The sequence below is a fragment of the Xenorhabdus lircayensis genome (assembly GCF_016306625.1).
GTDB lineage: Bacteria > Pseudomonadota > Gammaproteobacteria > Enterobacterales > Enterobacteriaceae > Xenorhabdus > Xenorhabdus lircayensis.
On the sequence record NZ_JACOII010000053.1, the window covers coordinates 57,672 to 141,267 of the forward strand.

Below are 83,596 nucleotides of genomic sequence, written 5' to 3' on the forward strand. Positions count from 1 at the left end.
ACAGGTGGAGATTCCCATACCCGTTTCCCAATTGGTATCTCTTTCCCCGCGGGTTCAGGGCTGGTGGCATTTGCTGCTGCAACTGGCGTGATGCCGTTGGATATGCCTGAATCTGTATTGGTGCGCTTTAAAGGGAAAATGCAACCTGGTATTACCCTGCGTGATTTGGTTCATGCAATTCCTTACTATGCGATTCAGCAAGGCTTGCTGACTGTTGAGAAGAAAGGTAAGAAAAATATCTTCTCTGGTCGTATTCTTGAGATTGAAGGTCTGCCAGAACTCAAAGTTGAGCAGGCATTCGAATTGGCTGACGCATCAGCGGAACGCTCTGCGGCTGGTTGTACCATTAAGTTGGATAAATCACCGATCATTGAATATCTGCAATCGAACATCGTATTGCTGAAATGGATGATTGCGGAAGGCTATGGTGATCGCCGGACATTGGAACGCCGTATTATTGGCATGGAAAACTGGCTGAAAGATCCTCAATTGCTGGAAGCAGATGCAGATGCAGAATACGCTGCGGTAATTGAAATTGATCTGGCGGATATTAAAGAGCCTATTTTGTGCGCGCCTAACGATCCAGATGATGCGCGCCTGTTATCCGTAGTTGCTAACAGCAAAATTGATGAAGTCTTTATTGGTTCTTGTATGACTAATATTGGTCATTTCCGTGCAGCGGGTAAGTTGCTGGATCAGCATAAAGGCCAGTTACCGACTCGTTTGTGGGTTGCTCCTCCAACTAAGATGGATGCCGCCCAATTAACGGAAGAAGGCTATTACAGCGTCTTTGGCAAGAGCGGGGCCCGCATCGAGATTCCTGGTTGTTCATTGTGCATGGGAAATCAGGCGCGAGTAGCGGATGGTTCGACTGTAGTATCTACTTCTACCCGTAATTTCCCGAACCGTCTCGGCACGGGTGCAAATGTTTATCTGGCTTCTGCGGAGTTGGCTGCTGTGGCTTCACTGTTGGGTCGCTTGCCAACGCCAGAAGAGTATTTGCAATTCATGGATAAAGTGGATGAAACCGCAGCAGATACTTATCGCTACCTCAATTTTGATCAATTGGGTCAGTACACAGAAAAAGCGGATGATGTGATCTTCCAATCTGCTGTGTAAAAAAGTATATTGCAATGAATGGGGGGCAAATGCCTCCCTTTTTTTATGTCTATCGTTTTATGACATCTTTGTGGCAATTTTTGTGTCAGTTTGTGGACTGCCTCAGAGGTGGGGCTGGCAGAAATGTTTAAAATCCAAAGGTGTCTGTTTGGTATAAGCCAAAATAGTGGAGGTACATAATGGAATATGAATTTATGCAGGATGTTACTGGTCAGGTAACAACATCTTTTTCAATGGATCATGAAGCTATCGGTCATTGGTTGAATGAGGAAGTGAAAGGTGATTTCAGCATATTAGATAAAATCACCGCGGCATTGGAAAATATTAGAGGCAGTGAACGCCAGTGGCAGTTGGCAGGTCATGAATATACGTTATTGATGAGTGAAGGTGAAATCATGATTAGGGCTAATCAACTCCAGTTTGATACCGAGATGATAGAAGAGGGAATGAGTTATTACGATAACGAGAGCCTGGCTTTTTGTGGAGCAGACGATTTTATCGATATGTTAGCTGATTACAGAGAGTTTGTTTTGCAAAAAAATCAAACATAAGTATTAGTGTTCAACCAACGATGGCTTTCTGCCATAATCAATATTCCATCATATTTGAGTGTTGTGATCGTAGCTTTTCTATTTTTTGAACCGGAACCTATGTTGATCGGTGGAGTTCATAGCAAATAACGGCACTGAATGGAGATAGGTTCCAACAATAACGGTGGGCTTTGTATGGAAGAGATCAATCTGTCAAATGAGATTGATAAAGCGGCAGGCTGGTTTACCAGCAATCAGGATTTACTGATTCAGTATGCGGTGAATATTGTATCTGCCATTTTGATTCTTATCATTGGTTTATTTATTGCCAAGCTAATCAGTAAAGCTGTTAAGCGTGTTATGTCATTGCGTGGTATTGATGCCACTATTTCTGATTTTTTATCTGCGATTATTCGTTATGCCGTTATCGCGTTTACGATTATCGCGGTTCTTGGGAAATTGGGCATTCAGACTGCGTCTGTGATTGCGGTTATCGGTGCCGCAGGTTTGGCAGTCGGTCTGGCATTACAAGGCTCTTTGTCAAATTTTGCAGCAGGTGTTTTGTTGGTGATCTTCCGTCCACTGCGTACTGGTGAATATGTCAGTATCGGTGCTGTGGAAGGAACGGTAGTGCAAGTACAGATTTTCTCTACGACATTGCGCACGGCAGATGACCGTATCATCGTGATCCCCAACGGTAAGATTATTGCGGACAATATTATTAACAATAGTCGTGAACCTAACCGCCGTACCCAGATTATGGTGGGGGTTGCATATAATGCGGATATTGATGAAGTGAAAAGCGTGTTGGGTGATGTAATTAAAGCGGATAAACGCATTCAACATGAAAAAGGCGTCACTATTCGTCTACATGAAATGGCACCTTCGTCATTGAATTTTGTTGTGCGTGTATGGACAACCAACGGTGATGCTTGGAATGTGTATTGGGATTTAATGGAAAACTTTAAGCGTGCTTTAGATAAGCATAATATCGGTATTCCATTCCCACAAATGGATGTTTATCTGCATCAGCAGCAAGCAGCCTTACAGAAGAATACGGGCGAATAATTAAAATATCTTGGTGTGGGAATTTCTGTTGTTCACACCAAAGATAAATACAAGTTTGAATAAAATCGGCATCATTTTTTCTAATGATGGATAAGAAAGATTAATTTTCACTAATATATGATATTGCTTAATATGCATTAATACCGTAACTAATTGAATAATTATTAGGAATTTTTGCATGTTTTCAATATTTATACAGGGGTTTTTCCTCAGCGCTGCGATGATCCTTCCACTTGGGCCACAAAATGTGTTTGTAATGCAGCAGGGGAGCAGAAAACAGTTTCATTTAATGAGTGCGACGTTATGTTCCACCAGTGATGCTCTTCTCATTATCGCAGGAATATTTGGTGGAAGTGCTTTGCTTGGGCAATCGACATTTTTGCTGCAAGTAGTGACATGGGGAGGTGTCGCATTTTTGCTATGGTATGGATGGTCTGCCTTTTGGACAGCGCTATCGGCGGAAATCGAACTTTCCGGCGCTGCAAATATTGTCCAAAGCCGCTGGCGAGTCATAATGACGCTATTTGCAGTGACATGGCTGAATCCCCATGTTTATCTGGATACCTTTGTGGTATTGGGAAGCATAGGAGGGCAATTATCAGTAGAGCTTAGGCCGTGGTTTACCATCGGAGCAGTGATGGCATCAATCAGTTGGTTTTTTGCATTGTCATTTTTAGCCGCGTGGTTTTCACCTGTGCTCAACCGGCCTCTATCACAACGAATCATCAATATTTTTGTCGGCTGCGTGATGTGGTACATCGCTTGGGGCTTAATTAAGCAAGGATTACAGATTTTTTACTGATTTCAGCACTTTTTCATAGTTAGTGTGTCTTTATAGATAGTGTGCTAATGTTTCTGAAAGCACCTTACTCATGTAAATTTGCTGTATTTGAAGGAGGTTTTGTGAAATGTAAATCACTGGCATTGGCTGCGATGATGACTTTGGGAAGCTTGTCTTGCATGACTGCTTCTGCTGCTGAATTGCCATCTATTCCACATATTTCTACTTCTGGCAACGCGGTAATTAAAGCGGCACCAGACATGGCTACGTTGATGATCCATGTGAGCGAGACTCAAAAGAGCGCAGCAGATGCAAAGAAAAAAGTGGATGGGCGTGTCGCGAAATATTTCGATTTTCTGAAAAATAGTAGCATCGAAAAGAAAGATATTGATGCTGCCAATTTACGCACTCAGCCAGAATATCAATATGAACAAAAGACGGGTAAATCAACTATCACGGGCTATAGGGCATCGCGTTCAGTTGAAGTTAAAGTTCACAAACTAGATCAGCTGAATACCTTATTGGATGGCGCCCTGAAAGCTGGACTGGGTGAAATTAATTCGATTCAGTTTAGTGTTGATAATCCGCAACGCTATCGCGATGAAGTCAGACAAAAAGCTATTGAGAATGCTATTCAACAGGCGGCTGCACTGGCAAAAGGGTTCAATGGTAAGTTAGGGCCTGTATATAGCATCAATTACCAGGCTCCAGAAGCTGTGCCAGCGCCGATGAGCCGCCTGAAATATCAGACAGCTCTGATGGCAGCATCCGCCTCAGATTCAGCCAGTGAAACTTATGAACCACAGAGCATTGAATTTTCTGATCACGTCGACGCAGTTTTTGAATTACAACGTTAATTAATTTCATCTTCCTGACGTAACATCTGACGTCCTAGTTTTAGCAGGGCGTCAGTGACTTTTCTCATCGCTCCACTCTCAGGGGCAAAACGATGCCAATAAAGCATACGGCGTTGGTACAGCCCTGGGGTTAAATCAACTAACTCACCAGCTTGCAGTTCCTTGCCGATTTGCAAGTGTGGGATCATGCAACAAGTCGAGCCTTGCTTTGCCAATTGAACGAACGCTTCAGAAGAATTCACGATGTGGCAGGGCACACTACCCGGTGATAAATCAAAATTCTGTTGCAAAAATGCTTGATGCATATCATCCAGATGGTCGAATGCGACGGCAGGTGCTTTCAGTAATGCTGAACGAGTCACTCCATTTGGGAAAAAACGCTTTGCGAAATCTGGAGAAGCAACAAACAGATAATCGAGGGCACCTAACTTATCAACTAAACAGCTTGGCAGAGGTTGAGATTGAATGCTAACCGCCCCGACAACTTCCCCACGCCGCAAGAGTTCCTGAGTTCGGGTTTCATCTTCCACCTGAATGTTTAGCCGAATAGGTAAATCGGACAAAACAGGATGAAGAGCCGGTAAAAGCCACGTAGCCAGACTATCCGCATTAACTGCGAGGGAGAGCAACAATGGGATATCATGACCATTTTCATCGCCGAGCCATTGTGCTTCCAGCAATTCTACCTGCTGTAATAGCGCGAGCAGTTTTTGCCCTTGCTCTGTGGGGCGGGGTGGGACGGTACGAACCAATAGTGGCTGACCAAACAAATTTTCTAATTGTTTAATTCTCTGGGATACCGCGGATTGGGTGATACAAAGTTTTTGTGCCGCCCGTTCGAAACCACGTTCTCGTATCACGGCATCTAATGCTTGCAGAGATCGGTAATCAGGACGTTTCATTGAAAATAAGATTCTCCGTTTATGTGGCCTAAATAGCACTATGCCATATTTTTTCGTGGGGTGAGGCAATATTGTTTATACTAGCTGTCAGATTTTTCCTTGTAACTGATTATAGGCAGTGATTGATATGACTCAGGATGAACTGAAAAAGGCAGTAGGTTGGACAGCATTGGAATACGTCAAACCAGGCACAATCGTAGGTGTTGGTACAGGTTCAACAGCAGCGCATTTTATTGATGCGTTAGGAACTATCAAAGATAAAATTGAAGGTGCGGTGTCTAGCTCAGAAGCATCGACTGAGAAACTGAAAAGCCTCGGAATTCCTGTACTTGACTGCAATGATGTTGACACGTTGGATATTTATGTTGATGGCGCTGATGAAATTAACGGTCAGATGCAGATGATCAAAGGCGGTGGAGCAGCATTAACCCGAGAGAAAATCATTGCCGCTGTTGCGAAGAAATTTATCTGCATTATTGATTCGTCTAAGCAAGTGGATGTGTTGGGTAAATTCCCACTGCCGGTTGAAGTTATCCCCATGGCACGTGCTTATGTTACCCGTGAGCTGGCTAAATTGGGAGGAACACCGGTTTACCGTGAAAACGTGGTGACAGATAATGGCAATGACATTCTGGACGTCCACAATCTTTCCATTGTTGATCCCATTGAATTAGAAAGCAAAATCAATGCTATCGCTGGCGTGGTAACTGTTGGCCTCTTTGCCAATCGTGGCGCTAACGTGGTGTTGGTAGGGACTTCGGACGGAGTTAAAACAATCACGGCGTAATCGTTTATTGAAGGCAGAATATTCTGCCTTCAAAATATTTTTGTACTTATACAAAAAAAGAAAATTTGGTGATATATATCACGTTTATGTCTATGTAAGCATCAAAATCCTGCTTTTTTTCTGTAACTTGTTATTTTATTTTGCATAACAACTTATTTACTGTTGCTTATTCTGTGACATGAGCAATCGATTGTATTGCCGTTGTCGTTTTTTTTGTTATTTTGGTGGAATCGATATGCGTTATGAAAATGAGTACAACTAGGGCGGGCAAATGGTTAAGGTATCTTTAGAAAAGGATAAAATTAAATTTCTGCTACTGGAAGGCGTTCATCAAAGCACAGTAGACAACTTAAAAGCAGCAGGGTACAGCAATATTGAATATCACAAAGGGGCACTAGAACCTGAAGCGCTGAAAGAAGCGATTCGTGATGTTCGCTTTGTGGGGATTCGTTCCCGTACCCAGTTGACTGAAGAGATTTTCGCCGCAGCGGAGAAACTGGTTGCAGTCGGATGTTTTTGTATTGGTACCAACCAAGTTGATCTGAAAGCCGCAGCAAAACGCGGTATTCCTGTATTTAATGCGCCATTCTCCAATACTCGTTCAGTAGCTGAAATGGTATTGGGTGAACTGTTGTTGTTATTGCGCCGTATTCCGGAGGCGAATGCGAAAGCACACAATGGTGTATGGGATAAACAGGCAAAGGGTTGTTATGAAGCGCGCGGGAAAAAACTAGGTATCATTGGTTACGGCCATATTGGTACACAGCTTGGTATTTTGGCTGAAAGTATCGGTTTGAATGTCTACTTCTATGATATTGAACATAAATTACCATTGGGTAATGCACAGCAAGTTCATCATTTGTCTGAATTGTTGAATATGAGTGATGTTGTGAGCCTGCACGTTCCTGAAACTGCTTCAACCAAAAATATGATAGGGGCAGAAGAATTAGAACTAATGAAGCCAGGTTCAATTTTGATCAATGCATCACGGGGTACCGTAATAGATATTCCAGCATTGAGTGAAGCGTTGGAGATTGGGCATCTTTCTGGTGCTGCGATTGATGTATTTCCAATAGAGCCTGCAACAAACAGCGATCCTTTCATTTCACCATTAAGCAAGTTTGATAACGTACTGCTGACGCCGCATATCGGGGGGTCGACACAAGAAGCCCAACAGAACATCGGTTATGAAGTCGCGGGTAAACTGGTCAAATACTCTGACAATGGTTCTACGCTGTCAGCAGTCAATTTCCCAGAAGTTTCACTCCCTGTCCATGCCAAGGATACTAACCGATTACTGCATATCCATGAAAACCGTCCAGGTATCTTGACCAGCATCAACCAAGTGTTCACTAATCAAGAAATCAATATTGAAGCACAATACCTACGGACTGAAGGCAATATTGGTTATGTGGTGATCGATATCACGACGCAGAATCCAGCTCAAGCCGAATTGGTATTGCAACAATTGAAAGCCGTGCCTGGCACGATCCGTTCTCGTTTGCTTTACTGATTAACTTTACTGCTCAAAAAGAAGGGGTTATTGAAGAAACAATAGCCTCTTCTGATAATTTAAAGTTTCACGTCCACCGCCATACTTTTTCTGGTGTAATGATTTCTGGCAGAGGAATATCCCAACTTGCACTGGGTAATGTTTCGACTAACTGAAAGTCGTGTGCCAATCCAATAGGATAAAAATGCTGTTGTTGCCATTTGGCGAGAGTCCTATCGTAAAATCCACCACCCATGCCTAAACGTTGCCCTGTGCAGTCGAAAGCAACGAGTGGAATAAACATGACATCAAGCTCAGAGACGGGCAACACCAGCCGGATATCCAACGCAGGCTCTTCTATATTAAAGTGGTTCCGAACGAGGGGCGTATCAGCGCAATAACGCAGGAACAGTAGATGATGCCGGCTGAAAGGATGCAATATTGGCAAGTAGACCTGTTTATTTTGTTGCCAAAGTTGTTGAATCAACGGGCGTGTATCTAATTCCCCATCAAAAGGGAGATATAGGGCAATTTTGTTGGCTTGCTGAATCTTCGGATGAGCTATAACCTGTCTGGCTGCTTGTCGGGAAAATTGCGATTGTTGTTCAGGGGATAGACTTTGACGCAGTTGTCGAAAGTTTTTCCGAATCGATTTTCGGAGAGAAAAAAAAGAATCTGATTGCATGATACCTGCCTATTAATGCAGAAAAGAATACAAAACAGATAAAGATGGGGATTCTCCAAGATGCCGTTGCAGGTGGTAACCCTTGAACCCTTGGTTCAAGGTGAACGCAGTGTTGCTTCTATTAGGCTTCTTAGTCTGGGCCAAGCATGCTCACAAAAAGCAGATCACCACATTCTATGGAGATGAAATATCGGCTCAGGGGACTTACCTGCTCACGAACACCTCAGAGAAATTTTTTTGCTGCTTAAACCACCTAAATAGGCTCTTAAGCAGCGTTATGAAGCCTATTGTATGGAACTAAATGAAGAAAGCAACTGCTTATATTAATCTATAGTGACTACTGCCTGATTTATCAACAAGACTCAGTTTATTGACAGATGGAGTATCAAGTAATTTTACCTTGTTCTAACAATGCTTTTTCAATGGTCTGCTGGAGCATTTTTATTTTTTGTTCCATGTTGTAGGAATAATCACGGGTTTTCATCTTCTCCTGTGCCAACTCGTGACAGACATTCAGTGCTACAATAAAAACCAGTTGCTCAGTGTTAGTTACTCTGGTGCGTTCTTTGAGGTTATGTAAACGCTGATCAAGTTCCTCAGCAGCAGCTTGCAATGCTTCTATCTGCTCTGGTGGACAATTGACACGTAATGACCGCCCAAAAATCTGAATATCTACTGGTTGTGCAGACATGACACCTTCCTGATTTATTACTGTGCCGATACCTTGATTTTGACATATACCCCTTACCTTTCAAATTGCCGCTTTATTGGCTGTGTTACAACTTGAAATCTATTGGGTATAAATTAAATTTTGATATAAAAGCAAGGCCGACACTAATCATTACCGTACAATACCAAAAGCCCCCTCCTTATATCGGTGTGTGCTGTCTGGTATAGCGACTCCCCTTGATGGTAGCATAGTATAAACTTATATCGCCAACGATGATCAATATACATGTCTATACAAAGCTCATTACCTAATTATCAATCATTTGATGAAATTTTGCATCAACAGTCCGTTGCGCTGACCGCAGCAGAAATGCATGGCTTAATCAGTGGATTACTATGTGGTGGAAATCATGATAGTAGTTGGCAGGCATTGGTGCATGATCTGGCTAATGATGGTCTGGCATTTTCTCAGATTCTGTCTATCCCGCTCAGGGAATTGTACGAAACGACATTTGAATCACTGGATGACAGTAGTTTTGCTTTTAATCTACTACTTCCTGATGAAGAGGCGGGGATTTTTGAATGCGCCGATGCATTATCGGGATGGGTGAACCATTTTTTACTGGGATTGGGTGTGGCGAATCCAAAATTGACAGAAAAGCCGGAAATTCAGGAAATTGTCACTGATTTACGTAACATCGGTATGCTGGGGTATGACGAAAGCGAAGATCAGGAAGAATTGTCTCAAGCCCTTGAGGAAGTGTTGGAATATGTTCGTGTTGCAGTCCAACTTTGCTACATCGCTTTAATGACGCCGAAAACCTCAGGTAGTGCAAAAAAAAATGAAAAGCCAACGCTGCACTGATTGGCGATAAACCGACTAATAATAATGAAACCGCAGGAGAGGGTATGACTAAACAAGAATATTTATCCCGTCGTCAGGCATTATTGTCAAAAATGGCACCGGCCAGTGCGGCCATTATTTTTTCTGCTTCGCCCGCGAGACGTAATTCAGATAGCGAATATCCCTATCGTCAGCACAGTGATTTTCTTTACCTGACAGGGTTCAGTGAGCCGGAAGCAGTTCTGATACTGATCAAAAGCGATGAAACTCACAATCATAGTGTGTTGTTTAATCGTGTTCGCGATTTGACTGCGGAAATTTGGTTTGGTCGTCGTCTTGGGCAAGAAGCTGCTCTGGAAAAACTGGGGGTGGATCGCGCCCTGCCATCCAATGATCTCAATGAGCAGCTCTATCTGCTATTGAATGGCTTAGAAGTGGTTTATCACGCCCAAGGAGAGTTTGAATACGCTGATAACATCGTATTTAGTGCCCTGGATAAATTGCGTAAAAATAGTCGTCGTAACCTCAGTGCTCCATCTGTTATGTCGGATTGGCGTCCGTGGCTGCATGAAATGCGCTTGTTTAAATCGGACGCTGAACTAGCAATCATGCGTAAAGCTGGAGAAATCAGTGCACAGGCGCATACGAGAGCGATGCAGGCTTGCCGTCCTGACATGTTTGAATACCAGCTTGAAGCCGAAATTCATTATGAATTTACCTGTCAGGGCGCACGTTATCCTGCCTATAACACCATAGTTGGTGCGGGAGAAAATGCCTGTATTCTGCATTACACTGAAAATGAACGCCGAATGAAAGACGGTGATTTAGTGTTGATCGATGCAGGATGTGAGCATGAAGGATATGCAGGCGACATTACGCGGACATTCCCAGTCAATGGCAAGTTTACGCGCCCCCAACGTGAAATTTATGACATTGTTCTAGAAGCCATCAACGTCTCCCTTGAACTGTACAAGCCAGGCATCAGTATCCGAGAAGTCACGGAGCAGGTTGTGCGCATTATGGTTAAGGGGTTGGTGAAATTGGGGATTATGCATGGTGAAGTCGAACAATTGATCGAAACCAGTGCTTACCGCCAATTTTTCATGCATGGTTTGAGTCACTGGTTGGGATTGGACGTACATGATGTGGGCTATTACGGTGTCGATCGCGATCGCATTCTGGAGCCGGGCATGGTGTTGACTGTGGAACCGGGGCTTTACATTGCACCGGATGCGGATGTTCCACCGGAATACCGTGGTATCGGTATCCGCATTGAAGACGACATCGTGATAACGGAAACAGGGAATGAAAACCTGACAGAACATGTCGTGAAAGAGCCGGATGAGATAGAAGCGCTGATGGCGCTGGCAAGACAGGGTTAAGGTCAAAGTAATCAGGAAGTTATAATGAACGTGATTATCGTGGGCGGAGGAATGGCAGGGGCCATATTGGCACTGGCTATTTCTTCGTTGAGTCGGGGGCAATTGCAAGTCTCCTTGATTGAAGCGGTAGAACCCACTCAGGAGCATCCCGGTTTTGATGCAAGGGCTATTGCCTTGGCTTATGGTACATGTCAGCGCTTGAATCAGATAGATGTTTGGTCGGCGCTGAAACATTGTGTTACCCCAATAACTCACGTTCATGTCAGCGATCGTGGCCTTAGCGGTTTCGTCAATATCCGCGCCAATGACTATGACATTCCGGCATTGGGTAATGTGATTGAATTGCATGATGCCGGAATCCATCTGTTTGATTTATTAAAACAGTCACCGAATATCAAACTTTACTGTCCGGCTAAAGTGCATTCCGTCGAGCGCTTGGAAACGTCCGTGATTGTTACGCTGGATAATGGCGAAAAGCTAACTGGTGAATTGCTGGTGGCTGCGGATGGTAGCCATTCTGCTATAGCTCAAGCGTGCAATATTCCATATCAGCGACAATCTTATGGTCAGGTGGCGATTATCGCGAATGTCCTGACTTCAGAACATCCTCAAGGAAGGGCATTCGAGCGTTTTACTGAACATGGCCCGTTGGCACTATTGCCTATGTCTGAAGGACGCAGTTCTCTGGTATGGTGCCATCCGTTGGAAAAACAGTCAGAAATTAACCGCTGGAGTCAGAACGAATTCCTCCAACACCTGCAAAAAGCGTTTGGTTGGCGTTTGGGCAAAATGTTGGAAACGGGTCAGCGGCACAGCTATCCACTGGCTTTATCGACATCCAGTAGGCAGGTCAGTCATCGTCTGGCACTGGTGGGAAATGCGTCCCAAACTTTGCACCCGATTGCTGGGCAGGGTTTTAACTTAGGGATGCGTGACGTTATGACGTTGGCACAGATCATTTCGGAAGCGGCGGTTTCAGGGCAGGATATTGGTGCCTATAACGTATTGGCTCAATATCAGCAGCAGCGTCATGCAGATCGTGAAACGACCATTGGTATCACGGATGGGTTGGTCAGGTTATTCGCCAATGACTACTTGCCGTTAAAGATTGGGCGTAATCTTGGCTTGATGACAATGGAAATATTACCGCCGATGCGGGATCTATTTGCCCGCCAGACATTGGGTTGGGTTGCCCAGTCACCATTGGCAGATTAAGAGGAAAGAAAAACATGCAATCATTTGATGTGGTCATCGCAGGGGGTGGTATGGTTGGCCTTGCGCTGGCCTGTGGTTTGCAAGGTAGCGGTTTGCGCATCGCGATTGTAGAAGAACATCCACCGACAGAGACATTTGATGGCAGTGATGAACATGCGTTGCGTGTTTCGGCCATCAATGCAGCCAGTGAGCGATTACTAACCCATCTTGGTGTCTGGCAGAATATTCTCGCGATGCGAGCTAGCCCTTATCAGGGCATGGAAGTTTGGGATCAGGATAGTTTCGGCCGTATTCAGTTCAATGCGGCGGAAAATGGTCTGACACATCTTGGGCATATTATCGAAAACCATGTGATCAGACAGGCGCTTTGGCTACGTGTAGAAAGCCTGCCAGATGTGACGTTTTTTACCCCATCCTCTCTCAAGAATGTTGCTTGGGGAGAAAACGAAGCCTTCATGACCTTATCAGATGGGGGCATGCTGACTTCGCGCCTGGTCATCGGTGCAGATGGTGCTCATTCTTGGTTGCGCCAGCATGCCGATATTCCGCTGGCCTTCTGGGATTATGAGCACCATGCATTGGTAGCAACCATTCGAACTGAAGAGCCTCATGAAGGTGTTGCGCGTCAGGTTTTCCACGGTGATGGAATACTGGCCTTCCTTCCGTTGTCTGATCCTCATTTATGTTCGATTGTTTGGTCACTACCAGCGGAATCTGCGCAGCAGCGCAAATCCATAGAACCTGAATTGTTTAATCGACGGTTGAGCGTGACCTTTGACATGCGGCTTGGACGATGTGAACTGATCAGTGAGCGACAAACCATCCCATTGATGGGGCGTTATGCCCGTAACTTTGCCGCGCACCGATTAGCACTATTGGGTGATGCGGCACATACCATCCACCCTTTGGCGGGTCAGGGCGTCAACCTGGGATTTATGGATGTAGCTGAACTGATTGGTGAATTGAGCCGTTTGAATCGGCAGGGAAAAGACATTGGTCAGTATCTCTATTTGGGGCGTTATGAACGTCGCCGTAAACACAGTGCTGCGGTCATGTTGGCAGGAATGCAGGGATTCCGTCAGTTATTTGATGGTAATAACCCAGCTAAAAAGTTATTGCGTGGTATTGGATTAGCGTTGGCCGATCACTTACCGGGAATGAAACCGCAATTGCTTCGCCATGCAATGGGACTAAACGATCTTCCTGACTGGCTTATTTCTCAAACCTCTTCGGTTGAAAAAATCTAATTCAGTCTCTCATTTAGGATTAGTTTTTCTCATATTAGACTAAGGTGTGCTCAGTTGATTTACTTCACACTTTAGTCATTTTCTAATCAAAAAAGATTGTTTCCTGCCGTTTGTTACAAATATTGAGTGTCTTGACGCAATAAATTAGACAAAAATTCTGCATGATAGTGAACGTGTTTTCAGATTATCACTCCAGTGCAGCTAATTTATTTTATGGTTCATTTCTATTTTCAGTGATAACTTCTGATTCCAAGGTATCGTTTGCGTGATTAACCGCTTCTTTGCTTCATGATCCAACACCTGCCGGTTAATACGCCACATGTTTTTTCAGGTCACGAATGTTTTCATGTCAAGAATGGAAAGAGGGAAATAATGTCAAAACACACCCCACTATATGATCAACATCTGGCATGCGGAGCGCGCATGGTAGATTTTCATGGCTGGATGATGCCTCTGCATTATGGTTCACAAATCGACGAGCATCACACAGTTCGTACTGATGCTGGTATGTTCGACGTTTCCCACATGACAATTGTGGATCTGTACGGCACGGGCTGCCGTGATTTTCTTCGTTACCTTCTGGCAAATGACATTGCCAAACTGACCGAATCGGGCAAGGCGCTTTATACCGGAATGCTGAATGCTTCTGGTGGCGTCATTGATGACCTGATTGTCTATTTCTTTACCAACAACTTCTATCGCATGGTTGTTAACTCGGCGACCCGCGAGAAAGATTTAGCATGGATTAACCAACATGCTGAAAAATATGACGTCGAGATTAATGTGCGTGATGATTTGGCATTGATCGCTGTTCAGGGGCCAAATGCACAAGGCAAAGTTCAATCACTGCTAAGTGATGAACAAAAGCAGGCTGTAATCGGCATGAAACCTTTCTTTGGCGTTCAGTCGGGAAACCTATTCATTGCGACTACCGGTTATACCGGAGAAGCGGGTTATGAAATTGCGTTACCGAAAGAACAAGCCGTGGATTTCTGGCAGCAGTTATTGACCGTAGGGGTGAAACCCGCGGGACTGGGTGCGCGTGACACATTGCGCCTTGAAGCGGGCATGAATCTTTATAGTCAGGAAATGGACGAAACTATTTCACCACTGGCGGCCAACATGGGATGGACGGTTGCCTGGAAACCGGAAGATCGTCAGTTCATCGGCCGTGAAGCGCTGGAAAGACAGCGTGAAACAGGCACAGAGCAATTGGTTGGGTTGGTCATGCGAGAAAAAGGTGTTCTGCGTGGTGGCTTAACCGTTAACTTCACTGATAATTCTGGCGAAATGCGCTCCGGTGTTATTACCAGCGGAACCTTTTCCCCAACCTTAGGATTTAGCATAGCCCTTGCACGTGTACCGCAAGGCATTGGTGAACAGGCGGTTGTCCAGATCCGTAATCGTGAAATGCCTGTTCAGGTTGTTAAGCCGGGCTTTGTACGGATGGGTAAAGCGCTCGTAGAGTGATTTTTGAACGTAATGCTTTGATTGTTGTAATGTTTTTATTAATTCATAAGAAATAAGGAGATGGCAACGATGAGTCATGTACCAGCAGAATTAAAATATACAGAATCACACGAATGGGTTCGTTCGGAAGGAAAAGGTGAATACACAGTTGGTATTACCGAACATGCCCAGCAATTATTGGGTGATATGGTATTTATTGATTTGCCTGAGGTCGGCACAGCGGTAAACAGTGGTGATGATTGTGCAGTTGTAGAATCAGTCAAAGCTGCTTCTGATATTTATGCGCCATTGAGTGGTGAAATTATCGCTGTTAACCCTGACTTGGAAGGCTCACCCGAATTAGTGAACAGCGGGCCGTATAACGAAGGTTGGCTGTTCCGTATCAAAATTACTGATGAGAGTGAACTGGTTAACCTGCTTGATGCTGAAGGTTATCAGTCACTCTTGGAAGAAGACGAGTAATTGTTTTTAACCGCCCCATATCACATTGTCACATTGTGAGTGGGGCGTTTTTTTTGCCGTTTTTTTAGCTAGTTTCAGGAAATTATCATCAATGACTCAGACACTAATCCAACTTGAAAATCAAGGTGAATTCATTCGTCGCCACATTGGTTCTTCTGCTGAACAGCAAACAGAGATGCTGGCGATAGTTGGTGCAAATTCTCTCGACGATCTGACAAATAAAATCGTTCCCCGTGATATCGCATTGTCAGAACCACCCGCAGTCGGTGAAGGTGCGACAGAACAACAGGCACTGGCTGAATTGAAAACGATGGCGAGCCAGAATCAGCGCTATCAATCTTATATTGGTATGGGATACGCGCCATCGATACTCCCACCAGTTATTCTGCGTAATTTGCTGGAAAACCCTGGCTGGTATACCGCATATACCCCTTACCAGCCGGAAGTTTCCCAAGGCCGGCTTGAAGCACTGCTGAACTTCCAGCAAGTGACGATTGATCTGACGGGCTTGGATCTTGCTTCTGCTTCCTTATTGGATGAAGCAACGGCAGCGGCGGAAGCCATGGCAATGGCAAAACGGATCAGTAAGTTGAAGAATGCTGAACGTTTCTTTGTGGCAGATGATATCCATCCACAGTCGTTGGATGTTGTACGTACCCGTGCCGAAACATTTGGGTTTGAAGTCATTGTTGATAAAGCAGAAAAAGCACTGGAACTGGAAGGTGTCTTTGGGGTCTTGCTGCAACAAGTTGGTACAACAGGTGAAGTTCACGATTATAGTGACCTGATCGCGAAATTGAAAGAACGCAAAATCATTGTTAGCGTTGCTGCGGATTTCATGGCATTGGTTATGTTGACAGCGCCGGGTAAACAAGGGGCTGATATTGTATTTGGTTCTGCACAGCGTTTTGGTGTGCCGATGGGATACGGCGGCCCTCACGCTGCTTTCTTTGCCTGCCGTGATGAATTCAAGCGTTCTATGCCGGGCCGTATTATTGGTGTTTCCCGTGATGCAGCAGGCAACAGGGCGTTACGCATGGCAATGCAAACACGCGAGCAGCATATCCGCCGTGAAAAAGCGAACTCTAATATCTGTACCTCTCAGGTCTTGCTGGCGAATATCGCGGGCATGTACGCGGTTTACCATGGCGTAGAAGGCTTGAAGCGCATTGCTAACCGTATTCACCGACTGACGGACATTCTGGCTGCTGGTTTGCAAAAAGCCGGTGTCACACTGCGCTATAAAACATGGTTTGACACATTGACCGTTGAAGTGGTGGATAAAGCTCAGGTACTGACGAGAGCCGAGAAAGCGCAAATTAACCTGCGTTCCGATATTCTCGGTGCTGTAGGGGTGTCATTGAGTGAAAAAACCAGCCGCGATGATTTGGTAACTTTATTCCAAGTCTTGACGGGTTCTGATGCTATGTTGGGTATCGAGACTCTCGATAGCGAAATGGCGGCAGCCAGCCAGTCCATTCCAGCCTCCATGCTGCGTAATGATGAGATTTTGACGCATGACAATTTTCGCCGTTATCACAGCGAAACCGACATGATGCGTTACATGCACAGTCTGGAGCGTAAAGATCTGGCCTTGAATCAGGCAATGATCCCGCTGGGTTCGTGCACCATGAAACTGAATGCGGCAGCGGAAATCACGCCGATCACATGGCCTGAATTCACAGACATACATCCGTTCTGCCCACCAGATCAGGCGCAGGGTTATCATCAGCTGATTAGCCAGCTTTCTCATTGGCTGGTACTGTTGACCGGATATGATGCCGTTTGTATGCAGCCAAACTCCGGTGCACAAGGGGAATATGCGGGTCTGCTGGCGATTCGTCGCTATTACGCCAGCCGTGGTGAACAACATCGTCATGTTTGCCTGATCCCAAGTTCGGCTCACGGTACAAACCCTGCTTCTGCACATATGGCGGGCATGACCGTTGTTGTCGTGAACTGTGATAAAGAAGGCAACATTGATCTAACTGACTTGCGTGAAAAAGCGGAAAAACATAGTGATGAACTCGCTTGTATCATGGTGACTTACCCATCGACGCACGGTGTGTATGAAGAAACCATTCGTGAAATTTGCGAAATCATTCACCAAAACGGTGGTCAGGTTTACCTTGACGGTGCGAATATGAACGCCCAAGTGGGTATCACAACACCAGGCTTTATTGGTGCAGATGTTTCACACCTGAACCTGCATAAAACCTTCTGTATTCCACATGGCGGTGGTGGCCCAGGTATGGGGCCGATTGGCGTGAAAAAACATCTTGCCCCATTTATGCCCGGTCATTCGGTGGTAGAAATGGACGGAGTTACTACACTGGGTGCGGTATCCGCAGCACCATTTGGCAGTGCTTCCATTTTGCCAATTAGTTGGATGTACATCCGCATGATGGGAGCAAAAGGGCTGAAACAGGCCAGCCAAGTTGCGATCTTGAACGCAAACTACATTGCTGCTCGTTTGAAAGGGGCGTATGAGATCCTTTATACCGGACGTGATGGCTACGTTGCCCACGAATGTATTCTGGACATTCGCCCGTTGAAAGAAGAGTTTGGTATCAGTGAAATGGATATCGCCAAACGTCTGGTTGACTACGGTTTTCATGCACCAACCATGTCATTTCCAGTAGCGGGAACCTTGATGGTTGAGCCAACGGAATCAGAAAGCAAAGTTGAAATTGACCGTTTTATTGATGCAATGCTGGCAATTCGGGAAGAAATCAGCGAAGTGGCAAGAGGGGAATGGCCTTTGGAAGACAACCCACTGGTCAATGCACCACACATTCAGACCGAACTGGTTTCTGACTGGAATCACGCATACAGCCGTGAAATTGCCGTTTTCCCAACCGTAGAAACCAAAGCTAATAAATACTGGCCGACAGTTAAACGTCTCGATGATGTTTACGGTGACCGCAATTTACATTGCTCTTGTGCACCGATTGAAGATTATCGTTAATTACGACTGATTTGGTGTTCCGTCAGCTCCCCTGTCCAACTAGACGGGGGAGTTAGGAAAAATATTAAGAAATAGGTTGTTACAGCACATTAGCTATTTTTTCTTCAGAGTATTTTTTTCTTCAAAGCATGAGAAAGACGTAACATAGCGGCTTCTATTTCATAGGCTGCTACAGTTTGGCATTGGTGCTTTCAGCGGGATGAGTATTGATCCCTTTTGGGCTGGGTTGCAGCGATCACGGCAGCAATCTGTACTGGAAAGGAAGCACCCAAAGACCAGTCCAAACGCTGGATTTCAGGTATCGCAGCGGGCATTTTCTACATTCTGGTTGGCGTATTCGGCGTGACACTTGCCGTTGTTTTTATGGCCTTCCCGACGGTATTCATTACTACATTGGCGGGGCTTGCCTTGCTAGGAACGATTGGCGGTAGTCTCGTCAGTGCAATGGTTGATTTGAAAGGCCGCGAAGCCGCTTTGATCACTTTTCTGGTAGCCGCCTCTAACATCAATTTACTGGGTATTAGCGGAGCGTTTTGGGGGCTGTTGATAGGCCTTATGGCTTATGCCGTACTTAATGGCTGCTTGCCACGTCGTAAATCCGTATCCAAAGAAGCGGTTCATCTCGTCTCCGGACAATTAGCGAGTAAAGAAGTCAACGACTGATGGGAACAAGATCTCACTCGGGGGATCGGAATTTTTGAGGCGATGTAGAACGAAGAACATCGTCAGGAAGACCATGTTGAGCTGATCGCTTCTGAAAATTATACCAGCCCATTAGTGATCAATATGGCTAGCTTATTCAAGAAAGTGAAACTCTGAGTGCAGAGAAATCATCTCACGGTTACGTATCATAATTTCATCTTTGGATGATAAAAAGGATCAGCTATATTGTCATGTTTCCCTGAATAATGTTGTTCAATTCTTTTTAAGGTAATAAAATTATGCGAGTGCATTTTGTTGTACATGAATATTTTGAAGCTCCCGGTGCATATGAAGATTGGGCTAATAAAATAGGTTATCAAACTACGTTCTCACTTATTTATCAGGGAGATAAATTACCGGACGTTGTAGACGATTTTGATTTTCTGATTGTAATGGGTGGGCCGCAAAGTCCGGCTACCAAAACCACTGAATGTGCATATTTTGACACCGAAGCAGAACAGCAACTTATTGCGAAAGCCATTGCTGCAAATAAAGCCGTCATTGGTATTTGTCTTGGGGCGCAATTAACGGGGGTAGCACTTGGAGCACCTTTCGAGCATAGCCCGGAGAAAGAAATTGGAAAATATCCCATTACCCTGACAACAGAAGGGGCAAAAAATGACAAATTTTCTCATTTTGGTTCAGTTCTTGAAGTTGGACACTGGCATAACGACATGCCAGGCCTGACACCAGATGCAAAAATTATCGCTTTCAGTGAGGGGTGTCCCAGACAAATAATTGAATACAGCGATATCGTCTATGGTTTCCAATGCCACATGGAGTTGACTAAGGATGTTGTTGAATTACTTATCAAACATTCACAGAAGGATTTTGACGAGGCAGAGGAATATAAATTTGTTCAAACACCGGACATTCTACGTTCCCATGATTACAGTGAAATGAATGATAAATTATTTGTTTTCTTGGATAAATTGACAGAAACGTATCTGGATAAGACCAAAATGAGTCAAAACGGTGCCTAATAACGGGTTAACAATCCCTTAAGCCAATTTTATCGTTAGCATTAGCGACCATATCATTACAAGATCAGATTAATTTTGATTAAATGATGATATGGTTATGAGCAATGGATTTCCCTTTCTGAGACATTGGATATAAATATATGTTGATAAAATGTCCAATATTAGTGTTATTCAATCGCGATTAACTTTTTCTTTAGTGATTTTGTGTTTTTTATTTTATAAAAAACACAAACGATAGAGGTACACCGATTAATATCAACGATAAACGAAATAGAGGTGGTATTTTTGTGAAAATCCATTGAATCGCCAAGCAGAAATTAATACAGAGGTTATTTCAACTAAAGCAATAAAGGAAGTAGATGAAATGATAATCGTCCTTGATAGCGATTCAAAATTCATATTTTCTCCTTATGGCTAAAATAATAATGGTCTAGCCTCAATTTTAGTGGCGAACCTCAACAACAATATTATCTTTAGATAGCCTATTTAAGATCTCATCAATATTTTTTGTGTTCACTTTATCTAAATTAGCATCCCATTCATCCAAGAGTATGATTAATCTTTTTTTATTATTTAGCAAACTTAATTGGAATAACTGCTTTTGCCCAGTTGAACCGACAAAATCAACATTACCTATAGTTATTTCTGGCCCAAAAAGCATAGCCTCTGTATATTGACTTTTCACCGATTTTAAAAAAGTGGATTTTCCTGCGCCATTATTTCCTTGAATTAAAAACCTTCCTGTTGATTGCTTGCCTAATATTAAAAAATCGTTGAATGAGTGAATGCTGTATTTATCTTGCGTAGCTAGATTATATATGCTGATTTCTGACGGTTTGATATTGGCTTCATAATCCTGAATAATCAATTGACTAATAAATAACTTAAGATTTGACAGTTTTTGTTTTAATAACATTAGCTGTCCTGTATTCATACTAGCGGCATGAATATTCTGAAATAGCTGGAGTGTTCGAGGAAGAACTGCGACTAACGCACCGATAGCAACGTGATGATTAATGATTTGATAATAAGAAACAAGAACTAAAATCGGAATTGAGATGAGTATCGGCAGACAGGAAATAACCTGCTCAATAATTTTATATTTCTCATTCAATTTAAAAAACGTTTTCGTTTCTTGATTGGCTTTTTGATATGCAGAATGAGAAAAATTTGAATTACCATAAAAAACATTATCCCAAATCCTGCTGACGGCATCTAATGCAGCAATTTTCTTATTTTGAATGCCATCGGCTAAAACATTAATTTTATTTTTGTAAGCATATAACAAGACAATGGATAAGAACATACAAAATATTATCATGGACGATAAAACCGAGCCAATCACAAAAAACAATGCAATAACCGTGAACAAGACATTACAATAAACGGCGATAATATCAACAAAAGCAAAACTTGCCTCATTCAAGGTGCTGAGGGCTTCACCATTGAGCCACAAATTGGTTTTCTTCTTGTTTTGTTGAGAAGAAAAACCATGGGTTTTACCGAGACTAGTTAGGGTTTCCTGATAGTAATTTCCCCAGGAATCATTGGCTAGCCTTGTTCTGAAAAAGAGCGATGTAGAGCCCAGCAGATAAGCCAGTAAGATAAGTGCAAAGAAAATAACAATATAATCAAAAGCACCCGTGGGATTATCAGTTATTGCCAACCCTGCCAGACCGATAAAATAAGTGGATAGCCCCACTGCGACTTGCTGGGCGATAACAAAAATCGCACTTATAATAAAAAACCGATTGAACAAAATTATTTTCATATTTTAATCCATGTCAATGAATCAGTGCTTGATTTATAATGTAATTTGTTGTTATTTATGAACTTAAATAAAAAATTTAGCTTAACAGCGGTAGAGATTTAATTCATTTTATGAGTAAGCTAAGAGTCTAATGAAGTAGGCTCTAAATATAACGCTACTTGATTAAATAGCAGGGTATCTAGATGAAAGAATAAATTTAATTGATTATTTTTAGTATTTCAATATCATTAATGGCAGAAATGTGATTGGCTCGTAATAAAATACCATCAAAACTAATAGCTTGAAATTGATAAGCTATGATAACTACCTTGGACATTTTTACTATGACGATGCTTAGGATTTCGCAAACATTTCTTTCTCAAACTACCTCTACCAGTATGCCGGTTTGGATGGCGTTTTATTTCATCTATAGTTAGACCTCCTCTTTAATCATAAACATAATTGAGTGTTTTCATTAATAACACTCAATTATTTTTTCGTGATCTCATAACTTCCGTTATTCCTTAAATAATTTCTGAAAACTTAAAAAAATCAGGCAAAGGCTGCGTTGATGTGCGGCTAAACGGTCTGAATTGCGTAATTGGTTGGGATTGTTGATATTACAAGTTAGTTAACTACGGGACTGACCGGAGTGGTAGTCTTGATCTCTTGGTATCTTATTAGAAAATAAGAGAAAAATTGAACTGTTCAACTTTGTTTATCCGATGGACAATTCCATGAAATAACGGCATCGCGTTTTGCGGTGCCTATCAATACACTGACACGGTAGTATCATTCTTGTCACCTTACCCTCCAGTCACTTTGGACTCAGGCGCGTGAAAAGCGGGATGTCACAACCATCATTTTGGCAAACCGAGGATACAAAGTGCTCAGTAATGAACTGATACGGGTGGGAGTCGCTCAGGAAGGGATAAAAGCTCACTCAATGATTGATCTGCATGATCCTCAACTTGACTGGGTTTCGCTGGCCCATGGTATGGGAATTGAAGCGGTAATCAATTGAATATGTTCTGAAAATGTATTTTGAAGCTGTCAGATATCGCACTAGCCGAGTCTGACAGCTTATTTACCAGATGCGGAAATTATTTCAGCCAGCCTTTTTCTTTCGCTGCTTCCAACTGTGGCAGCAGATATTTCCACAGTTCAGGATAACATTCGGAAACAAAATGAAGTAGGTTGTAGACTTGCTCAAAACGAATGTCATTCTCGACCCAACTCTGACCTCGGTTATGCAAATTCATGAATACCGGCATAATTCTGTCGAGTGTTTTGGCAAAACGCGCTTCGGGAGTCATGGCATCTTCGTATTCGTGCCAGAGTGCGAGAAAATGATCTCTCTGTGCTTCCGGCAGCAGACCAAAAATACGACTGGCCGCTTTAACTTCTTGTTCTTGGATGGCTTCACGGGCCGCCAGATCGAAAGCAATAACATCCCCTGCATCAATTTCAACAATGTCATGGATCAGAGCCATTTGTACGACGCGGCTAATATTCACATCCCTGGCATAAGGTGCAAAGCCGATAATTGCGATAGCAAAATGCCAGCTATGTTCAGCGGAGTTTTCGTAGCGTGCATTGTTCAATAATTTCGTTTTGCGATGGACATATTTTAATTTATCCAGCTCCATGATAAACGCAATGACATCGGTAAAAGGGCCAAAATCAACAGGGGGTACAGCTAATGACATACAGAAACCTCAACAATTATTTTTCTTCATTTAATGAATAAGGTAACGCTTGAATGGTGAGCGCATTGCCTTGATCTTCACGGATACGGAATACACTGTCTGCTTCCATATCATTATTCATGACAACTTGTACCCAGACTGAATCATCAGCCAGTTTGACGGAGGTCAGTATTGAACCCGTCCGGCGCCATTTATCACCCAATTGCCATTCCAGATCATCACCAACGGCAGGCAGGGAAGACGCACTACCCGCCAACCAGTACATGGCTCGCTTATTCGCCCCGCGGTACTTGGCACGAGTAACCATCTCCTGACCGGTATAACAGCCTTTATTAAAACTGATACCGTTTTCGATTGCCTGAAGGTTTGTCGCTTGTGGAATAAATTGCGCGCTGCTGGCTGTATCAATCACAGGAAATCCCGCTTCAATCTCCAGTGCCAGCCATTGCTGACTGTCATTCAATTGAGATTGAAACTGCTCAACCAACGTTCCGGTTAATTGGGCGGCAGTCGTATTATCGGTGATTAAAAGGAAACGTTCTGTGGGAAGCGATAAGTGGAGAAGCGTTGTTGTGTCGTGTTGGATAACAGGGGATTCGGCATTGGGTACGGTAGGGAAGAATGTCGTCAGAGCTTCCCGGCTTCCTGTACCCGCTACACCGAGCAGGACACTATCTTCATCTTTGGCAAAAGTGACTTTGGAAAACACGGCATACTTTTTCAATTCGGCTAATTGCGTATCCAATACCGAGCGACGCTCAATATAGGCAAAACCTTCGCCACGCCGAAACAGTCGCAGATTACTCCACATCTTCCCTTTGGCATCACAATGTGCAGTTAATACATGTTGGTTTTCATTCAGGGAGGTGATATCTGCCGTTACTTGGCCTTGCAGATATTTCTCTGCGTCAGCCCCAGTGGTAATCACCATTTCCCAATCATCAAGGGAAATTAGAGTTAGTGAGAGCGTTGCAGAAGGGGATGGAGATTGTGCAGAAAACGGAATTTGGTAAGCCATAACAGCTCCTGCCAGTAAACTATCTGAGAAATAAGGCTAATGGTAAAAGAGAAGCAGACTTATTCAAAGAGGTTATTCCCGTTATTTATGAATAACGCATTTATATTGAGTTGTTGCGATACGCTTCGCATCTTGTCGATATATCCAGTCATTCAACCGTAGTAGGAGATGAAAAACAGGTTAGGATCATTGATAATCCTGCTTGATGAAAATGTTAAAGAGGCTTTTTAAACATGGATATTGATAATAAAGCGCGTATTCACTGGGCATGTCGTCGTGGAATGCGTGAACTGGATATTTCTATCATGCCATTTTTTGAATATGAATATGATTCATTGAATGATGACGACAAGCGGATTTTCATTCGTTTGCTGGAATGTCCAGACCCTGATCTTTTCAATTGGCTCATGAATCATGGGCGTCCCGAAGACGATGAGCTTTTCCATATGGTGCAATTGATCCAGAGCAGAAACCAAGCCCGTGGTCCTGTGGAACAGTAAATTAAGAATATCCCGCCATACCCATCTGTTTTCAACCAGTGTACATGGTGGAGTCGCAGTGGCGGCTTTATTGGCACCGTGGTCTGTTAACGGTGTTTCTTTCTGGCTTCCATTGCTTGCCATCATTATGATTAGTTGGGCATGGAGCCGGAAAAATATCCGCCAATGTCAGGGCAGACTGGTGCTGTTTAGGGGCAATAAAGTTCACTGGCAAAAAGCAGCGTGGAGCATTGCTCAACCACCGTGGTTCAACCGCTATGGAATGGTCGTTATACTCCATGCTTTTGGTCGGGCAGAAGAAAATTCATACCACCCGACACCAATCCGGTTATGGCTGGCAGCAGATAGTGTATCACCAGAAGCGTGGCGCCATTTGAATCAGCTTATGCGCCAATATCCTGATATATAGCGGTAGCCAGATTAGAACAGGGCTTCCATTTCAGCCAAGATCTGCATACACCATTCGCTTAAACGCTCATCTGTCTGTTCGAATTGGTTTACATCGTCTAGAGCCAGTCCGACGAACTGTTTGCCATCCTCAGACAGGGGTTTGGGGCTGGTAAATTCATAACCTTCTATTGGCCAGAACCCAATAAACTGTGCGCCTGTTGGCAGCAGATGGTGATACAGCATTCCCAATGCATCCAGAAACCATTCACCGTAATCGACTTGATCGCCCATGCCATACATGGCAACGATTTTTCCGGCCAGATCCAACGTTGGAAGCTGCTCCCAAATCGCCAGCCAATCTTCCTGCAATTCCCCGAAATCCCAAGTGGGAATACCGAGGATCAGGACAGAATATTCTTCCATCAGTTGGGGATCACAATCCTTGACATTATGTAGGTCGATCAGATCTTCACCGAGTATATCGCGTATTTTTTCTGCTACCATTTCTGTATAGCATGTACTGGAGCCGTAAAAGAGACCAATTTTCATCATTATTTATCAGGGAATTTCGAATATCAGGGGCGGTATTGTAACAGAAGAATCGCTTTTTCAGGCATAATAGCCGATCGGAAGGCGCAGATAGGCAGGGCGCAGATGGTCAGATAAAAAGGAGGGCTTGTGCCAAAAAAACACAACCTATCAGAAAACCATTCATCGGAAAACGATCCATCGAAAAACAATTCACCGAAACAGCATTCATCGGAAAATCCCCTGATAGAGCAATTTCTGGATACCATTTGGTTGGAAAAAGATCTGGCTGAAAATACCCTGGCTTCTTACCGACTGGATTTACAAGCCTTGAACAATTGGTTGGTGAATTATGGCTGTGATTTACTCTCAGTACAGTCTATAGAATTACAATCATTTTTGGCTGAGCGGGTGGATGGCGGTTATAAAGCCAGTAGTTCAGCTCGATTGCTGAGTGCAATGCGGCGGTTGTTCCAGTATCTTTACCGTGAAAAAATGCGGGGAGATGATCCAACCGCGTTATTATCTGCGCCTAAATTGCCTAAACGTCTACCCAAGGGCTTAAGTGAAAAGCAAGTTGAGAATTTGCTCCACGCTCCCTTGACTGACCAACCGATTGAACTGCGGGATAAAGCCATGCTTGAAGTGCTTTATGCTTGTGGATTGCGGGTCTCCGAGTTGGTTAGTCTGACATTATCGGATGTGAGTTTGCGTCAGGGGGTGGTCAGGGTAGTGGGTAAGGGGAATAAGGAAAGATTGGTTCCTTTAGGAGAAGAGGCAATTTATTGGCTGGAAAAATATCTGGAGTATGGGCGCCCGTGGTTATTGAATGGCTCTGTATCCGATGTATTTTTCCCGAGTAAGCGGGGAACGCAGATGACACGCCAGACTTTCTGGCATCGGATCAAACACTATGCCGTATTGGCGGAAATTGATACTGAACGCTTGTCACCCCATGTTCTGCGGCATGCTTTTGCGACACATTTACTTAATCATGGTGCTGACTTACGTGTTGTGCAGATGCTATTGGGCCATAGTGACCTCTCCACAACTCAGATTTACACTCATGTAGCAACCGAACGTCTGAAGGTGCTGCATCAACAACATCATCCTCGCGGTTAACTGCGGAGAAAGATGAAAATAAAGGAACAAAAAATGAAGAAGATTGCGTTTTGCCTTTCCTTGTTATTGACTGCTTTTGCCAGCAGTGCCTTTGCTGATGAGAGTCCGATCAATAACTCACTGTCTAAAATGGGCGTTAAAGCAGAAAGTATCACCCCATCACAGGTTTCTGGCGTGAGTGCAATTTTAACCGAACAGGGCATTCTTTATATGTCCAATGATGGTAAATACCTGCTACAGGGCCCACTCTATGATATTAGTGGTAAGGCACCGAAGAATGTCAGTAATCAGGTTTTAGTTAAAAAATTGGAAGCTTTGAAAAATCAGATGATTGTTTACAAAGCGCCAAAAGAAAAACACGTTGTCACTGTTTTTACTGATATTACCTGTGGTTATTGCCGCAAGCTGCATGAGAGCATGCAAGAATATAACGATCTGGGGATCACTATCCGTTATTTAGCGTTTCCTCGTCATGGTCTGCAACACCAATCGGCCAAAGATATGCAGTCTATTTGGTGCAGTGCGACACCGAACAAGTCACTGAATGCTGTTTTTAAAGGTGACAAGGTTTCTCCGATCAAAGACTGCAAAATTGATATCGCGAAACAATATCAGCTAGGCTTGCAATTTGGTGTTCAGGGCACGCCTGCGATTATCCTTGAAGATGGCAGTGTACTCGGTGGTTACCTGTCGCCGAAAGATTTGTTAGCTATGCTGGGTCAACATGGTGAATAGAGAAATACAACTCCGTCGCCGATCGGTGGCGGATTCCAGTCATCTTCCCAACAATATTCATCCGTTATTGCGCCGTTTATACGCCATACGTGGCATACGTCAGGCTGATGAATTGGAACGCGGTGCAAAGGGGTTGCTTAATTATCAATCTCTCAATGGCATTGAACAGGCAGTTTCCCTGCTTATAACAGCATTGAATGAACATTGGCGCATTGTGATTGTCGGAGATTTCGATGCGGATGGAGCAACCAGTACCGCATTGAGCATTCGTGCCCTGCGTGCGATGGGATATCGTAATCTTGATTATCTCGTACCAAACCGTTTTGAAGATGGTTATGGACTAAGCGTTAAAGTTGTTGATGAAGTTATTAAAAAAGGTGCAGATCTAATTATCACAGTGGATAATGGGATTTCATCCCATGATGGAGTAGCCACGGCACATCAACACGGCATTAAGGTGATCGTCACCGATCATCATTTACCGGGTAAAACACTGCCAGCCGCGGACGCCATTATCAATCCCAACTTAGTTGACTGTACCTTCCCCTCTAAAGCTTTGGCGGGGGTTGGTGTTGCATTTTATCTGATGTCCGCACTCAGGGCGGAATTGCGTAAATTGGCATGGTTTGAGCAGCAGGGCATTCCATTGCTCAATCTGGCGGAATTACTGGATTTAGTGGCCTTGGGCACCGTGGCAGATGTGGTTCCCCTCGATACCAATAACCGCATTCTGGTATATCAAGGCTTAAATCGCATTCGGGCAGGGCGTTGCTGTGCGGGCATACGTGCGCTGCTCGAAGTTTCCAAACGGGAATCGATAAAACTGGCCGCCAGTGATTTGGGATTTGCATTGGGGCCACGATTAAATGCAGCCGGGCGGTTGGATGATATGTCTGTTGGCGTGTCGTTATTGCTGACAGATGATATGGTACAAGCCCGTCAAATTGCCTGTGAGCTGGATGGCTTGAACCAAACCCGTCGGGAAATCGAACAGGGCATGCAGCAAGAAGCCTTGCAAATTTGCGATAAAATCGAGCGAACCCATACTCAGTTACCTTACGGCTTGGCGATTTACCACCCAGAATGGCATCAGGGCGTAGTGGGCATTTTGGCTTCACGAATTAAAGAGCGCTTTCACCGTCCGGTCATTGCCTTTGCTCCGGCAGGTGATGGTACTTTAAAGGGGTCGGGTCGTTCCGTGAATGGCTTACATATGCGCGATGCACTTGAGCGTCTTGATACATTACATTCGGGGTTGATGCTGAAATTTGGTGGTCACGCGATGGCGGCGGGATTGTCGATTGAACAAGACAAATTTGACCTATTTCAGCGCCATTTTTCCGAGTTGGTAGCAGACTGGTTGGATATTGCCCAACTTGAAGGCGTGGTTTGGAGTGATGGCGAACTGACATCAGGGGAATTATCACTGGAGATCGCTGAAATCTTACGCGACGGCGGCCCGTGGGGACAGGCATTTGCGGAGCCGATTTTTGACGGCAAATTCAAACTACTGCAACAGCGTATTGTTGGTGAGAATCATCTGAAAGTCATGCTTGAGCCATTAAATGGCGGGCCGATGCTAGATGGCATCGCGTTCAACGTTGATATTAATCGCTGGCCGGATAACAGTATCAAAATGGTAGAACTGGCCTATAAACTGGATATTAACGAATTTCGCGGTAATCGCGATATCCAGCTTTTGATCCAGCACATTTGGCCTTTGACTGTGTGGTAAATCTCCGGAAATGCTATAAACCCTTTGACAGATCCGTTACAATGCGCGGTTCGAAAATATCCATGCGACCATCATTTATTCATAATACACAACGTATAAGACACAAAATATGTTTGAAATTAATCCGGTAAAAAACCATATTCAGGACCTGTCTGAGCGGACAGAAGTTCTGAGGGGGTATCTTTGACTATGATGCCAAGAAAGAACGCTTAGAAGAAGTTAATGCTGAACTGGAGCAGCCTGATGTCTGGAATGAACCGGAGCGGGCACAGGCGTTGGGTAAAGAGCGTTCATCACTGGAAATCATCGTAGAAACAATTGATCAGCTCGATCAGGGATTGGAAGATGTGAACGGCCTGCTGGAATTGGCAGTTGAAGCTGATGATGAAGAAACCTTCAATGAAGCGGTAGCTGAATTGGAACAGCTAGAAGAGAAGCTCGGCCTGCTTGAATTCCGTCGTATGTTCTCCGGCGAATATGACAGCGCAAACTGCTATCTGGATCTTCAGGCGGGTTCTGGTGGGACAGAAGCGCAGGATTGGGCCAGCATGCTGATGCGCATGTATCTGCGCTGGGCTGAATCCAAGGGCTTCAAGACAGAAATCATTGAAGAATCTGATGGTGACGTTGCTGGCCTGAAATCCGCAACCATCAAGATCATTGGTGAATATGCTTACGGTTGGCTGCGTACAGAAACGGGCGTCCATCGCTTGGTTCGTAAAAGCCCGTTTGATTCAGGTGGTCGTCGTCATACCTCTTTCAGTTCTGCCTTTATCTACCCAGAAGTGGATGATGATATTGATATTGAAATCAATCCGGCTGATTTACGTATCGATGTATACCGCGCCTCTGGTGCAGGTGGTCAGCACGTCAACAAAACCGAATCTGCTGTACGTATCACCCACGTACCGACTGGTGTTGTAACCCAGTGTCAGAACGACCGTTCTCAGCATAAAAACAAAGACCAGGCGATGAAACAGTTGAAAGCGAAACTGTACGAACTGGAAATGCAGAAGAAGAATGCTGATAAACAAGCAATGGAAGAGAACAAATCGGATATCGGTTGGGGCAGTCAGATCCGCTCTTACGTTTTGGATGATTCCCGCATTAAAGACTTGCGCACCAGTGTCGAAACCCGCAATACGCAATCTGTGCTGGATGGTGATTTGGACAAATTCATTGAAGCAAGCTTAAAAGCTGGTCTATGAGGAACTAAAATGTCACAACAACAGCAGGGAGCTGAACAGGCTCCTGACTTAAATAACGAACTGAAAACCCGCCGTGAAAAATTGGCTGCTTTGCGCAGCAACGGTATTGCTTTCCCAAATGATTTTCGTCGCGAAAACATTTCCGAAGATCTGCATGCAAAATACGATGACAAGACTAAGGAAGAATTGGAAGAGCTGGGCATCGAAGTGACCGTTGCAGGTCGCATGATGACACGCCGAATCATGGGCAAGGCATCCTTTGCTACTTTGCAGGACATGGGCGGCCGCATTCAGATTTACGTTTCCCGTGATGACCTGCCGGAAGGCATTTACAACACTCAGTTCAAAAAATGGGACTTGGGTGACATTTTAGGCGCGCGCGGTAAATTGTTCAAAACTCAAACGGGTGAACTTTCCATCCACTGTACTGAGCTGCGTTTGCTGACTAAAGCACTGCGTCCACTGCCGGATAAATTCCACGGTTTGGCGGATCAGGAAACGCGCTATCGCCAGCGTTATCTGGATCTGATTGCAAATGATGAATCACGTAAGACATTCCAGATCCGTTCCCGAGTGATGTCTGCACTGCGTAACTTCATGACCAAAAAAGACTTCATGGAAGTTGAAACCCCAATGATGCAGGCGATCCCTGGTGGTGCAAGTGCGCGTCCATTCATCACGCACCACAACGCGCTGGATATCGACATGTACCTGCGCATTGCACCGGAACTGTACCTGAAACGTCTGGTTGTGGGTGGTTTTGAGCGTGTTTTCGAAATCAACCGTAACTTCCGTAACGAAGGCGTCTCTCCGCGTCATAACCCTGAGTTCACCATGATGGAACTCTACATGGCTTACGCGGATTACCAAGATCTGATCGTACTGACCGAAGACCTGTTCCGCACCCTGACTCGAGACGTGCTGGGTACAACATTGGTGCAATACGGTGAACAAGAGTTCGATTTCGGTAAGCCTTTCACCAAAATGTCCATGAAAGAAGCAATCTGCAAATATCGCCCAGAAACCAACATCGCGGATCTGGATGAGATGGATAAAGCTGTTGTTATCGCGAAATCTTTGGGCATTGACATTGAAAAAGGCTGGGGTTTGGGGCGTGTTCAATGTGAAATCTTTGAAGAAACTGCTGAAAGCCACTTGATTCAGCCGACATTCATTACGGAATATCCAGCAGAAGTTTCCCCTCTGGCACGCCGTAACAACGACAACCCATTCATTACTGATCGTTTTGAATTCTTCATTGGTGGTCGTGAAATTGGTAACGGTTTCTCGGAGCTGAACGACGCAGAAGATCAGGCAGAACGTTTCGCAGAGCAAGTTCGCCAGAAAGACGAAGGTGACGATGAAGCGATGTTCTACGATGAAGACTACATCACTGCGCTGGAACACGGGTTGCCACCAACAGCGGGCTTGGGGATTGGTATCGACCGTATGGTGATGCTGTTCACTAACAGCCATACCATCCGCGACGTCATCCTGTTCCCGGCAATGCGTCCGAATAAATAATCATTTTTGATTAAAATCAGCCAAACTCCCTGTCCGGTCGGCCGGACAGGGAGTTTTTCACATTCATAAGATAGGTTTAAACAACTGACTGAAATATAGACAATTTTAACAATAATCGCTTGTTGGGATTCAGTAAGGGGTATATATTTGACGGCATCACTTTGTTGATGCGAGTGTAGTTCAATGGCTTCCCAAGCTCTATACGAGGGTTCGATTCCCTTCACTTCCTAAAAACCATTAATCCCAGCAAAATCAAGCAATTCATTAATACGTCATCCTCTCGAAGTCTAGTGCAATCTTACCAAATCTATACGATTTATTGTGTAGAAATTCCCTATACATTTTTCTATACAATATTGAGTGAGTTATGAAGATCTTCTTATCTTAAATAAGATAATTAAACCATTATTAGAAAGAAATATTATTAGTAGTAAATTAGTTGAAAGTTATCTGGTTGAAATTTAATCATTATCTGGGTGGTTTTTATTTTAAATATAATTAATTAGTTTTCTATGTGAAAATATTTATCAAAAATATGAGCGATTTTTTGGGAATATATCAATATTCTCTGAGGACAATGTCAATGCCGAACACTGTTGTGCAAAGCGAATACTGTCTTTTAAATCCATATCTTCTAACCAACAATGAACAAGCCCGGCCATCATAGCATCCCCAGCCCCATTGGCATTAATGATATTCGTGTTGATTGCATGTGAACATCCCGATGTGTCATCCAATTCACTGTAATATACGCCTTCTGCATCCATACTTAAAATTAGACGCTGGACACCGCGGTGATGGAACCAGTGCGCCGCGTTGGCGGCATCTTGTTGAGTTTCAATTTTTATTCCACTAAGAACTTCTGCTTCAGTACGATTAGGTTTTAAGGTATGGATATGGGATAACCAATGGCGGATCTTGGGGGCTTTGGATCTTGAAACGGTATCGACAAAAATTGGAACATTTCCCGCGTGATTAAATACCCACTCTAATGCTTTTTCCGTTAAGTTGCAGTCAACGACTAACACACTGGCATGTTGGATTAAGGATTTAGACTGAGATAATAATGTAGGGGTCAATTTCTCCAGAATATTCATGTCATTAACAGAGACTACACACTTGCCATTTTCGTCGATAAGCGAATTGCAGATTGATGTTTTTTCTCCATCTAATTTATAGAGGTATTTAATATTAACGCCTGCTGATTTTGTCTGCTCAAACAACGTTTTTCCATTTGGATCATTACCAATAACAGAAATTAAATAACTTTCATTTTTTAATAAAGAAATATTCTGGGCGATATTTCTTCCTACGCCGCCTGGTGTCGAAATAATTTTCCCTGGGTTGGAATCTTCATAGACTAATTTGGCATGAGTATAACTGGTTAAATCTATATTTGCTGCGCCAATGGTAACAGCATAAACATCATTAGATAAAATATACCCTTTGCCTTTAATATAGCCTTTTTTACTTAGGTTCATAATATGTCCTGCAACACATGAACGGCTAATCCCGAGGATATCAGCAATTTCTTGCTGTTGAATGAAAGGATCACGTTTTAGAAGTTGCAATATCTGATTTTCCCTCTTTGACATATCATTTCCCTAGTTATTTTTATACTGATGTTGTATTTCATGTTTGACAGACAGTAAAGATTATTTTTATATTTAGTTCTAATTATGAGAATGTGATCGTAAGTTTTATAAAGTAAACATTTCACCCAAAAATGTGATGCTCCTCTTAAATATTATGCTGAAAAATTAACAAAAGTCAGAGTGTTGAATACGTCCAGTAAGTAAACTATATTTTTGTCTAAGTTAATTCTTTTAAAAACAAGTAATTAAAATATTACAGGGAGATTGCAAACAAGTGTTTGGTTTTCATGATTTGTTTTTTATTGGCTGAAAAATTTCTCGTTGGGCCTAAAATCAGGCTTTCGAACTTTATGTTCTAATTTATAAATTAAATTTATTTAGAGCCTATCTCATTAGGCGATTTATATTTTTCATTAATGATAAATCGCCCAATTTGATTGGGCTGATTTGAAGGGGATTGCAATAGAATAGCTATTTATTACTCAACTGCATTCTGATACAAATCCCAGCGATTTCCATAAATATCTTTGAAAACCACGACCATTCCATATTCTTCTTGACGTGGTTCTTCACAGAAATGGACGTCATTGTCTTTCATTTTGTGATAATCGCGCCAAAAGTCGTCAGTTTGCAGGAACAGGAATACTCTGCCACCACATTGATTGCCAATAAATGCTTCCTGTTTTTCGTTAGATGCTCTTGCCAGCAATAAATTACAATCACTCTCAGGGTTTGGGGACACGACAACCCATCGTTTACCCGGCTGTGGCGTATCTTCTACCAGCGTAAATCCCAATTTATTGGTGTAATAGTCAATAGCTTTATCGTAATCATCTACAATGATAGCAACGTAACTCATACATCTTTTTTGTGTTCTCATGTTATTCTTATTAATTACCGACCCAAAAAATTACAGCATCCGCGTGCCTAAGTTCACGCCTCTTTCTGGCTGGATCAGGACAGTTCCTTGATCATCACAAACGGCAGCCAGAACTAAAACTTCGGATTTAAATCCTGCTACACGTCTTGGTGGAAAGTTCACTACTGCCAATATTTGTTTGTCAATTAATTGCTCTTCTGTGTAATTTTGGCATATCTGAGCAGAGCTTTGTTTTTCACCGATATCACCGCCAAAATCGATATGCAGTTTATAAGCAGGTTTGATGGCTTTTTCGTTTTTTTCTGCTTTGATGATTTTGCCAACGCGGATGTCGAGTGACATAAAGGCATCAATCGTTGTGGGTTCGAGATTTATATTTTTCATAGGGTCTACTTCGTTGTTTCAATTATGTTATTTAGCATAAGACAAATGTGAAGGGATAGCTAGGGTAAAGTCACAGCTATCGAACGCCACCCGCGATCAGTTTGACGTGATGGATTTTCGGGTAATGTTCAGTAATCTTTTTTTGATGCAGCCACCAATATAGATAATCCGGATCATGGCAATGTGAATGGAATAATAAACCGACCACACTGCCGCTATGGGCGACATTCAGGCCATAAATACCCGTTTGTTCGACTAAATCCCGTAGTTGATCAAAGCAAGGTTTCGGGAGGATTGATTGGCTGGCGATGGCGCTTAATGTACAGGCTTCTCCAAGACGGTAACTGTCATGCTGCTGATTCGCAATGAGGAATTGCTGCCATGCCTGTTGGAGTAGCGATGTGCCACTCAGCAATTGCGGGCGATAATCCCGCTGATGGTATTCTGTCGTCAAAATGGTTTGCGGGCTTTCCAGCAACAAAATATCGATATCTGGTTGCCAGTCGAAGGGAATTTGAGTCTGGGCAGTAAGATGATCAAACAAAGTTAATCGTTCGAATATGGTACTGTCAGTGGGTTCCAGTTTGACGCAGAGTTGTGCGAGAGTCGTGCTATTCAGGGATTTACCCAATAATCTGGCGGTGGCTTGGGCGGTGGCTGCGATATCTGCTGTGCTGCTGGCCATGCCTTTGGCAATTGGGATTGTTGATTGATATTCAATGCGTAGGCCGGAAGAAAATTCTAGGGGGATTTGCCAGTAATCCAGCAATAAATTCACCATCTGGCGCATACGCGGCCGTTCATGTGGTGCCGGGATGCCTTCGCTGACTGAAACACAACTGAACCAATTGATTGGGCATGAGATTAACTTCTCTCCGCCGAATAACCATCCTTGCAGAAGTTCTCCGCAGGAAGCGGGGCAGTATGCTTCAGCCATGTGCAAAAACTTGCTGCATCGCGGCTATCAGGCGCTGATTTTCCCGTTCACTGCGTACGGCTATTCGATAGTAGCGCTTGTCTAATCCCGCATAATTTTGACAATGGCGAATCAGTAGCCGATGTTTAAGCAAGGAATGCCATAAATCAATATCGGGTTTATTGCAGCGGAAGAACAGGAAATTAGCCGACGGTGGCCAGACGGTCAGTTCAGGGAAAGCAGAAAGATGTGTCCACAGGTAATGCTGTTGCGATCTCAGCCATTGATGCGTGGCAGCAATATAAGTGTGATCATCAAGCAAAATTTCACCGATCAGAGCAGCAAAGGCGTTGATCGACCACGGTTCACGCTGTTTTTTCATCTCTGTGATCCCCGCTGTATTCCCACTGATCAGATAGCCCAACCGTAACCCCGGAATGGCGAAGAATTTTGTCAGCGAACGCAATACATAAAGATGTTGAGCTGCAATAAATTGAGGAATTACTCCTCGGTTATTCGGCAGAAAATCAATAAAGGCTTCATCGATAATCAGCGAGATCCCTTGTGCTTCACAATATTCCACCAACACTTGCATAAATTGGCGGTCTGGCATTAATCCGGTTGGGTTATTGGGAGTCGCTATAAAAACGCAATCCGGGCGAATATTGGACAGCGTATCCAATAGGTGTAGATCAGGCTGAAACCCCGTGTCTTCTGTTAATGGATAGTCGATGATCTCCGCCCCGACTTGCTGCAAGGCGCGTCGGTACTCAGCAAAGCCAGGGATGAGGAGTAGGGCGCGTTTCGGTTTGAGGTAACGGGCAACGGCGTAGATCAGTTCTGTTGCGCCATTACCCGCCATCACCGAAGTACAGTTGCACTGATGGGCCTTTGCGATTGCCTGATGCAAATGGCGATACTCCACATCAGGGTATTTTTCGATACAGGAAAGATTATTTTTAATCAGAGCATTAACCCGTTCAGGTGCGCCAAGGGGGTTGATATTGGCACTGAAATCAATCAGCTCTTTGGCTGGAAGGCCATATTGTTGGGCAACTTCAATGATATTGCCACCATGTTCACTCATGAAACTGCTCATCAGTGAATGTTTTGCCAGTGAAATTTTTTAGTTTGGAAGAGAGTTCACTGATGGTGAAGGAAGTGGAGGTAAAGGAGAGTGTTGCACTCAAATTAACGACATCACCGACCACAATCAGCGCAGGTGCATGTAGATTTTTCTCTTCCACTTTTGCAGCCAGAGTTTTCAGCGTGCCTATGACCCTTTCTTGTTTGGGATGACTGGCATACATGATCACCGCAGCCGGCGTTGCGGAGGATTTACCATGCAGTATCAATTGCTGGCAGATCTCCACCAGGCGGGTCATCCCCATCAGAATAATCAATGTCCCTTCCAATTGTGCGAGTGCTTTCCAATTCTGCCGTTCGTTGCCCTGAGAAGTATGACCGGTTATGACATGGAAACCCGATGCGTAATCGCGGTGAGTGACGGGAATACCCGCATAGGCCAGCCCACCAATGGAGGAACTGATACCCGGAACGATTTCAAATTGGATACCATGTTGTGCCAGGACTTCGGCTTCTTCACCCCCGCGACCAAAAACGTAGGGATCGCCGCCTTTCAAGCGTACAACTTGTTTGCCCGACTGCGCATGTTTTACCAGAATTTGATTAATCTTTTCCTGTGGAATGGGGTGGTAATCTTGTTCTTTCCCAACGTTAATGATTTCACAATGTTCTGGTGCTTGTGCAATCAGTTCAGTATTGACCAGGCGGTCATGAACAATGACGTCAGCAGATTGAATACAATGCAGCCCTTTGACGGTAATTAACCCAGCTTCTCCGGGGCCTGCACCCACTAACCACACATTGCCTTTATTCATTGGATTACCTCTATAGTTTTAAAATATAAATCATTTAATCGGCACGAAAATATATTTTTATATAAGAATTAGAAGTACAGGTGATGTTTTTTAAGTATAGCGTTATTCTGTTTTATACTCTTATTTCATTGGGTTTTATGATGATGATTTTCTCGTTCTTATGATTAATGAGATATCAGATTTAACTTTTTGTTAATTATTGCGTCAATATTAATGAAGGGATTTTGATTTAGATCAATATTCGTATTTTTAGAGATGAATAATTTTCAATATAAACGTAATTGTGTGTTGGGAATATTTATCTGCATTAATATTTTTTTATTGTGTTAATGAACTTCATTTTTGTTTTTTTATCGGTTTGTCATAAAAATTCATTTATATTCAGCTGGTTGTATATTTTATTTTTGGTTGTTAGTTAGGTTTTTTATATTAATTTTTATTTCTTTCAGAATAAAAATTCTTTTTTAGTGGCAATAATTATGAACAAGGTCACAAAAGTAATGAAGGGTGTTTTTATAAAGATGAAAACTGTGTATTTTGAAAATTGATCTATCACTCTATTTTATCAGGATATAAAAATAAGATTGTGATAACAATGTTGATATCCTCTCTTCTTTGCTTTGTTGTCATAAAGTGCGGGGTTGATGTTTTTCCTATTAAGGTGGTTTTAAGTGCATTATTAAAAATAAAAAAATACCTTTTGTTTGATAAATATCAATGAATGGGATTTGGATTTTTACATCAATACATAGGATTAAATGTTTTGGGGAAAGCACATGCAACAGAAATATGCTTTTGTCATTGCAGGTACAGGTAGCGGATGTGGCAAGACGACGTTTGCGCTGGGCATCATGCGGGCATTGATGAACCGCCAACTACGGGTTCAGCCGTTCAAGATCGGACCTGATTATCTGGATGGGGGTTGGCATCGTGCCGTGACGGGTATCGCTTCGCGCAATCTTGATGCGTTTATGCTGCCAGTTTCCATTTTGAATGGCCTATTTAATCAATCCATGGCTGATAAAGATATTGCGGTTATTGAAGGAGTCATGGGGCTATACGATGGTTATGGCACTGACCCCAATTATTGCAGTAGCGCGGCGATGGCAAAGCAACTTGGCTGTCCAGTGATTTTATTGGTGGACGGGAAGGCCGTTTCCACCTCGATTGCTGCCACGGTGATGGGATTTCAGCAATTTGATCCTGCGATCAATATTGCCGGTGTGCTGATAAATCGGGTGAATCACGATAGCCATTTTCAGTTGTTGAAACAGGCGATTGAGCGTTATTGCGGTATTCCTGTCTTGGGGCGCATCCCTGTCATACCGGATATTGCACTTCCTTCCCGCCATCTGGGGCTGATCTCTGCGCATGAACGAGATAGCCAACAGGATGAATGCTGGTTACGTCTGGCTCGGCAGATCGAAGCCTCGGTGGATTTGGATAGGTTGCTGGCGTTAACCCGATTATCCGCCTTGCCGAAAGGAGATATTGATTCCCTCGTTGATCCCGCTATGGGGCAGGGTTTGACGCTGGCTCTGGCAGAGGATGAGGCCTTTCACTTCTATTATCCCGATAATCTGCTGTTGCTGGAAAAAGCAGGTGTGACCATTAAACGTTTCAGTCCCCTGCATGATCACCAATTGCCAGCGTGCCAGATGGTCTATCTGGGGGGCGGATATCCCGAAATTTATGCGCAGACATTGGCCGCTAATCACGCTATGCATGCGGCGTTGCGACAGGCACAACAAAAAGGCATTCCCATTTATGCGGAATGCGGTGGCTTGATGTATCTCGGTGAAGCCCTGACTGATGTGCAAGGTGTGCGACATAACATGGTGGGTTTGATTGCGGGTGAAAGCCAGATGGGAGATCACCTGAAACGCTTTGGTTACTGCGAAGCTACAGCAATGTGTGACACGCTTTTGGTGGCGAAAGGGGAAATGCTGCGTGGGCATGAATTCCATTATTCTGATTTTATCAGTACTCAACTTCCCCTTTTTCAATGTGTTAAATGGCGAGATGGCTTAGTACAGAAAGAAATACAGAAAAGCTGGCTGGGTGGTTATCAGAATGGCAATACGCTGGCGGGATATCTGCATATCCATTTTGCCCAACGCCCCGGTTTACTTCATCGCTGGTTGACGATGGCACGGAGGCTGTCATGACGGTCTTGCTTTGGTTTGCTGCCTTTATCTTGGATATGAAACTGGGGGATCCTCCTCACTGGCCGCATCCCGTGCGCTGGATGGGGCGGCTTATCACTCGGGCTGAGTCGCTTATTCGCCGAATTTGCCAAACCGAAAATGACCTGAAATGGGGCGGCGTGCTGTTATGGCTGTCGGTGGTGGGAAGTGTCTGGCTGGTGAGTTATTGGGTTCTGCAATTGGCCTATGGCATGGCGTTCTGGCTGGGCTGTTTGGTTGAAATCTGGCTGATTTATACCGTGCTGGCGGGGCGTGGTTTGAGCGATGCAGCGAATACAGTCTATCGAACATTGCAGCGGGGCGATTTGGCCGCCAGCCGTGAACAGCTTTCCAATATTGTCGGACGGGAAACTTCTCAACTGCAAGCGCCACAAATCAGCCGCGCTGCCATTGAAACTGTGGCAGAAAACAGTGTGGATGGCGTGATTGCTCCTTTTTTCTTCTTGATGCTTGGCGGTGCTCCCCTCGCCATGACTTATAAGGCGATCAATACCCTTGATTCAATGGTGGGCTATAAAACGCCCCGTTATCGGTCGTTAGGGATGTATTCGGCACGTATGGATGATGTGGCGAATTGGCTACCGGCCCGTTTAGGCTGGCTTTTGCTGGCACTGGCGGCGAAATGGCAGGGGTTGGATTTTCGCCAGGCGCTACGTATCGGCTGGCGCGATCGCTATCAACACAGTAGCCCCAATAGTGGCTGGCCGGAAGCAACCGTCGCGGGAGCATTGGGTATCCGTCTTGGCGGGCCGAATATTTATTTTAATCAGCGCGTTGAAAAACCGTGGATCGGTGATGCAAAGCGCGAAGTCACACCTGACGATATTCCCCAATCTGTGCAGATGATGATGGTGGCATCAGTGATGGCGCTTCTGCTGTTTGCGTTGCTGCATAGCCTGTTCAGTGTGACGGTATAAGGAGAAAGTGGCATGAGTAATTACATCCAACAGCCCCAACAGATTGAACGGAATAGTTTCGATATTATCAGTCGCCTTATTTGCGAATCTCGCCCTGATTATCATTTTGTGGATGCGGATCAGGAAGCGGTGATCAAACGGGTGATCCACACCACCGCCGATTTTGACTGGCTCGACATTCTTTATTTTTCCCCTGATGTTTTGTACCTCATTCGCGCCGGTATTTTGCGCGGCTGTACGTTATATACCGATACCACAATGGCGCTGTCTGGCATCAATAAAACTCGCTTGGCTCAGTATGGCAGTGAATGCCGTTGTTATGTCAGCGATCCCCGTGTCATTCAAATTGCCAAAGCCCAGCAGATCACGCGTTCAATGGCGGCGGTTGATCTTGCCCTGCAAGAGTCAGGGGAGAAGATTTTTGTCTTTGGCAATGCCCCGACCGCGCTATTTCGCCTGATGGAGCATCAATACACTCCGATTGCAGTGATCGGTGTGCCTGTCGGGTTTGTTGGCGCAGAGGAATCCAAAAATGCCCTCATCAACAGCGGATTAAATTGCATTGCAGCAAGAGGGCGCAAAGGAGGAAGTAATATTGCCGCCGCCATTATCAACGCCATTCTTTATCGGATGCCGGAGGTGCAGCATGAATGAAATCAGCGGTAGACAAACAGATGACCTCGGAACGGTCTGGCATAGGGGAAAGCAATATCGCAAGGGTTACACCACGGGATCTTGTGCCACGGCTGCCGCACGGGTGGCTGCGTTGATGATCCTGCGCCAGCAGATTATTCATCAAGTTTCGATTGTCACGCCCTCTGGTGTCACATTGGCCTTGAATGTCGAGCAGCCGTTGATAGAAGGGCTGCATGCGATTGCAGCTATCCGCAAAGATGGCGGCGATGATGTGGATGCAACCCACGGTATGTTGATTTTCGCCCGTGTTTCCCTGAATGACAGTGGTGTGATTATGCTGGATGGCGGTGAAGGGGTTGGCAGAGTAACGCGAGTGGGGATTGGCCTGCCCATTGGCTGGGCTGCCATCAATAAAACCCCACGGCAAACCATTGAGGAAGCGGTGCGGGAGGTGATTGGCCCGCATCGTGGGGCGGATATTGTGATCTTTGCACCAGAAGGCGAAGAGCGGGCGAAGAAAACTTATAACGACCGACTGGGGATTAAGGGAGGGATCTCAATTATCGGCACAACGGGCATCGTGATGCCGATGTCGGAAGAGAGTTGGAAGCGTTCACTGGCACTTGAATTGGAGGCTAAACGTGCCAGTGGGCTGGATCGCATTATTTTCGTGCCGGGAAATCATGGTGAGCGTTTTGTCAGCCAGCAATTGGGCATTGACGCGAATTGTGTCGTCACGATGAGTAATTTCGTCGGCTACATGCTGCAAGAAGCGGTGCGTTTGGAGTTTCGCCATGTGGTGCTGGTGGGGCATGTAGGCAAATTGGTGAAAATCGCGGCTGGTATCTTCCATACTCACAGCCATATTGCCGATGGGCGCATGGAAACGCTGATTGCCAACCTTGCCCTGATGGGCGCTCCTTTCGGACTGATTCAGGCGGTGGATCAATGCGATACCACAGAAGCTGCCATCGAGTTGATTGCCGAACAAGGCTGGCAGGCGGTGTACCAACAAATTGCCCAGAAAATCTGCTGGCGCATCGACCAAATGCTGCGTTTCGCCAGTAGCAAACCCCAGTGTGATGCCATTCTGTTTGCCTTTGATAATCAAGTGTTGGGCTGCAATCGGCCTGTGAGCGAGATAGTGGATAATTTTGTGGGGGGCTTCCGATGATCACAGTCGTTGGTATTGGCCCCGGTGCCGCAGCAAACCAAACGCGGGCTGCGGTGGATGCTATCAAGCAGGCGGAAGTGTTGGTCGGAGGGACTCGTCACCTTGCCGAATTTCCCCATTTCAGCGGCGAAACCCACTGTTTGAATGCTGATATGGATGGATTGATGCAGTGGCTTGAACAGAACCAGCATCGTCACATCGTGGTACTGGCTTCGGGCGATCCTCTCTTTTATGGCATTGGTAAGCGGATTACGGCGCATTTTTCTGGGTTGCAAGCTGATGGACAAAATATCCGCATCATTTCTGGCATCAGTTCGATCCAATATTTGTGCGCCCGTATTTTGTTGGACATGAACGACATTTATCTCACCAGCAGCCACGGACGCAAGCCGGATTTTGACTGGCTTCTCCAACACGAAAAAATCGCGATGGTGACGGATGATGTGATTGGCCCTTACCAGATCGCCGAGGAAATTCTGGCGCGCGGGCAGCAACGTCGCATGGTGATTGGTGAAAATTTATCGCAGGAAAATGAGCGGATTGTTTGTTTAAACGCAGAGCAGGTTGCCCAACGTGGCGACATTAATTATGGCTTGAATGTGGTGGTGGTTCTGAATGAAAGATGAACTTTTTTTGCGCGGTCATCGCATCCCCATGACTAAAGAAGCGGTTAGAGCATTAGTATTGGAACGGCTGGAGCTGGCAAAAGCCAGGTGCTTGATCGATGTCGGTGCGGGTACAGGCAGCGTCAGTATTGAAGCAGCATTGCGTTATCCCACATTGGATATCCTTGCCATTGAACGCAAAGAGGAAGCACTGGCGTTGATTGCTGAGAATATTCGGCATTTTGGCTGCCACATGGTTCGCATTCAATCTGGGATAGCCCCTGTGCCATTGGACGATACCGCAGATGCCATTTTTATTGGCGGAACGGGTGGGCATCTGACGGAAATGATTGATTGGGCGTTGTTACACCTGAATCAAGGTGGACGTTTGGTGATGACTTTTATTCTGTTGGAAAACTTCATGCAGGCATTGTCGCATCTGCAAACCTGTCAGGTGATATCGCTTGATGGTCGTGAAATTCAAGTGGGGGAACTGACGGCATTGGGGCAAGGGCATTATTTCAAACCTAACAATCCCACTTACTTGATTTCTTGCCAGAAAGGTTCCGAACAATCCAAACCAGAAGCGCATTGGCAAGAGGAGCAGAATGATGCCTGAACATATTGATCATGCCGATTTTGATACTGAAAAAGTCTGGTTTGTTGGGGCGGGGCCGGGGGATAAGAGCCTGATTACCTTGAAAGGCTACCAATTGCTGCAACAGGCTCAAGTCGTGATTTATGCCGGCTCGCTGATTAATCATGAACTGCTGGAATATTGTCGGGCGGATGCTGAATGCCATGACAGCGCGGGACTGACGTTAACGGAAATCATCGATTTGATGGTGAGTGGCGTAAAAGCGGGCAAGTTGGTGGTTCGTCTGCAAACGGGAGATTTATCGCTGTTCGGCTCTATTCGTGAACAGGCCGAAGAGCTGGCAAGTCGGGGAGTGGGGTTTATCTCTGTGCCGGGAGTGAGTTCATTTCTTGGTGCTGCCGCGCAGTTGGGGGTGGAATACACCGTACCCGAAGTAGCGCAAAGTCTGATTATCACCCGTATGGAAGGCAGGACACCGATGCCGCCACGGGAAACGCTGGAAGCTTTTGCCGCTCACCAGACTTCAATGGCGATTTTCCTGTCGGTACAGGATATCGCGGGAGTAGTTGCTCGGTTGATTCAAGGCGGCTATTCACAGGAAACACCCGTTGCCGTGGTTTATAAAGCAACGTGGCCGGATTGCCAGATTGTGCGTGGCACATTGGAGATGATCACAGAACAGGTGCGTCGTGCCGGTATTCGTAAAACCGCCTTGATTCTGGTGGGTGCCTTTCTTGGGGAAGAGTATCACTATTCGAAACTGTATGACGCGAGGTTCAGCCATGAATATCGTCGCACCTAAAAAAATCATGCCTGAAAAAACCAGTGCGCTGTTTTGTCTGACTGCGGGGGGAATGGCGTTGGCTCGCCGTTTACAATCCCATTTGACGATGGATTGTTTTACTTCCCCTGAACTGGTGGAAACGGGATTCAGCGCTTTTGATGGTGGTTTTGCCAATACGGTACGTAAGTCATTCATCCAATATGGTGCGTTGATCATGGTTGGTGCGACGGGGATCGCCATTCGAGTTATTGCGCCGCTGCTTAAGGATAAAATGAACGATCCAGCCGTCGTAGTGCTGGATGAAAAAGGGCAGTTTGCTATTAGCTTGCTGTCAGGGCATATGGGGGGCGCGAATGATTTGGCACAGCAAATCGCGGATATTCTTGGTGGTCAGGCAGTTATTACCACTGCGACGGATGTTAACCAACTCGCCGCGTTGGATGTGTTATCTCAACAAATTGGCGGGGAAATGGAAAATTTTCGATCCAGCGTCAAAACCGTCAATCAAATGCTGGTCAATGGTAAGCGAGTGGGAATTTGGTGGCATCCCGCGTTGGACTGCGAAAAAGATCACTATGACACACGCGGGTTTATCCCCGTTACTGATTTGAATCGGTTACCTGAACTGGACGCCTTGGTATACGTCAGTTATGGGCGGGAAAGGCTGGCGTTGGCGATCCCAACCTTCAAACTGGTTCCTCGCCGTATTGTTGCGGGAATTGGCTGCCGGCGTGGAGTTGAGGCCGAGCGGGTAACGCGATTGCTGGAGCGTCATCTGGCAGAACATGATCTTGATTCACTTGCATTAAAAGCTATCGGCAGTGTGGAATTAAAAAAAGCAGAGCCAGCGTTAATCCATCTGGCAGAAGAGCGCGAGATCCCTTTCCAAATCTTCTCTGTTAATCAACTTGCCCAATGTGAACAGGTATTTCCGGCTTCTGAATTTGTGCGAAAAACCGTGGGCATAGGCTGTGTCTCCCAACCCGTGGCTTGGCTCATGAGCCAAGGGCATCTGGTTGGTTGTACCCTGCGTGAGCAGGGGGTCACCATCACATTAGGAGTAGTGCATCCATGTTAACCGTCATTGGAATTGGGCCAGGCAGTGAAGCCATGATGACGCAGGAAGCGATTGCCGCATTGAAAGCAGCCGACATCGTGGTGGGTTACAAAACCTATACCCATTTGGTGAAACCGTTGGTGGGCGATAAAGAGATCATCAAAACCGGCATGTGCAAAGAGATTGAACGCTGTCAGACGGCCATTGAGCTGGCAGAACAGGGCAAAAATGTGGCGATGGTTTGTAGTGGTGATGCGGGCATTTATGGTATGGCTGGATTGATTCTGGAATTAGTCAGCCAGCAAAAGCGCAACGTAGAAGTTCGGCTGGTGGCGGGGGTCACAGCGAGTACGGCTTGTGCGGCCTTGCTTGGGGCACCGCTGATGCATGATTTTTGCCATATCAGCCTAAGCGATCTGCTTACACCGTGGGAAGTGATTGAAAAACGGGTGCAGGCTGCGGCAGAAGCGGATTTTGTGGTCTGTTTCTACAATCCGCGCAGTCGGGGACGGGAAGAACATTTGGCACGCGCATTCTCCTTAATGGCTCCGTGGAAATCGGCAGAAACTTCCGTCGGTGTCGTGAAAGCAGCGGGACGCAAGCACGAAGAAAAATGGCTGACAACTTTTGGCGCAATGGATTTTTCCCGCGTTGACATGCGAAGTCTGGTGATTGTGGGTAATCAATCAACCTATATATGTGATGGTCTGATGATCACGCCACGAGGGTACAAACTATGAAACGGCCGCTGATCCATATTTTTGGCGGTACGAGTGATGCCCGCCAGATTTGCGTGATGATGGATACTGCTGGCATAGATTATGGCTTGTCAGTGGCTACACCAACAGGAGCACAGCAGGCAGTGGGGATTCACGGTGAAATTGTTATTGGCCGGATGGAAGCCGAAGGCATGGTCGAATATCTGCAAAAACGGGGAGCGGGAATGGTGATCGATGCTTCTCATCCTTATGCCGAACGATTGAGCCAAAACATTGTTAACGCCTGCCAGAAATTGAGCGTTCCTCTCATTCGTTATCTCCGTCCCAGCGATATTGACGTTGTTGAACATCCCCTCATCCATAAAGTGGCAACTGTTGAACAGGCGTGTGAAGTGGCGGTTCACTTAGGATCACGGATTTTGCTGACTACTGGCAGCAAGCAATTGGCGGATTATGTGACTCGCCTGACAGGTAAAACCGTGCTGGCCCGTGTCTTGCCGACAGCGGACGTCTTGGCGATGTGTGAATCTTGTGGTTTGTCAGTCGATCAAATCTTTGCCCTGAAAGGCCCATTCAGTGCTGATTTTAATCGGTCATTTTACCAATTTTGTCAGGCGGAGGTCGTGATCACCAAGGAATCAGGCGAACAGGGCGGTTTTAAAGAAAAAGTTGAGCCGTGCCTTTCTCTTGGGCTGCCCTGCATCGTGATCTGCCGTCCAAGCCAACAGTTTTCAGGTGAAGGGATTAAGCAGGCCAATGGATTGGAAGAGATGGCCCAGTTATTGGTAAATTTTTGAATTTAAATCAACCAATAAGGAAGATCGAGATGAAAAAAGCACTATTGGTGATCAGTTTCGGAACCAGTTATCCAGAAACGCTAAAAAACAATATTGAAGCCTGTGAGCAGCGATTGGCGTCAGTTTTTCCGGACAGGGAACTATTTCGGGCATTTACCTCTGGCATGATCATTCGCAAATTGCGTCAGCGCGATGGTATCCACATTGATACGCCCCATGAAGCGTTAACCAGACTGCATCACGCTGGTTATAGCGACGTTGCTGTTCAATGCCTGCATATCATCAAGGGAGATGAATATGAAAAAGTGCTGCATGAGGTAGAGAGATTTCGGCCCCGCTTTAAACGGTTAGTATTGGGTGCTCCGTTACTGAGTCATTTTAACGACTACGTGCAATTGATGCGGACGCTACAACAACAGCTTCCGCGGTTGGCTGAGAATGAGTGTGTCGTCTTTATGGGGCACGGCACAACACACCATGCTTTTTCTGCCTACGCCTGTTTGGATCACCTAATGAGCCATTACCACTTTCCGGCGCGTGTAGGTGCGGTGGAAAGTTATCCTGAACTCCCGTTGATCATCAAGGGATTAAAAGAAAAAAGAATTCAGAAAGTTTACCTGATGCCACTGATGCTGGTGGCAGGGGATCATGCCATCAATGATATGGCTTCAAATGAAAAAGGGTCTTGGAAATCGCAGTTGGAGAAAGCGGGCATTACCGCAGTCCCTTGGTTACAGGGATTGGGTGAAAATCCAATGATTAGGCAGATGTTTGTGGATCACCTTGCTTATGCGCTGAATGATGAGGAGAAAGCCTGATGAACGTAAAAGTAAAGGCTGGAAAACTGTATGTCATGGGAGTTGGCCCTGGTGCCAGTGACCTGATTACCGTCCGGGCGGCACGTATTCTCCGTGAGCTTGATGTGATTTATACCCCGACAGGTAAAAAAGGCGCCCAAAGCCTCGCCCACTTCATCATCGAAGAATACCTTTCGCCGACAACCAAAGTTTGTACTTACCATTTTTTAATGAAAGCTGACAAAGCTGCAAAAGAATCGGTGTGGAATGACGTGGCGCAAACCTTGGAAGAAGACGTCGCTAATGGCAGGAAAGTGGGTTTTATCACTTTGGGCGATCCCATGTTGTTTAGTACGTGGGTATTTCTTTTGGAACGGATGATGTCGAAACGGACGGAAATTCCTCCGTGGCTGGAAATTGTACCGGGGATTGCCTCATTTTCGGCCATTGCCGCAGTGAGTGCGATGCCATTGGCGATGGAAGACCAAACGTTGGCAGTCATTTCCTGTACGGTTTCTGAAACAGCCTTAGAACAAGCGTTGCTGAATCATGATTGTATTGTCCTGATGAAAGTCTATTCGCGTTTTGCCCTGATACGTGATCTGCTGCATCGCCATAATTTACTGAAACATGCGTTGATGATGGCGGATGCCACTTTGCCAACAGAACAGTGTTGGCGCGATCTCGCCACGTTATCCCTCGGCGAGCAGGAGCTATCGTATTTTTCAACGATTTTGATTAATAAAAACTGGCAATTATCGAGGTGAGTTATGCAACAGAAACTAACGAAGTTTTCGTTATCTGGTGCGGCTATCGCACTGCTTTTGGCACTGGCGCCACAAGAGGCTTTCGCTATGCATGTCATGGAGGGATTTTTACCTCCGATGTGGGCGGTGGCATGGTGGCTGGCTTTTCTGCCCTGTTTGGCGGCAGGCTTGGTAAGATTACGCCAAATTGTGCAGGAAGACAGTAACCAGAAAGTTTTGCTGGCACTGTGTGGCGCATTTATTTTTGTTCTCTCGGCATTGAAAATCCCCTCTGTTACCGGAAGTTGCTCCCATCCAACGGGGGTCGCATTGGCGGTGATCTTATTCGGCCCTTCTGTTGTGGCGGTACTCGGCGCAATTGTCCTACTGTTTCAGGCATTACTGTTGGCACACGGTGGGATCACCACCTTGGGCGCGAACGGTATGTCGATGGCGGTGATTGGCCCATTGGTGGGCTATCTGGTATGGCGTTTCTCCTGCAAAATCGGGATACGCAAAGATGTTGGTGTCTTCTTCTGTGCCTTTATGGCCGATATTGTCACTTATGCCGTCACATCCGTTCAGTTGGGCGTCGCTTTCCCTGATCCACAACTGGGCATGGGCGCGGCTATCCTCAAATTCATGGGTATTTTCTGCGTAACCCAGCTACCGATTGCGGTGGCCGAAGGGTTACTGACCGTACTGATTTACGACCAGCTCGTCAAAAGACAATTAATTCAGGCTCGCAGTTTCTAAGGAGTGTTGAAGATGAAAAAGACATTGATATTACTGTCCCTCGTTGCGGCATTGTGCATTATCCCATTTTTCATTGACCACGGCGGGGAGTTTGGCGGGGCGGATGGTCAGGCAGAAGCACAAATCATGGAAATTGCACCGAATTATACGCCATGGTTTGAATCCTTGTATAAACCAGCCAGCGGCGAAATCGAAAGTCTGCTGTTCACCTTACAGGGGAGTCTGGGCACTGCCGTGATTTTCTACATTCTTGGTTATTATCGCCGCAGTCGGAAAGATCATGATCGGAATTGATAAACTCAGTTACCAGAGCCGTTGGCGTGACAAAGATCCCAGGGCGAAATTCGCCCTGTATCTCCTGTTGATGACATTGGCGATGGTGCTTTCTCCGCTATGGCAGGCCATGTTGGTACTGGGGCTTGCCATGTTTACCTGCTACCTGTTGCGGATCAGTATGTTGCGTTACCTGAAATGGCTGCTGATCCCCTTGGGTTTTCTGGGGATTGGCCTGATTGCCATCGTATTGTCTGCAAGCCCGCAGCCGGACAGCCTGCTGTGGGGATTTCAAGTCGGGCAATATTGGTTCGGCATTGATCCACAAGGTGTGCAGATAGCTAACCAGACACTCTGGCGCAGTCTGGCGGCGCTATCGGCAACGTTCTGGTTCATGATGAACATGCCTTTTGAACAGATGATCAAATTACTCAAATTTTGCCGTGTTCCTCATTTGTTGATCGAACAAATCCTGCTGACATGGCGCTTTATTTTTATCTTTTTGGAAGAAGCGGTGGCGATCCATCATGCGCAGTCATTGCGGTTTGGTTATCGATCCTTACGAACCAGTTACCGATCGCTGGCGATGTTAGTGAGTATGCTGTTTTCCCGGGTGATAAGCCGTTATCAGCAAATGAGTGTAGCGCTGGAACTCAAGCTATATCAGGGCGATTTTCATCTATAGAAGATGGGTTAGAAGAAAACAGGGAGATGAATGCTTATGTTAAAGACAACGTTAGAAACACGGGCACTGCATTTCAGTTATCAAGATGAACTCATCTTGAAAAATTTGACCCTTGATTTCAGCCGTCATCAAATCACTGGGATTATTGGAGCGAATGGTTGTGGTAAGTCGACTTTGCTGATGAGCCTGACTGGGATTTTGCGCCCGCAACAAGGGGCAGTTTGGTGGAACCATGCCCCGCTGGACTATAGCAAAAAAGGCTTGATGGCTTTACGTCAGCATGTCGTCACCGTGTTTCAAAATCCCGACCACCAAATTTTTTATACCGATATCGAAAGCGATCTTGCTTTTAGCCTGCGTAATTTGGGTGTCGATGAAACTGAAATCCAACGCAGGATCGAATATGCGCTGACACTGGTGGATGCCCATGCTTTCCGCAACAAACCCATTCAATACTTGAGTTTTGGGCAGAAAAAGCGTGTAGCCATTGCGGGGGCATTGGTTATGGAGTTTGATTATTTGTTGTTGGATGAGCCAACGGCGGGGCTTGATCCCGCGGGTCGTCAGCAAATGTTGGAAATCATTGGCATGATTGCAGCTGGAGGGAAGCGGATTATTATTTCCAGCCATGACATAGATTTGATTTATCAGATCTGTGATGGTTTGTATGTACTGGCGAATGGAGAAATGATCAGTTCCGGTAAACCGGAGGATGTGCTGCGGCAAAAAACACAGCTTGAACAGGCGGGTTTGGCGCAACCGTGGCTGGTGAAAGTACACAGCGAAGCCGGTTTGCCTCTGTGTAAGACAGAGCAGGAACTTTTCTCTATTCTTCGTGAAATTCGTCTTCGTGAAATTCGTCTTCGTAAAACTCGTCTTTGTGAAACAAGGGAGAACGTACAATGACATTATCGCTGATGATTCAGGGAACAGCGTCTGATGTGGGAAAAAGTGTGCTGGTAGCGGGATTTTGCCGGATATTCTCGCAGGACAGTCATCGCTGTACCCCTTTTAAATCGCAGAATATGGCGCTCAATTCCGGCATTACTGCGGATGGCAAAGAGATGGGGCGAGCGCAGATATTTCAGGCAGAAGCGGCGGGGATTGCGCCGGACGTGCGCATGAATCCTGTGTTATTGAAGCCCACCAGCGATCGCAAGGCACAAGTCGTTTTTATGGGGAAAGTGATGTGCAGCATGAATGCGGTGGAATATCACGAGTATAAACCCCAATTGCTCCAGCAGATCTTGGAAGCATATAACGGCCTTGCAGCAGAAACGGACATCATGGTTTTGGAAGGCGCAGGCAGTCCGGCTGAGATCAATCTGCGTGACCGAGATATCGTCAATATGGGCATGGCTGAGTTGGTGGATGCTCCTGTGATTCTGGTGGCGGATATTGATCGTGGGGGCGTATTTGCTGCTATTTACGGCACACTGGCTTTGCTTAAGCCTGAGGAAAAAGCCCGGGTCAAGGGGGTGATCATCAATAAATTCCGCGGCGATCTGGCGTTGCTGCAATCCGGCATTGATCAGATCGAAGCGTTGACTCAAATGCCGATATTGGGCGTTTTGCCGTGGCTGGATCTTGATCTGGAAGATGAAGATAGCGTTGCCTTACAGGTGGGAAAATATGATCAACGGGAACAAAAAACAGGGGATTATCTGGATATTGTCGTCATTCAATATCCTCATATCGCCAATTTCACGGATTTCAATGCGCTGGCGGTTCAACCGGATGTGCATCTGCGTTATGTTTCCGAGCCTTCTGAGCTTCTGGGCGCCGATCTGATTATTCTTCCCGGCAGCAAAAATACCTTGGGCGATTTGGCATGGTTAAAAATTCAAGGGTTTGATCAGGCGATTATCAGCGCTCATCAGAAAGAAGTCCCGATTATCGGGATCTGTGGTGGCTACCAAATGTTGGGCAAACAGATTGTGGATGAGGTGGAATCCGGCTTAACCCAAATGATAGGATTGGGATTATTGGATGTCGAAACCCAATTCGCCAGCGAAAAGCAGACTGCACAGGTCAGGGGCGTTGTGATACCTGCGTTATCAGGCATACTGAATTTATGTAACGAACAGCCGATTACGGGCTACGAAATTCATATGGGAGTTACGCGGCTTGGTAAGCAGGCAACGCCTTTCGCCAGAATGCATTTGTACAATGGTGAGGAAAAAATCTGGTTTGATGGTGCGGTTGCTCAGGATGGTTCGGTGGTGGGCAGTTATCTGCATGGTTTGTTTGATCAAAATACTTTCACCCGTCCGCTGTTGAATCAGCTTCGTATGCGCAAGGGCTGCGCTCCACTGGAAAATGTAGCTTTCAACTACATTCAGCACAAAGAAAAACAGTTCAATATTTTGGCCGCCAGTATGCGTGAACATCTGGATATGGGGCGAATTTATCAATTAATGCGTGAGCACGAATTGTTGAGAGAAAGGCGTGCATTGTGTGGTGAATTGCGTGCTGAAGTTTTGTGTGATGGAGTCTCGCGTGATGGGGCCACGCCATGATTTTGGTGACTGGTGGTGCGCGCAGTGGAAAGAGTGCCCACGCTGAACGGTTGATTTATGAACAGTGCAAGCAGGTATTGTATATCGCCACGGCACAGGTCACCGACGAAGAGATGGCTGCCCGTATTGAACGGCATAAGCAGGAACGTCCGGCACATTGGCGGACTTGGGAAGGCCATCAGGATTTAGGTTCTGTTATCCGCCAGCATCGCCAACCTCAAGAGGGCGTTATACTGGAATGCGTCACAACATGGATGGCTAATTTGCTGTTTGACTTATCGGATGGCGCATCGCCTGATGAGCTTGATTTCACCTCATTGGAGGTGTTTATCCACCATCAGCTTGATGATCTGATTGACGCCAGTGTGATGTGTCCGATGCCGGTGTATTTGGTCACCAATGAATTGGGGATGGGGATTACACCTGAAAATCGACTGGCACGCCATTTTGTCGATATTGCTGGACGTGCCAACCAAAAACTGGCGCGGGCGGCTAAAGAGGTCTGGCTGACGGTTTCAGGTATTGGAGTAAAGATTAAGTGAAACTGAATCTCTTTTGGGCCACAGTACAGTTTATGACACGGCTTCCCATCCCTGAGAAATGGGCAGAGGGCGTCGGTTTTTCCCAATATGGGCGCGGTGTTCCCAGTTTTCCACTGATTGGCTTGATTGTCGGTGGTCTGGCTGGCTTGATATCACTCTCGATCAGTCAGTCGGGCGGGGGGATGTATATCGGCGCTATCGGTTATGTACTGGCATTGGCTCTGTTGACGGGAGGATTACATTTAGACGGATTGGCGGATACCTGTGATGGGATTTTTTCTGCCCGCCAGCGAGAAAAAATGCTGGAGATCATGCGTGATAGCCGACTTGGGACTTATGGCGGTGTTGGGTTAATTTTCTGTATTTTCCTCAAAACATTGGCAATCGTTGAACTCTCTTACCATCCTCCTCTTTACTTGCTTGCCTTGTTGACCTGTGGACCGATTGTCGGACGCACAACGGTAGTGATTTCGATGTATGCGCAACGTTATGCCCGTGAAGGTGAGGGAATGGGAAGCTGCTATATTGGCCGAATTACTTCTTCTTCTACAGTGCTGACCTTATTGTGTGGGGCAGTATTGGTGATGACATTAGGTGATTGGCAAGGTTTATCTGCAATGCTGGTGACACTGCTCGTGGTGTATGGGCTTACTCTCTATTTCAATTATCGTCTTGGCGGACAAACTGGTGATACGTTGGGAGCTTCAATTGAGTCAGGGGAAGTCATTTTTTTGTTGGCAATGATTTGGCAATAAATAAAATAAATGTGGAGAGAATAATCAGATGCGGTTTTTTCTCGTTCGGCATGGGCAGACACAAGCCAATATTGATGGTGTCTTTTGTGGTAAAACCGACTTGCCCTTGACGGAAACGGGGACGAAGCAGGCACAGCAGATTGCCATCGCGTTGAAAAACATAACGTTCCAATCCATCCACTGTAGTGAAATGCAGCGGGCGCAACAAACAGCACAAATCATTTCTCCATCCAGCATACTTTTTCCACCCAGCAGATTTTCTCCACCAAACATAGATAGTGACTACCGTCTCAATGAATTGGATTTTGGGGCATGGGAACTGCGCCATCATGAAGACATCGCTAAAGCAGACTCACAGGCTTGGTTGCGCTGGCTGGCGGATTGGCAAAATGGTTGCCCGACTGGAGGAGAATCGTTCAGCCATTTTGCAGAACGAGTGGAGGAATACACTGGGGAATTGTGCTCTGCTACGGCTTCGGCAAATCATTTGATTGTTGCGCATCAGGGGGTTTTGGGATTGTTGCTTGCCAAATTACTCAAACTGCCGATAACCGCCATGTGGTCTTTTCCCTTCCAACAGGGAGCTTACAGTATTGTTGATAATCACGCGGGGTTTATCACTTTGCGTGTATTCAATGCTCAGACTGAATATTGGCCGGAAGGATAAGCATGACACTACAATCCTTGATTGATGCAATTCAGCCTTTAAATCGGGCGAATATGGAAAAAGCGGCACGGCACATTGATAGTCTGGTCAAGCCGCAGGGAAGTTTGGGACGGCTTGAAACGCTGGCGATACAACTGTCCGGGATGTCAGGCATTATGAACCTGCAAAATTTGCAAAAAGAGATCATTGTGATGTGTGCTGATCACGGTGTCTATGACGAAGGCGTGGCCATTTCGCCGAAAAATGTTACAGCTATACAAGCACGCAATATGCTGAAGGGATTAACGGGCGTTTGTGTGTTGGCGAAAAACAGCGGAACTCATGTTTTGCCTGTAGATATTGGCATTGATTGTGATCCCATTGAACATCTATTGTCTCTCAAACTCGCCCGAGGGAGCGGCAATATTGCCCAAGGGGCAGCGATGAATTATGAGCAGGCTGAAATGCTATTGCTGGCAAGCGCACAACTGGTGCAGCAGCGTATTGCGGCGGGAGTGACGGTGTTTGGCGTGGGAGAGCTGGGTATTGCCAATACGACTTCGGCGGCAGCGGTTCTCAGTGTTCTGACAGAGAGTGATCCCAGTGAAGTAGTTGGAGTGGGCGCGAATTTTCCTTTTGAGAGGCTGGCGCACAAACAATCCATTGTACGGCAAGCCATTGCCGTCAATCGGCCGGATAGTAAAAACGCCCTTGATGTATTGGCAAAAGTGGGGGGATTTGATCTTGTGGGCATGACAGGAGTGATTCTGGGGGCCGCCGCTTCTGGTGTACCTATTGTGCTTGATGGTTTTTTATCTTATGCGTCAGCACTGGCGGCTTGTCAGTTATCACCTATTGCACGGGATTATTGTATCCCTTCCCATATATCGGCAGAAAAAGGGGCTGTACTGGCGTTGCAGTATTTGAACTTGCAACCTTACTTGCATTTAGATTTACGTCTTGGTGAAGGTAGCGGTGCTGCTATTGCGATGTCCCTGATTGATGCTGCTTGCGCAATGTATTGTCATATGGGGCAATTGGCAAGTAGTGGGATCAGTTTACCGATGCTAAAAAGGCCGCGCACAGCGCGACCTATAAAAATATAAATGAAATCAAAATTTTTTGTTAAGAGATGATCATTTTGTTGTTCAAAATAATACCGGGTTCCATAGAAATATAGCCCATTAGAGTAGTTTCTCTAAAGATGGCGATAACACACTCATAGAACATGGTGCGTTCGGTACCAACACAAGGCAGATCATTGATTTTAGTCATCCAGTGGTAATCTTCCATTTCCTGAATATCTACATTTAATGAGCCTGCCATATTAATTTTAGGCATGAATCTCATAACATGTTCTACGATGGGAGGATCCATCATTGTAACGACATCATCTTTCATTGATCTCATCGCCATTAATTTCATATCCATTGGCGACATTCTCATTACAGCAGCAGAGTATATTGAATCAATATTTAATGTCATGACATTCCAACGAACAAGATCACCTATATTAGCTTTAACCGTGATATTAAGCTCATCATCAACGGTAACAATCTTGTCATCTTCAGGTAACACACGGATATATCTACTATAAAGAGTTGATGGATGAAGTGTGACGGGCTTATTTATATCTTTGCTAAGTTTACCATAATCATTCATAATTTCTTCAGCTTTTATTGCTAACATAATATCAATATTTTTCATTACAGTATCCTCATTAGTTAATGTGATTGGCATATTTTATAAGCGACCAACATAAACACTGGGCCCACACTTCATCTTGTAAGCTGCTTACGGACTATATAATAACAAAACATTATATAAGCCAAACCTCAAAAAGAGTATTTCAATAAAATAAATTTATAATGATAAAGTTATTTTAAATTGTATTTAAATCGTATTTGTTATCAATCATATTTGTTTTAATTGTTTCATGGTGTCTGTTTATTATATTTCTGTAATAAAAATGATGCGATAAATCATAAGAGGGTAATTAATATTGTAAATGCTCATAATTTAATTGTTATTAAAATTCGCTCTGATAGTTGAACGGGCTGTTTTATTGGAATGGAATCATTACGTGATAAATAAAATAAGTATTTGTTACATAATGGACAATACATTAAATTGAATAAACTCATCAACAAATGAACTATTTATCTTATTTAAAGATAGTTTGTTTTTCTAAAACCTGTCAGAAGTTACATGCTGATATAATTCAACAAAACATATAATTTTTTATTATGATTGCATATGCTAAATTAATTAAAGATTGGAAGAGAAATTATAACATAATGATTATGTATTCAAAAACCAGATGAGGGTTTATCAGGCAATTGATTGTTATAAAATGAAAATATTATTATTTCCAGACGGTTTCATCATTTTAATGATGTTAAACCTATCTCATGCCCTGTTAGTTTTAAAATCATTCGCAATGAGATAGGGGGTTTTATTAAATGTTATTTAATATTTAAAAGTAAATTATCGTAAAGAGATCTATTTTTATCTAATTTTAAATAGAATTTAGGTGCAACAAAATGGTGGTTTTTACGTAAGTAATCTAATGATATTTCCTGTGTTTTTATCACGTTGATAATTGGAATAGCTAAACCAAAATAATTTTCTACAAAGTAATCAAAAACTGATATCCCATTGCCGCCGCACCGCAACTTGAAATCTATTGGGTTATAGTTATTGATTTTATTTTGGTAGTTCAATCTCTGACACGCTTTCGCAATTGATCTTTTATAATTTTGCCATTGGCATTTCTGGGTAAGGTTAAAAAAGTATACCCTTTTGGACGTTTATACCGTGCTATTATCGTGCAAATATAGTCATTTAACTCTTGCTCTGTCACTGACGTATTTGCGTCGAGTTCAATAAAGGCATGGGGGACTTCTCCCCAATACGGGTCAGGTTTTGCGACGATAGCTGCGGCTAAAACACCGGGGTAACTGGACAAGGCATTCTCTAATTCAAGGCTGGAAATATTCTCACCGCCGGAAATAATGATATCTTTTTTTCTATCGATGATTTTGATATAGCCATCAGGATCGACAACGGCTAAATCTCCGGTATAAAACCATTGGCTGGTGGTTTCCGGCGTGACGTGACGTACAGGATCGTAAGAGGCCAACATATTCCCACGAATGGCGATTTCTCCCATAGTTTTGCCATCAAAAGGAACTTCTAATCTACTATTTTCGTCGATAACACTCACTTGCCCCTGTAAATTGGAAACGATCCCTTGGCGCATTTTCCTTAAGGTCTTTTCTGATTTTGGCAGATCTTTCCATTCATGCTTATTTTCACAAACAACAACAGGCCCATACGTCTCGGTTAACCCATAGACATGTGTCACAATGATGCCGACGGCATCCAGTAGAGAAAACACCATTTCTGTCGGTGGAGCACCTGCAATAAGACCATAAACGCGACCACCAAAATGTTTCCCATACTTTTGTACTGTTCTGCCTAAAGAATAGTGAACAATCGGGGCACCGCAATAATGCGTTATGTTATGTTCTTGCATAAGCTGCGTGGCTTCCTCTGCATCAAATTTCCGCATACAGATGTGTGTGCCAGCTCGCGCCGCAATTGTCCACGGGAAGCACCAGCCATTACAGTGAAACATGGGGAGAGTCCATAAAAAGGTAGGGCGTTTGGGCATATCCCAATCTAAGATATTGGAAATGGCATTAAGAAATGCACCACGGTGGGAATAAACGACCAGCTTAGGTTGTCCGCTGGTGCCGGAAGTCGAATTAATACTGATAGCTTCCTGTTCGTCAATTTGGACAAATGACAGGGGCTTTGATGCGTGTTTGGTTATCAGTGATTCATAAGGACGGAATTCATGTTCAGGCATGGATATTGGAATAGTTGAATTATTTGCATCAACAATAATTATTTCAATTGGATTATTGAAAGAGATATTATCTAATAGTGAGAGATAACTTCTATCAATAAATAATATTTTCGGGCTGAGTTTTTCAAAGATAAAATTTAATGTGGCTGTATCTGTGCGGGTGTTGAGAGCATTGAGAATGCCACCAGCCAAAGGGACTGCAAAGTGTAATTCAAGCAATTCGTGGGTATTGGGTAAAAGGGCAGATACTACGCTACCTTTATCAACCCCCATTTGTTGAAGTGAGATAGCAATACTTTCACAACGATTGGCGTATTGGCGCCAAGTCCAACGGTGTTTACCATCGATGATGGCAATATCATCTCCATTGCTTAATACGGCTCTTTTGAGAAATAAAATCGGTGATAATGCGGTGCCAGCATATTCATTTAAGAGTGAATTATCGAGAGTCATATTTTTCATCTCACATTGTTATGTTGTTTAAAAATAGTGGCTGACAGAAAAATAAGCAATGTCATGTTAATATGAGATGAGTATTTTTATACTAATACATAGCTAAAATAGGTTAAGTTGATACTGTGTGTTTTATTTGAATTTTTAATGTAAATAATTTTATTTTATGTTTTTTAATACGTTAATTTCATTTATTAATATTGCTTTGGTAACTATTTTAATATATATTGAAAAATTAGATTTAATCTAATAGAAAACACTATCAATTAATATAAAAGGAAACGGTTATGTTTAATTTAGCGGGAAAAATTGCTTTTATTTCAGGAGGAACCAAAGGTATTGGCAAGGGCATTGCAAAAGTGTTGAAGCAAGCTGGGGCTATTACCATTATTGCAGGTACTGACAAGGTAAGAGGGGAAGCAATTGCTAAAGAGTTAGAGGTTGATTTTATTTCTCTTGATGTTACGGATCAGGCTGCATGTAAAAACACGATTGATAAGATTGTTGAGAAATATGGCAGACTCGATATTCTTTGCTCCAATGCAGGTATTTTTCCACAACATTATCTTAAAGACATGACCGTTGAAGATTGGGATTTAGTGCATACCGTCAACCTTAAGGGGACATTTTTCTTAGTGCAAGCTGCGTTGAATGTCATGGAAAAGCAGTGCTACGGGCGTGTTGTTATCACTTCCTCAATAACTGGGGAGGTAACGGGCATTTCGGGCTACAGTCACTATGGTGCGAGTAAAGCTGGGCAATTGGGATTCATGCGCAGTGCTGCGCTGGAATATGCGGGTCAGGGTATCACCATTAATGCCGTTATGCCGGGCATGATCCTGACCGAAGGTTTACAGGCGTTTGGCGATGATGTCCTCAGTCATATGAAAGATACAACCCCAATGCGGGTTTTGGGTACACCTGAAGATATCGGCTATGCTGCTTGTTTTCTAGCGTCCGATGAAGCGAAGTATATTACTGGTCAAACAATTATTGTTGATGGTGGACGGGTTCTGCCAGAAGTACAGGAAGCTTGATTGTCTTTACAAAGATTGTCGTAAGGCAGAAGAAAAGGGTAAAATGGCGGTTCAATAAACACAGAAAGGGAAATTATGTCGTTGAATTATGAACGTAACCCGCTTCCACTGCCAAATGGGCACAATAAAGTGCTGTTGCACTCATGTTGTGCGCCATGTTCTGGGGAAGTGATGGAAGCAATGTTGGCTTCAGGAATTGACTTCACGATATTTTTCTATAATCCGAATATTCATCCCCTAAAAGAATATGAACTGCGCAAAGATGAAAATATTCGTTTTGCAGAGCAGATGGGTATCCCCTTTATTGACGCTGATTACGACCGTGATAATTGGTTTGAACGCGCGAAAGGAATGGAAAATGAGCCTGAGCGCGGTATTCGTTGCACAATGTGTTTTGATATGCGTTTCGAGCGAACAGCACTGTATGCCCATGAACATGGTTTCCCTGTGATTACCAGTTCGTTGGGTATTTCCCGTTGGAAAAATATGCAGCAAATTAATGAATGTGGTGTCCGCGCAGCTTCTCATTATCCTGAATTAACGTACTGGGAATATAACTGGCGCAAAGGAGGCGGCTCTTCCCGTATGATAGAAATCAGCAAACGTGAAGAGTTCTATCAGCAGGAATATTGTGGTTGTGTTTATTCCCTCAGGGATACTAATCGGCATCGCCTGTCCAGTGGTCGTGAAAAAATAAAATTGGGTACGATTTTTTATAGTGCGGATAGCGAGAAAAAGTGCGGATAGCGAGAAAAAAGATCACGAATCGCATTGATTTTTATCGACATAATTTTATTTTTCTTTTTAGTATCGTGCCTGCCAGCTATTTTAATATGGCTTGCAGGCGGTGGGCTATGTGAAATTAATCAAGGGTTTTATATTGAATATATAGTTAATCATGATCTTATGGGTTTAAGGGAAAAATAAACCATAGGCATACTTTATTAATTATTTTATCTCTTTATTTTTCTCAAATAATGCTAATGTTTTTAGATTGTTTTATCTAAATAACTTTCCAAAATAGCGCTACACCTCATGCACTCATAATTACATGTATAACAATGAGTTGAAAGAGTCTATGTGTAGCATAATTATGAATTGTTATCTAGATGGTTTATTTATTAATTGCTTAAATTTAGGAACCATGGATATTTCAAAGAGTAAAGCGATATGATACAAGGGAGCGCTAAACATTCAACTCCCCCTAACAAGGAAGTAAAAAGTAGATATTAAGGCCATTTTTATGAAGCAAACTTGTAGTTGTCTTAAACTTATCCCCGTTATCTTTAGTTTTTTACTGATTGCATGTAATGAAGAAAGTTACAGCTTTAATTTACGTGCAGACGATTATGCTGAGGCCCATACTAAATTTAAAACCAATATTGTTGATGAAAGTTTTGTTGGGGATGGCGAACCCGCTGTTCCGCCGAAAGATATTTTTTCATTGGTATACTACCCTGCTGAAGATGGAAATATGGCCGCATTTCTCAGTGCACGGCCTCAGGATAATAGCAATAAATATCCCGCAGTAATTTGGCTGATTGGAGGCTATGGCGGTATCAGTAATGATGATTATTTTTGGTCTGAACATCCTTATGGTAATGATCAATCGGCATCTGCATTCAGGCGTGATGATCTGGTATTGATGATACCTAGTTTTCGTGGTGAAAATGCCAATCCTGGGCATTATGATATGTTTTATGGTGAGATGCGCGACATTGAATCTGCTCGGCAATATCTTGCGAAACTTCCTTATGTAGATCCTGAACGGATTTATTTGGTAGGGCACAGTACAGGTGGAACCCGTGCATTATTGGCCAGCGAATATACCAAAGGATTCAGGGCTATTTTTTCAATGGGGGGAATTCCTGATCTGCGTTTGCGCCTTGAATACGCCCCTATCTCGGTTGCAGTGCCATTTGACCAGAATAACCCAGAAGAGTTTGAGTTGCGTTCTCCGCGCACATTTTTGACTTCAATAAAATCACCTACTTTTTATTTTGAGGGAGAAAACGCCTATTGGCAGGAGTTTGATGAAATGAAGCAAATTGCTAAAGATAAAAGCATTCCATTGCATGTCTACTCTATTGAAGGTGGAGACCATTTCAATATTATTTCACCTTTGACTAATCTTATTGCAGAAAAAATATTGCTTGATAGCGGCGAAAAAACCAACATTAAGTTTAATGAACAGGATATGATTAATATTCAGAGTGAGCTTTTGCATATAGATTGATATACCCTCCTTCTTCCAAGCGCAGTCAACAAAGCTGCGCTGACTCATCCCCAGTTACGCATCTCACCATGCCTGATGATTTTTGGTGTGAGGCAAAAAAAAGCCTGCACGGGCGCAGGCCAAAAGATACGGCAAATATAAAAACCCTGGTGGTGACTTAGAGCTAGTTTGATTAGACTCTGAATAGTGATGAGTCACCATAACTATATGTGAGATGAGATACTGCCGTCCAATGGATTGCACAGATCAATCTTCCTTGATTGATCGATAAAAACGATCATCCATGATCTATTAAACAGAGGAAGTATGATGTACTCACGGAAATCGGGGCTGCGGCTTTTCAGTTTGATCTAAAATAGATTTACATAAAACTGGAAGGCCTTGGTTTATGGAATATTATGCTAATAACCTAATGGGATAGGTTCTAAGGTTAAACTGTTCTGTTAAATAAAACACTAGGTGTTGTTGACGTTTTGTGTTCATAAATCAATCAACTAATCTTTACCATATCTGGCGCGGTTAGGCGTGCCGCCAAAACGCCGGCGATAGCTTTGGGTGAAATAGGACTGACTGGAAAAACCAGATTCCAATGAAATATCGGCAATACTCATTTCGCTGTTCAGCAATAATTGATGTGCATACAGAATACGCTGTTCACTGATCCAAGCTTTGGGGGAAGTGCCATAGACACTGTTAAAAAGTTCCTTAAAGGAAGTTAGCCCCATACCGAACTCACGTGCAAAGTCATTCAGCCTCCATTCTTTGAGATAATGAGCTTCCATAAATATTTGCAGGCGTTCTACTTGGCGGTTGCTTAACTTCCGTAGTACAGACATTAACAATGCTCCCTGTTTACCCAAGGAAAGCAACAGCAGCAATTCCTCAACTCTTAATTGAATCAAGGCCGGAGGGGAATCATGAGCCAATAAGTTGGCTAGCCCGCGGATGCTTTCCGTCAGTAAGGGAAATTGATTAAAAGGAATCAGCCTATAAGCAGGAAAATCCTGTCGCTCTATTTTACTCAGTAATGGCCCAAAACGTTTTAAAAAACTGCGTAGAAACTCCATATGTAATGGTAACCATAATACCTGACAACCTCCCGTATTGGTTTTGGCGGCATAGCTTCCAGGGTGAGTAAAAAGGATTTCATTCGATGTAGTGTGATAGGTATTGATGCAATCTTTCCATACCATTTCACCATCGAGTAAAATATACAGCCCTCTTTGCTTATGTTCTAGGATATTGAAATTCGGCATGGTTAATTGGATATTATAAATACTCTTTTGATTTAATCCCGTCGTCCTTTTCATTTAATACTCCTAATTTTCCGTATCGTGAGTAATCATTGTTTTTGATGAGTACATGGTGTATTTATTTTATCAATTAATATATGATGAAAAAAACCTTCCCTATAGTACTCGGATTATGTTGATAAAGCCGAGCGTGGACTGAAACAGTATTGAAAGATCTTGAAATTTCATGCGTAACATCAATTAAATCATTTTTGGTATTATATATCTAAATAAATATTTGTGTTAGGTTTAAGTGTAAAGTTTTGTGATATAAATTTATCTCTCATGTGTTTTTTTGTGCTTAAAAATGATTTGTTTATAATTTGTTTATTTTTTTGTCTTGAGTTGTCTAATTTCTATGTGATTTTTTGAAGGCATTATGAGTATTGAAATTATTTATGGATATTTATATGTTTAGTCTATTGAGTTACTTTTTTTATGAGTTTTTAGTCACGAAAAATATCATTGATGGATTGATCTTTGTTTTTAATTAATTGATTTTTAATTATTTTTTAACTTTTTTCATAATGGTGTCAATCATGGTAGCATGATAGTTAATGTAATGAATAAATATTAAAATATGATGGTTTATAGGTGATTTTAAAACGTAGACTAATTATTTTTTTAAATTAATGCTGATATTGATGTTAAAAGTTAACAAAATGGATTCGTTGAAATTTTAATATCTGAGGGAGTTTGATCTTGCTCTGATGTATGTTCTATTCATAATAGTTAACATTAAAACACTCACTGGCTATTTTAAAAAAAACATTTTTTTAAAGATAAAAATGGTATCCATGTCAGATTGTCATTTTCTCTTTTCTATATCAAAAGTATAATTCTAGTGCTTTGTCTATGATGCCTAATTCCAATTTCCATAATGTTAATGTCAGTCTTTGTTCATTCAGCCCTTTTTTGTAAAAAAGGGCGTTGGTCAGTAGGATAAATACTCCAGATAACGGGGATTCTATGGAAATAAATGTTGGCTGAGAAATATTTCCAATGCCTCATCCGAGTCGATAAGTATGCATTTCACTTCTTAAGCTGATTATTTATTATCCATCTTACTCATTCTAGTGATCCGTCACGCAGTTATAAACCATGTGGTTATAAATTATATTTTATAAATCAAGTGGTTATAAATAATGTGGTTATAATCCATATAGCTATAAGAGCCGGATTATTTGTGCTATATAAGGCAATGAACATGAAGTGTTTTTTCATAGGCGTAATATGATATAGATTTATTAATATTTTGTTTGTCATTGTTATGAATTTATTAAGTTGTATGATTTCTTTAATAAAATAGTAAATGAAATTTATCGTGCTGGATTTTCTTATGAGATAATCCAATGTCAATTCAGAGGGTTAAACTCAAATACCAACTCTATCCGTGTAATAACGCTATAAATACCTCTGTTATAACTTCGTAGATTGTTTTTTATACTTGTAGAATGCTAGGATGTGTTTTCACAGCCTTTTTCTATTACCTGCTAAGGCATATTCATAGATCTATTTGCTGATGAAATATAAGAAAAAACCACAAAAACGAGAAAATAATGAAAAAGTATCGTTTTTCAGATAACGCTTTTTTATACAGTGTATGGCTCCTTTGGGGGATTACATTAGGACTGTATCTGTGTGGCGCCCATCTTAGTTGTGCCATAACAGCAATTTTATCTTTTTTAGCCTTAGTGTTTTACTTTACGAATATGAAATTGAGAATAAACGCTATGTTTGGAAAAAAAACAGAAACACCAACTATCAGTTCTACTACACCAGTTATGGGCATAAAGCCTGAAGAGAAAAGATTACCTGATGCTGAAGTTCGCCCCAACACTATTATTGCAAAAAATTCAGTATTCAAGGGCGATATTGAAATGGAAGGGGATATTCAGGTCTGGGGCAAGATCATTGGCAATATTCGCGTGAAAGGTGGCGCCATTCGCATCATGCATGCCGGCAAAGTTGAAGGTGAGCTTAATGCACCTGAAATCATCATTGATGGCCATGTTGAAGGGGCGTGCTGTGCGGAAACACTGGATATTCTTGAGCATGGAGAATTACGGGGCATCAGTCGTTGCGGAAGTATGTCGATTCGACGTGGTGGGCTATTTGTTGGTCAATCTGAACAGGTTGAGAATAAGAAAAAGCCAGAAGTGGAGCGAGTGATTTCAATCAGGGATAATCAGGGAGATAAATCAAAAGCTAAAACCAGCGCTTGATCCTTGTTCGTAAAATAAAAACTGCCGGAAAATCATATCTATTTTCCGGCAGTTTTTATTTTTATTGCCGATTAATTTTCCCTGAATTTCAAGGAGGCATTGTGATTATCAAATTGGAAACTGAAAGATTATGGCTCCGCGCTTGGAAGGAAGAAGACAGAGAACCTTTTTTACGCTTAAATAGCGATCCCGAAGTGATGGAATTTTTCCCTGATACGCTGACTAAAGAGCAAAGTAATACGTTTATCGATAACTGTATCCGCAAGTTTGAAACACAGGGCGGTTGGGGATTATGGGCGGTTGAATTAAAACGGGGTACTGAATTTATTGGTTTTGTAGGGCTGAATATCCCCAATATCGAATTTCCATTTTCTCCTTTCGTTGAAATAGGCTGGCGGCTCGATAAACCATTTTGGGGCAAAGGCTATGCTTGTGAAGCGGCTCGCCGAGTTTTTGATTTCTCTTTTACGGAAATCAAGTTGGAAGAAGTCGTTGCTTTCACCACTATCTCTAATTACCGTTCTGAGAGTGTCATGAAAAAATTGGGCATGATCAGAGATGAAAAAACATTCTTGCACCCCGGATTAGAAGAAAACCATCCACTGAGGGAACATGTTCTGTACCGGCTTCGGCATTCAGATTTTGTGTGAGAATGATTTAACGCCATCAAGGTTATCCTGATGGAGAGATAACCTTGATGGAAACCATTTTATGCCAGATCGTTATTGTCTGGTTATGACCAGAGCTACGCGGCCGATGAATTGAATGTCGCTGATTGCACAATCAAAAGTGACATCATTATCACTGACCCGAATCTTACTGATTGGGATCTTGGCAATCTTCTTGATACTGTGCATACCCTCAATATCTACCAGCCATAAGCCATCCTGAATATTGTCTTCCTGAGTATCCAGCAGATACCATGCAGCACCATCATCAATAACCAGCGGATTTTTGAGTTCCTTGGAAATCAACTCGCTGTCCAAAATCACAGGGGTAGTTTCATTTAGCTTACCGCCTGACAATTTTACACGAGAAACCGACGGAGCAATGATATCCTCCAGCCGCTCTGATTTTTTGCCACTTTCCCCATCTGGAAACATTTCTCCCTGACCCGTGCTCAACCACAGCAGTGAAGCACCAGTTTCGAGATTACACTGGATGATCCAATCCGCTGGAAAGCTATCACGAAGGTAACGGTTTGCCATTGTGCTTTTGGAAACGCCCAAATGGTCACTTAGGGCCTGACGTGATTTAAATCCATACGCGCGGACAAGGCGTTCAATAGCAGGTCTTCCCCCACTATCGGCCCCCATTTTTATCTCAATATTGGTATTTTTCATTGACAGTACAGGTAATGGATATTATTATCTCAACAATGTTCTCATATTGAGATCTTTGATGAGCCCAGATTGGTTAAGCTGAAAACCATTGAGAGATATTGCATCATGAACGCCCAGATTTCAATCTTTATACCTTATATCTAGGTTCTTCGGAAACGGTGTTGATGGCAGTTGGGAAAATAGCTTGGAATAACTCTGTAGGGAAACGTTGAGGAAAACATGGCGAATACTGAGAAAGAAAAATTTGCCCAGATTAACCTCGGCCAGCGGCTGGAAGGATTGAATCATCTGTCGAGGATTAGGGCAACATACTGGGGTGACGATGAAAAGGAATTAAATCGTTTTTTTGCTGATATGCGCGATAAAGGGGACTGCCACTACGAAGAGAACAAGCGGGCGTTATCCGCCATTTTCTATTTGGCGAACATCCCACGCTCCCGCCACGATAGTGAATTCAACCATTTTACTCAAGAGGAAAAACAGGCTCTGATCAAAGCAATGAATCATATTAAGGTCGTTGTCAGCCAATTCCCGAAGTACCTGACACTATCTCCTGATAGCACAGCTTTTTAAACGTATTTTCTGAACATATCGCTTTAAACAAATGGCACGGATACGCCAGGCACTCACACATCCTTAATATGGTGAAATTGATGAATAGTGACTTTTCCACTAATGAACATAATGGCGATTATCTGATTGCCAAGCGCAAGCAAGTTGCGGGGTTCCAGCCGAACATACCGCAGGGTGTTTCAATGGCAGAACGTTTATTATGGGAAGTCAACGCGGAAGATCATCAATGGCGTCACCAGTATATCGGACAGATGCCGGATTTTCTGGCGAAATATTTTAGCCGCCGTTATGTTGATATCTTTAACCGTTCAGGCCGCCGTGATGCGAACTCTTTCCTGAGAAAAACTGTCGGGCAAAATGTCTTGCCGCGATTTCAGTTGGTGAAGGCAAGATACCAATTCAACCATTGTTTTTCCGGCATAGCGCCTTTTCCTTTTATTGAACAACTGGAAAATATGGCGACATATGACCGCAAACAACTTTTGAAGCTCTCTCATGAAGTATCTGTTTTTATTTCCGGCAATTATGAGCACTATTCTTTGGAGCATTCCCAAAAACACCCATTAGCCTCTACTGACAGTGAAAATGAGCTATTTTCCCGTGTCGCTAGGTTATACCAATTGCTGGCAAAGCTGACTTTGCAATGTGGTACGAATCCCCCTTATTGGCAGCGTTTTAATCGTGGGCGTAAAGCACCCTCTGTCGATCAACTCTGTTCTGGCATGTTACGTATGATGTCTGCCCGCTGGTGGTATTTTCGCTTAAAGCGCCTGCGTGATATCCAATCTGAGCATATGGCGATTGCTGTCGGACAGGTACAGCAAGCGGCTTCTCCGTATGTTTCACGCCAAGCATTGAGAGAATGGCTGGAACAAAAACGGCGTAATCGTGAGTTTTTCAAACATTTTGATTTGGAAAATGAAGAAGGGGAGAGGATTTCATTGGCAGATACAGTTGTTCATAGCAACGCGAATCCCGCGATCCGACGCTGTGAACTAATGGTCAGAATGCGTGGTTTCGAAGACGTTGCCAATAAAATGAATTGTGTTGGGGAGTTTTATACCATCACAGCTCCTGCGAAATATCATGCCGTTCAGCATCAAGGCGGATTTGTTAAATATTGGGATGGCGCGACTCCGCGTGATACCCAACGTTATCTATGCGGTATCTGGGCAAAAGCTCGTGCAGCGATCGCCCGTGCAGGAATTAGTCTATTTGGTTTCCGCGTGGTGGAACCACATCATGATGGTACTCCTCATTGGCATATGGTGCTGTTCATGTTGCCAGAGCATTTGCGGCAGGTCAGAGAGATTCTGGAACATTACGCCTGTCAGGCCGAACAGGATGAATTACGGCGCGATGACGCTAAGAAGGCGCGTTTTGATTATAGGGTGATTGATCCAAACAAAGGCAGTGCAACGGGCTATATCGCGAAATACATTTCTAAAAATATTGATGGTTATGCACTGGAAGAGGAAAAAGACCATGAAACTGGCGAATCTCTGCGTGATATGGCGAAATCAGTGACTGCCTGGGCGAGCCGTTGGCGTATTCGTCAATTTCAACAAATTGGTGGCGCTCCGGTTTCGGTTTGGCGCGAATTGCGTCGTCTCAGGGAAATGCGTTTATCTGATCACAAGATTAATGCGGTTTTGCAGGCAGCAGATGAGGGCAATTGGGCTGCTTATATTCTGGCGCAGGGCGGGCCGTGGGTTGCTCGTCATAATTTGGTCGTTCGCTTATCCTACAAACATATTCCGTTTGGCAGCCCTTACGGTGAAGATGTGCACTCCATACAAGGCGTGACATCGCCGTTTCTATCTCGTGCGGAATTTATCTGCACACGTATTCACCAATGGGCCATTGTACCGAAATCAGATGCTGTTTCTACTTCTACATCAGAGCGGATTGTCTATAAAAGAAACACAAAATTTTCCTCTTGGAGTTCTGTCAATAACTGTACGGATGGACAGGTGGATGGGCAGGTAAAGCGTTATACAGGGCACAGAATTGTTATAGTGGAAAAATCCACCAAACTGGCAAATATTTCTGCTAAAACAAAAGATAATAGTTATTAGCTATCAAATTTAATCACTAAAAAAGGTAAAAACTACTTTAATTTTAGTATTATTACGTGTACTGTATTTATATACAGTTACTTATATGGAGGCGGATAGATCAGTGGAATCTCTTATGGAATCATTGGTAGCGCAACGTATCAATTTCATTGCTCGAATGGCAACAAGCTGCGAATGCAATCATGCCGAAGACAAAGAGCTGGCACTGGTTTGGATAGCAGAGCTATCTGCACCTTATGAAAAAAGGTTTAATAGTTACCAAAGTAAACAGGACGGTGATCTGTTAAATAATGAAGTGACTGGTAACAACATGTTAAGGAATTTAGGTTCAATAGAAGAATAGATTTGGCGGGAGAAAAGGATGCGAGTAGAAGTGCTTTTCGATAAAAGAGCTAATGTTTCTGAAGCAGTCATGTCTGCACTTGAAAATGAACTAAAAAAAAGAATATTACCGCATTATCCTGATACGCATTTTAGAATTGGAACCAGCAGCAGTACCTTAGTAAGAGTGACAGGAACCAAAAAGAGTAGTGAACATGATCACATGATGGAACTTATTCAAAACGTCTGGGAGGATGATAGTTGGCTGTCAGATTAAACCCGGCAGAATACGGATATCCTCCAATGGATGGTACGTTATTATAATAAAACAAAACAGCACAAAGGCAGGAAATCATATCCTGCCTTTGTGCTTATTGAAACAAACCAAACTGCTGCTCATTTGTACTACTTTCCTCACAATCTCATCTCATTGAGTCATTTTCCTGATTATTCGATCATAACTCTCCGATTTACTGACTATTTTCTGTAAAGAAAAAGGAGACTGTATGCAAGTTATCGCACAACAAAATGAAACGGTTGATGCCATGTGCTGGCGTCATTATGGCCGTACGCTGGGAATGACTGAGCGTGTATTGCAGGCAAACCCAGGATTGGCTGATTTTGGCGCGGTATTGCCTCATGGAACGAAAGTTGAAATGCCGGAGTTCATGCCCGCTGCCAGCAAACCCATTATCCAGCTTTGGGATTAAGGGGAATGCATGGATAAATACAGTCACGCAACTTATGCCTGTGCCAGCACCACTGCCATTTTTTCCGGCCTTTCTTTATATGAGTGGAGTTTTGTGCTTGGGGCATTTGCCAGCATTTCACTCGGTATCCTGACCTATCGACTTAATCGTCGTGAGCAGATGAAACGAACCCTGATCTTGAAAAACATCCTGGAAAATTTGGAGTTAGAGCCTGCATCGAAATCGGCCAAGATTGTCAGCGAGCTGATCAATCAAGCGCCGAGAGAACTGTAGTATGCAGGTGAACTGGTTTGTTGGGGATTGGAACGATGAAAAAAGCACCTTTAATTGTGAGCTTGGTGATTGGCAGTAGCCTTGGCTGGTGGGGGCACCGTTTGCTATTCCTCAGCGAAGTGGCAGGTTTAAAGCAGCAACATGCTGCTCAAATCGTTGCCATCAACCAGAAAGCGCGTTCGGAAACGTTGGCCACTATTCAACAGATGAAGGATGCACAGAACAGAGTTGCACAATTGGATGAATATTATTCAGGGAAATTAGCGCATGTCACCGAAGAAAATGCTGCTTTGCGTACTGACATTGCTGCTGGTTATCGGCGGGTGCAAATCGCCGCCGCCAACCTTGCTACCTGTCAGCTCACCCAAAACCGAGATACCGGCTCCCGCAGCGTGGGCGATGAAACCCAAGTCGAACTCACTGCAAAAGCTGGACGCACTATTTACGATATCCGAGCCGGAATCATCAGCGACCAAGCCAAATTAGACTACCTGCAACAGTATGTGCGTGAAGTTGTTCGGCAGTGTAAGCCGGAATGATCTCGTTTTGTTTTAAAGCCTTTCAGCCCCATCCAAGAGATAGCGAAAAGCCTTTTTCATTATGGAAGAGGGCTTTTTATTTTATTGATTTAAAAGTGTTTTTCATCTGGGTTTGTATGTTGCTTCCTACAAACCCGGTTGAATGTCTAGCCTGCTTTTTCATGGCATTCTTACGTCATGAATACACAACTCACTGAACTGATGCGCTTATTGCGCAACCTGATCCGAACAGGCGTCATTACCCAAGTGGACACCACAAAGGGAATGTGCCGGGTCGCGACAGGCAATCTTGAAACCAACTGGCTGCACTGGTTGACATCCAGAGCGGGAAATTCCCGCACATGGTGGGCGCCCAGTGTCGGTGAGCAGGTTTTATTACTGTCCATAGGCGGAGAACTGACCACCGCCTTTGTATTGCCTGCGATTTTTTCAGATGAGTTTCCGGCTCCGTCAACATCACCTGAAGCGACACATATCAAGTTTCCGGATGGTGCTGTGATGGAGTATGAACCGCAATCCGGCGCATTAACTGTGACTGGCATCAAAACCGCGACAGTGACTGCATCGGATTCCGCTCATATTACCGCGCCGGAAATCACCTGTGTCGCCAGCACCAGAATCACGCTGGATACACCGGAAGTCATCTGTACACAGCTAATGAGCACAGGCAACTTGATTGTGCGCAACGGCGGCAAAATGAAGGGCAATATTGAACACACCGGGGGCACATTCAGTTCCAACGGCGTGGTCGTGGATTCCCATAAACACACCGGCATCAGGTCAGGCGGTGACACATCAGGAGGCCCCGTATGATGTATCTGGGAATGAATCGGCAGACGGGCCGAGAGTTGACAGATCTGGCACATGTCCGGCAATCCGTCAGCGATATTTTATTAACCCCCGTAGGCAGCCGTATCGAGCGTCGTACCTATGGTTCTTTATTGCCTGAACTGATCGACTGGCCACAGAACCCAGCACTCAGGCTTCAGGTCATGGCGGCCAGCTATACCGCAATCAGCCGTTGGGAGCCGCGAGTGACGCTGATATCCATCACGATGGAAACCCTACCGGACGGCAAAATGGTGGTGGATATTACGGGTACTTATCATCAATCCGCCAAGGAATTTTCACTTTCTATTCCGGTGAGCCATTCCCGGTGAGACTATTCCTGAGAGGTAAAGCATGCCAACAATCGATTTAAGCCAGTTGCCACCACCGGATGTGGTTGAGCCACTGGATTACGAACAACTGCTGGAAGAGCGTAAAAAAGGACTGATATCGCTCTACCCAGAAGATCAGCAAGAGGCTATCGCCCGTACCTTGCAGCTGGAGTCTGAACCTTTGGTCAAGTTGCTGGAAGAGAATGTTTATCGTGAACTGCTCTTGCGTCAACGAGTCAATGAAGCTGCTCGGGCGGTGATGGTGGCCTATTCGACAGGCAGCGATCTGGATCAATTGGGTGCGAACAACAACGTATCCCGCATGATCTTGCGCCCTGAAGATCGCTCCACAGTACCACTGACACCGGCTGTGATGGAATCTGACAATGACTACCGCGTGCGCATTCCGCAGGCTTTCGAAGGCTTGAGCGTTGCCGGCCCTGTCGGTTCTTATGAATACCATGCCCGTAGTGCGGATGGTCGTGTCGCTGATGCTTCGGCAATCAGCCCGTCGCCAGCTAACGTCACCGTGACCATTATGTCGCGGGAAGACAAGGGGGTTGCTTCCAAAGAGCTGCTGGAAAAAGTTGAAAAAGCGCTGAACGACGAAAATGTGCGTCCAGTGGCCGATCGCTTGCAAGTCCAGTCGGCGAACATTGTGGAGTATGAAATTGATGCGGTGCTGTACATTTTTCCAACGCCGGAATCAGAACCTATCCGCAAGGCGGCTGAACAGAAGCTGAAACACTATGTTGAAGCGCAGCATCGTCTGGGGCGTGACATTCGTTTATCCGCGATTTATGCCGCACTGCATGTGGAAGGCATCCAGCGCGTGGAACTGAAAGCTCCGCTGAAAGACGTGGTTCTGGATAAAACCCAGGCATCTTACTGCACCAAAACCACCCTGACGATGGGAGGCTCGGATGAATGATCGCCTTCTACCGATGGGCTCGACCCAGCTAGAGCTTGCGGCGGCCAAAGCCTGCGCTGAATTGCAGAAAGTTAAAGTGCCGCTTCGCGAGCTGTGGAACCCAGACACTTGTCCGGCATTGCTGCTGCCCTACTTGGCATGGGCGTGGTCAGTGGATCGCTGGGATGAAAACTGGTCTGAGAGCACCAAAAGAGAGGTGATCAAAAACTCGCTGTTCCTGCATAAACATAAAGGAACGATTGGTGCGATTCGACGGGTAGTTGAACCGTTGGGGTATCTCATCCGTGTAAAAGAATGGTGGCAGACCAACGATACTCCGGGCACCTTCCGACTGGATATTGGTGTACTGGAAAACGGCATCACCCATGAAATGTTCGAGGAACTGGAAAACCTGATTTTTGATGCCAAGCCAGTGAGCCGGCATCTGATTGGGTTGGACATCAATCTGGATACACGCGGTGAATATTACTACTCGGCGGCGACTTACAGCGGTGACGAATTGACAGTTTACCCTTATTTCCCGGAGCAAGTAACGGTATCCGGCTCAGAAGTTGTGGGTGCGGGCATACATATTATTGATGACATGAGGATTAGACCATGAGTACCAAATTTTTTGCGCTGCTGACGCAGCTAGGCGCAGATAAGTTGGCAAATGCTGCGGCATTGGGTACCAAAATTGAAATTACCCATATGGCCGTCGGTGATGGTGGTGGCAGCCTGCCGACCCCGGATACCAAGCAAGCCAAACTGATTAATGAAAAACGTCGTGCGGCGATTAATACGCTGAGTATTGACCCGAAGAATACCAACCAAATCATCGCTGAACAGGTTATCCCTGAAAACGAAGGTGGTTGGTGGATCCGTGAGATCGGCCTGTTCGACAAAGATGGCATTCTGATTGCCGTGGGTAACTGCGCGGAAACCTACAAACCGCAATTGCAGGAAGGTTCAGGCCGTACCCAGACTATCCGCATGATCCTGATTGTTAGCAGCGCTAATGCAGTGACGTTGAAAGTTGACCCGTCGGTGGTTCTGGCGACTCGTGAGTATGTGGATAATTCTATTACGAAACATGCGAACAGCCGTAACCATCCTGACGCAACGCTGAAAGAGAAGGGATTTGTCATCCTGAGCAGCGCGGTGGACAGCAATAGCGAAACTCATGCTGCAACCCCGAAAGCAGTGAAAGCAGCGTATGATTTTGCTAACGCGGCGAATAATAATGCGAATGGGCGCGTTCCGGCTGGGCGTAAGGTAAATGGCAAGGCGTTAACTGCGGATATTTCACTGAATGCGGGAGATGTCGGTGCCTATAACAAAGCTGAAACTGATGCACGGGTGAATGACGCGAAAGCCCAAGCAAAAGCCGCAAGTGATAATGCCAATGGCCGCGTTCCTTCTGGCTGTAAGGTAAATGGCAAAGCGCTAAATGCGGATATTTCACTGAATGCAGGGGATGTTGGTGCCTATAACAAAGCTGAAACTGATGCACGGGTGAATGAAGCGAAAAATTTAGCAAATGCTCGTCTGGAGAAAAGCAAAAATGGTGCTGATATTCCAAACAAAGATGAGTTTGTGAAAAACCTCGGTTTAGCGGGAACGGCCGAACTCGCGAGAAATGCGGTGCCGAATTCAAGGAAGGTGAATGGGAAATCGTTGGCGGCGGATGTAATCCTGAGTGCCGAGGATGTCAAAGGCGAACCGCGTTTTAACACGACAATTGACCTGACTGGATTGAGCAGTGACCGCTATTACCCTGTGTGGTGGCAATTTCCAGCAAATAATGGAGCTAACTCATGGTTAACTATTCATCGCTGGTATCCGGAAGATCAGGCCAAAGAGCCCTTTGGTAAAGGGGTTACCCATCTGGCTGGACTGTCATTGCAGATTGAAGGGGGAGATACCTCTTGGGGCGGTGATGCTCAATATCTGAATATTAAGCGTATTTGTCAAACTTATCGTAAGACGGTCAAGAATATCCGTTACGGTATGATGAGTATTGCCAGACCCATTGATGGGAAATTTCCTCTTTATCAAGGTGCCAAGTCCGGTGATATTGTCGAATGTAAAAGGTATAGTGGTTGTTATTTACGGGGCGGTTTGACTTACCATGTGACGAGCAATTTTTCCGATATTCGTTATTCCCGTAAAGATGGTGAAGTTGAAATTTCTCATGCTCTGGAATCCCATAATAATTTTGAAATTAAGTGGACAGCTAAATCCTACCCCATTGATGATCCAGTATTAGGAAAGGATTACGATGATGTAGTAACGCCTTACGCATATAATCTTACAGATATGCTGTATCCTGTAGGGATAGTTGTCTGGTTTGCTCAGAATAAAGATCCTAATACTCTTTTTCCTAAAACTCAATGGAAATATATCGGTGAAAATAAAACAATTCGTTTAGCTAATCAAAACGGCTCTAATGTACTCTCTATCGGTGGAAATGATTCAATAACACTCACAGGAGCACAAATTCCATCTCATAATCACCAATTTAACGCAACTACCAACAGTTTTGACTATGGTACTAAGACTACTAATTCTAATGGAAATCACTTCCATGATAGTGGTTGGGGAGAATCTTCTAATGCCCGATATGGAATTTATGATAACACAAAAAATAATATAGGTTCTGGAGATACTGATAAGGATAATTATAAGTTTAAAACCAGTACTGATGGTGCTCATACTCACACGGTACATATTGGAGCTCATACTCATTCTGTTTCAGGTACAACGGAAAATACTGGCAGTAATTCAGCGATAAATATTACTAACTCATATATTATGTTAATGGGATGGTATCGAATTTCCTAATTAATATAAACTTAATATTTATAATTTTCCAATCTATTTAAAATGAGAACCAATTGCACCAATAAACTTTATTTATGGCTTATTGGTGCAAAAAATAAATCATATAAATATATTATTTATATCTGACAATAACATTGCTTTTATATTAAATCTTAAAATAAAAACGTAATAACTACTCTGGTTTCTCAGGCCAATTAACGACCTGTGATTTTGAACAATCCAGACGACTTAATTCTATACTATATAACTCCCAACTATCTAGTCGATTAATTTCATCATCTGTTGCCATATTTCTTTTAATAATACGTTCCAATCTCATAATTTGCGTATCCGCATTATTCAATAAAGACTGTTTTTTTCGTTCTGCTTGCTGTTGTAGCTCTTCTTTAGTTAGAGGAGGAATATCACCCCACGCAGGTAAACCATCATCGCCAGCAATACGCACCTTTCCTTCAGGTGGAATATTTCCAGAAAACTCACTAAATACTTTCTCATCAACTTCAATACCATCATCAGGCCATATACCCGAATCGATGTAATTTTGTTTTAATACGATGGGATAAAAAGAATTTTTTTTAGCACTATAGAAATACATAATTAACATCCTATTGCAATCCAGTAATAAGGAAGAGACCATCCATCGTTTGCATACGCATTTATCATATTAAATGACTCAGCATTAATTATTTGAGCATAACCAGAAGCCAATCCATCACCATCACGGTGGTTAATCGGTTGAACCACTACAGAATAATTAGTTGATGAAAATGAAATTGGTAACTGAACAGAAATTTTCTCTGAACCTTGAAGAACACGTGTTCTTCCCCATTGGTAGATTACGCCAGTGTCTCCACATTTCCACCAACCGTTAGGTTCTTTTTTGGCTGTACTTTTATTCGCAATAATATCATCTAAAGTAGCTAATGTTCCTGTTTTTTGTGGGGTCGATAATGTATATCGGCGATTATTCTGAGGATCATTTGCCCAAAATGAGAGAAGTTTTCCTTCACTGCCTTCTATACCTATCTTATATCCATTTTCTGCGCTATAAACTAACCCAGGCCAATTACCACCATTATTAATATTTAAAGCACCAACCTGAGCATATCCTGTACTTTGCTTTTCAAGATATTTATTATCCGACTCTATTTTAGAATAGGATCTATCCTCTAAAGCTAAAGTCCCTGTACCAATCGGCAAAGATGCAACAGAGATATTTTGATTATCGGGTTCACGGTATATAAAGTTTAATGGATTACTCCCATGAGGGTTAGTTTCAATTAAACAGAAACGACCGTCGGGTTTTCGTAACGTGACTCCAGACCAATCATGTATGCTATTGACAGTTAAATGCCCTACTACAACTTCTTCCTGTGAAGCTTTAGGAGCCGCATTCTTAGCCAAATTGATGGTGTCAGCATAATCATGAGCATAAGGCAAGACTATATTTTCGTAGTCTTTTCCCAACAGTGGGTCATCAATAGAATAAGACTTCACTGTCCATTTAATCTCTTTTTTATCGTAATCACTTGAGTTACTCCCGATTTCCACTTCCCCTTCTTTACGAGAATATTTAACCTCGGAAAAATTACTAGTGACATGATAAGTTAAGCCACCACGTAAATAACAGCCACTATATACATGACACTCTACAATCTGACCAGATTTCCAATCATAGTATAGAGGATATTTGCCATTGACAGGTCTGGCAATACTCATCATACCATATTGAATTTTTTTGACTGTATTACGGTAACGTTGGTAGATTCGTTTTATATTTAAATAATGAGAATCTCCTCCCCATGATGCATCACTACCTTCGATTTGTAATTCTAATCCCGCTAAATGAGTCTCTTTTCCAAATGGGTTTTTATCATCCCTATCTTCGGCGTAATTGCGGTGTATTGTTAGCCATGAATTAGCGCCCCGACTATTCGACGGAAATTTCCACCAAATAGGATAATACCTATCTGGACTCAAGCCAGTTAGATCAATAGTTTTGTTGAAGCGGGGTTCAGCCTGAATTACCTCAGCGGTTGGTTTATACCCTTCATGGTAGACCTGATGCCCTTTAACTCGGAGATTATCAGACTTAAGACTCATCCATTCAGTGGTTGTTCCTCCATAGAGGGTATGCTGCCATTTAAAATATTCATTACCATTATCCCCTGTTTTAAACCACATATAGGAGTCTGTATCACCATCTCCGGTATTTTTAAAACCGATAGCGGCCATGTCTGTGTTTCTACGCCAGGTTATTTCACTGTCAGTAGAAATCATGATGTCCCCGGTAACTTCGCCTCCGCTGCGGGGCAATGCATTGTCCGCTTTGGTTTTGGTTTCCGCTAAACCGAGGTTTTTCACAACCCAAAAGATCCACACGATCCAAACAAGATCCCATTCCCTATACCCTGAAAACCAAACTCCAGCGGCAAAAATAGCCCATTTTAACCTGTCAAAAAATAACCAAAACTTAAAATTACACTGAATAACGCTGAGAAGGATAAATTTTGAACCAAAGAATGGTTAATAAGTAACCATATAAAGACTATTATTTAACCAATTTAAGGTTGCAACCAACCAAACCCCTTAATCCCCTCAAATCCGCCTGAAATCAATTAAATATCACATTAACTAATTGATTATTAACAAAAATATAAGACCATATTTGTACCCTCCCTCACACATCCCCAATCGAATGATTTCCCTCGTCCAATCCGCCAATATATCAGCACACCTTAACAGGAGAACCGCTAATATGGCACAAGATTATCATCACGGCGTCCGTGTACAGGAAATTAATGAAGGTACTCGTACCATCACTACCGTTAGCACCGCTATCGTGGGTATGGTTTGTACTGCACCTGACGCAGACGAAAAAACATTTCCATTAAACACTCCAGTTCTGCTTACTGACGTTATGAGCGCCAGTGGTAAAGCAGGGAAAAAAGGGACTTTGTCCGCATCACTGAAAGCAATCGCAGCTCAGGCTCTGCCTGTCACTGTTGTTGTACGTGTTGCTGAAGGCGAATCTGAAGAAGTAACCATTTCTAACATCATCGGTGGTGTCACTGATGAAGGTAAGAAAACCGGTATGCAGGCACTGTTGGCGGCGCAAAGCCAGCTCGGTGTTAAGCCCCGTATTCTGGGTGTTCCAGGTCTGGATTCAAAAGCGGTTGCTGTTGAACTGGCCAGTGTTGCCCAGAAACTGAAAGCAATGGCTTATGTCAGCGCTTATGGCTGCAAAAATATCTCTGAAGTCATCAAATATCGCGACAATTTCAATCAGCGTGAGCTGATGCTGATTTGGCCAGATTTCTTGAGCTGGGATACCGTTACCAACAGCGAAGCTATCGCTTATGCGACCGCTCGTGCTCTGGGTCTGCGCGCTAAGATTGACCAAGAAACTGGCTGGCACAAAACTCTGTCCAACGTTGGCGTCAACGGAGTGACTGGTCTGTCTGCTGATGTCTTCTGGGATCTGCAAGATACTGCAACTGACTCTGACCTGCTGAACAAAAGCGGCATCACTACGCTGATCCGCAAAAACGGATTCCGTTTCTGGGGTTCCCGCACTTGTGCAGATGATCCACTGTTCCAGTTCGAAAGCTACACCCGTACCGCTCAGGTTCTGGCTGACACTATGGCTGAATCCCACATGTGGGCTATCGATAAACCGCTGACGCCATCACTGGTGCGCGACATTATCGAAGGCATCAATGCCAAGTTCCGCGAACTGAAAGCCGGTGGTTACATCATTGATGGCCGCTGCTGGTATGACGACAAGGCTAATGACAAGGACACCTTGAAAGCCGGCAAACTGACCATCGATTATGACTATACACCTGTACCGCCACTGGAAAACATGATGTTACGCCAGCGCATTACAGATAGTTACCTGATGGATTTCGCGAAAAGTATCAATAAATAAGGGGCTAACTGATGGCATTACCTCGCAAACTTAAATACCTGAATTTGTTCAATGATGGCAACAACTATCAGGGGATCGTGGAAGAACTGACTCTTCCTAAGTTAAGCCGCAAGCTGGAAGCCTATCGTGGTGCCGGTATGAACGGCAGCGCAATGGTGGATCTGGGTCTGGATGAAGGCGCACTGGATGCTGAATTCACTCTGGGCGGTATTGAAGCTCAACTGTACAAACAGTGGGGCATTGCGAAAGCAGATGGCGTCATGCTGCGCTTTGCTGGCTCTTTTGAGCGCGAAGATACTGGTGATGTAGTTGCGGTTGAAGTCGTGATGCGTGGTCGCTTCCAAGAGTTCGATCACGGCACTTATAAACAAGGTGATAACACTCAGACCAAAATCACCGCCAAAAATACTTATTTCAAACTGACATGGGATGGCGAAGAACTGATTGAAATCGACACCATCAACATGGTTGAGAAAGTAGGCGGGGAAGATCGTCTGGAGCAGCATCGCCGCGCTATCGGTCTTTTTTAATCGCTAGTCGCTCTTTTTAATAAAACTTATTGCCTGTCTCTTCAGTGTGCTAGCCGTGCCTGCTGGGACAGGTTATCTAATCGGATAAACAAGGTTGAACCATGACAGAAACACTGAACACTCAAAATGACGATCTGCGCACCATCGAATTGGAAGCACCACTGGCGCGAGGCAACGGCGAAATCACGGAAGTGATGGTACGCAAACCTAACAGCGGTGCGCTGCGCGGTGCACGTTTACAGGCACTGTTGGAAATGGATGTGGATTCTATGCTGCTTGTCCTGCCGCGTGTTACCACCCCTGCATTGACCAAAAGTGACCTGATAATGATGTCACCGGGTGATCTGATTAATCTCAGTGTGGAGGTGGTCAATTTTTTGTTGCCGAAGTCGGTCAAGTCCGATTCCCAGAACGATTAACCGTTGATGAATTGGTGGCAGATATCGCCACCGTTTTTCACTGGTCACCGGCAGTGACAGATGAAATGTCACTGCCGGAACTATTGGACTGGCGACATCGGGCCATTTTAAGAAGTGGTGCAGAAAATGAGTAATATACAGTCGCAGCTAGATAAGGTACTGAGTACCGTTGGAAAACTGACCAATTCCTTTAAATCTTTTCAACGACATCATAAAAAGCTGGTAGGTTCAGTCGATAAAATTTACAACCAGTTCAAAAAACTCAATAAGACCGTTGAGAGTTTAAAGCCTATTGTGGGTTATGCGCAGGAAGCTGCGCGTATACGCACCGATCTTAAAGCCTATAATCAAACAATTAAACAATCTTTATCTGCGCGGCAGAATTCCTCAAAAGTGATGCAGGTAAGTGCCGCCAGTCAATCAGCTAATATTGTCCAAACAACCCAGAATGTTAGACAGGAAAATTCATCCAGTAAAAAGAATGAATTTAATTTTGGTGTGACTGGGAATATGACTAACAATTTTACATTATTAGATAAGCTGGTCATTAATATTAATCCAAAGATAACTATTTTATTTGGCATTCTGAATAAAATTCATGCGGTTTTGAAATTAACTACGGGTTCAGTAAAAGTAATATTTCAGACGATGGCTGGCCATATACAAATCTTTGGCAGTATTGGTATAAAGATATTTGAATCTTTAAGAATCAATTTAAATATATTTGCCCAGCTGGGAATTCAGGCTTTTGTTGAATTAAGAGCTGGCCTAAACTTTTTCGCCCAGCTGGGAATTCAGGCTTTTGTTGAACTAAGAGCCAGTCTGAACTTTTTTGTGCAGTTGGGAATTCAGGCTCTTGTTGAACTAAGAGCCAGTCTGAACTTTTTTGCCCAGTTGGGAATTCAGGCTTTTGTTGAACTAAGAGCCAGTCTGAACTTTTTTGTACAGCTGGGAGTTCGGGCTTTTGTTGAATTAAGGGCTAGCCTGAATTTCTTTGTACAGCTGGGGCTTCGGGCGTTTGCTGAACTAAGAGCCAGTCTGAACTTTTTTGTGCAGTTGGGGATTCAGGCTTTTGCTGAGTTAAGGTCTAGTTTGAATTTTTTTGCTCAGCTGGGACTTAAAGTTTTTGACACGTTAAAAGTCAGTTTGAGTTTCTTTGCCCAGCTAGGGGGTCAGGCGCTGGATAAATTAAGATCCACACTGGATTCATTTGTACAAATGGGAATCCAGGCTCTGAATAAACTAACATTGCCTTTGGATGTGTTTGCACAGTTGGGTATTCAGGCTCTGGACGAATTAAAAGCCGGTATCAATTTTTTTGCCCAATTAGGGATTCAGGCACTGGATAAATTAAAATCCACGCTGGATGCATTTGTGCAGTTGGGCGTTCAGGCCCTGAATAAGCTGACAGTTCCTTTAGATGTATTTGCACAGTTGGGTATGCAGGCTCTGGACGAATTAAAAGCCGGTATCAATTTTTTTGCCCAATTAGGGATTCAGGCATTGGATAAATTAAAGTCCAGTCTGGATGTATTTGCACAGTTGGGTATTCAGGCACTGGATAAATTAAAATCCAC

At 44.0% G+C, this 83,596-nt stretch carries 83 protein-coding genes, 1 other RNA gene and 4 pseudogenes (1 of these 88 running past the window's edge); 68 read left to right on the plus strand and 20 right to left on the minus strand.

The genetic code is table 11. The features are described 5' to 3' along the window. The 5 genes from acnB to H8A87_RS15170 form a co-directional block, all read left to right on the plus strand. On the plus strand, window positions 1–1,119 hold the 3' end of the coding sequence (acnB, locus tag H8A87_RS15150; RefSeq protein ID WP_198690775.1) for a bifunctional aconitate hydratase 2/2-methylisocitrate dehydratase. The gene continues 1,479 nt to the left of window position 1, outside the view; only the last 1,119 of its 2,598 coding nucleotides appear in the window; the start codon falls outside the window, past its left edge; its stop codon occupies window positions 1,117–1,119. Window positions 1,120–1,298: 179 nt separating this feature from the next. Further along, complete coding sequence (locus H8A87_RS15155; RefSeq protein WP_198690776.1) at window positions 1,299–1,670, plus strand: YacL family protein; 372 nt, start codon at window positions 1,299–1,301, stop codon at window positions 1,668–1,670. A gap of 174 nt (window positions 1,671–1,844) precedes the next feature. Continuing rightward, the gene (gene mscS / locus H8A87_RS15160; RefSeq protein WP_198690777.1) at window positions 1,845–2,717 is read left to right on the plus strand and encodes a small-conductance mechanosensitive channel MscS; all 873 of its coding nucleotides are present in this window, start codon (window positions 1,845–1,847) and stop codon (window positions 2,715–2,717) included. 178 nt (window positions 2,718–2,895) lie between these two features. Then, on the plus strand, window positions 2,896–3,519 hold the full coding sequence (argO, locus tag H8A87_RS15165; protein WP_198690778.1) for an arginine exporter ArgO: 624 nt from the start codon (window positions 2,896–2,898) through the stop codon (window positions 3,517–3,519). A gap of 101 nt (window positions 3,520–3,620) precedes the next feature. Continuing rightward, complete coding sequence (locus tag H8A87_RS15170) at window positions 3,621–4,355, plus strand: oxidative stress defense protein (RefSeq protein WP_332460381.1); 735 nt, start codon at window positions 3,621–3,623, stop codon at window positions 4,353–4,355. On the opposite strand, the gene H8A87_RS15175 is transcribed toward H8A87_RS15170, so the two are convergent. Next, entirely contained in the window at window positions 4,352–5,257 is a 906-nt protein-coding gene (locus tag H8A87_RS15175) for a LysR family transcriptional regulator ArgP (protein ID WP_198690780.1), read from the minus strand. The two genes, H8A87_RS15170 and H8A87_RS15175, sit on opposite strands and share 4 nt — an antisense overlap. Before the next feature lie 127 nt (window positions 5,258–5,384). Between H8A87_RS15175 and rpiA the strand changes: the two genes are divergently transcribed. Both rpiA and serA read left to right on the plus strand, forming a co-directional pair. After that, window positions 5,385–6,044, plus strand: a complete 660-nt coding sequence (rpiA, locus tag H8A87_RS15180) for a ribose-5-phosphate isomerase RpiA (protein ID WP_198690781.1) — start codon at window positions 5,385–5,387, stop codon at window positions 6,042–6,044. Window positions 6,045–6,315: 271 nt separating this feature from the next. Beyond that, window positions 6,316–7,557 (plus strand): phosphoglycerate dehydrogenase, encoded by a 1,242-nt coding sequence (serA, locus tag H8A87_RS15185; protein WP_198690782.1) that lies wholly within the window; start codon window positions 6,316–6,318, stop codon window positions 7,555–7,557. Between the two features lie 67 nt (window positions 7,558–7,624). On the opposite strand, the gene H8A87_RS15190 is transcribed toward serA, so the two are convergent. From H8A87_RS15190 to zapA, 3 genes are all read right to left on the minus strand, one after another. Next, on the minus strand, window positions 7,625–8,221 hold the full coding sequence (locus H8A87_RS15190) for a 5-formyltetrahydrofolate cyclo-ligase (RefSeq protein ID WP_198690783.1): 597 nt from the start codon (window positions 8,219–8,221) through the stop codon (window positions 7,625–7,627). Window positions 8,222–8,269: 48 nt separating this feature from the next. Beyond that, window positions 8,270–8,454, minus strand: a non-coding RNA gene (ssrS, locus tag H8A87_RS15195) — 6S RNA. A gap of 152 nt (window positions 8,455–8,606) precedes the next feature. Continuing rightward, window positions 8,607–8,912: a cell division protein ZapA gene (zapA, locus tag H8A87_RS15200; RefSeq protein WP_198690784.1), complete on the minus strand. Its 306-nt coding sequence runs from the start codon at window positions 8,910–8,912 to the stop codon at window positions 8,607–8,609. Window positions 8,913–9,176: 264 nt separating this feature from the next. Between zapA and H8A87_RS15205 the strand changes: the two genes are divergently transcribed. The 9 genes from H8A87_RS15205 (at window position 9,177) to H8A87_RS15245 (ending at window position 20,163) form a co-directional block, all read left to right on the plus strand. Beyond that, complete coding sequence (locus H8A87_RS15205) at window positions 9,177–9,755, plus strand: YecA/YgfB family protein (protein WP_198690785.1); 579 nt, start codon at window positions 9,177–9,179, stop codon at window positions 9,753–9,755. 44 nt (window positions 9,756–9,799) lie between these two features. Beyond that, window positions 9,800–11,116, plus strand: coding sequence for a Xaa-Pro aminopeptidase (gene pepP, locus H8A87_RS15210; protein WP_198690786.1), 1,317 nt, complete (start codon window positions 9,800–9,802; stop codon window positions 11,114–11,116). Window positions 11,117–11,140: 24 nt separating this feature from the next. Then, window positions 11,141–12,331 carry a 2-octaprenyl-6-methoxyphenyl hydroxylase gene (ubiH, locus tag H8A87_RS15215; RefSeq protein WP_198690787.1) on the plus strand — a complete coding sequence of 397 codons (1,191 nt, stop codon included), beginning with the start codon at window positions 11,141–11,143 and terminating at the stop codon, window positions 12,329–12,331. Between the two features lie 14 nt (window positions 12,332–12,345). Beyond that, window positions 12,346–13,578, plus strand: coding sequence for an FAD-dependent 2-octaprenylphenol hydroxylase (ubiI, locus tag H8A87_RS15220; RefSeq protein WP_198690788.1), 1,233 nt, complete (start codon window positions 12,346–12,348; stop codon window positions 13,576–13,578). Window positions 13,579–13,950: 372 nt separating this feature from the next. Further along, window positions 13,951–15,048, plus strand: a complete 1,098-nt coding sequence (gene gcvT / locus H8A87_RS15225; RefSeq protein ID WP_198690789.1) for a glycine cleavage system aminomethyltransferase GcvT — start codon at window positions 13,951–13,953, stop codon at window positions 15,046–15,048. Window positions 15,049–15,117: 69 nt separating this feature from the next. Continuing rightward, window positions 15,118–15,510, plus strand: a complete 393-nt coding sequence (gcvH, locus tag H8A87_RS15230; RefSeq protein ID WP_198690790.1) for a glycine cleavage system protein GcvH — start codon at window positions 15,118–15,120, stop codon at window positions 15,508–15,510. 91 nt (window positions 15,511–15,601) lie between these two features. Beyond that, window positions 15,602–18,478, plus strand: a complete 2,877-nt coding sequence (gcvP, locus tag H8A87_RS15235) for an aminomethyl-transferring glycine dehydrogenase (RefSeq protein WP_198690791.1) — start codon at window positions 15,602–15,604, stop codon at window positions 18,476–18,478. A gap of 216 nt (window positions 18,479–18,694) precedes the next feature. Continuing rightward, entirely contained in the window at window positions 18,695–19,141 is a 447-nt protein-coding gene (locus H8A87_RS15240) for a benzoate/H(+) symporter BenE family transporter (RefSeq protein ID WP_198690792.1), read from the plus strand. A gap of 278 nt (window positions 19,142–19,419) precedes the next feature. Next, window positions 19,420–20,163: a type 1 glutamine amidotransferase gene (locus H8A87_RS15245; RefSeq protein ID WP_198690793.1), complete on the plus strand. Its 744-nt coding sequence runs from the start codon at window positions 19,420–19,422 to the stop codon at window positions 20,161–20,163. A 442-nt stretch (window positions 20,164–20,605) separates the two neighbouring features. Here H8A87_RS15245 and H8A87_RS15250 read toward each other — a convergent pair whose 3' ends face one another. Next, on the minus strand, window positions 20,606–21,934 hold the full coding sequence (locus H8A87_RS15250; RefSeq protein ID WP_198690794.1) for an ATP-binding cassette domain-containing protein: 1,329 nt from the start codon (window positions 21,932–21,934) through the stop codon (window positions 20,606–20,608). 796 nt (window positions 21,935–22,730) lie between these two features. Here H8A87_RS15250 and H8A87_RS15255 point away from each other — a divergent pair. Further along, window positions 22,731–22,937: pseudogene (locus tag H8A87_RS15255) on the plus strand (thiamine pyrophosphate-dependent enzyme); the annotation flags it as partial. Window positions 22,938–23,016: 79 nt separating this feature from the next. On the opposite strand, the gene H8A87_RS15260 reads toward H8A87_RS15255, so the two are convergent. Continuing rightward, the gene (locus tag H8A87_RS15260) at window positions 23,017–23,622 is read right to left on the minus strand and encodes an HD domain-containing protein (protein ID WP_198690795.1); all 606 of its coding nucleotides are present in this window, start codon (window positions 23,620–23,622) and stop codon (window positions 23,017–23,019) included. A gap of 16 nt (window positions 23,623–23,638) precedes the next feature. Beyond that, window positions 23,639–24,640 (minus strand): tRNA-modifying protein YgfZ, encoded by a 1,002-nt coding sequence (gene ygfZ, locus H8A87_RS15265; RefSeq protein ID WP_198690796.1) that lies wholly within the window; start codon window positions 24,638–24,640, stop codon window positions 23,639–23,641. A gap of 233 nt (window positions 24,641–24,873) precedes the next feature. Between ygfZ and sdhE the strand changes: the two genes are divergently transcribed. Both sdhE and H8A87_RS15275 read left to right on the plus strand, forming a co-directional pair. Next, entirely contained in the window at window positions 24,874–25,140 is a 267-nt protein-coding gene (sdhE, locus tag H8A87_RS15270; RefSeq protein ID WP_198690797.1) for an FAD assembly factor SdhE, read from the plus strand. Continuing rightward, window positions 25,121–25,549 (plus strand): protein YgfX, encoded by a 429-nt coding sequence (locus H8A87_RS15275; protein WP_198690798.1) that lies wholly within the window; start codon window positions 25,121–25,123, stop codon window positions 25,547–25,549. The genes sdhE and H8A87_RS15275 overlap by 20 nt, the downstream gene beginning before the upstream one ends. A gap of 11 nt (window positions 25,550–25,560) precedes the next feature. On the opposite strand, the gene fldB is transcribed toward H8A87_RS15275, so the two are convergent. Further along, on the minus strand, window positions 25,561–26,079 hold the full coding sequence (gene fldB, locus H8A87_RS15280) for a flavodoxin FldB (protein ID WP_198690876.1): 519 nt from the start codon (window positions 26,077–26,079) through the stop codon (window positions 25,561–25,563). Between the two features lie 222 nt (window positions 26,080–26,301). Between fldB and xerD the strand changes: the two genes are divergently transcribed. From xerD to lysS, 5 genes are all read left to right on the plus strand, one after another. Continuing rightward, a complete protein-coding gene (gene xerD, locus H8A87_RS15285) occupies window positions 26,302–27,180 on the plus strand; it encodes a site-specific tyrosine recombinase XerD (RefSeq protein WP_198690877.1) in 879 nt (292 codons plus the stop codon). A gap of 33 nt (window positions 27,181–27,213) precedes the next feature. Further along, complete coding sequence (dsbC, locus tag H8A87_RS15290; RefSeq protein ID WP_198690799.1) at window positions 27,214–27,915, plus strand: bifunctional protein-disulfide isomerase/oxidoreductase DsbC; 702 nt, start codon at window positions 27,214–27,216, stop codon at window positions 27,913–27,915. Then, window positions 27,905–29,650: a single-stranded-DNA-specific exonuclease RecJ gene (gene recJ, locus H8A87_RS15295; protein ID WP_232370285.1), complete on the plus strand. Its 1,746-nt coding sequence runs from the start codon at window positions 27,905–27,907 to the stop codon at window positions 29,648–29,650. The genes dsbC and recJ overlap by 11 nt, the downstream gene beginning before the upstream one ends. Window positions 29,651–29,759: 109 nt before the next feature. Beyond that, window positions 29,760–30,858 (plus strand): peptide chain release factor 2 gene (prfB, locus tag H8A87_RS15300; protein ID WP_198690800.1). Its coding sequence is split into 2 segments (ribosomal slippage): window positions 29,760–29,834 and window positions 29,836–30,858, totalling 1,098 coding nucleotides; the frame shifts between segments, so codons are not numbered across the junction. A gap of 9 nt (window positions 30,859–30,867) precedes the next feature. After that, window positions 30,868–32,382, plus strand: coding sequence for a lysine--tRNA ligase (lysS, locus tag H8A87_RS15305; protein ID WP_198690801.1), 1,515 nt, complete (start codon window positions 30,868–30,870; stop codon window positions 32,380–32,382). Between the two features lie 527 nt (window positions 32,383–32,909). Here lysS and H8A87_RS15310 read toward each other — a convergent pair. From H8A87_RS15310 to cobA, 6 genes are all read right to left on the minus strand, one after another. Further along, window positions 32,910–33,977, minus strand: a complete 1,068-nt coding sequence (locus H8A87_RS15310; protein WP_198690802.1) for a PfkB family carbohydrate kinase — start codon at window positions 33,975–33,977, stop codon at window positions 32,910–32,912. Between the two features lie 478 nt (window positions 33,978–34,455). Further along, the gene (locus tag H8A87_RS15315) at window positions 34,456–34,857 is read right to left on the minus strand and encodes a VOC family protein (protein WP_198690803.1); all 402 of its coding nucleotides are present in this window, start codon (window positions 34,855–34,857) and stop codon (window positions 34,456–34,458) included. A gap of 30 nt (window positions 34,858–34,887) precedes the next feature. After that, window positions 34,888–35,241, minus strand: coding sequence for a tRNA-binding protein (locus H8A87_RS15320; RefSeq protein WP_198690804.1), 354 nt, complete (start codon window positions 35,239–35,241; stop codon window positions 34,888–34,890). Between the two features lie 76 nt (window positions 35,242–35,317). Next, window positions 35,318–36,178: a GHMP family kinase ATP-binding protein gene (locus H8A87_RS15325; protein WP_198690805.1), complete on the minus strand. Its 861-nt coding sequence runs from the start codon at window positions 36,176–36,178 to the stop codon at window positions 35,318–35,320. Further along, a complete protein-coding gene (gene cobD, locus H8A87_RS15330; RefSeq protein WP_198690806.1) occupies window positions 36,171–37,244 on the minus strand; it encodes a threonine-phosphate decarboxylase CobD in 1,074 nt (357 codons plus the stop codon). The genes H8A87_RS15325 and cobD overlap by 8 nt, the downstream gene beginning before the upstream one ends. Continuing rightward, the gene (gene cobA / locus H8A87_RS15335; RefSeq protein WP_198690807.1) at window positions 37,237–38,058 is read right to left on the minus strand and encodes a uroporphyrinogen-III C-methyltransferase; all 822 of its coding nucleotides are present in this window, start codon (window positions 38,056–38,058) and stop codon (window positions 37,237–37,239) included. The genes cobD and cobA overlap by 8 nt, the downstream gene beginning before the upstream one ends. Before the next feature lie 776 nt (window positions 38,059–38,834). On the opposite strand from cobA, the gene H8A87_RS15340 reads away from it, so the two are divergent. Genes H8A87_RS15340 through cobT form a run of 21 tightly spaced genes read left to right on the plus strand, consistent with a single transcriptional unit; the run spans window position 38,835 to window position 56,377 of the window. Then, window positions 38,835–40,226 carry a cobyrinate a,c-diamide synthase gene (locus H8A87_RS15340; RefSeq protein ID WP_198690808.1) on the plus strand — a complete coding sequence of 464 codons (1,392 nt, stop codon included), beginning with the start codon at window positions 38,835–38,837 and terminating at the stop codon, window positions 40,224–40,226. Then, a complete protein-coding gene (cbiB, locus tag H8A87_RS15345) occupies window positions 40,223–41,182 on the plus strand; it encodes an adenosylcobinamide-phosphate synthase CbiB (protein ID WP_198690809.1) in 960 nt (319 codons plus the stop codon). The genes H8A87_RS15340 and cbiB overlap by 4 nt, the downstream gene beginning before the upstream one ends. Window positions 41,183–41,194: 12 nt before the next feature. Further along, window positions 41,195–41,836, plus strand: a complete 642-nt coding sequence (locus tag H8A87_RS15350; RefSeq protein WP_198690810.1) for a cobalt-precorrin-8 methylmutase — start codon at window positions 41,195–41,197, stop codon at window positions 41,834–41,836. Continuing rightward, entirely contained in the window at window positions 41,829–42,992 is a 1,164-nt protein-coding gene (cbiD, locus tag H8A87_RS15355) for a cobalt-precorrin-5B (C(1))-methyltransferase CbiD (protein WP_198690811.1), read from the plus strand. The genes H8A87_RS15350 and cbiD overlap by 8 nt, the downstream gene beginning before the upstream one ends. Next, a complete protein-coding gene (locus tag H8A87_RS15360; protein WP_198690812.1) occupies window positions 42,989–43,618 on the plus strand; it encodes a cobalt-precorrin-7 (C(5))-methyltransferase in 630 nt (209 codons plus the stop codon). The genes cbiD and H8A87_RS15360 overlap by 4 nt, the downstream gene beginning before the upstream one ends. Beyond that, the gene (locus tag H8A87_RS15365; RefSeq protein WP_198690813.1) at window positions 43,608–44,216 is read left to right on the plus strand and encodes a decarboxylating cobalt-precorrin-6B (C(15))-methyltransferase; all 609 of its coding nucleotides are present in this window, start codon (window positions 43,608–43,610) and stop codon (window positions 44,214–44,216) included. The genes H8A87_RS15360 and H8A87_RS15365 overlap by 11 nt, the downstream gene beginning before the upstream one ends. After that, a complete protein-coding gene (locus tag H8A87_RS15370; RefSeq protein WP_198690879.1) occupies window positions 44,209–44,997 on the plus strand; it encodes a cobalt-precorrin-4 methyltransferase in 789 nt (262 codons plus the stop codon). The genes H8A87_RS15365 and H8A87_RS15370 overlap by 8 nt, the downstream gene beginning before the upstream one ends. Further along, window positions 44,978–46,057, plus strand: a complete 1,080-nt coding sequence (gene cbiG / locus H8A87_RS15375; RefSeq protein WP_198690814.1) for a cobalt-precorrin 5A hydrolase — start codon at window positions 44,978–44,980, stop codon at window positions 46,055–46,057. The genes H8A87_RS15370 and cbiG overlap by 20 nt, the downstream gene beginning before the upstream one ends. Then, window positions 46,051–46,776, plus strand: a complete 726-nt coding sequence (locus tag H8A87_RS15380; RefSeq protein ID WP_198690815.1) for a precorrin-3B C(17)-methyltransferase — start codon at window positions 46,051–46,053, stop codon at window positions 46,774–46,776. The genes cbiG and H8A87_RS15380 overlap by 7 nt, the downstream gene beginning before the upstream one ends. Next, the gene (locus tag H8A87_RS15385; RefSeq protein ID WP_198690816.1) at window positions 46,773–47,552 is read left to right on the plus strand and encodes a cobalt-precorrin-6A reductase; all 780 of its coding nucleotides are present in this window, start codon (window positions 46,773–46,775) and stop codon (window positions 47,550–47,552) included. The genes H8A87_RS15380 and H8A87_RS15385 overlap by 4 nt, the downstream gene beginning before the upstream one ends. Window positions 47,553–47,581: 29 nt before the next feature. Beyond that, complete coding sequence (gene cbiK / locus H8A87_RS15390) at window positions 47,582–48,370, plus strand: sirohydrochlorin cobaltochelatase (protein ID WP_198690817.1); 789 nt, start codon at window positions 47,582–47,584, stop codon at window positions 48,368–48,370. Beyond that, entirely contained in the window at window positions 48,370–49,116 is a 747-nt protein-coding gene (locus H8A87_RS15395) for a cobalt-factor II C(20)-methyltransferase (protein ID WP_198690818.1), read from the plus strand. Before cbiK ends, H8A87_RS15395 begins: the two co-directional genes overlap by 1 nt. Before the next feature lie 3 nt (window positions 49,117–49,119). After that, window positions 49,120–49,851, plus strand: coding sequence for a cobalt ECF transporter S component CbiM (cbiM, locus tag H8A87_RS15400; protein ID WP_198690819.1), 732 nt, complete (start codon window positions 49,120–49,122; stop codon window positions 49,849–49,851). A gap of 12 nt (window positions 49,852–49,863) precedes the next feature. Continuing rightward, the gene (locus H8A87_RS15405) at window positions 49,864–50,145 is read left to right on the plus strand and encodes an energy-coupling factor ABC transporter substrate-binding protein (protein WP_198690820.1); all 282 of its coding nucleotides are present in this window, start codon (window positions 49,864–49,866) and stop codon (window positions 50,143–50,145) included. After that, window positions 50,132–50,809 carry an energy-coupling factor ABC transporter transmembrane protein gene (locus H8A87_RS15410; RefSeq protein WP_198690821.1) on the plus strand — a complete coding sequence of 226 codons (678 nt, stop codon included), beginning with the start codon at window positions 50,132–50,134 and terminating at the stop codon, window positions 50,807–50,809. Before H8A87_RS15405 ends, H8A87_RS15410 begins: the two co-directional genes overlap by 14 nt. Before the next feature lie 36 nt (window positions 50,810–50,845). Further along, window positions 50,846–51,715 (plus strand): ATP-binding cassette domain-containing protein, encoded by an 870-nt coding sequence (locus H8A87_RS15415; RefSeq protein WP_198690822.1) that lies wholly within the window; start codon window positions 50,846–50,848, stop codon window positions 51,713–51,715. After that, window positions 51,712–53,328 (plus strand): cobyric acid synthase, encoded by a 1,617-nt coding sequence (locus H8A87_RS15420; RefSeq protein WP_198690823.1) that lies wholly within the window; start codon window positions 51,712–51,714, stop codon window positions 53,326–53,328. The genes H8A87_RS15415 and H8A87_RS15420 overlap by 4 nt, the downstream gene beginning before the upstream one ends. Then, entirely contained in the window at window positions 53,325–53,870 is a 546-nt protein-coding gene (gene cobU, locus H8A87_RS15425) for a bifunctional adenosylcobinamide kinase/adenosylcobinamide-phosphate guanylyltransferase (protein WP_198690824.1), read from the plus strand. The genes H8A87_RS15420 and cobU overlap by 4 nt, the downstream gene beginning before the upstream one ends. Beyond that, complete coding sequence (gene cobS / locus H8A87_RS15430) at window positions 53,867–54,625, plus strand: adenosylcobinamide-GDP ribazoletransferase (protein WP_198690825.1); 759 nt, start codon at window positions 53,867–53,869, stop codon at window positions 54,623–54,625. Before cobU ends, cobS begins: the two co-directional genes overlap by 4 nt. Before the next feature lie 28 nt (window positions 54,626–54,653). Then, window positions 54,654–55,292: an adenosylcobalamin/alpha-ribazole phosphatase gene (locus H8A87_RS15435; protein WP_198690826.1), complete on the plus strand. Its 639-nt coding sequence runs from the start codon at window positions 54,654–54,656 to the stop codon at window positions 55,290–55,292. Window positions 55,293–55,294: 2 nt separating this feature from the next. Continuing rightward, complete coding sequence (gene cobT, locus H8A87_RS15440; RefSeq protein WP_198690827.1) at window positions 55,295–56,377, plus strand: nicotinate-nucleotide--dimethylbenzimidazole phosphoribosyltransferase; 1,083 nt, start codon at window positions 55,295–55,297, stop codon at window positions 56,375–56,377. Window positions 56,378–56,396: 19 nt separating this feature from the next. On the opposite strand, the gene H8A87_RS15445 is transcribed toward cobT, so the two are convergent. Both H8A87_RS15445 and H8A87_RS15450 read right to left on the minus strand, forming a co-directional pair. After that, window positions 56,397–56,978 carry an AidA/PixA family protein gene (locus tag H8A87_RS15445; RefSeq protein ID WP_198690828.1) on the minus strand — a complete coding sequence of 194 codons (582 nt, stop codon included), beginning with the start codon at window positions 56,976–56,978 and terminating at the stop codon, window positions 56,397–56,399. A gap of 1,012 nt (window positions 56,979–57,990) precedes the next feature. After that, entirely contained in the window at window positions 57,991–59,598 is a 1,608-nt protein-coding gene (locus H8A87_RS15450) for an AMP-binding protein (RefSeq protein ID WP_198690829.1), read from the minus strand. A 287-nt stretch (window positions 59,599–59,885) separates the two neighbouring features. Between H8A87_RS15450 and H8A87_RS15455 the strand changes: the two genes are divergently transcribed. The 3 genes from H8A87_RS15455 to H8A87_RS15465 all read left to right on the plus strand — a co-directional run bounded on the left by H8A87_RS15455 (window position 59,886) and on the right by H8A87_RS15465 (window position 62,871). Further along, window positions 59,886–60,635 carry an SDR family NAD(P)-dependent oxidoreductase gene (locus H8A87_RS15455; RefSeq protein WP_198690830.1) on the plus strand — a complete coding sequence of 250 codons (750 nt, stop codon included), beginning with the start codon at window positions 59,886–59,888 and terminating at the stop codon, window positions 60,633–60,635. Window positions 60,636–60,710: 75 nt separating this feature from the next. Then, entirely contained in the window at window positions 60,711–61,382 is a 672-nt protein-coding gene (locus tag H8A87_RS15460; RefSeq protein ID WP_198690831.1) for an epoxyqueuosine reductase QueH, read from the plus strand. Between the two features lie 496 nt (window positions 61,383–61,878). Then, entirely contained in the window at window positions 61,879–62,871 is a 993-nt protein-coding gene (locus H8A87_RS15465) for an alpha/beta hydrolase family protein (protein WP_198690832.1), read from the plus strand. A gap of 494 nt (window positions 62,872–63,365) precedes the next feature. On the opposite strand, the gene H8A87_RS15470 is transcribed toward H8A87_RS15465, so the two are convergent. Then, on the minus strand, window positions 63,366–64,181 hold the full coding sequence (locus tag H8A87_RS15470; RefSeq protein WP_198690833.1) for a helix-turn-helix transcriptional regulator: 816 nt from the start codon (window positions 64,179–64,181) through the stop codon (window positions 63,366–63,368). 1,541 nt (window positions 64,182–65,722) lie between these two features. Between H8A87_RS15470 and H8A87_RS15475 the strand changes: the two genes are divergently transcribed. Both H8A87_RS15475 and H8A87_RS15480 read left to right on the plus strand, forming a co-directional pair. Beyond that, the gene (locus H8A87_RS15475) at window positions 65,723–66,388 is read left to right on the plus strand and encodes a bactofilin family protein (RefSeq protein ID WP_232370286.1); all 666 of its coding nucleotides are present in this window, start codon (window positions 65,723–65,725) and stop codon (window positions 66,386–66,388) included. A 101-nt stretch (window positions 66,389–66,489) separates the two neighbouring features. Next, window positions 66,490–67,038, plus strand: coding sequence for a GNAT family N-acetyltransferase (locus tag H8A87_RS15480; RefSeq protein WP_198690834.1), 549 nt, complete (start codon window positions 66,490–66,492; stop codon window positions 67,036–67,038). 72 nt (window positions 67,039–67,110) lie between these two features. Here H8A87_RS15480 and H8A87_RS15485 read toward each other — a convergent pair whose 3' ends face one another. After that, window positions 67,111–67,731, minus strand: a complete 621-nt coding sequence (locus tag H8A87_RS15485; protein ID WP_232370287.1) for a phage repressor protein CI — start codon at window positions 67,729–67,731, stop codon at window positions 67,111–67,113. A 219-nt stretch (window positions 67,732–67,950) separates the two neighbouring features. Between H8A87_RS15485 and H8A87_RS15490 the strand changes: the two genes are divergently transcribed. The 13 genes and pseudogenes from H8A87_RS15490 to H8A87_RS20520 all read left to right on the plus strand — a co-directional run. Next, window positions 67,951–68,304 (plus strand): DUF5347 domain-containing protein, encoded by a 354-nt coding sequence (locus tag H8A87_RS15490; protein WP_198690835.1) that lies wholly within the window; start codon window positions 67,951–67,953, stop codon window positions 68,302–68,304. Between the two features lie 80 nt (window positions 68,305–68,384). After that, window positions 68,385–70,382: a replication endonuclease gene (locus H8A87_RS15495; RefSeq protein WP_198690836.1), complete on the plus strand. Its 1,998-nt coding sequence runs from the start codon at window positions 68,385–68,387 to the stop codon at window positions 70,380–70,382. Between the two features lie 115 nt (window positions 70,383–70,497). Then, on the plus strand, window positions 70,498–70,725 hold the full coding sequence (locus H8A87_RS15500) for a hypothetical protein (RefSeq protein ID WP_198690837.1): 228 nt from the start codon (window positions 70,498–70,500) through the stop codon (window positions 70,723–70,725). Between the two features lie 18 nt (window positions 70,726–70,743). After that, window positions 70,744–70,980, plus strand: coding sequence for a DinI-like family protein (locus H8A87_RS15505; protein WP_198690838.1), 237 nt, complete (start codon window positions 70,744–70,746; stop codon window positions 70,978–70,980). A gap of 229 nt (window positions 70,981–71,209) precedes the next feature. Beyond that, window positions 71,210–71,413 carry a tail protein X gene (locus tag H8A87_RS15510; RefSeq protein ID WP_198690839.1) on the plus strand — a complete coding sequence of 68 codons (204 nt, stop codon included), beginning with the start codon at window positions 71,210–71,212 and terminating at the stop codon, window positions 71,411–71,413. Window positions 71,414–71,422: 9 nt separating this feature from the next. Beyond that, window positions 71,423–71,686, plus strand: coding sequence for a hypothetical protein (locus tag H8A87_RS15515; RefSeq protein ID WP_198690840.1), 264 nt, complete (start codon window positions 71,423–71,425; stop codon window positions 71,684–71,686). A gap of 35 nt (window positions 71,687–71,721) precedes the next feature. Then, window positions 71,722–72,225 carry a lysis system i-spanin subunit Rz gene (locus H8A87_RS15520; protein WP_198690841.1) on the plus strand — a complete coding sequence of 168 codons (504 nt, stop codon included), beginning with the start codon at window positions 71,722–71,724 and terminating at the stop codon, window positions 72,223–72,225. A gap of 177 nt (window positions 72,226–72,402) precedes the next feature. Then, window positions 72,403–73,038 (plus strand): phage baseplate assembly protein V, encoded by a 636-nt coding sequence (locus H8A87_RS15525; protein ID WP_198690842.1) that lies wholly within the window; start codon window positions 72,403–72,405, stop codon window positions 73,036–73,038. Next, the gene (locus H8A87_RS15530) at window positions 73,035–73,385 is read left to right on the plus strand and encodes a GPW/gp25 family protein (RefSeq protein WP_198690843.1); all 351 of its coding nucleotides are present in this window, start codon (window positions 73,035–73,037) and stop codon (window positions 73,383–73,385) included. The genes H8A87_RS15525 and H8A87_RS15530 overlap by 4 nt, the downstream gene beginning before the upstream one ends. A gap of 22 nt (window positions 73,386–73,407) precedes the next feature. Beyond that, entirely contained in the window at window positions 73,408–74,316 is a 909-nt protein-coding gene (locus H8A87_RS15535; RefSeq protein ID WP_198690844.1) for a baseplate assembly protein, read from the plus strand. Then, window positions 74,309–74,917, plus strand: coding sequence for a phage tail protein I (locus H8A87_RS15540; protein WP_198690845.1), 609 nt, complete (start codon window positions 74,309–74,311; stop codon window positions 74,915–74,917). Before H8A87_RS15535 ends, H8A87_RS15540 begins: the two co-directional genes overlap by 8 nt. After that, a pseudogene (locus H8A87_RS20515) lies at window positions 74,914–75,708 on the plus strand (phage tail protein); the annotation flags it as partial. The gene H8A87_RS15540 and the pseudogene H8A87_RS20515, both read left to right, overlap by 4 nt. A 912-nt stretch (window positions 75,709–76,620) precedes the next feature. Continuing rightward, window positions 76,621–77,139: pseudogene (locus tag H8A87_RS20520) on the plus strand (phage baseplate protein); the annotation flags it as partial. Window positions 77,140–77,311: 172 nt separating this feature from the next. Here H8A87_RS20520 and H8A87_RS15550 read toward each other — a convergent pair. Together H8A87_RS15550 and H8A87_RS19970 are read right to left on the minus strand one after the other, a co-directional pair. Continuing rightward, window positions 77,312–77,734, minus strand: a complete 423-nt coding sequence (locus H8A87_RS15550) for a tail fiber assembly protein (protein WP_198690847.1) — start codon at window positions 77,732–77,734, stop codon at window positions 77,312–77,314. 2 nt (window positions 77,735–77,736) lie between these two features. Further along, window positions 77,737–79,503: a gp53-like domain-containing protein gene (locus H8A87_RS19970; RefSeq protein ID WP_232370288.1), complete on the minus strand. Its 1,767-nt coding sequence runs from the start codon at window positions 79,501–79,503 to the stop codon at window positions 77,737–77,739. A 394-nt stretch (window positions 79,504–79,897) separates the two neighbouring features. On the opposite strand from H8A87_RS19970, the gene H8A87_RS15560 reads away from it, so the two are divergent. From H8A87_RS15560 to H8A87_RS19975, 5 genes and pseudogenes are all read left to right on the plus strand, one after another. Further along, window positions 79,898–81,070, plus strand: a complete 1,173-nt coding sequence (locus H8A87_RS15560; RefSeq protein WP_198690848.1) for a phage tail sheath protein — start codon at window positions 79,898–79,900, stop codon at window positions 81,068–81,070. A gap of 11 nt (window positions 81,071–81,081) precedes the next feature. Beyond that, window positions 81,082–81,600, plus strand: coding sequence for a phage major tail tube protein (locus H8A87_RS15565; protein ID WP_010845425.1), 519 nt, complete (start codon window positions 81,082–81,084; stop codon window positions 81,598–81,600). Window positions 81,601–81,701: 101 nt separating this feature from the next. Continuing rightward, window positions 81,702–82,019 carry a phage tail assembly protein gene (locus H8A87_RS15570; RefSeq protein WP_198690849.1) on the plus strand — a complete coding sequence of 106 codons (318 nt, stop codon included), beginning with the start codon at window positions 81,702–81,704 and terminating at the stop codon, window positions 82,017–82,019. 14 nt (window positions 82,020–82,033) lie between these two features. Next, entirely contained in the window at window positions 82,034–82,153 is a 120-nt protein-coding gene (locus H8A87_RS15575) for a GpE family phage tail protein (protein WP_011144425.1), read from the plus strand. Continuing rightward, window positions 82,146–83,596, plus strand: a pseudogene (locus H8A87_RS19975) (phage tail protein); the annotation flags it as partial. The gene H8A87_RS15575 and the pseudogene H8A87_RS19975, both read left to right, overlap by 8 nt.

What these genes read in the sequence shown, in the direction of transcription:
- H8A87_RS15155 (WP_198690776.1), top strand. Translation starts at nt 1,299, where the DNA reads ATGGAATATGAATTTATGCAGGATGTTACTGGTCAGGTAACAACATCT.
- mscS (WP_198690777.1), top strand. Translation starts at nt 1,845, where the DNA reads ATGGAAGAGATCAATCTGTCAAATGAGATTGATAAAGCGGCAGGCTGG.
- argO (WP_198690778.1), top strand. Translation starts at nt 2,896, where the DNA reads ATGTTTTCAATATTTATACAGGGGTTTTTCCTCAGCGCTGCGATGATC.
- H8A87_RS15175 (WP_198690780.1), bottom strand. Translation starts at nt 5,257, where the DNA reads ATGAAACGTCCTGATTACCGATCTCTGCAAGCATTAGATGCCGTGATA.
- rpiA (WP_198690781.1), top strand. Translation starts at nt 5,385, where the DNA reads ATGACTCAGGATGAACTGAAAAAGGCAGTAGGTTGGACAGCATTGGAA.
- serA (WP_198690782.1), top strand. Translation starts at nt 6,316, where the DNA reads ATGGTTAAGGTATCTTTAGAAAAGGATAAAATTAAATTTCTGCTACTG.
- H8A87_RS15190 (WP_198690783.1), bottom strand. Translation starts at nt 8,221, where the DNA reads ATGCAATCAGATTCTTTTTTTTCTCTCCGAAAATCGATTCGGAAAAAC.
- zapA (WP_198690784.1), bottom strand. Translation starts at nt 8,912, where the DNA reads ATGTCTGCACAACCAGTAGATATTCAGATTTTTGGGCGGTCATTACGT.
- H8A87_RS15205 (WP_198690785.1), top strand. Translation starts at nt 9,177, where the DNA reads ATGTCTATACAAAGCTCATTACCTAATTATCAATCATTTGATGAAATT.
- pepP (WP_198690786.1), top strand. Translation starts at nt 9,800, where the DNA reads ATGACTAAACAAGAATATTTATCCCGTCGTCAGGCATTATTGTCAAAA.
- ubiH (WP_198690787.1), top strand. Translation starts at nt 11,141, where the DNA reads ATGAACGTGATTATCGTGGGCGGAGGAATGGCAGGGGCCATATTGGCA.
- ubiI (WP_198690788.1), top strand. Translation starts at nt 12,346, where the DNA reads ATGCAATCATTTGATGTGGTCATCGCAGGGGGTGGTATGGTTGGCCTT.
- gcvT (WP_198690789.1), top strand. Translation starts at nt 13,951, where the DNA reads ATGTCAAAACACACCCCACTATATGATCAACATCTGGCATGCGGAGCG.
- gcvH (WP_198690790.1), top strand. Translation starts at nt 15,118, where the DNA reads ATGAGTCATGTACCAGCAGAATTAAAATATACAGAATCACACGAATGG.
- gcvP (WP_198690791.1), top strand. Translation starts at nt 15,602, where the DNA reads ATGACTCAGACACTAATCCAACTTGAAAATCAAGGTGAATTCATTCGT.
- H8A87_RS15245 (WP_198690793.1), top strand. Translation starts at nt 19,420, where the DNA reads ATGCGAGTGCATTTTGTTGTACATGAATATTTTGAAGCTCCCGGTGCA.
- H8A87_RS15250 (WP_198690794.1), bottom strand. Translation starts at nt 21,934, where the DNA reads ATGAAAATAATTTTGTTCAATCGGTTTTTTATTATAAGTGCGATTTTT.
- H8A87_RS15260 (WP_198690795.1), bottom strand. Translation starts at nt 23,622, where the DNA reads ATGTCATTAGCTGTACCCCCTGTTGATTTTGGCCCTTTTACCGATGTC.
- ygfZ (WP_198690796.1), bottom strand. Translation starts at nt 24,640, where the DNA reads ATGGCTTACCAAATTCCGTTTTCTGCACAATCTCCATCCCCTTCTGCA.
- sdhE (WP_198690797.1), top strand. Translation starts at nt 24,874, where the DNA reads ATGGATATTGATAATAAAGCGCGTATTCACTGGGCATGTCGTCGTGGA.
- fldB (WP_198690876.1), bottom strand. Translation starts at nt 26,079, where the DNA reads ATGAAAATTGGTCTCTTTTACGGCTCCAGTACATGCTATACAGAAATG.
- dsbC (WP_198690799.1), top strand. Translation starts at nt 27,214, where the DNA reads ATGAAGAAGATTGCGTTTTGCCTTTCCTTGTTATTGACTGCTTTTGCC.
- recJ (WP_232370285.1), top strand. Translation starts at nt 27,905, where the DNA reads ATGGTGAATAGAGAAATACAACTCCGTCGCCGATCGGTGGCGGATTCC.
- lysS (WP_198690801.1), top strand. Translation starts at nt 30,868, where the DNA reads ATGTCACAACAACAGCAGGGAGCTGAACAGGCTCCTGACTTAAATAAC.
- H8A87_RS15310 (WP_198690802.1), bottom strand. Translation starts at nt 33,977, where the DNA reads ATGTCAAAGAGGGAAAATCAGATATTGCAACTTCTAAAACGTGATCCT.
- H8A87_RS15315 (WP_198690803.1), bottom strand. Translation starts at nt 34,857, where the DNA reads ATGAGAACACAAAAAAGATGTATGAGTTACGTTGCTATCATTGTAGAT.
- H8A87_RS15320 (WP_198690804.1), bottom strand. Translation starts at nt 35,241, where the DNA reads ATGAAAAATATAAATCTCGAACCCACAACGATTGATGCCTTTATGTCA.
- H8A87_RS15325 (WP_198690805.1), bottom strand. Translation starts at nt 36,178, where the DNA reads ATGGCTGAAGCATACTGCCCCGCTTCCTGCGGAGAACTTCTGCAAGGA.
- cobD (WP_198690806.1), bottom strand. Translation starts at nt 37,244, where the DNA reads ATGAGTGAACATGGTGGCAATATCATTGAAGTTGCCCAACAATATGGC.
- cobA (WP_198690807.1), bottom strand. Translation starts at nt 38,058, where the DNA reads ATGAATAAAGGCAATGTGTGGTTAGTGGGTGCAGGCCCCGGAGAAGCT.
- H8A87_RS15340 (WP_198690808.1), top strand. Translation starts at nt 38,835, where the DNA reads ATGCAACAGAAATATGCTTTTGTCATTGCAGGTACAGGTAGCGGATGT.
- cbiB (WP_198690809.1), top strand. Translation starts at nt 40,223, where the DNA reads ATGACGGTCTTGCTTTGGTTTGCTGCCTTTATCTTGGATATGAAACTG.
- H8A87_RS15350 (WP_198690810.1), top strand. Translation starts at nt 41,195, where the DNA reads ATGAGTAATTACATCCAACAGCCCCAACAGATTGAACGGAATAGTTTC.
- cbiD (WP_198690811.1), top strand. Translation starts at nt 41,829, where the DNA reads ATGAATGAAATCAGCGGTAGACAAACAGATGACCTCGGAACGGTCTGG.
- H8A87_RS15360 (WP_198690812.1), top strand. Translation starts at nt 42,989, where the DNA reads ATGATCACAGTCGTTGGTATTGGCCCCGGTGCCGCAGCAAACCAAACG.
- H8A87_RS15365 (WP_198690813.1), top strand. Translation starts at nt 43,608, where the DNA reads ATGAAAGATGAACTTTTTTTGCGCGGTCATCGCATCCCCATGACTAAA.
- H8A87_RS15370 (WP_198690879.1), top strand. Translation starts at nt 44,209, where the DNA reads ATGCCTGAACATATTGATCATGCCGATTTTGATACTGAAAAAGTCTGG.
- cbiG (WP_198690814.1), top strand. Translation starts at nt 44,978, where the DNA reads ATGAATATCGTCGCACCTAAAAAAATCATGCCTGAAAAAACCAGTGCG.
- H8A87_RS15380 (WP_198690815.1), top strand. Translation starts at nt 46,051, where the DNA reads ATGTTAACCGTCATTGGAATTGGGCCAGGCAGTGAAGCCATGATGACG.
- H8A87_RS15385 (WP_198690816.1), top strand. Translation starts at nt 46,773, where the DNA reads ATGAAACGGCCGCTGATCCATATTTTTGGCGGTACGAGTGATGCCCGC.
- cbiK (WP_198690817.1), top strand. Translation starts at nt 47,582, where the DNA reads ATGAAAAAAGCACTATTGGTGATCAGTTTCGGAACCAGTTATCCAGAA.
- H8A87_RS15395 (WP_198690818.1), top strand. Translation starts at nt 48,370, where the DNA reads ATGAACGTAAAAGTAAAGGCTGGAAAACTGTATGTCATGGGAGTTGGC.
- cbiM (WP_198690819.1), top strand. Translation starts at nt 49,120, where the DNA reads ATGCAACAGAAACTAACGAAGTTTTCGTTATCTGGTGCGGCTATCGCA.
- H8A87_RS15405 (WP_198690820.1), top strand. Translation starts at nt 49,864, where the DNA reads ATGAAAAAGACATTGATATTACTGTCCCTCGTTGCGGCATTGTGCATT.
- H8A87_RS15410 (WP_198690821.1), top strand. Translation starts at nt 50,132, where the DNA reads ATGATCGGAATTGATAAACTCAGTTACCAGAGCCGTTGGCGTGACAAA.
- H8A87_RS15415 (WP_198690822.1), top strand. Translation starts at nt 50,846, where the DNA reads ATGTTAAAGACAACGTTAGAAACACGGGCACTGCATTTCAGTTATCAA.
- H8A87_RS15420 (WP_198690823.1), top strand. Translation starts at nt 51,712, where the DNA reads ATGACATTATCGCTGATGATTCAGGGAACAGCGTCTGATGTGGGAAAA.
- cobU (WP_198690824.1), top strand. Translation starts at nt 53,325, where the DNA reads ATGATTTTGGTGACTGGTGGTGCGCGCAGTGGAAAGAGTGCCCACGCT.
- H8A87_RS15435 (WP_198690826.1), top strand. Translation starts at nt 54,654, where the DNA reads ATGCGGTTTTTTCTCGTTCGGCATGGGCAGACACAAGCCAATATTGAT.
- cobT (WP_198690827.1), top strand. Translation starts at nt 55,295, where the DNA reads ATGACACTACAATCCTTGATTGATGCAATTCAGCCTTTAAATCGGGCG.
- H8A87_RS15445 (WP_198690828.1), bottom strand. Translation starts at nt 56,978, where the DNA reads ATGAAAAATATTGATATTATGTTAGCAATAAAAGCTGAAGAAATTATG.
- H8A87_RS15450 (WP_198690829.1), bottom strand. Translation starts at nt 59,598, where the DNA reads ATGACTCTCGATAATTCACTCTTAAATGAATATGCTGGCACCGCATTA.
- H8A87_RS15455 (WP_198690830.1), top strand. Translation starts at nt 59,886, where the DNA reads ATGTTTAATTTAGCGGGAAAAATTGCTTTTATTTCAGGAGGAACCAAA.
- H8A87_RS15460 (WP_198690831.1), top strand. Translation starts at nt 60,711, where the DNA reads ATGTCGTTGAATTATGAACGTAACCCGCTTCCACTGCCAAATGGGCAC.
- H8A87_RS15465 (WP_198690832.1), top strand. Translation starts at nt 61,879, where the DNA reads ATGAAGCAAACTTGTAGTTGTCTTAAACTTATCCCCGTTATCTTTAGT.
- H8A87_RS15470 (WP_198690833.1), bottom strand. Translation starts at nt 64,181, where the DNA reads ATGAAAAGGACGACGGGATTAAATCAAAAGAGTATTTATAATATCCAA.
- H8A87_RS15475 (WP_232370286.1), top strand. Translation starts at nt 65,723, where the DNA reads ATGAAAAAGTATCGTTTTTCAGATAACGCTTTTTTATACAGTGTATGG.
- H8A87_RS15485 (WP_232370287.1), bottom strand. Translation starts at nt 67,731, where the DNA reads ATGAAAAATACCAATATTGAGATAAAAATGGGGGCCGATAGTGGGGGA.
- H8A87_RS15490 (WP_198690835.1), top strand. Translation starts at nt 67,951, where the DNA reads ATGGCGAATACTGAGAAAGAAAAATTTGCCCAGATTAACCTCGGCCAG.
- H8A87_RS15495 (WP_198690836.1), top strand. Translation starts at nt 68,385, where the DNA reads ATGAATAGTGACTTTTCCACTAATGAACATAATGGCGATTATCTGATT.
- H8A87_RS15500 (WP_198690837.1), top strand. Translation starts at nt 70,498, where the DNA reads ATGGAATCATTGGTAGCGCAACGTATCAATTTCATTGCTCGAATGGCA.
- H8A87_RS15505 (WP_198690838.1), top strand. Translation starts at nt 70,744, where the DNA reads ATGCGAGTAGAAGTGCTTTTCGATAAAAGAGCTAATGTTTCTGAAGCA.
- H8A87_RS15510 (WP_198690839.1), top strand. Translation starts at nt 71,210, where the DNA reads ATGCAAGTTATCGCACAACAAAATGAAACGGTTGATGCCATGTGCTGG.
- H8A87_RS15515 (WP_198690840.1), top strand. Translation starts at nt 71,423, where the DNA reads ATGGATAAATACAGTCACGCAACTTATGCCTGTGCCAGCACCACTGCC.
- H8A87_RS15520 (WP_198690841.1), top strand. Translation starts at nt 71,722, where the DNA reads ATGAAAAAAGCACCTTTAATTGTGAGCTTGGTGATTGGCAGTAGCCTT.
- H8A87_RS15525 (WP_198690842.1), top strand. Translation starts at nt 72,403, where the DNA reads ATGAATACACAACTCACTGAACTGATGCGCTTATTGCGCAACCTGATC.
- H8A87_RS15530 (WP_198690843.1), top strand. Translation starts at nt 73,035, where the DNA reads ATGATGTATCTGGGAATGAATCGGCAGACGGGCCGAGAGTTGACAGAT.
- H8A87_RS15535 (WP_198690844.1), top strand. Translation starts at nt 73,408, where the DNA reads ATGCCAACAATCGATTTAAGCCAGTTGCCACCACCGGATGTGGTTGAG.
- H8A87_RS15540 (WP_198690845.1), top strand. Translation starts at nt 74,309, where the DNA reads ATGAATGATCGCCTTCTACCGATGGGCTCGACCCAGCTAGAGCTTGCG.
- H8A87_RS15550 (WP_198690847.1), bottom strand. Translation starts at nt 77,734, where the DNA reads ATGTATTTCTATAGTGCTAAAAAAAATTCTTTTTATCCCATCGTATTA.
- H8A87_RS15560 (WP_198690848.1), top strand. Translation starts at nt 79,898, where the DNA reads ATGGCACAAGATTATCATCACGGCGTCCGTGTACAGGAAATTAATGAA.
- H8A87_RS15565 (WP_010845425.1), top strand. Translation starts at nt 81,082, where the DNA reads ATGGCATTACCTCGCAAACTTAAATACCTGAATTTGTTCAATGATGGC.
- H8A87_RS15570 (WP_198690849.1), top strand. Translation starts at nt 81,702, where the DNA reads ATGACAGAAACACTGAACACTCAAAATGACGATCTGCGCACCATCGAA.